Annotated in this window: 118 protein-coding genes (2 of these 118 only partly in view); 53 read left to right on the top strand and 65 right to left on the bottom strand. The window is 56.0% G+C overall.

The genetic code is table 11. The annotated features are described in order from the left end of the window. Positions 1-1,471, bottom strand: the 5' portion of a protein-coding gene (locus C1J03_RS04870; protein ID WP_114884259.1) for a bifunctional metallophosphatase/5'-nucleotidase. The gene continues 86 nt to the left of window position 1, outside the view; only the first 1,471 of its 1,557 coding nucleotides appear in the window; it begins with the start codon at positions 1,469-1,471; its stop codon lies beyond the left edge, outside the window. A 123-nt stretch (positions 1,472-1,594) separates the two neighbouring features. On the opposite strand from C1J03_RS04870, the gene C1J03_RS04865 reads away from it, so the two are divergent. Genes C1J03_RS04865 through arsC form a run of 3 tightly spaced genes read left to right on the top strand, consistent with a single transcriptional unit; the run spans position 1,595 to position 3,343 of the window. Beyond that, a complete protein-coding gene (locus tag C1J03_RS04865) occupies positions 1,595-1,945 on the top strand; it encodes a DUF952 domain-containing protein (protein ID WP_114888849.1) in 351 nt (116 codons plus the stop codon). 16 nt (positions 1,946-1,961) lie between these two features. Next, positions 1,962-3,005: a quinone-dependent dihydroorotate dehydrogenase gene (locus C1J03_RS04860; protein ID WP_114888847.1), complete on the top strand. Its 1,044-nt coding sequence runs from the start codon at positions 1,962-1,964 to the stop codon at positions 3,003-3,005. Further along, complete coding sequence (gene arsC / locus C1J03_RS04855; RefSeq protein ID WP_114888848.1) at positions 3,002-3,343, top strand: arsenate reductase (glutaredoxin); 342 nt, start codon at positions 3,002-3,004, stop codon at positions 3,341-3,343. Before C1J03_RS04860 ends, arsC begins: the two co-directional genes overlap by 4 nt. Here the strand turns inward: arsC and C1J03_RS04850 are convergent. Genes C1J03_RS04850 through C1J03_RS04840 form a run of 3 tightly spaced genes read right to left on the bottom strand, consistent with a single transcriptional unit; the run spans position 3,340 to position 5,645 of the window. After that, positions 3,340-4,704: an MATE family efflux transporter gene (locus C1J03_RS04850; RefSeq protein ID WP_114884258.1), complete on the bottom strand. Its 1,365-nt coding sequence runs from the start codon at positions 4,702-4,704 to the stop codon at positions 3,340-3,342. The two genes, arsC and C1J03_RS04850, sit on opposite strands and share 4 nt — an antisense overlap. Before the next feature lie 9 nt (positions 4,705-4,713). After that, positions 4,714-5,226, bottom strand: a complete 513-nt coding sequence (locus C1J03_RS04845; protein WP_114884257.1) for a PaaI family thioesterase — start codon at positions 5,224-5,226, stop codon at positions 4,714-4,716. Next, positions 5,223-5,645, bottom strand: a complete 423-nt coding sequence (locus C1J03_RS04840; RefSeq protein WP_114884256.1) for a PaaI family thioesterase — start codon at positions 5,643-5,645, stop codon at positions 5,223-5,225. Before C1J03_RS04840 ends, C1J03_RS04845 begins: the two co-directional genes overlap by 4 nt. Before the next feature lie 124 nt (positions 5,646-5,769). Between C1J03_RS04840 and C1J03_RS04835 the strand changes: the two genes are divergently transcribed. Continuing rightward, on the top strand, positions 5,770-6,156 hold the full coding sequence (locus C1J03_RS04835; RefSeq protein ID WP_114884255.1) for a MerR family transcriptional regulator: 387 nt from the start codon (positions 5,770-5,772) through the stop codon (positions 6,154-6,156). On the opposite strand, the gene C1J03_RS04830 is transcribed toward C1J03_RS04835, so the two are convergent. Both C1J03_RS04830 and C1J03_RS04825 read right to left on the bottom strand, forming a co-directional pair. Then, a complete protein-coding gene (locus tag C1J03_RS04830) occupies positions 6,145-6,414 on the bottom strand; it encodes a hypothetical protein (protein WP_114884254.1) in 270 nt (89 codons plus the stop codon). The genes C1J03_RS04835 and C1J03_RS04830 overlap by 12 nt on opposite strands. Before the next feature lie 74 nt (positions 6,415-6,488). Then, on the bottom strand, positions 6,489-7,235 hold the full coding sequence (locus C1J03_RS04825; RefSeq protein ID WP_114884253.1) for a helix-turn-helix transcriptional regulator: 747 nt from the start codon (positions 7,233-7,235) through the stop codon (positions 6,489-6,491). 226 nt (positions 7,236-7,461) lie between these two features. Here C1J03_RS04825 and C1J03_RS04820 point away from each other — a divergent pair, with 226 nt between their 5' ends. The 7 genes from C1J03_RS04820 to C1J03_RS04790 all read left to right on the top strand — a co-directional run bounded on the left by C1J03_RS04820 (position 7,462) and on the right by C1J03_RS04790 (position 14,853). Further along, complete coding sequence (locus C1J03_RS04820) at positions 7,462-7,863, top strand: MerR family transcriptional regulator (protein ID WP_114888846.1); 402 nt, start codon at positions 7,462-7,464, stop codon at positions 7,861-7,863. 100 nt (positions 7,864-7,963) lie between these two features. Then, positions 7,964-9,745 carry an acyl-CoA dehydrogenase C-terminal domain-containing protein gene (locus tag C1J03_RS04815; RefSeq protein ID WP_114884252.1) on the top strand — a complete coding sequence of 594 codons (1,782 nt, stop codon included), beginning with the start codon at positions 7,964-7,966 and terminating at the stop codon, positions 9,743-9,745. A 44-nt stretch (positions 9,746-9,789) separates the two neighbouring features. Next, positions 9,790-10,002, top strand: coding sequence for a hypothetical protein (locus C1J03_RS04810; RefSeq protein ID WP_114884251.1), 213 nt, complete (start codon positions 9,790-9,792; stop codon positions 10,000-10,002). Between the two features lie 163 nt (positions 10,003-10,165). Further along, the gene (locus C1J03_RS04805) at positions 10,166-10,804 is read left to right on the top strand and encodes a glutathione S-transferase family protein (protein ID WP_114884249.1); all 639 of its coding nucleotides are present in this window, start codon (positions 10,166-10,168) and stop codon (positions 10,802-10,804) included. An 87-nt stretch (positions 10,805-10,891) separates the two neighbouring features. After that, positions 10,892-12,103 (top strand): acetyl-CoA C-acetyltransferase, encoded by a 1,212-nt coding sequence (locus tag C1J03_RS04800; RefSeq protein ID WP_114884246.1) that lies wholly within the window; start codon positions 10,892-10,894, stop codon positions 12,101-12,103. Between the two features lie 2 nt (positions 12,104-12,105). Continuing rightward, positions 12,106-12,564, top strand: coding sequence for a hypothetical protein (locus C1J03_RS04795; protein WP_114884244.1), 459 nt, complete (start codon positions 12,106-12,108; stop codon positions 12,562-12,564). Between the two features lie 84 nt (positions 12,565-12,648). Continuing rightward, positions 12,649-14,853 carry a 3-hydroxyacyl-CoA dehydrogenase NAD-binding domain-containing protein gene (locus C1J03_RS04790; RefSeq protein ID WP_114888845.1) on the top strand — a complete coding sequence of 735 codons (2,205 nt, stop codon included), beginning with the start codon at positions 12,649-12,651 and terminating at the stop codon, positions 14,851-14,853. Positions 14,854-15,186: 333 nt separating this feature from the next. Here the strand turns inward: C1J03_RS04790 and C1J03_RS04785 are convergent, their stop codons facing one another. The 3 genes from C1J03_RS04785 to C1J03_RS04775 all read right to left on the bottom strand — a co-directional run bounded on the left by C1J03_RS04785 (position 15,187) and on the right by C1J03_RS04775 (position 17,707). Continuing rightward, complete coding sequence (locus C1J03_RS04785; protein WP_162798444.1) at positions 15,187-15,864, bottom strand: Hint domain-containing protein; 678 nt, start codon at positions 15,862-15,864, stop codon at positions 15,187-15,189. A gap of 251 nt (positions 15,865-16,115) precedes the next feature. Further along, a complete protein-coding gene (locus C1J03_RS04780; RefSeq protein WP_114884240.1) occupies positions 16,116-16,763 on the bottom strand; it encodes a sulfotransferase family 2 domain-containing protein in 648 nt (215 codons plus the stop codon). Further along, entirely contained in the window at positions 16,760-17,707 is a 948-nt protein-coding gene (locus tag C1J03_RS04775; protein WP_254694176.1) for a DMT family transporter, read from the bottom strand. The genes C1J03_RS04780 and C1J03_RS04775 overlap by 4 nt, the downstream gene beginning before the upstream one ends. A 95-nt stretch (positions 17,708-17,802) precedes the next feature. Here C1J03_RS04775 and C1J03_RS04770 point away from each other — a divergent pair, with 95 nt between their 5' ends. Continuing rightward, the gene (locus tag C1J03_RS04770; RefSeq protein WP_114884236.1) at positions 17,803-19,431 is read left to right on the top strand and encodes an AMP-binding protein; all 1,629 of its coding nucleotides are present in this window, start codon (positions 17,803-17,805) and stop codon (positions 19,429-19,431) included. Positions 19,432-19,438: 7 nt separating this feature from the next. Here the strand turns inward: C1J03_RS04770 and C1J03_RS04765 are convergent, their stop codons facing one another. After that, entirely contained in the window at positions 19,439-19,909 is a 471-nt protein-coding gene (locus C1J03_RS04765) for a GNAT family N-acetyltransferase (protein WP_114888844.1), read from the bottom strand. 113 nt (positions 19,910-20,022) lie between these two features. Here C1J03_RS04765 and C1J03_RS04760 point away from each other — a divergent pair, with 113 nt between their 5' ends. Then, positions 20,023-21,036, top strand: a complete 1,014-nt coding sequence (locus C1J03_RS04760; RefSeq protein WP_114884234.1) for a hypothetical protein — start codon at positions 20,023-20,025, stop codon at positions 21,034-21,036. Between the two features lie 58 nt (positions 21,037-21,094). Here C1J03_RS04760 and C1J03_RS04755 read toward each other — a convergent pair whose 3' ends face one another. The 5 genes from C1J03_RS04755 to C1J03_RS04735 form a co-directional block, all read right to left on the bottom strand. After that, positions 21,095-22,381: an SPOR domain-containing protein gene (locus tag C1J03_RS04755; RefSeq protein ID WP_114884232.1), complete on the bottom strand. Its 1,287-nt coding sequence runs from the start codon at positions 22,379-22,381 to the stop codon at positions 21,095-21,097. Positions 22,382-22,470: 89 nt separating this feature from the next. Then, positions 22,471-23,106, bottom strand: coding sequence for a uracil phosphoribosyltransferase (upp, locus tag C1J03_RS04750; protein ID WP_114884230.1), 636 nt, complete (start codon positions 23,104-23,106; stop codon positions 22,471-22,473). Positions 23,107-23,213: 107 nt separating this feature from the next. Continuing rightward, on the bottom strand, positions 23,214-24,407 hold the full coding sequence (locus C1J03_RS04745; RefSeq protein WP_114884228.1) for a phosphopentomutase: 1,194 nt from the start codon (positions 24,405-24,407) through the stop codon (positions 23,214-23,216). Then, a complete protein-coding gene (locus C1J03_RS04740; protein WP_114884226.1) occupies positions 24,407-25,708 on the bottom strand; it encodes a thymidine phosphorylase in 1,302 nt (433 codons plus the stop codon). The genes C1J03_RS04745 and C1J03_RS04740 overlap by 1 nt, the downstream gene beginning before the upstream one ends. 4 nt (positions 25,709-25,712) lie before the next feature. Further along, positions 25,713-26,108 (bottom strand): cytidine deaminase, encoded by a 396-nt coding sequence (locus C1J03_RS04735; protein ID WP_114884225.1) that lies wholly within the window; start codon positions 26,106-26,108, stop codon positions 25,713-25,715. A 166-nt stretch (positions 26,109-26,274) separates the two neighbouring features. Here C1J03_RS04735 and C1J03_RS04730 point away from each other — a divergent pair, with 166 nt between their 5' ends. Further along, positions 26,275-28,548 (top strand): NADP-dependent malic enzyme, encoded by a 2,274-nt coding sequence (locus C1J03_RS04730; protein WP_114884222.1) that lies wholly within the window; start codon positions 26,275-26,277, stop codon positions 28,546-28,548. A gap of 273 nt (positions 28,549-28,821) precedes the next feature. On the opposite strand, the gene C1J03_RS04725 is transcribed toward C1J03_RS04730, so the two are convergent. Then, positions 28,822-29,604, bottom strand: coding sequence for a MipA/OmpV family protein (locus C1J03_RS04725; protein ID WP_114884220.1), 783 nt, complete (start codon positions 29,602-29,604; stop codon positions 28,822-28,824). 225 nt (positions 29,605-29,829) lie between these two features. Here C1J03_RS04725 and C1J03_RS04720 point away from each other — a divergent pair, with 225 nt between their 5' ends. Continuing rightward, positions 29,830-31,722 (top strand): AMP-binding protein, encoded by a 1,893-nt coding sequence (locus C1J03_RS04720; RefSeq protein ID WP_114884217.1) that lies wholly within the window; start codon positions 29,830-29,832, stop codon positions 31,720-31,722. 63 nt (positions 31,723-31,785) lie between these two features. Here the strand turns inward: C1J03_RS04720 and C1J03_RS04715 are convergent, their stop codons facing one another. The 3 genes from C1J03_RS04715 to C1J03_RS04705 all read right to left on the bottom strand — a co-directional run bounded on the left by C1J03_RS04715 (position 31,786) and on the right by C1J03_RS04705 (position 33,505). Beyond that, positions 31,786-32,199: an SRPBCC family protein gene (locus C1J03_RS04715; RefSeq protein ID WP_114884214.1), complete on the bottom strand. Its 414-nt coding sequence runs from the start codon at positions 32,197-32,199 to the stop codon at positions 31,786-31,788. Next, entirely contained in the window at positions 32,196-32,516 is a 321-nt protein-coding gene (locus C1J03_RS04710) for an ArsR/SmtB family transcription factor (RefSeq protein ID WP_114884212.1), read from the bottom strand. The genes C1J03_RS04715 and C1J03_RS04710 overlap by 4 nt, the downstream gene beginning before the upstream one ends. Before the next feature lie 227 nt (positions 32,517-32,743). Further along, entirely contained in the window at positions 32,744-33,505 is a 762-nt protein-coding gene (locus C1J03_RS04705) for an NAD kinase (protein WP_114888843.1), read from the bottom strand. A gap of 170 nt (positions 33,506-33,675) precedes the next feature. Here C1J03_RS04705 and glyA point away from each other — a divergent pair, with 170 nt between their 5' ends. Both glyA and C1J03_RS04695 read left to right on the top strand, forming a co-directional pair. Further along, the gene (glyA, locus tag C1J03_RS04700; RefSeq protein ID WP_114884210.1) at positions 33,676-34,953 is read left to right on the top strand and encodes a serine hydroxymethyltransferase; all 1,278 of its coding nucleotides are present in this window, start codon (positions 33,676-33,678) and stop codon (positions 34,951-34,953) included. 111 nt (positions 34,954-35,064) lie between these two features. Next, on the top strand, positions 35,065-35,463 hold the full coding sequence (locus tag C1J03_RS04695; RefSeq protein WP_114884208.1) for a (R)-mandelonitrile lyase: 399 nt from the start codon (positions 35,065-35,067) through the stop codon (positions 35,461-35,463). 85 nt (positions 35,464-35,548) lie between these two features. On the opposite strand, the gene C1J03_RS04690 is transcribed toward C1J03_RS04695, so the two are convergent. Further along, positions 35,549-35,923 (bottom strand): hypothetical protein, encoded by a 375-nt coding sequence (locus tag C1J03_RS04690; RefSeq protein ID WP_114884206.1) that lies wholly within the window; start codon positions 35,921-35,923, stop codon positions 35,549-35,551. Between the two features lie 54 nt (positions 35,924-35,977). Here C1J03_RS04690 and C1J03_RS04685 point away from each other — a divergent pair, with 54 nt between their 5' ends. The 3 genes from C1J03_RS04685 to C1J03_RS04675 all read left to right on the top strand — a co-directional run bounded on the left by C1J03_RS04685 (position 35,978) and on the right by C1J03_RS04675 (position 41,150). Continuing rightward, complete coding sequence (locus tag C1J03_RS04685; protein ID WP_114884204.1) at positions 35,978-36,745, top strand: alpha/beta fold hydrolase; 768 nt, start codon at positions 35,978-35,980, stop codon at positions 36,743-36,745. 119 nt (positions 36,746-36,864) lie between these two features. Further along, the gene (gene carB / locus C1J03_RS04680; RefSeq protein WP_114884202.1) at positions 36,865-40,224 is read left to right on the top strand and encodes a carbamoyl-phosphate synthase large subunit; all 3,360 of its coding nucleotides are present in this window, start codon (positions 36,865-36,867) and stop codon (positions 40,222-40,224) included. A 113-nt stretch (positions 40,225-40,337) separates the two neighbouring features. After that, positions 40,338-41,150: a class I SAM-dependent methyltransferase gene (locus C1J03_RS04675; protein ID WP_114884200.1), complete on the top strand. Its 813-nt coding sequence runs from the start codon at positions 40,338-40,340 to the stop codon at positions 41,148-41,150. Positions 41,151-41,258: 108 nt separating this feature from the next. On the opposite strand, the gene C1J03_RS04670 is transcribed toward C1J03_RS04675, so the two are convergent. After that, positions 41,259-42,386, bottom strand: a complete 1,128-nt coding sequence (locus C1J03_RS04670) for an HlyD family secretion protein (protein WP_114884198.1) — start codon at positions 42,384-42,386, stop codon at positions 41,259-41,261. Then, entirely contained in the window at positions 42,383-42,640 is a 258-nt protein-coding gene (locus C1J03_RS04665) for a DUF3302 domain-containing protein (protein ID WP_114884196.1), read from the bottom strand. The genes C1J03_RS04670 and C1J03_RS04665 overlap by 4 nt, the downstream gene beginning before the upstream one ends. 468 nt (positions 42,641-43,108) lie before the next feature. Here C1J03_RS04665 and C1J03_RS04660 point away from each other — a divergent pair, with 468 nt between their 5' ends. Then, on the top strand, positions 43,109-43,399 hold the full coding sequence (locus C1J03_RS04660) for a hypothetical protein (protein WP_114884194.1): 291 nt from the start codon (positions 43,109-43,111) through the stop codon (positions 43,397-43,399). A 57-nt stretch (positions 43,400-43,456) separates the two neighbouring features. On the opposite strand, the gene C1J03_RS04655 is transcribed toward C1J03_RS04660, so the two are convergent. Beyond that, positions 43,457-43,945, bottom strand: coding sequence for a fasciclin domain-containing protein (locus C1J03_RS04655; RefSeq protein ID WP_114888842.1), 489 nt, complete (start codon positions 43,943-43,945; stop codon positions 43,457-43,459). A gap of 195 nt (positions 43,946-44,140) precedes the next feature. Between C1J03_RS04655 and C1J03_RS04650 the strand changes: the two genes are divergently transcribed. Then, a complete protein-coding gene (locus C1J03_RS04650; RefSeq protein WP_114884192.1) occupies positions 44,141-45,265 on the top strand; it encodes a beta-ketoacyl-ACP synthase III in 1,125 nt (374 codons plus the stop codon). On the opposite strand, the gene arsH is transcribed toward C1J03_RS04650, so the two are convergent. After that, entirely contained in the window at positions 45,262-45,981 is a 720-nt protein-coding gene (arsH, locus tag C1J03_RS04645; RefSeq protein WP_114884190.1) for an arsenical resistance protein ArsH, read from the bottom strand. The two genes, C1J03_RS04650 and arsH, sit on opposite strands and share 4 nt — an antisense overlap. Beyond that, positions 45,974-46,432, bottom strand: coding sequence for a hypothetical protein (locus tag C1J03_RS04640; protein ID WP_114884187.1), 459 nt, complete (start codon positions 46,430-46,432; stop codon positions 45,974-45,976). Before C1J03_RS04640 ends, arsH begins: the two co-directional genes overlap by 8 nt. A 287-nt stretch (positions 46,433-46,719) precedes the next feature. On the opposite strand from C1J03_RS04640, the gene C1J03_RS04635 reads away from it, so the two are divergent. Then, the gene (locus C1J03_RS04635; protein WP_114884185.1) at positions 46,720-47,307 is read left to right on the top strand and encodes a thymidine kinase; all 588 of its coding nucleotides are present in this window, start codon (positions 46,720-46,722) and stop codon (positions 47,305-47,307) included. Here the strand turns inward: C1J03_RS04635 and C1J03_RS04630 are convergent. The 5 genes from C1J03_RS04630 to C1J03_RS04610 all read right to left on the bottom strand — a co-directional run bounded on the left by C1J03_RS04630 (position 47,304) and on the right by C1J03_RS04610 (position 50,481). Then, the gene (locus tag C1J03_RS04630; RefSeq protein WP_114884183.1) at positions 47,304-48,254 is read right to left on the bottom strand and encodes a 2-hydroxyacid dehydrogenase; all 951 of its coding nucleotides are present in this window, start codon (positions 48,252-48,254) and stop codon (positions 47,304-47,306) included. The two genes, C1J03_RS04635 and C1J03_RS04630, sit on opposite strands and share 4 nt — an antisense overlap. After that, positions 48,251-48,589, bottom strand: a complete 339-nt coding sequence (locus tag C1J03_RS04625) for a tRNA-binding protein (protein ID WP_114884180.1) — start codon at positions 48,587-48,589, stop codon at positions 48,251-48,253. The genes C1J03_RS04630 and C1J03_RS04625 overlap by 4 nt, the downstream gene beginning before the upstream one ends. Next, the gene (proC, locus tag C1J03_RS04620; protein ID WP_114884178.1) at positions 48,582-49,397 is read right to left on the bottom strand and encodes a pyrroline-5-carboxylate reductase; all 816 of its coding nucleotides are present in this window, start codon (positions 49,395-49,397) and stop codon (positions 48,582-48,584) included. Before proC ends, C1J03_RS04625 begins: the two co-directional genes overlap by 8 nt. Before the next feature lie 32 nt (positions 49,398-49,429). Beyond that, complete coding sequence (locus C1J03_RS04615) at positions 49,430-49,930, bottom strand: YbjN domain-containing protein (protein WP_114884176.1); 501 nt, start codon at positions 49,928-49,930, stop codon at positions 49,430-49,432. Between the two features lie 308 nt (positions 49,931-50,238). Further along, the gene (locus tag C1J03_RS04610; RefSeq protein ID WP_114884174.1) at positions 50,239-50,481 is read right to left on the bottom strand and encodes an accessory factor UbiK family protein; all 243 of its coding nucleotides are present in this window, start codon (positions 50,479-50,481) and stop codon (positions 50,239-50,241) included. Between the two features lie 96 nt (positions 50,482-50,577). Between C1J03_RS04610 and lgt the strand changes: the two genes are divergently transcribed. From lgt to C1J03_RS04590, 5 genes are all read left to right on the top strand, one after another. Next, a complete protein-coding gene (lgt, locus tag C1J03_RS04605; protein WP_114884172.1) occupies positions 50,578-51,462 on the top strand; it encodes a prolipoprotein diacylglyceryl transferase in 885 nt (294 codons plus the stop codon). Then, a complete protein-coding gene (locus C1J03_RS04600) occupies positions 51,459-52,514 on the top strand; it encodes a class I SAM-dependent methyltransferase (RefSeq protein ID WP_114884170.1) in 1,056 nt (351 codons plus the stop codon). The genes lgt and C1J03_RS04600 overlap by 4 nt, the downstream gene beginning before the upstream one ends. Beyond that, on the top strand, positions 52,511-53,266 hold the full coding sequence (pgeF, locus tag C1J03_RS04595; protein ID WP_114884167.1) for a peptidoglycan editing factor PgeF: 756 nt from the start codon (positions 52,511-52,513) through the stop codon (positions 53,264-53,266). Before C1J03_RS04600 ends, pgeF begins: the two co-directional genes overlap by 4 nt. 260 nt (positions 53,267-53,526) lie before the next feature. Next, positions 53,527-53,667 (top strand): hypothetical protein, encoded by a 141-nt coding sequence (locus C1J03_RS25535; RefSeq protein WP_174234439.1) that lies wholly within the window; start codon positions 53,527-53,529, stop codon positions 53,665-53,667. A 316-nt stretch (positions 53,668-53,983) separates the two neighbouring features. Continuing rightward, positions 53,984-54,760, top strand: a complete 777-nt coding sequence (locus tag C1J03_RS04590; protein WP_254694175.1) for a Hint domain-containing protein — start codon at positions 53,984-53,986, stop codon at positions 54,758-54,760. 1 nt (position 54,761) lies between these two features. On the opposite strand, the gene C1J03_RS04585 is transcribed toward C1J03_RS04590, so the two are convergent. Then, complete coding sequence (locus C1J03_RS04585; protein WP_114884164.1) at positions 54,762-55,262, bottom strand: Lrp/AsnC family transcriptional regulator; 501 nt, start codon at positions 55,260-55,262, stop codon at positions 54,762-54,764. 222 nt (positions 55,263-55,484) lie between these two features. Between C1J03_RS04585 and trxB the strand changes: the two genes are divergently transcribed. Together trxB and C1J03_RS04575 are read left to right on the top strand one after the other, a co-directional pair. Continuing rightward, entirely contained in the window at positions 55,485-56,471 is a 987-nt protein-coding gene (trxB, locus tag C1J03_RS04580; protein WP_114884162.1) for a thioredoxin-disulfide reductase, read from the top strand. 150 nt (positions 56,472-56,621) lie between these two features. Then, complete coding sequence (locus tag C1J03_RS04575) at positions 56,622-58,334, top strand: bifunctional sulfate adenylyltransferase/adenylylsulfate kinase (protein ID WP_114884160.1); 1,713 nt, start codon at positions 56,622-56,624, stop codon at positions 58,332-58,334. A 30-nt stretch (positions 58,335-58,364) separates the two neighbouring features. Here the strand turns inward: C1J03_RS04575 and C1J03_RS04570 are convergent, their stop codons facing one another. The 3 genes from C1J03_RS04570 to C1J03_RS04560 form a co-directional block, all read right to left on the bottom strand. Then, positions 58,365-59,225, bottom strand: a complete 861-nt coding sequence (locus C1J03_RS04570; RefSeq protein WP_114884158.1) for a glycosyltransferase family 10 domain-containing protein — start codon at positions 59,223-59,225, stop codon at positions 58,365-58,367. Between the two features lie 127 nt (positions 59,226-59,352). Further along, the gene (locus C1J03_RS04565) at positions 59,353-59,574 is read right to left on the bottom strand and encodes a DUF1150 family protein (RefSeq protein WP_114884156.1); all 222 of its coding nucleotides are present in this window, start codon (positions 59,572-59,574) and stop codon (positions 59,353-59,355) included. A 3-nt stretch (positions 59,575-59,577) separates the two neighbouring features. After that, positions 59,578-59,991, bottom strand: a complete 414-nt coding sequence (locus C1J03_RS04560; RefSeq protein WP_114884154.1) for an Hsp20 family protein — start codon at positions 59,989-59,991, stop codon at positions 59,578-59,580. 165 nt (positions 59,992-60,156) lie between these two features. Between C1J03_RS04560 and C1J03_RS04555 the strand changes: the two genes are divergently transcribed. From C1J03_RS04555 to C1J03_RS04545, 3 genes are all read left to right on the top strand, one after another. Beyond that, positions 60,157-60,381 (top strand): YdcH family protein, encoded by a 225-nt coding sequence (locus C1J03_RS04555; RefSeq protein WP_114884152.1) that lies wholly within the window; start codon positions 60,157-60,159, stop codon positions 60,379-60,381. A gap of 78 nt (positions 60,382-60,459) precedes the next feature. After that, complete coding sequence (purE, locus tag C1J03_RS04550; protein WP_254694174.1) at positions 60,460-60,951, top strand: 5-(carboxyamino)imidazole ribonucleotide mutase; 492 nt, start codon at positions 60,460-60,462, stop codon at positions 60,949-60,951. Continuing rightward, entirely contained in the window at positions 60,944-62,017 is a 1,074-nt protein-coding gene (locus tag C1J03_RS04545; protein ID WP_114884150.1) for a 5-(carboxyamino)imidazole ribonucleotide synthase, read from the top strand. The genes purE and C1J03_RS04545 overlap by 8 nt, the downstream gene beginning before the upstream one ends. Here the strand turns inward: C1J03_RS04545 and C1J03_RS04540 are convergent. Together C1J03_RS04540 and C1J03_RS04535 are read right to left on the bottom strand one after the other, a co-directional pair. After that, positions 62,014-63,168, bottom strand: coding sequence for an alpha-D-ribose 1-methylphosphonate 5-triphosphate diphosphatase (locus C1J03_RS04540; RefSeq protein ID WP_114884148.1), 1,155 nt, complete (start codon positions 63,166-63,168; stop codon positions 62,014-62,016). The genes C1J03_RS04545 and C1J03_RS04540 overlap by 4 nt on opposite strands. Next, the gene (locus C1J03_RS04535; RefSeq protein WP_114884146.1) at positions 63,155-63,931 is read right to left on the bottom strand and encodes an alpha/beta fold hydrolase; all 777 of its coding nucleotides are present in this window, start codon (positions 63,929-63,931) and stop codon (positions 63,155-63,157) included. Before C1J03_RS04535 ends, C1J03_RS04540 begins: the two co-directional genes overlap by 14 nt. 70 nt (positions 63,932-64,001) lie before the next feature. Between C1J03_RS04535 and C1J03_RS04530 the strand changes: the two genes are divergently transcribed. Continuing rightward, positions 64,002-64,457 carry an NUDIX domain-containing protein gene (locus C1J03_RS04530; RefSeq protein ID WP_114884144.1) on the top strand — a complete coding sequence of 152 codons (456 nt, stop codon included), beginning with the start codon at positions 64,002-64,004 and terminating at the stop codon, positions 64,455-64,457. Here C1J03_RS04530 and C1J03_RS04525 read toward each other — a convergent pair. From C1J03_RS04525 to C1J03_RS04510, 4 genes are all read right to left on the bottom strand, one after another. Continuing rightward, entirely contained in the window at positions 64,427-65,287 is an 861-nt protein-coding gene (locus C1J03_RS04525; protein WP_114888839.1) for a DMT family transporter, read from the bottom strand. The two genes, C1J03_RS04530 and C1J03_RS04525, sit on opposite strands and share 31 nt — an antisense overlap. A gap of 254 nt (positions 65,288-65,541) precedes the next feature. Further along, positions 65,542-67,185 (bottom strand): chaperonin GroEL, encoded by a 1,644-nt coding sequence (gene groL, locus C1J03_RS04520; protein WP_114884142.1) that lies wholly within the window; start codon positions 67,183-67,185, stop codon positions 65,542-65,544. Between the two features lie 73 nt (positions 67,186-67,258). Further along, a complete protein-coding gene (locus C1J03_RS04515; protein ID WP_114884140.1) occupies positions 67,259-67,546 on the bottom strand; it encodes a co-chaperone GroES in 288 nt (95 codons plus the stop codon). A gap of 265 nt (positions 67,547-67,811) precedes the next feature. Beyond that, on the bottom strand, positions 67,812-68,492 hold the full coding sequence (locus C1J03_RS04510; protein WP_114884138.1) for a DUF2161 domain-containing phosphodiesterase: 681 nt from the start codon (positions 68,490-68,492) through the stop codon (positions 67,812-67,814). 54 nt (positions 68,493-68,546) lie between these two features. On the opposite strand from C1J03_RS04510, the gene C1J03_RS04505 reads away from it, so the two are divergent. From C1J03_RS04505 to C1J03_RS04475, 7 genes are all read left to right on the top strand, one after another. After that, positions 68,547-68,900: an MmcQ/YjbR family DNA-binding protein gene (locus C1J03_RS04505; protein WP_114884136.1), complete on the top strand. Its 354-nt coding sequence runs from the start codon at positions 68,547-68,549 to the stop codon at positions 68,898-68,900. An 85-nt stretch (positions 68,901-68,985) separates the two neighbouring features. Next, complete coding sequence (locus C1J03_RS04500) at positions 68,986-69,906, top strand: manganese-dependent inorganic pyrophosphatase (protein ID WP_114884134.1); 921 nt, start codon at positions 68,986-68,988, stop codon at positions 69,904-69,906. 54 nt (positions 69,907-69,960) lie between these two features. Then, positions 69,961-70,833, top strand: a complete 873-nt coding sequence (locus C1J03_RS04495; protein ID WP_114884132.1) for a TIGR01459 family HAD-type hydrolase — start codon at positions 69,961-69,963, stop codon at positions 70,831-70,833. 90 nt (positions 70,834-70,923) lie between these two features. Then, positions 70,924-71,367, top strand: coding sequence for a MaoC family dehydratase (locus C1J03_RS04490; protein WP_114884130.1), 444 nt, complete (start codon positions 70,924-70,926; stop codon positions 71,365-71,367). An 83-nt stretch (positions 71,368-71,450) separates the two neighbouring features. Next, the gene (locus C1J03_RS04485; RefSeq protein WP_114884128.1) at positions 71,451-72,383 is read left to right on the top strand and encodes a bifunctional riboflavin kinase/FAD synthetase; all 933 of its coding nucleotides are present in this window, start codon (positions 71,451-71,453) and stop codon (positions 72,381-72,383) included. Then, positions 72,380-72,850, top strand: a complete 471-nt coding sequence (locus C1J03_RS04480; RefSeq protein WP_114884126.1) for a YcgN family cysteine cluster protein — start codon at positions 72,380-72,382, stop codon at positions 72,848-72,850. The genes C1J03_RS04485 and C1J03_RS04480 overlap by 4 nt, the downstream gene beginning before the upstream one ends. Further along, positions 72,850-73,884, top strand: a complete 1,035-nt coding sequence (locus tag C1J03_RS04475; RefSeq protein ID WP_114884123.1) for a threonine aldolase family protein — start codon at positions 72,850-72,852, stop codon at positions 73,882-73,884. Before C1J03_RS04480 ends, C1J03_RS04475 begins: the two co-directional genes overlap by 1 nt. 169 nt (positions 73,885-74,053) lie before the next feature. On the opposite strand, the gene C1J03_RS04470 is transcribed toward C1J03_RS04475, so the two are convergent. Beyond that, the gene (locus C1J03_RS04470) at positions 74,054-74,857 is read right to left on the bottom strand and encodes an alpha/beta fold hydrolase (RefSeq protein WP_254694173.1); all 804 of its coding nucleotides are present in this window, start codon (positions 74,855-74,857) and stop codon (positions 74,054-74,056) included. Then, positions 74,854-75,450, bottom strand: a complete 597-nt coding sequence (locus C1J03_RS04465) for a 2-hydroxychromene-2-carboxylate isomerase (RefSeq protein ID WP_114884119.1) — start codon at positions 75,448-75,450, stop codon at positions 74,854-74,856. The genes C1J03_RS04470 and C1J03_RS04465 overlap by 4 nt, the downstream gene beginning before the upstream one ends. A 108-nt stretch (positions 75,451-75,558) precedes the next feature. Between C1J03_RS04465 and C1J03_RS04460 the strand changes: the two genes are divergently transcribed. Continuing rightward, on the top strand, positions 75,559-76,578 hold the full coding sequence (locus tag C1J03_RS04460; protein WP_114884117.1) for a ribose-phosphate pyrophosphokinase: 1,020 nt from the start codon (positions 75,559-75,561) through the stop codon (positions 76,576-76,578). A gap of 4 nt (positions 76,579-76,582) precedes the next feature. Here the strand turns inward: C1J03_RS04460 and C1J03_RS04455 are convergent, their stop codons facing one another. The 8 genes from C1J03_RS04455 to C1J03_RS04420 form a co-directional block, all read right to left on the bottom strand. Next, the gene (locus C1J03_RS04455) at positions 76,583-76,933 is read right to left on the bottom strand and encodes an H-type lectin domain-containing protein (RefSeq protein WP_174234438.1); all 351 of its coding nucleotides are present in this window, start codon (positions 76,931-76,933) and stop codon (positions 76,583-76,585) included. Positions 76,934-77,071: 138 nt separating this feature from the next. Further along, positions 77,072-77,497 carry a F0F1 ATP synthase subunit epsilon gene (locus tag C1J03_RS04450; protein ID WP_114884115.1) on the bottom strand — a complete coding sequence of 142 codons (426 nt, stop codon included), beginning with the start codon at positions 77,495-77,497 and terminating at the stop codon, positions 77,072-77,074. Between the two features lie 12 nt (positions 77,498-77,509). Then, positions 77,510-78,934: a F0F1 ATP synthase subunit beta gene (gene atpD, locus C1J03_RS04445; RefSeq protein WP_114884113.1), complete on the bottom strand. Its 1,425-nt coding sequence runs from the start codon at positions 78,932-78,934 to the stop codon at positions 77,510-77,512. A gap of 19 nt (positions 78,935-78,953) precedes the next feature. Further along, positions 78,954-79,829 (bottom strand): F0F1 ATP synthase subunit gamma, encoded by an 876-nt coding sequence (locus C1J03_RS04440; RefSeq protein ID WP_114884111.1) that lies wholly within the window; start codon positions 79,827-79,829, stop codon positions 78,954-78,956. 13 nt (positions 79,830-79,842) lie between these two features. Continuing rightward, entirely contained in the window at positions 79,843-81,381 is a 1,539-nt protein-coding gene (atpA, locus tag C1J03_RS04435) for a F0F1 ATP synthase subunit alpha (protein ID WP_114884109.1), read from the bottom strand. Next, positions 81,382-81,942, bottom strand: a complete 561-nt coding sequence (locus tag C1J03_RS04430) for a F0F1 ATP synthase subunit delta (RefSeq protein ID WP_114888837.1) — start codon at positions 81,940-81,942, stop codon at positions 81,382-81,384. A 535-nt stretch (positions 81,943-82,477) separates the two neighbouring features. Next, positions 82,478-83,665, bottom strand: a complete 1,188-nt coding sequence (locus C1J03_RS04425; RefSeq protein ID WP_254694172.1) for a carbohydrate porin — start codon at positions 83,663-83,665, stop codon at positions 82,478-82,480. A 349-nt stretch (positions 83,666-84,014) separates the two neighbouring features. Continuing rightward, positions 84,015-85,424, bottom strand: coding sequence for a metal-dependent hydrolase family protein (locus C1J03_RS04420; RefSeq protein WP_216825898.1), 1,410 nt, complete (start codon positions 85,422-85,424; stop codon positions 84,015-84,017). A gap of 155 nt (positions 85,425-85,579) precedes the next feature. Here C1J03_RS04420 and C1J03_RS04415 point away from each other — a divergent pair, with 155 nt between their 5' ends. Then, positions 85,580-86,605, top strand: coding sequence for a helix-turn-helix domain-containing protein (locus tag C1J03_RS04415; RefSeq protein ID WP_114884107.1), 1,026 nt, complete (start codon positions 85,580-85,582; stop codon positions 86,603-86,605). Between the two features lie 242 nt (positions 86,606-86,847). Here C1J03_RS04415 and C1J03_RS04410 read toward each other — a convergent pair whose 3' ends face one another. Continuing rightward, on the bottom strand, positions 86,848-87,582 hold the full coding sequence (locus tag C1J03_RS04410) for a methyltransferase domain-containing protein (RefSeq protein WP_114884105.1): 735 nt from the start codon (positions 87,580-87,582) through the stop codon (positions 86,848-86,850). Positions 87,583-87,644: 62 nt separating this feature from the next. Between C1J03_RS04410 and gloB the strand changes: the two genes are divergently transcribed. The 3 genes from gloB to C1J03_RS04395 all read left to right on the top strand — a co-directional run bounded on the left by gloB (position 87,645) and on the right by C1J03_RS04395 (position 91,866). After that, positions 87,645-88,412 carry a hydroxyacylglutathione hydrolase gene (gene gloB / locus C1J03_RS04405; RefSeq protein WP_114884103.1) on the top strand — a complete coding sequence of 256 codons (768 nt, stop codon included), beginning with the start codon at positions 87,645-87,647 and terminating at the stop codon, positions 88,410-88,412. A gap of 176 nt (positions 88,413-88,588) precedes the next feature. Beyond that, positions 88,589-90,910 (top strand): ATP-dependent Clp protease ATP-binding subunit ClpA, encoded by a 2,322-nt coding sequence (clpA, locus tag C1J03_RS04400; protein WP_114884101.1) that lies wholly within the window; start codon positions 88,589-88,591, stop codon positions 90,908-90,910. Continuing rightward, a complete protein-coding gene (locus C1J03_RS04395; protein WP_174234437.1) occupies positions 90,910-91,866 on the top strand; it encodes a M23 family metallopeptidase in 957 nt (318 codons plus the stop codon). The genes clpA and C1J03_RS04395 overlap by 1 nt, the downstream gene beginning before the upstream one ends. Positions 91,867-92,005: 139 nt before the next feature. On the opposite strand, the gene C1J03_RS04390 is transcribed toward C1J03_RS04395, so the two are convergent. The 3 genes from C1J03_RS04390 to C1J03_RS04380 all read right to left on the bottom strand — a co-directional run bounded on the left by C1J03_RS04390 (position 92,006) and on the right by C1J03_RS04380 (position 95,820). After that, positions 92,006-93,892 (bottom strand): peptidoglycan -binding protein, encoded by a 1,887-nt coding sequence (locus tag C1J03_RS04390; RefSeq protein ID WP_114884097.1) that lies wholly within the window; start codon positions 93,890-93,892, stop codon positions 92,006-92,008. Positions 93,893-93,894: 2 nt separating this feature from the next. Then, the gene (locus tag C1J03_RS04385; protein ID WP_114884095.1) at positions 93,895-95,217 is read right to left on the bottom strand and encodes a biopolymer transporter ExbB; all 1,323 of its coding nucleotides are present in this window, start codon (positions 95,215-95,217) and stop codon (positions 93,895-93,897) included. Between the two features lie 72 nt (positions 95,218-95,289). Beyond that, positions 95,290-95,820, bottom strand: coding sequence for a gamma-glutamylcyclotransferase (locus tag C1J03_RS04380; RefSeq protein ID WP_114884093.1), 531 nt, complete (start codon positions 95,818-95,820; stop codon positions 95,290-95,292). A gap of 68 nt (positions 95,821-95,888) precedes the next feature. Here C1J03_RS04380 and C1J03_RS04375 point away from each other — a divergent pair, with 68 nt between their 5' ends. Next, a complete protein-coding gene (locus C1J03_RS04375; RefSeq protein ID WP_114884091.1) occupies positions 95,889-96,896 on the top strand; it encodes a DUF2125 domain-containing protein in 1,008 nt (335 codons plus the stop codon). On the opposite strand, the gene C1J03_RS04370 is transcribed toward C1J03_RS04375, so the two are convergent. The 7 genes from C1J03_RS04370 to C1J03_RS04340 all read right to left on the bottom strand — a co-directional run bounded on the left by C1J03_RS04370 (position 96,897) and on the right by C1J03_RS04340 (position 103,675). Beyond that, entirely contained in the window at positions 96,897-97,619 is a 723-nt protein-coding gene (locus tag C1J03_RS04370; RefSeq protein ID WP_114884089.1) for an extensin-like domain-containing protein, read from the bottom strand. Next, entirely contained in the window at positions 97,616-98,530 is a 915-nt protein-coding gene (locus C1J03_RS04365) for a prephenate/arogenate dehydrogenase family protein (RefSeq protein WP_114884087.1), read from the bottom strand. The genes C1J03_RS04370 and C1J03_RS04365 overlap by 4 nt, the downstream gene beginning before the upstream one ends. A 3-nt stretch (positions 98,531-98,533) precedes the next feature. Continuing rightward, complete coding sequence (hisC, locus tag C1J03_RS04360; RefSeq protein ID WP_114888834.1) at positions 98,534-99,616, bottom strand: histidinol-phosphate transaminase; 1,083 nt, start codon at positions 99,614-99,616, stop codon at positions 98,534-98,536. Positions 99,617-99,693: 77 nt separating this feature from the next. Continuing rightward, complete coding sequence (locus C1J03_RS04355) at positions 99,694-100,119, bottom strand: acyl-CoA thioesterase (RefSeq protein ID WP_174234436.1); 426 nt, start codon at positions 100,117-100,119, stop codon at positions 99,694-99,696. Positions 100,120-100,227: 108 nt separating this feature from the next. After that, the gene (gene rpsD / locus C1J03_RS04350; protein ID WP_114884085.1) at positions 100,228-100,848 is read right to left on the bottom strand and encodes a 30S ribosomal protein S4; all 621 of its coding nucleotides are present in this window, start codon (positions 100,846-100,848) and stop codon (positions 100,228-100,230) included. Between the two features lie 219 nt (positions 100,849-101,067). Next, positions 101,068-102,963, bottom strand: a complete 1,896-nt coding sequence (locus C1J03_RS04345) for an amidohydrolase (RefSeq protein WP_114884083.1) — start codon at positions 102,961-102,963, stop codon at positions 101,068-101,070. Positions 102,964-103,099: 136 nt separating this feature from the next. Continuing rightward, entirely contained in the window at positions 103,100-103,675 is a 576-nt protein-coding gene (locus tag C1J03_RS04340; RefSeq protein ID WP_114884081.1) for a DNA-3-methyladenine glycosylase I, read from the bottom strand. A gap of 126 nt (positions 103,676-103,801) precedes the next feature. Here C1J03_RS04340 and C1J03_RS04335 point away from each other — a divergent pair, with 126 nt between their 5' ends. The 5 genes from C1J03_RS04335 (at position 103,802) to yddG (ending at position 108,906) form a co-directional block, all read left to right on the top strand. After that, on the top strand, positions 103,802-104,647 hold the full coding sequence (locus C1J03_RS04335) for an EAL domain-containing protein (protein WP_254694171.1): 846 nt from the start codon (positions 103,802-103,804) through the stop codon (positions 104,645-104,647). A 170-nt stretch (positions 104,648-104,817) separates the two neighbouring features. Beyond that, the gene (locus tag C1J03_RS04330) at positions 104,818-105,993 is read left to right on the top strand and encodes an acetyl-CoA C-acetyltransferase (protein ID WP_114884077.1); all 1,176 of its coding nucleotides are present in this window, start codon (positions 104,818-104,820) and stop codon (positions 105,991-105,993) included. A 73-nt stretch (positions 105,994-106,066) separates the two neighbouring features. After that, positions 106,067-106,789: an acetoacetyl-CoA reductase gene (gene phbB / locus C1J03_RS04325; RefSeq protein ID WP_114884075.1), complete on the top strand. Its 723-nt coding sequence runs from the start codon at positions 106,067-106,069 to the stop codon at positions 106,787-106,789. Positions 106,790-107,107: 318 nt separating this feature from the next. Further along, the gene (locus tag C1J03_RS04320; protein ID WP_114884073.1) at positions 107,108-108,046 is read left to right on the top strand and encodes a transcriptional regulator GcvA; all 939 of its coding nucleotides are present in this window, start codon (positions 107,108-107,110) and stop codon (positions 108,044-108,046) included. Next, positions 108,043-108,906, top strand: coding sequence for an aromatic amino acid exporter YddG (gene yddG, locus C1J03_RS04315; RefSeq protein WP_114884071.1), 864 nt, complete (start codon positions 108,043-108,045; stop codon positions 108,904-108,906). Before C1J03_RS04320 ends, yddG begins: the two co-directional genes overlap by 4 nt. A 3-nt stretch (positions 108,907-108,909) precedes the next feature. On the opposite strand, the gene C1J03_RS04310 is transcribed toward yddG, so the two are convergent. The 3 genes from C1J03_RS04310 to C1J03_RS04300 all read right to left on the bottom strand — a co-directional run bounded on the left by C1J03_RS04310 (position 108,910) and on the right by C1J03_RS04300 (position 110,129). Beyond that, positions 108,910-109,074: a YdcH family protein gene (locus tag C1J03_RS04310; RefSeq protein ID WP_114884069.1), complete on the bottom strand. Its 165-nt coding sequence runs from the start codon at positions 109,072-109,074 to the stop codon at positions 108,910-108,912. A 111-nt stretch (positions 109,075-109,185) separates the two neighbouring features. Next, positions 109,186-109,917, bottom strand: a complete 732-nt coding sequence (locus C1J03_RS04305; protein ID WP_114884067.1) for a tRNA1(Val) (adenine(37)-N6)-methyltransferase — start codon at positions 109,915-109,917, stop codon at positions 109,186-109,188. After that, on the bottom strand, positions 109,914-110,129 hold the full coding sequence (locus tag C1J03_RS04300) for a putative signal transducing protein (protein ID WP_114884065.1): 216 nt from the start codon (positions 110,127-110,129) through the stop codon (positions 109,914-109,916). Before C1J03_RS04300 ends, C1J03_RS04305 begins: the two co-directional genes overlap by 4 nt. A 58-nt stretch (positions 110,130-110,187) precedes the next feature. On the opposite strand from C1J03_RS04300, the gene C1J03_RS04295 reads away from it, so the two are divergent. Then, positions 110,188-111,186, top strand: coding sequence for a polyprenyl synthetase family protein (locus C1J03_RS04295; RefSeq protein ID WP_114884063.1), 999 nt, complete (start codon positions 110,188-110,190; stop codon positions 111,184-111,186). Here the strand turns inward: C1J03_RS04295 and C1J03_RS04290 are convergent. Then, a protein-coding gene (locus C1J03_RS04290; RefSeq protein WP_114884061.1) for a 4-(cytidine 5'-diphospho)-2-C-methyl-D-erythritol kinase crosses the window boundary here: on the bottom strand, positions 111,179-111,712 show its 3' portion. It continues 267 nt past the right edge of the window; 534 of the gene's 801 nt are visible here — the last part of the coding sequence; its start codon lies off the right edge, out of view; its stop codon occupies positions 111,179-111,181. The two genes, C1J03_RS04295 and C1J03_RS04290, sit on opposite strands and share 8 nt — an antisense overlap.

Below are 111,712 nucleotides of genomic sequence, written 5' to 3'. Positions count from 1 at the left end.
GCCCAAAGTCGTAGGCATTGGCAGCCGTCTTGAACATGTCATAGCCGTCACCGCCATTGCGCACGTAGTTATTGGAAACCACGCCATAAACTTTGGCAGGATCAAGTGCTGCGCCGCCAATCATGACATCGCTGATCCGTGCACCAACTTCGGCCTTGCCGTCAAAGGCATACGTCATACCAGCCACCTGTGGGAAACGGCCTGCGCCCTCTTCCACTTCGCTCACACCATTTTCAAGCGCTGCCAGCAACACATCGCCGGTCACTTGGAAGGTCGATAGTGTGTTCTGAAATGGCAGCACGGTCAGTACTTCGCCCATCGTGACTTCGCCTGCGTCAATCGAAGCACGAATGCCGCCGCCGTTTTGAATGGCGACATCAATACCCTGATCCTTGACCCGCGCCAGCATAGCGTCGGCGATCAAATTACCCATGGAGCATTCCTGAGCCCGGCAGACATCACGATCGCCACCAATAACTTCATCAGTGTTTGCGACGACTTTGTTGCGGATTTCATCCAGCGGCCCTGCGGCCTCCGCGATGCGCGCTACGGTGCCTTCGTCTTCGGCCACGGCAGCGTCCATGATCAGCGGCTCGCCCGCGGCTTCGGTGACATTGCCCTCGTCATCAAAGGTCACGTTCAACTCACCCAGAAACTTGCCATAGGCATAGGCCTGAACGATTGCCGTTGCCCCAACCATCGTGGGATACGGACCTGCCGCGCGCTCGTTGGTGTTGCTCAAGAGCGTGTTGGAGTGCCCTCCTACGATCACGTCGACGCCGGTCGTTCCTGCTGCGACGCGCTGGTCCTCAGCATAACCAGAGTGGCTGAGCACGATGATCTTGTTCACGCCTTCGGCCATCAGTTTGTCGACTTCACCCTGCACAGCAGCCACCGGATCGGAGAAAGTGATGTTGTCACCAGGTGAGGCCAACTCATCCGTGTCTTCGGGCGTCAGGCCAATAAGGCCAATCTTTTCGCCACCGCGTTCGATGATTGTGGATTTCGCCAGTTTGTCGGCCAGCAGCGGCTCGCCAGAAACATCAGCGTTCGACATCAAGACCGGAAATTCAACCGCATCCATGAACCCACGCAGCACTTCTGGGCCGTCGTCGAACTCATGGTTGCCGACAGTCATCCCGTCATAACCCATTTGATTCATCATCTCGGCAGTCAAGGAACCCTTGTAATACGTGTAGAAAAGAGTGCCCTGAAACTGGTCACCGCCATCCACAAGGATCGAGTTGTTGGACCGTGCACGTGCTTCGGTTACCGCGGTCATCAGACGCGCAGAACCGCCGAAACATTTGCCTTCGGTGTTGTCTTCGACGTTGCATGGGCCGTCATATTTGCTGATCGGCTCAAAACGAGCATGAAAGTCGTTTGTGTGCAGGATGGTCAGGCTATAGTCCGCCGCTGCCATACCGCTGGTCATCGCGAGTGCCGCGACACTGGTCAGGAATCGATTCATTGGTTTACCCCCAAAAGGTTGATTTATGGCACCACCCTGACCCGGCCTTGTGCGGCTGTCAAAGAGGATGTGACATCAAAGCGCCCCCTTGACCTGCGTTACCTGTGCAGGCATCACCGAACCATGTTGATTTTCAAGATATTTCGCGAACCAGAATGGATCGCCCTGCGCAAGAATGGTGAAACGGCCGGAGCGCCGATTGATATCAGCGATGGATTTGTGCATTTCTCGACCGCCCAACAGGCCCCCGAGACTGCGGCAAAGCATTTCGCCAATCAAGACGATCTGTTCCTGGTTGCCGTCGATCCCGTCCCTTTGGGCGAAGACCTGAAATGGGAAGCCTCACGCGGCGACGCGCTCTTTCCGCATCTTTACCGCGAGATGCAGCTTAGAGACGTTTACTGGGCGCAACCGCTGCCTCTGAAAGATGGCGTGCATCAATTTCCCGCCGGTCTTGTGGAAGCTTCCGTTTGATCGGCCCAAAATTCTGATGCAACGGTTGATGGAAAAGATGGGGCTGCTTGCCCTGCACCGGATTGATCCTGAAACGGCGCATGGGTTGGCGATCAAGGCACTGCGTGCAGGCCTTGCTCCGGCACCCGGGCCCATAACCTCGCCGCGTTTACGAACAAGAGTGGCTGGGATCGAAATGCCAAACCCCATCGGGTTGGCGGCCGGCTTTGACAAAAACGCAACTGTGATCACCCAGCTCAGCAACGCAGGCTTTGGGTTTATCGAAGTTGGAGCCGCCACCCCACACCCACAACCCGGCAATCCGCGTCCCCGGCTGTTTCGCCTGACCCAAGACCGTGCGGCGATCAACCGCTTTGGTTTTAACAACGATGGCATGGGCGCGATCTGCGCGCGGCTGGCAGATGCGGAGCGTAGCATCCCTGTCGGGCTGAACCTCGGCGCGAACAAGACCTCCCCTGACCGTGCACATGACTTTGCCCAAGTGATGGAAGCCGCCCGTGATCACGTTGATTTTGCCACCGTGAACGTATCCTCCCCTAACACCGAAAAACTGCGCGACCTGCAGGGCAAAGCCGCCCTCGCCGCCCTGTTGGAAGGTGTAATGGAAGTGCGCGGTGTTACGCCCGTTTTCCTAAAAATCGCACCTGACCTGACGGATGCTGAAATTGCTGATGTGGCCGAAGTGGCGAGCGATGCTGGTGTCGCGGCGATAATCGCCACAAACACGACCCTGTCGCGCGAGGGTCTCCAGAGCCCGCATGCAACCGAGGCGGGTGGGCTGTCCGGTGCGCCGTTGTTTGATCGCTCCACCCATGTTCTGGCGCAGCTTTCCACGCTTACGGATATTCCGTTAATCGGTGTGGGCGGCATTGCGTCGGCTGCAGATGCCTATGCCAAGATCTGCGCCGGGGCTGCCGCCGTGCAGATATATACGGCGTTGGTGTTTGGCGGCATATCAATGGTGGGCGACATCGCACGAGGCCTCGATGATCTGCTGGCGCAGGATGGATTTGCAACGGTCGCAGAGGCAGTCGGCACCAAGCGGAGCGATTGGCTGTGATCACCCTTTGGCACAATCCACGCTGCTCAAAATCGCGGGCGGCACTTGCCCTGTTGATGAAGGGCGATGTGCCATTGACAGTGCGGCGGTATTTGTTGGACGTCCCAAACGTGATCGAGATCGAGGCCGCGATTACCGCGCTAGACATCGCGCCCATCGAATTGATGCGCCGCGGTGAAGCAGTTTTCAAAGAGCTTGGTCTTACCCCTGACAGCCCCCCTAAGACGCTTGTGCAAGCCTTGGCAGACCACCCCATTCTGATCGAACGGCCTATCGCGTTTCAGGGCTCCCGCGCTGTCATTGGCCGGCCACCCGAGGCCGTGCTGGAGCTTCTTTAACCCGCTGCACGTTCAAGCGCGGGGTAGCGCACGCCCAACGTCAGCCCGCGCGCGACAAAGCTGATCAACAACGCCAACCACAGCCCGTGATTGCCCAGCGTCGGCACCAGCAGCGCCAACGCCACCAGATAAATCACAAAGGACAACGCCATCATGTTGCGCATATCGCGACTGCGCGTGGCGCCGATGAATATGCCGTCCAGCATCCAGGCAGCCCAGCCCGCCAGCGGGGCCGCGATCATATAAGGTAGATAAACGCGCGCGGCTTGCTGCACCTCGGGCGATTTAGCCATCAGATCAATGATCGCGCCACCGGCAAATGCAAAGGCCAACGTCATCGCAGTGCATGACAATAACCCCCATCCCGAGGTCAACAACGCCGAACGACGCAAGACCATCCGTTGCCCAGCGCCCATAGCTCGGCCAACAAGAGCCTCCGCAGAAAACGCAAAACCATCGAGAGCATAGGCTGTGATCATTAGAAATTGCAGCAATACCTGATTGGCCGCCAACCGAACATCGCCCAAACCTGATCCTAGGAAGAGGAACGACACAAACATCGCTTCCAGCAACAGCGAGCGGATCATGATATCCGCGTTCACCGACATCATATTAACCCACCGCCCTCGGTCAAATACCTGCACCCAATCGCGCCATGCAGGCACGTTAAATGCTTCGCGACAAAACCAAAGACCAAGAGCCAAGCCCGACCACTCCGCAATCAAGCTCGCGATGGCGACGCCCGACACACCCCAGTCCAGCCCAAGCACGAACCACAAATCCAGCAAGATATTCAGCCCGTTCATCCAAAGTTGGATGACCAACACGGCCCGTGTGCGTTCCTGTGCAATCAACCAGCCGGTGATGCCGTAAAGCGCAATCGCCGCGGGTGCGGACCAGATGCGAATGGAAACATATTGCCGGGCCAAACCCTCAACTTCTGCACTAGCTGGCGACACTGCAAAGGCCGCCCAGAACAGAAATGTCTGCACTGCGATCAGTACGGCCCCTGCCCCCAACCCGATCATCAGCGCACGTGTCAGCAATGCTGCCACTTCGCCGTCATCGCCGTCACCGACGGCTTGGGCCGTCAGCCCGACGGTCCCCATGCGCAGGAACCCGAACATCCAATAAAACCATGACAGCACAATCGCGCCGAGGCCCACAGCCCCGATTGGCGCGGCAAGCCCGATCTGGCCGACGACCCCGGTATCAACAAGGCCCAAGATCGGCACGGTAGCGTTGGATAAAACGATCGGCAGAGCAATGTTGAGCACACGTTTGTGGGTGATTACGTCTTTGGGGTCAACGGTGCCGCGCGCAATGGCACGAAGCTCAGCTGCGGTGGGTTCAGCACTCATGGCGAGGCGTCAGTCACGCCGCTGCGGCATAACAAAATGACCGGTCGCCTGCGCAAAAAGGCGGGCGCGATTATCCTGCCAACCCTCAACATGAACACTGGCGTAGCGGCGTCCGGATCGGTTGATGCTGGCGCGCGCATAGGCATCACGCGGCAGGCCTGAGCGGAGATAATCAACGGTGAAATCAACCGTCTTGGGCAAACGTGGCAGGTCTTCGGGCTTCATCCCTTCCATGTCGAGTTCCCCAGATTCGAGGTCTTCCCACAGGTAGGTCAAACTGAGCGTGATGATCGCCGTTACCTCAAGGAATGCCGCCGTCACCCCACCATGGATAGCCGGCAGCATTGGGTTACCGATCAACATGTCCCGAAACGGCAAAACTCCAGTAAGCTCATCGCCTCGACGCTCGAATTTGATGCCCATGTATTGGATATACGGCACACCACTGACCAATGCGTGCAAGGCAGCATCGCGGCGCTGCTTGACGATCTGAACGGGCTCAGGCGGGCGGCGGGGGCTCATTGCGACGCCTCGACGGTAAAGGTGCCGGTGGCTGTGGCCACAGGATTACCCTCATCTTCGTCCGTCGCCACTGCGCGCACAAAAGCGACCGAGCGGGTAATATGATAGCAGGTCGCGCGCGTTGTGATTGTCTGCCCAGGCGTGGCAGTCCGCATATAATCGATGCGCAGATCAATTGTTGCGGTGCCCGTTGGATTGCTGGAATGGCACATCACGGCGGCGCCGCAGGATGTATCCATCAACGCAGAGACTGCCCCGCCATGGATCACGCCGGTTTTAGGATCCCCAATCAACTTTTCGGCATATGGCATCGTAAAGACAGCCACACCGTCGTGGAGTTCCACAACCTCCATGCCTAGCGCTACGCTATGGGGCAGTGTTCGAATGAACTGCCGGGCCAGTTGGCTCCTGTCGGACATGATGTGAGACCTTTTGAGTACGCGGTACCTTGCCGTTACACCGTACCGTCAACCAAAGGGCAAGTCCCGGTGTTGCACCGAGCCACGCGACGATCTAGCCTGTCCTTTAAGCGGAGGAGCCGACATGACCAAAGATGCAACAGCAAGCCGCCTGACGTTCAAGGAAATGTGCGCCAAATTTGACGTGACGCCCCGTACCCTGCGCTACTACGAATACATCGAACTGTTGCACCCTGATCGGGATGGCCGCAGCAGACACTATGGCCCCCGTGAACGCGCCCGCATGGAGTTGATCCTGCGTGGTCGCAAGTTTGGGTTTGCGCTGGAAGACATCCGGCAATGGCTATTGATCTATGAAAACGAAGGCACAACAGCGCAGATGCAGGCGTGGATCAACCTTGCCGATGGCCAATTGGCCGAACTTGCAGAGCAAAAGGCGCAACTGAACACGGCGATCGCAGAGCTTCAGAAACTCCGCGATGACACCGCAAAGGCCTTGTCAGGCGTCTGAGCACAGCTTGGCTGGTGGAAGACCTGAGATTCTCCGAGCCAACCGCTCAAGATCAGCGGCGATCAAAATAAGATCTGAGACAACGGTGTCAGGCTGGGTCGACGCCACATCAAAAGCGACTGTCTCGACCGCTTTGGATGCTGCAAGCAACGTATCCATGGTTGGAGCGCTGGAATCAGCCCCACTTAACTTGGATTTTAATCCCGTTTTTCCAACCGCTACGTCACTGCCGAGCGATATCTTCAAATAAGCACACATATTCAGTTCCTGGTTAAACCCTAATGCAATGCTACTTAGGTGCCGCGCCCCAAAGTTCATGTCACGCAGCTGCGCTACACCACTGCCCCATCACGGTAATGCAACAAACCAGAACCCAAGCCGCGAATGGCTGCCGTGGTCCGGTCGTTAACATCCAGCTTTTCAAAAACGCGCCGCGCCATGGTATCGACGGTATGCCGAGAGATGCCCAATATCTCCGCAATGACCGAATTGCTTTTCCCACGCGCGATCCACCGCAATATCTCCAATTCGCGCGGAGACAGACGCGTAGGGGTTTCGTGCGAAACCTCTGTGAGCTCGCAATACCGGATATGAGCGATATGAGCTGCGCACTGAAGTTCGAATATCTCTTCTGGCTTCAAAACTGGCATGCCTTCGGCAAACCCCAGCGCCACATGGGCATTGCGCAAATTTGGCCCAAAGACCTGCATCGCAATCCCATCGCATGTCACCAACTCGGCACGGTCGTGCATAAAGGCGCGCCCCGCTTTGCTGAGGGTGGTGAGTTTTTCCATCTCTGACCAAAGAAACGGGCGGCCCAACTGTCGGGCAAGTTGTGGCAGCGGATCAACCAGCAACAGCTCAGCTTCGATGTAATGACAGATCCACGCTTCCGGAAAGCCATCCTCAACGAAGCCCTCACTGCGCCCGCCAGGCCGTTCTGCATCTTCCATGTGATAGCTGACCATGGCGATGCCACAGCCGTGGAAAAAATCCAGCGCATCGTGCCACAAATCCTGCGTGGTTTGCGTGCTGCGGCACTGAGCTAGAAAGCCGCTCAAAGATTGTTTTTCTGCCATCGTGGCTCCGATCAACGGGCACCGTCACGGCGCTGTCTTATGCTGCGCTCAATGCAAAAGCCGCGCAACCCTTTGCAAAAGCGGTACCTTACGTGGCCCGCCCTCACGTAAGGCTCCAAAGTGACGTAACGTCCGACTTACGTCAACTAGGCAGACCATTGTAAGCCGATATCCGAACACCCAGTTTCCAATCAGAAACGAGATTTTTCTGATGAGAGTGATGAAAATGACAACTGACACTATGACGATCCGCCAAATGTGTGATGCGTATGATGTCACACCGCGGACCCTGCGTTTTTACGAAGCCAAGGAACTGTTGTTCCCAATCAGACATGGGCAGAAGCGACTGTTCACCAGACGCGACAGCGCCCGGCTCAAGCTGATCCTGCGCGGCAAGCGCTTTGGCTTTTCGCTGGAAGAAATCCGACAGCTGCTAGACCTTTATCATATGGGCGATCAACAACAGACCCAGATCGCACGGACCTATGAAATAGCCCGCAGTCGCCTGTCCGAAATGGAAATCCAACGCGATGAATTAACACAATCCATCGACGAGCTGCGCAATCAACTGAAATGGGGGGAAAAGATGATCGCCTCCATGAAAATTACACGAAACGCTGCCGAATAAGACGGCGTTTTGACCCCGAATAACAAGCGCAGCCCCTATCACGCGGCAGGCTGCGCTCCTTCAAACTGATCACGATACGACCTCTAAGGGAGAGATCCGGATGCCAAGCTACACAGCCCCTACCAAAGACATGCAATTCGTCTTGCACGATGTCCTCAAAATCAACGAAGCCGCCACACCTGGCTATGATGAGCTTGAGCGTGATTTCACCGGTGCCATTCTTGAAGAAGCCGGCAAGCTGACGTCTGATGTGCTGGCACCGCTGAACGCAGTTGGCGATACCGAAGGATGCCGGTTAGAAAATGGTGTGGTTTATACGCCAAAGGGCTTCAAAGAAGCATTCGATCAAGTGCGCAACGGTGGATGGACCGGTCTTGATATGCCCGAGCAATACGGTGGGCAAAATATGCCTTATGTGCTAGGCGCCGCTGTCGGGGAACTCTTTTCCTCATCCAATCAAGCATTTACCATGTATCACGGCCTTACCCACGGTGCGGCCTCTGCGATCCTCGCCCACGGTACGGACGCCCAAAAAGACATGTACCTGCCCAACATGGTGTCGTGCGAATGGACTGGCACCATGAACCTGACGGAGCCACATTGTGGGACCGATCTGGGCCTGATGCGCACCAAAGCGGCCCCGCAAAGCGACGGCAGCTACAAGATCACCGGACAGAAAATCTTCATCTCCTCGGGTGAGCATGACATGGCCGATAACATTATCCATCTGGTACTTGGCAAGATCGAAGGCGGTCCTGAAGGCATCAAAGGTGTGTCGTTGTTCATCGTTCCAAAATTCGCCGTGAACGAAGATGGATCGTTGGGTGCCCGCAATGAAGTGACTGTCGGATCTATCGAAGAAAAGATGGGCATCCACGGCAACTCGACCTGCGTGATGAACTACGACGGTGCCACCGGGTACCTGCTGGGCGAAGAGCACAAAGGCATGCGCGCCATGTTCACCATGATGAACGAAGCGCGTCTGGGCGTGGGCCAGCAAGGCCTTGCGCAAGCCGAGGTCGCCTATCAAAACGCTGTAATTTATGCCAACGACCGCCTACAGGGTCGCGCGGTAACTGGAGCTGAATTTCCCGACAAACCCGCCGATCCACTCATTGTGCATCCCGATATCCGGCGCTCGCTTTTGGACCAAAAGAGTTTTGTCGAAGGAGGACGTGCTTTCATCCTTTGGGGTGCCATGCTGATCGACGCCGCTCACCGCGGCAAAGACAAAGACGCCGATGGCCTCGTGTCGCTGCTGACCCCGGTTATTAAGGGTTTTCTGACCGACAAAGGTTACGACATGACCGTCAAAGCCCAACAAGTCTACGGCGGCCACGGCTATATCGAGGAATGGGGCATGTCCCAGTTCACCCGTGATGCGCGCATTGCGATGATCTACGAGGGTGCCAATGGCGTACAAGCGCTTGATCTGGTGGGCCGCAAACTGGCCCAAGACGGCGGCAAGCATGTGATGGCATTTTTCGATCTGGTAAAGAGCTTTGTAAAAGACAAAGCAGGCCAAGATGCGGAATTTGATGCCTCTTTCCTTGAGCCACTCAAAGCAGCCAGCAAGGATTTGCAGGCGGCGGGCATGTATTTCATGCAAAACGGCATGAAGAACCCCAACAACGCTTTGTCAGGCTCCAATGACTTTATGCATATGTTCGGCCATGTGTGTCTGGGTCTGATGTGGGCGAAAATGGGCTTGGCGGCAAAAGAGGCCCTTGCGGGTGGTACCACAGACACCGCATTCTTTGAGACGAAGCTCGCGACCGGTCGCTACTACATGGCACGCCAATTGCCTGCGACGTCTCTGCATCTGACCCGCATTCAATCGGGCGCAGACACGGTGATGGCACTGGACGCGGCAAACTTTTAACGGCAGCGGGGCCGCGTGCCCCCTGCCCCTATTCCGGAGCATCCATGCCTAAACGCTTTCGCCTAACCCGTCGTTTCCCCGTTGCAATGACCGAAGACGGATATCGTCGGTTGAAGAAGTTCAGCGGCGACGCGGGGTTGGACGAAGGCGAGGCGCTGTCGTTTCTTTTTGAAAACTTCGGCAGTGTCATCAATGAGGAAAATCTGATCGCGCGTCTGCGTCTGTTCAATTCAGAACTCGAAGGGAGAAAAAGGTAAGACTTTTTCAAAGTGTTTGAAGACTGACACTGCTCAAATGCGCCCCCCAGCCCCGCACCTCACGATGCGACACATCTGCGGCACAACTGGGCTTTGCCATTCAAGAATGACGCCAACGGGGGCATAAAACCCCTGTCTCCACATCGCTAACAAGGATCAACAGATGACCATCAAACTACACTGCTTCGGCGAATCCGGTAATGCGTATAAGGCGGCTTTGGCGCTGCAATTATCAGGCCTTGAATGGGAGCCTGTGAAAGTTGATTTCTTTGGCGGAGAGACACGCGCACCCGATTACCGCGCAACGGTCAATGCAATGGGCGAAGTCCCTGTCATGGTGGACGGTGATCTGCAACTGACCCAATCGGGCGTTATCCAGGACTATATCAGTGAGAAATCTGGCAAGTTCGGCGGTCAGGATTCCACTGAGCGTCGCGAGATTTTGCGCTGGGTGCTGTGGGACAATCACAAGCTCAGCTCTAACGCTGGTATGACCCGCTTTTTGATGAATTTCATCCCCGAAGACAAACGCCCAGCAGAAGTGATTGGCTTCATGCAAGGCCGTCTCAAAGCTGCCTATGCGGTGCTCAATGACCACCTCGAAACCCGCGATTGGATTGTGGGCAACGGCGTCACCAATGCGGACCTAAGCTGCTGTGGGTATCTCTATTATCCCGAACCATATGGATTTTCACGCAGCGACTGGCCGCATATCGATGCATGGCTGACCCGGTTGTCCCAAGAACCCAACTGGAAAGCCCCCTATGATCTGATGCCCGGCTCCCCCGCTGATCGGGCCTGAGTTAGGACCAACAGACACCTAATCAACAGCAAGACAGCCCGTCATTGGGCAAGTGCTTGTAATATGACGACAACGAAGGAGTTTCCGATGACCGAAGCATACATCTACGACGCGCTGCGCACGCCGCGTGGCAAAGGACGCAAAGATGGCGCGCTGCACGAACTAACATCGCTACGGCTGAGTGCGCTTACCTTGAATGCGGTCAAGGAGCGCAACAACCTTGAGGGTCACGCCGTTGAGGATGTGATCTGGGGCAATGTCACACAAGTCATGGAACAAGGCGGCTGCCTTGCTCGCTCGGCCGTGCTGGCATCAGATCTCGATGAACGCATTCCCGGCCTTGCCATCAACCGGTTCTGCGCAAGCGGCATGGAGGCGGTCAACCTTGCTGCCAACCAAGTCAAAGCAGGCGCCGGCATGGGCTACATTGCTGGCGGTGTTGAGATGATGGGCCGGGTGCCCATGGGCAGCGACGGGGCCGCGATTGCCGTGGATCCAACGCTGGCAATGGATAAATACTTTGTTCCCCAAGGCATTTCCGCCGATATCATTGCAACCGAGTACGGATTTACCCGCGAACAGGCAGACCAACTGGCTGTAGAATCCCAGCGCCGGGCAAAGATGGCATGGGACGACAATCGGTTTGCGAAATCTGTTATCACCATTCGCGACCAAAACGGTCTGCCGATCCTTGACCATGACGAATACATGCGGCCCCAAACCGACATGCAGTCCCTTGGCGCGCTAAACCCAGCCTTTCAGGCTATGGGCGAGGTCATGCCCGGTTTCGATAAAGTCGCCACCATGAAGTACCCGCATCTTGAGCGGATCAACCACATCCACCACGCCGGGAATTCATCAGGCATCGTGGACGGGGCTGCAGCCGTGCTGATCGGTAACAAGGAATTCGGCGAAAAATACGGGTTGAAACCCCGCGCCCGGATCCGCGCTACCGCCAAGATCGGCACCGATCCAACAATCATGCTGACCGGTCCTGTGCCCGTTACCAAAAAGATCCTCGAAGACAACGGCATGGACATCAAAGACATTGATTTGTTCGAAGTGAACGAAGCTTTTGCCGCTGTCGTTATGCGCTTCATGCAAGCGTTTGATGTGGATCATGACAAGGTCAACGTGAATGGCGGTTCCATCGCGATGGGTCACCCACTTGGCGCGACCGGGGCCATGATCATCGGCACCCTGCTGGACGAGCTGGAGCGTGCCGACAAAGAAGTTGGCCTTGCCACCTTGTGCATCGCATCTGGAATGGGGGCCGCGACCATCATCGAACGGGTCTGATATTGGTAAATGAACTTGAGAATTCGGACGAAGTGGCACAGCAAATCTATCAAGAGATGCTGGACAGGATTTGCGTTGCTTATGAGATGCGCGATTTTGACTGCTTTGCCCGAATGATCAACGTACCGCATACCATTTTTGGCTTTGGCCCAACCACCACGCTGAACGATCATAGCGATCTGCGCGAAGTCTTTGATGGCACCTGTACGTTCTTGGCCACCAAAGCAGTCACAGATCACATTCGGACCTGTCTGGTAGCCACATTTACCGCTTCAGATGAGATCGACTGCATGCACGAGACCCGCATGTTGTGTGGTGCGCATGTGCTTGAACACCCCTACCCGGTCCAGTCGATTCTAAGGCGGATAAACGGAGAGTGGGCGGTCTGCCGATCCTATATTGCGCTGGATCCCAATGTCGGGATGGGGCGCATCCTGCACAAGACAACAGGGCACGCCTAAACGGCGACCCGACATAAAGAGAATGCTGACGGGCGACCTTACGCCCGGTGAAATATGAAACTGAATAATCTCGGAGACATCTTGATGACCGACTTTACAATGAACACCGATAGCCATGGCGTTGCCGTCCTAACGTGGGACGTGGCCGACAAAAGCATGAACGTCATGTCCTTTGAGGGCCTGGAAGAGCTTGGCACGCTTGTGGACCAAGCTTTGGGCGATGACGCCGTAAAGGGCGTGATCATCACATCCGGCAAGGACGGATCGTTTGCCGGCGGGATGGATCTAAACCTGCTGGCCAAGATGAAAGCCGACGCGGGCGATGACCCGGCAAAGGGCCTGTTTGAGGGCACCATGAAAATGCACGCCCTGCTGCGCAAGATTGAACGCGCAGGCATGGATCCAAAGACGCTTAAGGGCGGCAAGCCGATTGTCTGTGTACTGCCCGGCACCGCCGTTGGCATTGGCCTCGAACTGCCGCTGGCCACACACCGCATTTTTGCGGCCAACAATCCAAAAGCCCGCATTGGTTTGCCCGAAATCATGGTGGGTATCTTCCCCGGTGCCGGTGGCACAACGCGCTTTGTCCGCAAGATGGGTGCAATGGCGGCCTCGCCCTTTTTGCTCGAAGGCAAGTTGGTTTCGCCTGATGCAGCGCTCCGCGCAGGGATCATCGACGAGGTATCCGATGACCCGATGGCCGCGGCCCACGCATGGGTTTTGTCAGCCAAAGACGCTGATCTGGTAAAGCCGTGGGACGCGAAAGGGTACAAGATGCCCGGAGGCATGCCCTACCACCCAGCGGGTTTTATGACCTTTGTAGGTGCCAGCGCGATGGTGAACGGCAAAACCCAAGGGGTCTATCCAGCCGCCAAAGCGCTGCTGTCGGCGGTCTATGAAGGTGCGATGGTCGATTTCGACACCGCGCTCAAGATTGAGGCACGCTGGTTCACGCATATTTTGATGGATCCGTCATCCGCTGCGATGATCCGCTCGCTATTCTTGAACAAAGAGGCGCTGGAAAAAGGCGCTGTGCGTCCTGCCGGTGTCCCAGATCAACGGGTCAAAAAGCTTGGCGTTTTGGGCGCAGGCATGATGGGCGCTGGCATTACGCTGGTTTCCGTACAGGCAGGTATCGAAGTTGTTTTGATCGATCAGAGCCAAGAAGCAGCGGATCGTGGCAAATCTTACACCGCCACCTATTTCGACAAAGGTATTGCCCGCAAAAAGGCCACGCCAGAGAAGAAAGAAGCCGCATTGGGCCTGATCACGGCGACCACAGACTTGGACGCGCTCAAGGGCTGCGATCTGATCATTGAGGCCGTGTTTGAGGACCCCAAGGTGAAGGCCGAAATGACCCAAAAGGTCGAAGCTGTGATCCCCGACGACTGCATTTTTGCCTCTAATACCTCCACCTTGCCAATCACTGAGCTAGCTAAAGCGTCTTCGCGTCAGGAACAGTTCATTGGCATCCACTTCTTCTCCCCTGTTGAGAAAATGCTGCTGGTTGAGATTATCAAAGGCGGCAATACCGGTGACCGGGCTGTGGCCAAAGCACTTGATTATGTGCGTCAAATTCGCAAAACGCCCATCGTGGTCAATGATGCACGCTTCTTCTACGCCAACCGGTGTATCATCCCATACGTCAACGAAGGCGCGCGTATGATCACCGAAGGCGTCGCACCGGCGCTGGTCGACAACGCAGCCAAACTGATGGGTTTTCCCGTCGGCCCGGTGCAGCTTACTGACGAAACCTCGATTGATCTGGGTGCCAAGATTGCGCGCGCGACAAAAGCAGCGATGGGCGATGCCTATCCTGCCAGCGAAGCTGACAATCTGATCTTTTGGATGGAAGAACTTGGGCGTCTGGGTCGCAAATCCAAGGCCGGTTTCTTTGAGTATGACGAAAAGGGCAAGCGGCAGGGGTATTGGACCGGCATGCAGGAAAAATATCCACACGCGGATACGCAACCTGCGCTGCAGGATGTACAGGACCGGTTGATGTTTGTTCAGGTACTTGAAGCCGTGCGGGCGCTCGAAGAAGGCGTGTTGATGGACATCCGCGAAGGCGACGTGGGCGCGATCCTTGGCTGGGGCTTTGCGCCATGGTCGGGTGGCCCGCTCAGCTGGCTCGACATGATCGGCACACCCTATGCGGCAGAACGCTGCGACGCGTTAGAAGCGCAATTCGGTCCGCGTTTCAGATGCCCTGACCTGCTGCGCGAAATGGCAGCCAAAGGTCAGAGCTTTTACGAACGCTTTGATCCAGAGGCCGCTAAAGCCGCCTAAACTGACAACAAAAAAGGGGCGCTGCGGTGCCCCTTTTTACGTGGCTCTATGATCCGGCGGCTTTCCCGCCCACATGCCTTTTCCAATCATTTCAAATTCAAACCAACCCAACCTGCCGTTTTCTGCGTCGTGTTTACGTCACCCAACTGTGGCGGACTGCATCAGTCACTTTCTATGCACCGATTGCCGAGACCCGGTTAGATCCAGCCAAGCATCAAGCAGGATCACACAAGTGTAATGCACAAAAAAAGGGCCGCCCGGTGCGACCCTTTTCGACTTGGCAGTATAAAAGTATCCAGCCTCCTCCAAAAGGCCAGAAACAGTGTTTTGGACTCAGCAGGCCATCACCGCACTGCGTGCGTCTGTCCACCCACCCGTCGTTGTGATCTGATCTTCGACCACGAGGCATTCCGCAAGGAACGCGGCGTCCTTGATGCTGAGCACATCATAAGCAGAGTCTGGTTGGTCAAGGAACTTGTCCAAAGTCGACATATCACGGGGGCAGTGCAGCAAAGCGCCGCCTTCTGCGTAGATGATCTGCTCTTTTTCAAAATGAACTGCGATCAGCTCTACGTGTTGCTGTGGCTGGCGACGGTGGATACCACGCACGCCAACCAAGGCGCAGGCGGGGATCACAGCAAACGGATCGCCATGCGCATCAGACACAGCATCGCTTTCGACCAGCACACCTTGATCGCCAAGCAACACCAGCTCATCGCGGTTGCCAAGAACCTCGGCTGGAACAATCACAGGCCATAAAGCTTCTTCTGTGTCCGCAGCATCAATCCACATAGAAACGCGGCGAATTTCCGTGATTTCCTTCATGCCGTTGTCAAACGTCAACACTTTGTCACCCACGGCCAACGCGTCGATCGCACGCCATCCAAGGTTTGAAGCCACGTTTGTGCCGGCCATCAAACCATGGGTCAATTGGCTCCGGCCGCCATCGAAGGCACCCGTTGTTTCAGTGGAACGGTGGTGGTGTTGTATCGTCATTTTCCATCCAAACATTTTTTCATCCCCATGATGAGGCACCATTGGCAGCAGTGCATTGTCGTATGAAACCATATGTTGTGATTCTCTGGGCACTGGCTGGTCAAGAACGGGGCAAAATTAGGGCATTGTTTCCACGATCGATAGCAATCCTATGAATTAACTACTGATTACGGGCCAGCTTAGGCGGAATTCTCGAAATCAAATGTGGCGGTGAGAAGGAATCATTAACCAATTCGCCTGTCCGACCTTGTGCAAAATGGCGCAATTCAAACTTCGAATCGGTACCCAAACCGCGCAATATCGGACGCGCAAAGCGCTCCAACCAAATCCCTCAACTTGGGCGTGTATACATCTTGGTACGGTACTCGCTCAGATCGGTTCTCACGGGGCAAGTTTAGGCCAAATCCCAGATGGGCCTCCAATGGGGCCACATCCTCCGCAAAATGTTCCAAGCGGATATAAGCATCGCAACGCTCTTTCCCTTGCGCATCCGTCATATAGCTGGACGCCGGGCTGTTGCGCAGCGCGGTTTGCGTTGTCGGGTGCAATAAGAACCCTTCGAAATCGAGCGTTTTGGCAAGGGCGATGGCGGGATGATCAAACCCCTGCACTTGCAGCCAATGATAATAGCTGACCACCCGGTCCCAAGGATTGCGCACGAGCGTAAAAGTAAAAAGGCCTGACAGTGTATCCTCGGGAACCAACCCGTCGATATCGGCAAGCGTAGAATGCTTCCAAAGACGCCCCGCCGTCGCAGCCCCTTTTACGCGCCCGCGTCTTTTGAGCGCCTTGGGCGTGTCGCCCAGCATGATGTCATCCTTCATCGCCCGCGCTTCAAGCGCCAGTGCCATGGAGGTGCCACCAGTTTTGGGAATGTGGATAAAGACGTAACGCCGCCCAACAGACAAGATCATAGGCCCGCCCCCACATCAGCTGTAGTTGTGGCCCCTAAGGGCTCTGGCCCCTTGGATCGCAAGGCAATCACCGTTCCCGCCAAAGCAATCAGCCCCATCCCGAGATATGCCAACGGTTCAACAACCTCGCCCCACAACACCCATGCCCAGAAACTAGCGAAGATCAGCAAGGAATACTCAAACACCGCGACGTGGCTTGCATCGCCGACCAAGTAACCGCGAAATATAAGGCCAATGCCCAAAAGCGAGCCCACCGCTTGCACCGCGATCCAAAACAGCATCGCACCGTCCAGTGGCACCCAGCCGCGTAGTACAAAGCCGTCAAAGCCCTCAGGCCCGCCCACCGGCAACAGCAGCGTGCCGATTGCACCAAATACCGCCAGCATTCCAAAAAAACCTGCGGATAAGCTCAATGTGCTTTCGCCCTCGCACCACGCACGCGTGGCCACTGCACCAATGGCGTAAAACACAGCCGCGACTATCGGCAAGAACGCCACCGGATCAAGCGCCGATGGATCAGGGCGGATCACCAAAAGTGCACCTACAAAGCCAATGATCACAGCACCCCACCTGACGGGCCCGACTCGGCGCCCCTGAAACACCACTGAGATGATCAACACAAACAAAGGTGCCGTAAAAAGCCCCGCGACCACCACGCCGATCGGCAGCACAGACAAACACCCAAAGTAAATTAGCATCGCAGTGGCCGGAAAAAAGCTTCGTCCCAACACGGCCCAAACCCGCAACGGCCGCAGAACGCCAAAGCCCATAGCCGCAATCAGGCACAACAGCGCAACAGCCAGCACCCCGCGCAGCATATGGAACTGCCACAGCGATCCGCGCGCCGAGATATAGGGCACGAAGTTGTCCGTCAGCCCAAGCGTTGCCATACCTCCAACCACGCTTAGGGCTGCCAGCCCTGGCTTCACCGCGCTTGATGTCACTTATTGCTCACTTTCGTCATTTCTCCTCTTTCAGAGAACCGCTTGCAGCATAATACTCAACCCCTAAACTGTTTGGACACAAGGGGAGGCGACACATGGGCTGGATGCAGGACGAAACGGGGCTGGATAAATGCGACGCTAACTTTGTGGCCTTAACGCCGCTGTCGCATCTGACGCGTGCGGCGGATGTGTTCGCTGATCGGGTGGCCGTTATTTATGGTGAACACCGGATTACCTATGCGCAATATCACGCGCGTTGTAGCCAACTGGCCTCTGCGATGGCAGCGATGGGTGTGGCCCCCGGTGATGTTGTCGCCACGCTGATCCCAAATTTGCCTGCGCAGGCCGAAGCGCATTTTGGCGTGCCCGCTTGCGGTGGGGTGCTCAATACAATCAACACCAGGCTCGATATCGATACGGTCGCGTATATCTTTGAGCACGGCGCAGCAAAGGTCGTATTGGCAGATACTCAATTCGTTGAACTAGCCGAAGCCGCAAGTGCCCGGATGCAAGGCGTTCCGCCGCAGATCGTCGAAGTCCCCGATGCAAGCGCCGGTTATCCCGCCACAGGCCGTCACCCCACCTATGAGGACACACTCGCCAGCGGCGATCCCGCTCACACGTGGCATATGCCAAAGGACGAATGGGAAAGCCTCGCGCTAAACTATACTTCGGGCACCACTGGGCGGCCCAAGGGCGTGGTTTATCATCACCGCGGTGCGTATCTGATGACGATGGGAACGGTTGTCTCTTGGCGGATGGTCCTGCACCCAGTGTTTATGGCGATTGTGCCACTGTTTCACTGTAACGGCTGGAACCACACATGGATGATGCCAATGATCGGCGGCACGTTGGTTTGCTGTCGCGACATCACAGCGCCTGCAATTTACAACGCCATCGCAGACGAAGGTGTGACGCATTTTGGCGGCGCGCCCATTGTCTTGAACATGTTGGTTAACGCGCCCGAAACAGAGCGGCGCGCTTTTGATCATACTGTCGAAGTTTTCACCGCGGGCGCGCCACCTGCCCCCGCCACCCTCACCAAGATCGAGGCGCTTGGGTTTAATGTGACCCAAGTTTACGGTCTGACTGAAACCTACGGCCACGTGACCGAATGCATTTGGCGCGCTGAGGACTGGGACGGGCTCGACACCGCCGCAAAGGCCGCGATCAAGGCACGCCAAGGGGTGGCTTTTCCGATGATGGAACACATCACCGTCATGGACGAAGAGATGACCCAAGTACCGCGCAACGCAACCAAACAGGGCGAAATCATGATGCGCGGTAACTCGGTGATGAAGGGATATTACAAGAACCCTACCGCCACCCAAGAAGCGTTCGCGGGTGGCTATTTCCACTCAGGGGACCTCGCGGTGCAGCATCCAGACGGCTATATCCAAATCGCGGATCGCGCCAAAGACATCATCATTTCTGGCGGCGAAAACATCTCTTCCGTGGAAGTCGAAGGGGTGTTGATGGGTCATCCGGACGTGAACCTTGCCGCTGTGGTCGCCAAACCAGATGACAAATGGGGAGAAGTGCCTTGCGCCTTTGTCGAGCTAAAACCCGGTACGGATGTAGATGAGGCAACCCTGATCGCTTTTGCCCGCGAAACGCTGGCCGGCTTCAAAGCCCCAAAAACAGTCGTATTTCAAGAATTGCCAAAAACGTCGACCGGCAAGATCCAAAAATTCGAATTGCGCAAACTGGCGGCAACCCTCTGAAGGTGGCTCAATCTGCGCGCAGCAGTTTTTCGTAGCGCCAGACATTGATCACCAAAGGGCCATCAGATGTTTCGACTTCATACGGCAGCGTCGCGGCCCGGTGCCACCCGCACGCTTCATAAAACCCCGCCGCTTGAGTATTGCCAACGCTGCAGGCCAGCCACTTGTGCCCTGCCCCCAGCGCGCTTTCGGCAGCCATCAACAGCGGGCGGGCCTTCCCGCGGCCCTGAAACGCTCTTGCGAGATAGAACTGATAAATCTCATCGCCGTCCAACATGAAAAACCCCGCCACCTGACCATCCTCATGCGCAACGCGGGTTTGCCCCAAATGCGCGCGCACTCGGGGGTCAAATTCCGCCCGAACGCGGCGGGTAACCAACGCTTGCGGCACAACTTCCGCATGGGCCTGATGCCAACCGTCATGCCAAATTTCCACCAAGGCGGGAATGTCAGCCTCTGTTGCCAGCTCAAATTTCATTTCATCGCTTTCTTTATCATCTGTTCCGCTCAGCTCCCATTGCTCCATGACAATCAAGTGCTACAGTCTGGGCAAAACAAGAACGCAAACAATACGGCAGTGCAACCGACCTCATGACCGCCCTCACAAAATACGACCGGATCGAAGCGACCGGGCTGTGGCGCCCCGACGCCCAAGCCCAGCGCCGTGAGGTGATAGTCTCCATCGGGGACGCGACACTGATGATTTCAGACAGCAAAGATCAGGCGATCACCCATTGGTCGCTGGCGGCCGTTGCCCGGGTTAATCCGGACGAATACCCAGCGATTTTTCACCCCGACGGCGACACCTCGGAAACGCTAGAGCTGCCAGAGAACGAGACCGTTATGATCGCGGCCATCGAAAAGCTGCGCCGGGCGGTTAATCGTACGCGGCCCCGCCCCGGTCGCTTGCGGTTTCTGGGTGTAGGCTTGTCCATTGCAGCGGTACTGGCGTTGGGTGTGTTTTGGCTGCCCGGTGCGATGCAGGACAACACCCTGCGCGTTGTTCCACAGGTTAAACGCAAGAGTTTGGGCACAGCGCTTTTAGACCGGTTGCAGCGCGTATCCGGCCCAAGATGCTCTGACGCCGTTGGAAGTGCGGCGCTGACCCGGTTGGGCCTGCGGCTAGGGGTTTCCCGCTTGGCAGTTCTGCCCAACCTTACGCAACCTGCGCTACATTTGCCGGGTGGGCTGATTGTGATTAACCGGAGTGTTATAGAGGATTATGAAGAACCCGATGTTGCTGCGGGTTATATTCTGGCCGAGGTCAGCCGCCGAGCCACCCTTGATCCCCTGCGCCCACTTTTGTCGGTGGCCGGCCCATGGGAAAACTTTCGCCTGTTAACCACCGGCGATCTGGCCCCTGAAACACTGGATGCCTATGCAGAGCATTTGTTAAGCCATCCCGCCGCGCCGCCCAAAGATCAGCCATTGTTAGAATTGTTCGGCACTGCTCAGCTGCGCAGCACACCTTATGCTATGGCGCGCGACATTACCGGAGAAACCGTTCTTGAGCTGGTTGAAGGTGATCCGATGCAAGGCAAAAACACGGAGCCTCTTTTGACGGACGGGGATTGGCTTCGCCTGCAAAGCATCTGCGGTGGGTAACAAAAAAGGCCTGCTGGATGTTCTCCAACAGGCCTCGTTTTCACGATTTTAGCTGTCATCAGCGGCGTGCAAAAACTCCAGAAAATCCTGCGCCCTTAAGCTGCGATACCGCATGATCGACCGCCCCTTGCCCACCAAATGGACCGGCAATCACCAAGCGCGTCGTCTTACCATCGCGAGTATAGCGCCCGATCCGAACCGGAAGGCCTAGACGCTGCACCTTCTTAGCCTGCGCCTGTGCCGATGCGGCATCATCGAAACTGCCCACCTGAACAAAACCCTTACCGGCCGCTTCAGCCTTTGGCGTAGCACGGCGTTGCGTTGTTGATGTGGTTTGCTTCGGCGCAGATCGACTGGAATAAACCGGCTGCACAGTACTTGGCTTGCGCACCAACCGTTTGGCGGTCGTGCCGTTGCGCTGCACTATTGTTACTTCACCAAGCTCTTGCTGCTGTGTTTGGTAGTTGGTGTAGGGATAGACAAGGGGTTCTTTGGCGGTCACGTCCTGGCCACCGGTTTGATTGATCAAGCGGCGCGGTACGGTTGATGTCCAAATCAGCTGCATCGCACGATGCCCGGCCAATGTTTGCTCAGCCCGGCGAGGGTTCAGACGGCCATCATCCCAAACGCTGCGGTATCCCTTTGGCACGGTCACGTTGGTCGTATTCACCCGCGAAACTGCAACGTGACGCGGCACAATCCGCGTGTTTGAATTGACGGTAATAGGTGTGTTTTCTGTCACGACCTTGGCGCTCTTCACCTGTGGTGGCGGCGGCACTGTTCCAATCCGCGCACCTATGATCGAAGCTGATTGTGGGCCGCAACGCACCGGGTTTCTCTCGGTACTAACAGTATAGCGCTGGCTTATCGCAGACCCGCCCGGACAAACCACGGATCCGGTGTCAACGGTAGCATTGGTTGTAACGGGCGCTTGCGAAACGGCAACTGGAGCTTTTGCGACGGTTTTGGGGGTTTGGCGTACAACTTGCGGGGCCGGCTTGGGCTGAGGTCTAACGGTGGCTGTCGCGACAGCAGGCGTGTTTGTAATCTGCTGAGCATCGGCCGGGACCGGCCGGGGCACAGTTTCCACCGTGCCTGCATATGTCGGCTTGAAGCCACAAACGCCTGTGCGGTTCCGCGTTACCCGTGGGATCCAGCTGACGGTGCCATCAATGCCTGCACGGATGAAAACACAGCCCCTGCTGTCAACATACTGATTGCCTTTGAAGGACGCGGGCGGGAACTCCGCAGGCTGATCGCCAGGCCGCACATCTTGAGCGTTTAGCGCCAGCGCGCCAACGGACCCCCAAATAATGCCAATTGCGATAAGTCTAGTAAGTTTCATAACATTCCCCGCAGAATATGGGGTACGATGCCCCAAGCTCACGCTCCTTGTAAAGCGATCCGCGCGACAATTGGGTTAATTTGGGACCGTTATTTCGTTCCAAACATCCGATCACCCGCATCCCCAAGGCCTGGGACGATGTAGCCCAGCTCATTGAGCTGCTTATCCACAGCCGCCGTGACAATCGGCACATCAGGATGCGCCTCTTTCATACGCGCGATTCCTTCGGGGGCAGCCAGCAGGCAAAGAAACCGAATGTTCGTGGCCCCTGCCCCTTTGAGCAAATCGATCGCCGCGACCGACGAATTGCCCGTTGCCAGCATTGGATCGACCGCAATGACCAACCGGTCTTCAAGCGCTTCGGGAACCTTAAAATAATATTGCACAGGTTTGAGCGTCGCTTCATCCCGGTAAAGCCCAACAAAACCAACGCGGGCAGAGGGGATCAATTCCAGCACGCCATCCAGCAACCCGTTTCCGGCCCGCAAAATCGAGATCAACGCCAGCTTTTTACCATCCAGCGTGGGTGCATCCATCATCTCCATTGGCGTCTCAATCTGCTTTGTCGTCATTGGCAAGCCGCGCGTGACCTCATAGGCCAAGAGCTGGCTGATCTCGCGCAAAAGCTGCCGAAACACAGCCGTGGGGGTATTGCGGTCGCGCATAATGGTCAGCTTGTGCTGCACCAAAGGGTGATCCACTACCGTCAAATGATTATCCGACATTGCTCATCTCCTCAATCAATCTTGCTCAAGAGCTACAGGGCAGCCTGTGTTGGAACCATCCCAAGGATCACTTCCTTGGAACCAGAATTCCGCTTAACTACCCGCTATCATTGCGGCACCGAAATGCCCAGATGCTGTGCCACCAACGCGGCTACGTCCGCAAACATCATCGCTCCCAAAGGCTCAGTTCCTGCCCCTGCAACCAAAACTGGTGCCCGTTCGCGGGTATGATCGGTTCCAATCCAGGTGGGATCGTTGCCATGATCCGCCGTCAGCACCAGCATGTCATCAGGGCGCAATTCGGCAAGTACAGAACCGATCTGCGCATCGAACCACTCAAGGGCGATTGCGTAGCCTGATACATCCCGACGATGGCCATATAGGCTGTCAAATTCCACGAAATTGGCAAAGCAAAACGCCCCCTCAGGAGCCTCGCGAACCAGGTCTCGCAAATGATCCATCAGCTGCGCATCCGTTCCTTTTCGAACGTCGTCAAAGCCCTGCATCGAGAAGATATCGCCAATCTTGCCAACAGCATAAGTTGCATGGCCCGCGTCTTGCGCCCAGTTACTCAGCACCGGCTTGGGAGGCATAATCGCATAGTCACGCCGATGCGGTGTTCGCTTAAAGCCGCTCTCAGCGTCACCCACAAAAGGCCGCGCGATGACCCGGCCCACTTTCATTGAATGCAACGTCGGAGCCAACGCCTCACACATCGCCAAAAGCCGCTCCAACCCAAAGCTCTCTTCGTGGGCGGCAATCTGGAAGACACTGTCAGCCGAGGTATAACAGATCGGCCAGCCACTGCGCATATGCTCGGCCCCCAGCTTTTCGATGATGGCGGTGCCGGGCGCATGGCAATTGCCCAAAATGCCGTCAGTTCCCGCAGCGGCCGCAGCCTCTGCGATCAATGCAGGCGGAAAAGATGCGTCTTTGTCGGTAAAGAAATGCCAAGCCCAAGGAACAGGCAATCCGGCAAGTTCCCAGTGACCAGATGGCGTGTCTTTGCCCAACGACACCTCTGTGGCGTGGCCCCAACGCCCGGTGGTTTCAACATGAAGGTTGGGCACGGACATTCCGCTCGCGGCTTTCAACGCAGGGCCCAATCCTAGAGCTGCCAGATTAGGCACCTGCAACAGCCCAGAGCGTCCGTCTTCGGCCTGCCCTGCGGCACAGGCCAACGCGATGTGGCCCAACGTATTTGCCCCCGTATCGGGCACCTCACCGTTAAAAAAATCATGCGCATCTGGCGCACCGCCAATGCCTACGGAATCCATCACGACCAAAAATGCACGTGCCATTACCCTACCCTCTCAATCACCAGCGGTGCAGTCTTGCGTGCATCGCCTACCGTAAATGCCGCGCGCACATCTTTTACCGCGCGGTCCGCGTCGCCCGGTCGCGCGGCATGAATAACAGCAAGTGTTTGCCCTTTGGCCACAGGCGCACCTAACCGTAGCACCTCCGACAGACCAACAGCGGGATCGACCACATCGCTTTCCACCACGCGTCCACCGCCCAGATTGACAACCGCGAATCCCAATGCTTCGCCGTCGATGGCCTGCACGTGCCCCGAAATGTGTGAAGTCACTGCGCGGATCACCGTCGCCTCAGGCAAAAAGCGCCGCCAATTCTCAACAAACTGCACCGGGCCACCCATTGCAGCGATCATGCGGCCAAATCGTTCCGCGGCACCACCATTGCGGATCGCATCCAAAATCGCGGCTTCGCCTGCATCCACATCTGCAGCCAGCCCCGCTTGGGCCAGCAAACCACCGCCCAGCGCCGCACTTAGTTGACTGATGGGGCTGCTGGCATCGCCGTTAAGCGCGTGCATGACTTCGGCAATTTCCAACGCATTGCCCAAGCTCGGCACCAACGGCTGGTTCATATCGCTGATCAACGCGGTCGTAGGGCATCCCGCCTGATTGGCCGTTTGCGTCAAAGCCTGTGCCAACGCGCGCGCGGCATCTAGGTCCTTCATAAAAGCACCAGACCCAACTTTGACGTCCAGCACCAATCCATCTAATCCTGCCGCCAGCTTTTTCGACAAGATTGAGGCCGTGATTAGATCAAGGCTGTCCACCGTGGAGGTCACATCACGCACCGCATAAAGCCGCTTGTCCGCTGGCGCGATATCCGCCGTGGCACCAACAATGGCACAGCCCGCTTGCGCGACCACATCCCGCATTCTTGGCTCATCGAGCATTGTCGCGACGCCCGGGATCGCCTCAAGCTTGTCGAGCGTGCCGCCCGTGTGGCCCAGCCCCCGGCCTGAAATCATCGGCACATAGGCACCACAAGCCGCAAGCGCCGGGGCCAAAACCAAACTCACGCAGTCGCCCACGCCACCCGTGGAATGCTTGTCCAGCACCGGCCCGTCTAAGTCCCAACTCAGCACGCGCCCTGAATCCCGCATGGCTTGAGTCAGCGCCACACGGCCCGGTTCATCCAACCCGTTGCGGCAGACGCCCATGGCAAAAGCACCGGCTTGCGCATCGCTCACGGATCCGTCGGCCAATCCCTGGGCCATCCACGCCAACTCGCTCACGTTAGGGGCTGTTCCGTGGCGCAGCTTGGCCAGAATTGTGCGTGCGCTCATACCCTTAGCCCGCAATATGCGCGGCACCAAAGGCGCCAGGCAACAACTCAGCCAAGGTCATCTGTTGCTCAGCGCCGCCAGTGGTGGCCATGGTCACAACAACCTCGCCTGCGCCAAATTCCGCGAGTTTTTGGCGGCACCCACCGCAAGGCGTCACGGGCATAGGGCTACCGGCAATCACATAGGCCTCAGTCAATTTTGTCTCACCTGCAGCAACCATCGCAGCAATCGCACCTGCTTCGGCACAGGTGCCTTCTGGATAGGCGACATTTTCGACGTTGCATCCCAAATAGAGCGCACCGGACGCGCCTCGGATCGCAGCCCCCACCTTAAAGTTGGAATAGGGCGTGTGCGCGTTTTTGCGCACTGCTGTTGCCGCATCCCGCAAATCCTGTGTCATCCATGCCTCCCATTTGCTGCTTTGAGGAAAACCATAAAAGCGACGCCCTCAAGATGCGAGAGGTGATTTCAATTCTTCCAATACCGCCCCTCAGCAAATGCCGTGTTGGCGGGGCCACAAAACTAGTTTAACACTAAACCATCTTCTGAAGGGGAGCGACCGCACCATGAATGACACCAACAAAGCACGTCAGGCTGCGCTCGATTACCATGAGTTTCCCAAACCCGGAAAACTGGAAATCCGAGCCACAAAACCACTGGCTAACGGTCGCGATCTGGCCCGCGCTTACTCGCCCGGCGTCGCCGAGGCCTGCCTTGAAATAAAGGCCGATCCAACCACCGCAGCCCGCTACACATCGCGCGGCAATCTGGTCGCAGTTGTCACCAACGGCACGGCGGTGCTGGGGTTGGGCAACATTGGCGCACTGGCCTCAAAACCCGTAATGGAGGGCAAGGCTGTCCTGTTCAAAAAGTTTGCCAACATTGACTGTTTTGATATCGAAGTAGACCAGGCTGACCCCGAAAAACTCGCCGATATCGTCTGTGCGCTGGAACCATCGTTTGGGGCGATCAACCTCGAAGACATCAAAGCACCCGATTGCTTTACCGTTGAGCGGATTTGCCGCGAACGCATGAACATCCCTGTTTTCCATGACGATCAACACGGCACCGCCATCGTCGTGGGGGCCGCAGCCACCAACGCGTTGTTTGTGGTGGGCAAGAAATTTGAAGACATCAAAATCGTCTCAACTGGTGGCGGTGCCGCCGGCATTGCGTGCCTGAACATGCTGCTCAAGCTGGGTGTTAAGCGTGAGAATGTGTGGCTGTGTGACGTACACGGATTGGTTTACGAAGGCCGAACCGAGGACATGAATCCGATCAAATCTGAATATGCGCAAAAGTCGGATTTTCGGACATTGGCTGATGTAATCCCAGACGCCGATCTATTCCTAGGCTTATCAGGACCAAACGTGCTGACGCCTGAAATGGTCGAAAAGATGGTTGAGCGCCCGATCATCTTTGCCCTCGCCAATCCAAACCCTGAGATCATGCCAGATCTGGCGCGCGCGGTTGCACCCGGTGCGATCATCGCGACCGGACGGTCGGATTTCCCCAATCAAGTCAACAACGTGCTGTGTTTTCCGTTCATCTTTCGCGGCGCGCTGGATGTTGGTGCGACGACGATAAATGACGAGATGAAAATTGCCTGTATCCAAGGTATTGCCGCCCTCGCCCGCGCGACAACCTCGGCTGAGGCCGCTGCCGCCTATCAAGGCGAACAACTAACCTTTGGTGCGGATTATCTGATCCCGAAACCTTTTGATCCACGCCTTGTCGGCATTGTGTCCTCTGCTGTGGCAAAGGCCGCGATGGAAACCGGTGTGGCCACGCGGCCAATCGAAGATATGGATGCGTATAAGGTCAAACTGGACGGATCTGTTTTCAAATCCGCAATGCTCATGCGTCCGGTGTTTCAGGCTGCCCGCTCGGCCCCTCGCCGCATTGTGTTTGCCGAAGGCGAAGACGAACGCGTGCTGCGTGCGGCGCAAGCCATGCTGGAAGAAACCACCGAACGTCCAATCTTGATCGGCCGCCCAGAAGTAATTGAGCGCCGGTTGGAAAAGACCGGTGTGAACATCCGCCTGGGCCAAGACGTTGACCTCGTGAACCCCGAAAACGATCCGCGCTACCGGGATTACTGGGAAACCTATCACGCCTTGATGGCGCGACAGGGTGTGTCGCCAGATATCGCGCGCGCCGTGATGCGGACCAATACGACCGCAATTGGAGCGGTCATGGTGCACCGAGGCGAGGCCGACAGCATAATTTGCGGCACTTTCGGCGAAACCCGCTGGCACCTGAATTACATCCAGCAAGTGCTGGGACGTGACGGTCTGCGCCCGCATGGTGCGCTTTCGATGATGATCCTAGAGGATGGCCCGCTGTTCATTGCAGACACCCAAGTTCATCTGCATCCAAACCCACAGCAGATTGCCGAAATCGCGATAGGTGCTGCGCGGCATGTGCGGCGATTTGGGATTGAGCCAAAAGTGGCGCTGTGCTCACAAAGCCAGTTCGGCAATCAGGGCGAAGGCACTGGTGGACGCTTACGCGCCGCGATTGAGCTGTTGGACGCCGGCAATAACGACTTTTCTTATGAAGGCGAGATGAACATCGATACTGCGCTGGACCCGGAACTGCGCAAGCGTCTGTTTCCCCAAAACCGCATGGAAGGCGCCGCGAACGTATTGGTCTTTGCACATGCAGATGCAGCGTCTGGCGTGCGTAACATCTTGAAAATGAAGGGGGGCGGACTGGAAGTTGGTCCGATCCTGATGGGTATGGGCAACCGCGCCCATATCGTCAGCCCTTCGATCACGGCGCGCGGCCTGTTGAACATGGGGGCTATCGCCGGCACCCCGGTCGCGCAATACGGCTAACGCCAAACGCCGCCCCTGGTGGACCGAGGGGCGGCGCTTTTGTCAGGCTTTCGCCTATTTCTCTTCGGGCTGCGGTTGTCCTTCGTCCGATTTCAACACCAACTCCGGTGCCAGACCGGGGGTCCGCTTGATCGTTTTCTTTTTACTCACGGGCTCGGTGGCCATATTTATTGAACTTTTGTCAAAAGACGGGGCAGCGCCTGATGCGTAGCCCCTGTTATGGTCGCTTGTTTAGCGGACCGTTCATCTCGTGCCGCTATATCACAACGCGACTTAGAACTGCAGGTCGAAAGAACGGCTTAGCCCCAAGCGCAACGTCCACTGATCATTAGAGCCTAATTGTGTGATCGGGCTGTTACCTGCGTCGTTAAGCAGTCTTTCATAGCCGATTTGGCCTCCGACTGCCCAGCGTTGGTCAAGCTGATAGGCCGCAATAACGGAAAAACCTGCTCCCAGCACGCCGCCCTCAGCCTCATAGGCTCCGAACTGCGATGCTGCTGATTCCTCTTGGCTGATGCCAAAATAGGTCGAGGCGTATTCGGAGTTGCCAAAATTAATCCGTGGCCCTGCGCTGATGGTCCACTTGGAGCCTGGGCGAAAGATGACATCCGCGCCCAAGGTGCCAGTCACGCCTTCATGACCACCAAATCCTTGACGCACGCCGCCAAAGACTCGGACGTTGTCGCCGCGGTATACAGCCCCTAAACCCAGTTCGACCGCAGTATCGATGTCCTTGAGGCCTGCAAGCTCAGAGTTGTCACCTGAATCTCGCGATCCGACAATGCGAAAAGACCCACGCAACGCAAGACCATTGCTTGGAATGGACCCTATGCGGCTGCCTTGTTCAATAGGACCCCACTCCACCGCACCAAAGGTAAAAGCGAAATCAGGTCTCGTTCTATTGCTGTCAGCCCCCGGATAGGCCGGCTCATTGCTGACCCCTGCGCCCAAGGCAAAGTTGAACGACCGTTCTTGTGCAGCACCAGGTAAAGCGGCACCAAATGCGCACGCAACGCTCAGCGCGAGGGTCGTAGAAAATTTCGGGAAGGCTCGCATATTCTAATCACCTGAGAACACAACTGCACAACATACAGCAATCAAAGCCGATTATACGCCAAAACCTCTCGCTTTGTATACGCCTGATTTGCGAAAATTACTTAACGATCATGTATGGATAGTTGTAAATTCCTATCCACAATTATGCCCTTTAGCTGCATATCCCTTGCTCCGTGCCTCGCGCCTGATTAACACAATCATATGCGACTGCGAGGAGGGCACGTCATGGGATACCGCGAGACCTATAGCCGGTGGAAAGCCGATCCAGAGACCTATTGGCTAGATCAGGCGCAAGCGATCGACTGGATCACACCGCCCACGCAAGCGCTGTTTGAGCGCGGCAATGACCTTTATGAATGGTATGCCGATGCCGAAGTGAACGGGTGCTACAACGCCGTTGACCGTCATGTAGAACAGGGCCGTGGCGCGCAAATTGCGATCATCCACGACAGCCCCATCACCGGCACACAAGAAAAAATCTCCTTTGCCGATCTGCAAACCCGCGTCGCCTCCCTTGCAGGCGCGTTGGTGGCCCAAGGCGTTGGCCATGGCGACCGCGTCATCATTTATATGCCGATGGTTCCCCAAGCGATCGAAGCAATGCTGGCCTGCGCGCGCATCGGTGCAGTGCATTCCGTCGTCTTTGGTGGGTTTGCTGCAAACGAGTTGGCCGTGCGCATTGACGATTGCACGCCTAAAGCAATTATCGCGGCCTCCTGCGGCGTGGAGCCGGGGCGCATTGTTGCCTACAAACCTTTGTTGAACGGTGCCATTGAATTGGCCACCCACAAGCCTGACTTCTGCCTGATCCTTCAACGTGACCAAGCCCCCTGCGATCTGATCGAGGGCCGCGATCTTGATTGGTACGCCGCGCAAGAAGGCGTAGATCCGGCACCTTGCGTTCCGGTCAAAGGCAATCACCCTGCCTATATCCTCTACACCTCTGGGACCACGGGAGCGCCCAAAGGCGTTGTGCGCGCAACAGCAGGCCATCTGGTCGCACTCAATTGGACGATGAAGAACATCTACAACGTGGACCCCGGCGATGTGTTTTGGGCAGCCTCAGACGTGGGTTGGGTCGTGGGACATAGCTACATCACCTATGCGCCGCTGATTCACGGCAACACCACCGTGGTGTTCGAAGGCAAGCCGGTTGGTACGCCAGACTCGGGCACATTCTGGCGGGTGATTTCAGAACATAACGTGCGCAGCTTTTTCACCGCACCCACTGCAATCCGCGCCGTTAAACGCGAGGACCCCAAAGGGCTTGAGCTGGCGAAATATGACATCTCTTGCCTGCGCGCGCTCTACCTCGCGGGCGAACGCGCCGATCCGGATACGATCATCTGGGCGCAGGATGTGTTGGGCAAACCAGTCTATGATCACTGGTGGCAAACCGAAACCGGCTTCACCATCGCGGGCAATCCCGCTGGACTGGAGGCGCTTCCCGTTAAGATCGGATCGCCCACCGTCCCAATGCCAGGCTACGAAGTTCATATCCTCGACGAAGCAGGCCATGCGCAAAAACCGGGCACGTTGGGCGCCATTGCGATCAAGTTGCCCCTGCCTCCAGGGACTTTACCAACGCTTTGGAATGCCGAAGACCGGTTTCGCAAATCCTACCTGACCACCTTTCCCGGTTTTTATGAAACCGGCGATGCAGGCATGATCGATGAAGACGGATATCTTTATATCATGGCGCGCACCGATGACGTGATTAACGTTGCGGGGCACCGTCTAAGTACCGGCGCGATGGAAGAAGTTCTTGCCGGTCACCCGGACGTTGCGGAATGTGCTGTGGTTGGTGTGTCAGATGCGCTCAAGGGTCAGGCCCCTGTTGGATTTGTCTGCTTAACCAATGGCGTTAACCGCCCTCACGGCGAGATTACCGCCGAATGTGTTGCCCGCATCCGCGATCAAATCGGCCCTGTGGCGGCCTTCAAATTAGCGCTGGTGGTGGACCGCCTGCCCAAGACACGGTCCGGAAAAATCCTGCGTGCCACGATGGTTAAGATCGCTGATAGCCAAGAATTCAAGCTCCCCGCCACTATCGATGATCCGGCCATTCTGGATGAGATCAAGGTGGCCTTGCAGACCATTGGGTTGGCCAAAGACTAAGGCCGAGAGGCCGAAACACCCTGCGCCATAAGGTCAGCAGGGTGTTTCAACCACATAAAAACGCTAAGCTTCGTGAAGCGACGTTCGCATACGCGAGATGTGATCATCCCACCCTTTGTCGAGCGCAAGTGTAAGCCCGAATGCCTCCGCACCCTGCGGCAAACCCGAGTGCTCAAGGGACAGACGGGTGCCGCCCTCAATCTCATGTAGCGCCCATTTGACCGTGCTGACTTTGTCGCCCATCGGCGCGATCGTAAACGTGTATTCAAGTTGCTCAAAAGGTCTTGCGACCAAAACATCGCCCCACATCAGCTTGTCGCCGGATGTGGCCCCAAACATCTCATAGCTGCCCTCTGCCAGCACGTCTTTCGGCTTGTGAAACCATATCGCCAGCTTTTCTGGCTCCGTCAAATAGGCCCACACCTGAGCTGGAGTGGCCTGAAGAAAAACGGTTTTCTGTAAAGTGTTCTCGCTCATTGTTTGTCCTTTTCAATTGCTGATTTGAGAGAAGAGAGACGATCATCCCAGAACTGGTCGAAGTACCCGAACCAGTCTCGAACACGCCCCACGCCTTGTTTTTGCAGAGAATTGACACGCGTCCGGCCATCAACGCGCGTCTCAATCAGACCGCCATCACTTAGGATGGTCAGATGTTTTTTAACCGCAGCCCGCGTCATGTCGAAATTTTCAGCGACCTGCGCGATGGTCATGTCTTGATGCGCCAAAAGCATCAAAATTTCGCGGCGCGTTGGATCTGCAAGCGCGCGAAACGCCAAGTGCTCGATCTGGCTCATGACGGCACCTTCGTAGAGGTATCAGAAAAACACCTCTGAAAGCCGTCAATTTGCGTGCGGTGCGCCTTAGGGTTGGCAGCCTCGCTGTAGCGCGTGTCAAAGAAGTACATTGGGGTCATCGGCTTCCATCTTGATACCATTTAGTATCCCTCAAATAAGATACCATTTGGTATTATGTCAAGGCAAATTTGTGAAATCCAGAAAGACCGTTTGATCCGAGGAGACCTTTAAGTGAACTGTTCCGAGATCAACCGCTCTTCGAGGCCATGACCGGGATCAAAAAGAATGCGGTGCGAAATGCTGGGCTCCGATTGAATCTCAACGCTGGCGACATCCCGGTAAGACGTGCCATCCGCATCTGCCATCACCGGCCGCTTTTCCGGCTCCAATACATCAAAGCGCACCTTTGCTGTTTTGGGCAGCAGCGCACCACGCCACCGCCGGGGTCGAAAAGCCGCCATTGCGGTCAGGGCAAGAACATCTGCGCCAATCGGCAGGATCGGCCCATGCGCCGAATAATTATAGGCAGTGGAACCTGCAGGTGTCGCCACCAGCGCACCATCGCAAACCAATTCTTGCATCCGCAAACGCCCATCAACTGTGATCTGCAGCTTGGCTGCCTGTGGCCCCGCCCGCAGCAACGCCACCTCATTCAATGCCAATGCGCGACTTTGGCGGCCATCGGTATGTGTCGCCCTCATGCTGAGCGGATTGATCACGGCCTCTTCAGCAGCGGTCAGGCGTTCCACAAGTTCATCCTCAGCGTAGGCGTTCATCATGAACCCGATGGTCCCGCAATTCATGCCGTAAACGGGGGCTAGCAATTCCAGCGTGTCATGCAGCGTCTGCAACATGAACCCGTCCCCACCAAGTGCGACAATGACATCCGCCTCGGCCAGCGGGGCATTCCCATAGCGCTGGGTAAGCGTTGCATGGGCCGCCTGCGCCACGGGGGCGCGGCTGGCGGCAAAAGCAATCTTGCTGGGCATGAAGTTTCCGATCCGCGTCAGGTGTCCCCAAAAGAACCACATAATTCCCGAGGGGACCAGTGCCGCCGCAACAAACACCTCCAGCGTCGCTTTCCCTGCTTTCCGCGTGGACATGTTTCCGATACGAAACGCCTAACGCAGATGACCCCCATGACAGGAGCATGTCGCCCATGACCGACTTTTTTACCCGTTCCCTCGCCGCCTCGGACCCGGCCGTTTTTGGATCGATCACCTCAGAGTTGGGCCGCCAACGCGACGAGATCGAACTGATCGCCTCTGAGAATATCGTCTCGAACGCCGTGTTGGAAGCGCAAGGCTCCATCATGACCAACAAATACGCTGAAGGCTATCCAGGCCGACGTTACTATGGTGGCTGCCAATACGTTGATGTTGCGGAGAACCTTGCGATCGAACGCGCTTGCCAGCTGTTTGATTGTGGCTTTGCAAACGTCCAACCAAACTCTGGATCCCAAGCCAACCAAGGCGTGTTTCAGGCGCTGCTACAGCCTGGCGATACCATTCTGGGAATGTCGCTTGATGCAGGTGGCCACCTGACCCACGGGGCAAAACCGAACCAATCCGGAAAGTGGTTCAACGCCGTTCAATACGGCGTACGCAAACAGGACAACCTGTTGGATTACGATGAGGTCGAATCCCTCGCCAAAGAACACAAACCCAAGATGATTATTGCAGGCGGTTCTGCCATTCCGCGCCAGATCGATTTCAAACGCATGCGCGAGATCGCCGATATGGTCGGGGCATACCTACATGTGGACATGGCGCATTTTGCAGGACTGGTCGCTGCGGGCGAGCACCCCTCGCCCTTCCCACACGCCCATGTCGCCACAACGACAACGCATAAAACTCTGCGCGGACCGCGCGGCGGCATGATCCTGACCAATGACGAAGCACTGGCAAAAAAGTTCAACTCCGCCATCTTCCCCGGCATTCAGGGTGGTCCCTTGATGCATGTGATCGCAGCCAAGGCAGTCGCTTTTGGTGAAGCTCTGCGGCCAGACTTCAAAGGCTACATCCAGCAGGTCATCACAAACGCACAAGCCTTGAGCGATCAGTTGATCAAAGGCGGCCTCGACACCATCACCCACGGCACGGACACGCATGTGGTGCTGGTCGATCTGCGCCCCAAAGGGGTCAAGGGCAACGCTACAGAAAAAGCCCTCGGCCGCGCATTGATCACCTGCAACAAAAATGGCGTGCCATTTGACCCGGAAAAGCCGACGATCACGTCAGGTATTCGCCTTGGCTCTCCCGCGGGGACAACCCGTGGCTTTGACGCAGCTGATTTCCGCCAGATTGCCGACTGGATTATCGAAGTCGTCGACGGCTTGGCTGCCAACGGTGAAGACGGCAATGCCGAGGTCGAAGCAAAGGTCAAAGCCGAAGTTGCAGGGCTTTGTGCACGATACCCAATGTATACCAACCTTTGATCGAATGGCCTCCTGAACGACAAAGTTTAGGGGGCCAACGCTGAAGCCCATTTGGGTGCAGTAAGGTTGTCATCTTGGGCAACACCCCACTAGATGGAAGGGCCTCTTCTTATGATCATCCACACCGCAGGCAGCCGCCCGCCCGAGGCCGGACCCTCCGATTATTTCACCGGCACCGTTCAGATGGATCCCCTGATTTCCGCACCGGCGCCCGCACGGTTGCGCGGTGTCACCGTGACGTTTTCGGCAGGCGCGCGCACAGCGTGGCATACCCATCCCCTCGGCCAGACGCTGATTGTCACCTCAGGTACAGGTCAGGTGCAAAAAGAGGGCGAGGCCATACAGGCCATACACCCCGGAGATGTCGTCTGGATCGCGCCCGGCGAGAAACATTGGCACGGCGCGACGCCGAACAGCGCCATGACACACATTGCGCTGCAAGAAGCGGATGAGAGCGGCGCAGTTACGTGGATGGAACAGGTTACAGACGCGCAATTCAACTGCAGCTAGCGGGTTTTTGACGCCATTTAATACGCAACCTCGGATGCCCGAAACCAAACGCTACAATCCGCCGGCGTTTCGGGCCTCCCCGTCTTCAAACATAACCCTGCCACCAGAGCCACGCGAAAAACGCCGCCAGCACCAGCAGCAGGTTGAACACCACAGCACCTGCAAGGCTTAACCGCCGACCATTGCGTGCATCACGCACGTCGATCCCCCGCAAATGTGTCGTCACCGCATCAAACGCCACCCGCACAGTGCTTGCGTCCACCTGCCGCGCAAGTTTGGGGTTGCCTGTCATTGCCTGCGCATCAACCAACACCTTTGCCTTCGCGCGTACCCGACGCGGCAAACGCCGGCCGGCCCGCCGCAAACCCTGCGCCAGATCGTCGGTTTTTATGCCGAGCCTCTTTTCAAGCTCGAACAGCAAGGTCTGCACCTTAGCTTCAATGTCCTTTTGAACGTTCATGACCGCACCCTAATCGCACTGGCGTCCCTGCCGCAATGGCACTAGCGTCACCCCATGCTGGCTTATTCTGAATTTGGTGACACCACCCCTTCGCCTGAGCGCCCTGCGCTGATGATTGTTCATGGCCTTTATGGATCTGGTCGCAATTGGGGCGTGATCGCCAAGCGCCTCAGCGACAGCCGTCGCGTCATCATCCTTGATATGCGCAACCACGGACAAAGCCCGCGCGGTGACACCCAAAGCTACCCTGACATGGCCGCTGACCTTTCGGAGCTTATCGACCACTTGGGCGGCCCTGTGGATCTGTGCGGGCATTCTATGGGCGGCAAAGCAGCGATGACCGTCGCCCTGACCCAGCCCGAGCTTTTGCGCCGTCTTGTCGTAGCAGACATCGCCCCTGTCACCTACTCGCACACCCAGATGGCCATGATCACCGCCATGCGCAGTGTGGATCTGTCGTCCCTCACCCGCCGCTCGGACGCCGAAGCACAGCTGGCGAGTGCCGGGATTGAACCTGCGCTCCAGAGTTTCTTCACCCAGTCGCTCGACGTGCCGAACAAAGCATGGCGTCTAAATCTCGACGTACTCGAAGCCGAGATGGACAAGATCATCGGCTTTCCCGAATTGACCGGAACTTTCCCAAACCCGACCCTGTTTCTATCGGGCGGCGCGTCCGATTATGTCCTGCCTGAACACCGAAATACCATCAAACCGTTGTTTCCGGCCGCACGCTTTGCAAAGCTGCCCGGCGCCGGCCACTGGCTTCACGCGGAAAAGCCCCGCGAATTTGAGGCCGCTGTGCGCACATTTCTCGACGCTTAAACGCATACTTTGGCCGCGATTTTTCAACCGTTTGCAGCAGCGCCCCAATCCACCCTTGCAACCAGTCGTGCCATGCCTATAACCCACGACAATTTGCAAATATTACCGGGGGCGATCCAATGCCAAAAAGAACCGACATTCAGTCGATAATGATCATTGGCGCGGGTCCTATTGTTATCGGGCAAGCCTGCGAATTTGACTACTCAGGAGCCCAAGCCTGCAAGGCCCTCAAAGAGGAAGGCTACCGGGTCATTCTGGTCAACTCGAACCCGGCCACGATCATGACGGACCCAGGGTTGGCAGACGCTACCTATATTGAGCCCATCACCCCTGAAATTGTTGCAAAAATCATCGAAAAAGAACGCCCTGACGCGTTATTACCCACCATGGGTGGCCAGACGGGCCTCAACACCTCGCTCGCCCTCGAAGAGATGGGCGTGCTGGATAAATTCAACGTCGAGATGATCGGTGCTAAGCGCGAAGCCATTGAAATGGCTGAGGATCGCAAGCTGTTTCGTGACGCAATGGACCGTTTGGGCATCGAAAACCCCCGCGCGACCATTTGCACGGCTCCCAAGGATGCAAACGGCAAAAAAGACCTCGCTGCTGGTGTGGCGATCGCGCTTGAAAGCATCGAAGATATCGGTCTGCCTGCCATCATCCGCCCCGCCTTTACGATGGGCGGCACCGGTGGCGGCGTTGCGTACAACCGCGAAGATTACGAATTTTTCTGCCGCTCGGGCATGGATGCATCGCCGATGGGCCAGATCCTGATCGACGAATCGCTGTTGGGTTGGAAAGAATTCGAGATGGAAGTGGTACGCGACACGGCCGATAACGCCATCATCGTCTGCGCCATCGAAAACGTTGATCCCATGGGCGTGCACACGGGCGATTCCATTACCGTGGCCCCGGCGCTCACGTTGACGGACAAAGAATACCAGATCATGCGCAACCACTCGATCGCCGTGCTGCGCGAAATCGGTGTCGAAACGGGCGGCTCCAACGTGCAATGGGCCGTTAACCCCGCCGATGGCCGTATGGTTGTGATCGAGATGAACCCGCGGGTGTCGCGCTCTTCTGCGCTTGCCTCCAAAGCGACGGGCTTTCCCATTGCCAAAATCGCCGCAAAACTGGCGGTTGGCTTTACGCTTGATGAATTGGACAACGACATCACTGGCGTCACGCCGGCGAGCTTTGAGCCGTCCATCGATTATGTCGTCACCAAGATCCCAAAATTTGCCTTTGAAAAATTCCCAGGTGCCAAGCCGTACCTGACCACGGCCATGAAATCCGTTGGCGAGGCGATGGCCATCGGGCGCACCATCCATGAAAGCCTGCAAAAAGCACTGGCGTCGATGGAATCCGACCTTACTGGCTTTGACGAAGTCAACATCCCAGGATTTTCTGACGACATGCCGTCAGACGCTCCGCAGAATATCGCAGCCGTAACGAAAGCCATTGCAGAGCAAACCCCAGACCGCATGCGCACCATCGCTCAGGCCATGCGGTATGGCATGTCGGATGATGATATCCACGGCGTCACCATGTTCGACCCTTGGTTCCTTGCACGCATCCGCGAGATCATCGAAGCCGAAGAAGAAGTGCGCGCGAGCGGTCTGCCCGGCGAAGAACACGCCCTGCGTCACCTCAAGATGATGGGCTTTACCGATGCCCGCCTCGCCAATCTGACCGGCCTTTCGGAAAATGACGTGCGCCGCGCCCGGCTCGCACAAGGTGTCAAAGCCGTCTTTAAACGCATCGATACTTGCGCCGCCGAATTTGAGGCGCAGACCCCTTATATGTATTCGACCTATGAGACCCCAATGATGGGGGATGCGGAATGTGAAGCGCGCCCGTCCGATCGCAAAAAGGTCGTCATTCTTGGCGGCGGTCCCAACCGGATCGGCCAAGGGATCGAGTTTGATTACTGTTGCTGTCACGCCTGTTATGCCCTGACAGACGCGGGCTATGAGACGATCATGGTCAACTGTAATCCAGAAACGGTCTCGACGGATTATGACACCTCGGATCGTCTGTATTTTGAGCCACTGACCTTTGAACATGTGATGGAAATCCTGCGGGTTGAGCAGGAGAACGGCACGCTGCACGGTGTGATCGTCCAGTTCGGCGGTCAAACCCCGCTCAAGATCGCCCAGGCCCTACAAGACGAAGGCATCCCGATCCTCGGCACCACGCCCGATATGATCGACCTTGCCGAAGACCGTGAGCGTTTCCAGCAGCTTGTGCAGTCTCTCGGCCTCAAGCAGCCACATAACGGTATCGCGTCAACAGACGAACAAGCCTTTGAGATCGCCAAAGATATCGGCTTTCCACTGGTAATTCGCCCCTCCTACGTCTTGGGGGGTCGCGCGATGGAAATCGTGCGCGATCAGCAAAGCTTGGAGCGCTACATTCGCGAAGCCGTGGTCGTATCGGGCAAAAGTCCCGTGCTGCTCGACAGCTATCTCTCTGGCGCGGTTGAGTTGGACGTGGACGCGCTGTGCGATGGCAAGGACGTGCACGTCGCCGGCATCATGCAGCATATCGAAGAAGCTGGCGTGCACTCAGGTGACAGTGCCTGTTCGTTGCCGCCCTACTCCCTGCCGCGCGACATCATCGTAGAGATCGAAAAACAGACCCATGCATTGGCGCTGGCTCTTAATGTGGTCGGGCTGATGAACATCCAGTTCGCGATCAAAGATGGCGACATCTATCTGATTGAGGTCAACCCTCGCGCCTCGCGCACTGTGCCCTTTGTGGCCAAGGCGACGGATTCAGCGATCGCCTCAATTGCCGCGCGCATCATGGCCGGCGAACCGCTCAGCAACTTCCCACAGCGTGCGCCCTATGCGGCACAAACCGCCTACGAAGACATCTTGCCGCTTGGCGATCCGATGACCCTTGCTGATCCAAATATGCCGTGGTTCTCCGTCAAAGAGGCGGTGCTTCCCTTCGCCCGCTTCCCTGGTGTGGACACGATCTTGGGCCCTGAAATGCGCTCCACCGGCGAGGTCATGGGCTGGGACCGTGATTTCCCTCGCGCGTTCCTCAAGGCACAAATCGGCGCGGGCAATCCCTTGCCGCGCTCAGGCTGTGCGTTCATCTCGATCAAGGATGCCGACAAAACAGGTGACATGCTCAAAGCCGCTGGAATTCTTCTGGACCAAGGTTTTACCCTCATCGCGACCCGCGGAACGGCGGCTTGGTTCAATGAAAACGGCCACACCTGCGCAGTGGTAAATAAGGTCTACGAAGGTCGCCCCGACATCACCGACATGATGAAGGACGAAGAAATCCATCTGGTGATGAACACCACCGAAGGCCAACAAGCCGTAGACGACAGCAAATCCATCCGCTCCATCGCGCTTTATGACCGGATCCCTTATTTCACCACAGCAGCCGGCAGCTATGCCGCAGCGTTGGCGATCAAGGCCCAGGCAGAAGACGACATCGGGGTGAAGTCACTACAGGGGTAAGGCGCGATTCACGTAAACTGCCTGTCTGAGATCAAAGATATCAAAGAAAAACTGTGGAAATGTGCTACGAATTGGTGAGACGTCAAATAGGACCAATTTGAGGATTCACGGCAATGTCGGACAAAGACAAGGTTTTTTCGGGCTCCATCCCTGACATCTACGATGACTATCTCGTACCTCTGATTTTTGAATCCTACGCAAAAGATATGGCACAGAGAGTTGCGCGTGTTGGTCCCAATGCTGTGTTGGAAACAGCTGCAGGAAGCGGTGTGGTCACCCGCGCCCTAGCGCCCTTGCTGAAAGACGAAGCCCGCTATGTCGTGACGGACTTGAATCCACCGATGTTGGACCGAGCGGCAAAGCAGCAGCCCGATGATACTCAAATCGAATGGCAACAGGCCGACGCAATGTCCTTGCCGTTCGATGATGAGACTTTTGATATCATGTGTTGTCAGTTTGGCATGATGTTCCTACCCGACAAAGCGGCGGGATATACCGAAGCATTCCGCATGCTTCGTGAGGGTGGCCAGTTCATCTTCAACGTTTGGGACAAGATCGAGAATAACGAATTTGCACAGAACGTCACCGCGACGGCAACGCGATTTTTCCCCGACGATCCGCCAATTTTCTTGGAGCGGACACCACATGGTTACCATGACATCGCATCCATCAAGAGCGAGCTGCAAAGTGCCGGATTTAGTGGCGTTGAAGTCCACACGATTACCGAACAAAGCCATGCAGAGAACGCCCGCATTCCAGCCATTGCTTATTGCCAAGGCACTCCTTTGCGGAATGAACTGTTAGACCGCGACGCTAGCTGTTTGGACAAAATCACGAACGCCGCGGCAGTAGACATCGAACAGGTCTTCGGTTCGGGCGCAGTTACCGGAAAAATACAGGGGTTTGTTATTGTTGCTTCGAAGTAGGACTCGAGGTTGCCGAGTTCCTCAAGAGGGTTGATTGGCCCTCACTAAAAGCTTCAGTGGTCCAGTTCGAGCCCAATACAATCGTTGCTTTGGCGGTTAAGACCTGAACTACAGAGCTGGGTTTAAGTAGTTCAGAATGGCGGTCATTCGCATCATAACTTTACGAATTACATGGGTGGCGCCGACCTTCTCGGTGTAAATTGCCACGGTACCAACTGCCCCTGGAACCATAAACACGGCATCATCTGGATTGTTGGAATTGATACGTATCAAGAACGGTTCCGAAGTGACATTCACTGCTGCTGCAATTGAGCCGGAGACTTGTGCCTGACCGCCGGAAACTGCTGGAATAACACGGTCCACGGTTCCAAAAATCAGCTTTCCCGGCTGCGTTTTTAAGGCGATTTCAACTTGCTGTCCGTGTTTTATGTGCCTCAGGTATATTTGGTGTATCTGCGCCACGGGTCCAGATTCAGCCGTGTCTACAAAAGCCATGGCCGGTGCGAATGGTAAGCTAACCGCCCTCTGTCCGACAGACAGAGCCATATTGGTCACATAGCCATCGCCTGGCGCGCGAACAATCGTTTGATCTAAGTTCCAGAGAGCCTGGTCCAGACTGGTTTCGGCCTCGGCCAGCTTGGCAACCTTGCCGCTTGGCATGACCGCCCCCAACTCAGCTTCAGCTCGGGTCACTGAGGCGCGAGCCGAGTCCACTGCTGCAGATGCCTGATCCAGATCGCTTGTACGACGATCAAGGCGGTTTTCTGAATAGGTTCCACTTTCCACTAACTTTTTATCGTCGTCATAGCGAGATTGGGCCAAGTCCTTTTGAGCAGTTGCCTGACGCAAGCTGGCTTGCGCTGTTTTCAACGCTTCTAGGTCCTGTACCGACTGCGCCTGGACACGCACTAGGTTGGCCTCGGCAATGTCTACAGATTGCTGAAACGGAACGGGGTCGATGCGAAAAAGGACATCTCCCTTTTTCATCGAAACATTAGGGTTAGCAACAACTTCAACGACTTGCCCTGCAACATTCGGCACGATTTGAACTACACGGGTCATGATGCGAACTGGGCCGGAGGGCGCCCCCCACTGCATTGGGATGAAAAGAAAGATCAACAAAAGAACAATCCAACCACCGGTAGTTGCCCAGGTTGCCTTTGTGTCCGGAAGAACTTTGGCACGGATCAGAACAAAAAGAACCGCCACATAGATGAGCGTGAGAAACACAATCATGACGTTGCCTCCTCATCAGTTTTGGGGAGTTGCTGTTCTGACGATATGTAAAAGGCCCAAACCAGCGCTAGTGGCCAGAACACACCAAGTGCTAACGCACCGAGCCAGCCAGCCACATTCACTGCTTCGTACTGAGGATGGTTGCGTTGCTTAGCAATACGCCCTGGTAGCATGGCCAAAAACACGAAAACAACGATTACCGTGCCAATGATAACGATGAGCACAACCCACGCAAAAATATCTAAAACGCTCACGAGTGCCCCTCCAATTGATTGAAATGAGGTTAACATATTTGGCCGTATTAATGAAAGCAGACAGACTTAAACACTCTCTACCCACTGAACCTTTGCATTTTGAACCGGCTCCCGTCTTTGGCACCCTTTCCAAGTAAACCGGGCCAAATGGTATGCTTCACCATTCGAGATGGAAGCCGCTTTCGGGAAGACACCGATATCAGTTCTTTTGCCGATAAACAGCGGCTGTGAAACGTTCGCGCCGAATTATGTTGAATCGTGGGATAGCCAGAAAGCTCTGCGCCGGGAACGTTCAATCGAACTTTCCCCATCGCCGCTGCGAAGACAGGTCTGAAAGCACGAAACCGCCGTTCATATCACGATACACAGGCTCACGTCGCACGGTCGCATCGAGCCGTAGCATCCACCCCTCCCGCTAAACGAGAAATTATGCTACTTTGTCGGCACCTTTATTAAAGGAGCTGACCAATGCGTCTGTCGATAATTCCCGTCACTGCCCTACTGCTTACAGCCTGTGCGCCTGAGCCAGCGCCCGTCACTGGATCGCTGCCATTCTTTGGGGATGGTTACCGTTTCAAAGGTGACGTTTGTCGCCGTCTTGGGGAATCTGATGCCACAGCAGAGTATCTTGACCACACCGCAGACCTTGTTGGCTGCCCTGAAGATGCAGAAAACCTAGGTGTCTTTGTCATCGACACCAGCGCGGTAGAAGTCGCACGGCAGGATGGCTACGTGATCTATTCAGTGCCGATTTCCTAAGCCCAAACAAAAAAAGGCCCCACAAATGCGAGGCCTCTTTCAACATATTGCAAGCAATCAGGGCAGCAATACGGCGTCGATCGCGTGAATTGTACCGTTTGAGGCCGCAACATCGGCGATGACTACTGTCGCGCCATTTACTTTTACGCCGTCGCTGCCGTTGATCCCCAGCGTTCCGCCTTGCACGGATGTCAGCTTACCGTGCTTGCCTACAAGTGAGCTGGCCGGGTAGTTGCCTGCAACGACATGGTAGGTCAGGATTTTGATCAGCTGGTCTTTGTTTTCTGGCAGCAGCAAGCTGTCGACAGTGCCTTCTGGCAGGGCCGCAAAGGCTGCGTTAGTTGGGGCGAATACTGTGAATGGGCCGGGCCCTTTCAACGTATCGACCAGACCTGCTGCGCCAACGGCTGCGACCAAGGTCGAGAAATCTCCGTTGCCGGATGCCACATCAACGATGTCGCCAGTGCCTGACGTTGTTGCACAACCTGCAACAAGCGCCATAAGGCCTACAGCGCCACCAGTTTTCAAAAGCGTTCTACGGATCATTTTGTCTCTCCATTGGATGTTTGATAAACTGAATACGGGGCGATCATCGCGTCGGATCAAATTTAGTTTACTTTTTTTGATAAAGACAATGATCTGCCCCCCTCCCGTTACGTCATCCATCTCCCCCTTGAGCCCCGCGCACCTTGACCACCCTGGCGTTTTTGGGCCTACTCCGCCAACTCAGAGGAGGCTTCCATGCACATACCTGCGATCACGGGCACCGGTGTTTTCACGCCAGATCAGGTCATTACGAACGCCGAGTTGGTACACGCGTTCAACGCTTACGTTGATCTTTTCAACATCGAAAATGCAGATGCGATTGCAGCCGGTACGCTGGAACCAAAAGCGCATTCCTCAGAAGATTTTATTCTCAAGGCGTCCGGCATTCAGCAACGCCATGTCATAGATAAAACGGGCATCCTTGATCCCAAGGTGATGCACCCGCTGTTGCGCCAACGCAGTGATGACGAGCCGTCCCTGATGGCCGAAATGGCGTTAGACGCGGCGCGCAAAGCCTTGGCACAAGCAGGCAAGCAGGCCACTGACGTTGATGCGGTCATTTGCGCCGCCTCCAACCTTGAACGCGCCTATCCTGCTGTCGCGATTGAGATTCAGGAGCTCTTGGGCATCAACGGTTTCGCCTTCGACATGAATGTCGCGTGTTCCTCTGCGACCTTTGGCATACAGGCCGCTGCAGACATGGTGCGCTCGGGCTCAATCCGCTCCGCACTCGTGTTAAACCCCGAGATTTGCTCGGCCCATCTTGAGTGGCGCGACCGCGATTGTCATTTCATCTTTGGCGACGTAGCCACCGCCACACTAATCGAACGTGCCGAGGACGCTGCAGGTCCGTATTTTGAGATAAAATCAACGCGTTGCGCCACGCAATTCAGCAATAATATCCGCAACAACAACGGCTATCTACGCCGTTCCCGACCAGACGGCATGACCGACAGGCGAGACATGCAGTTTATGCAGAACGGACGTAAAGTGTTCAAAGAAGTGCTGCCAATGGTGTCCGAACACGTCGCGAATCATATGAAGGCAGAAGATATGCAAGCCGATGATTTAAAACGGCTTTGGCTGCATCAGGCGAATAAGTCGATGAACGACTTCATCGGACGCAAGGTACTGGGCCGCACACCTGAGCCAGGTGAGCAGCCAAATATCCTGCAAGACTATGCCAACACGTCATCCGCGGGCTCAATCATTGCATTCTCCAAATATTCCAGTGACTTGAAAGATGGCGACAAAGGGCTGATCTGCTCGTTTGGTGCGGGCTATTCCGTCGGATCCGTCATTGTCGAACGACACGGCTAGAGCGATTTCAGCGATACCCGTTTATGGACGTCTTCGGTGCTTTCAACGCGCTCCGAATAGCGATCCACGAGGTAGTCGGAACGCCCTCGTACCATCCATGTGAATTTCACCAACTCTTCCATCACATCGACAATCCGGGCATAAAACGGCCCCTTGGGAAGGCGGCCTTCGCTGTCAAACTCCAACCAAGCTTTTGGGATACTTGATTGATTGGGAATGGTGACCATCCTCATCCAGCGTCCCAATATCCGCATCTGATTGACGGCATTAAACGATTGCGAACCACCGCTTACCTGCATGATCGCCAGCGTTTTACCTTGGGTCGGGCGGATGCCGCCTTGCAATGACAAGGGCAGCCAATCGATCTGGGATTTCATAATGCCGGTCATCGCCCCGTGGCGCTCTGGGCTGGACCAAACCATCCCTTCGGCCCAGACAGCCATCTCACGCAGCTCGGCGACCTTTGGATGGTCATCCTCTGCGCCATCAGGCTGTGGCAGACCTTTGGGGTCAAAAATGCGGATCTCGCATCCCAGATGCTGCAAAATACGCGCCGATTCCTCGACAGCCCGTCGCGAGTAGCTCTGTTCACGAAGCGACCCATAGAGCAGCAGAATTCGCGGCTTGTGCCCCGGATCACCCGGCGCTTTCAGCGCGTCAATATCGAGGGGTGGCAGTTGATCTAGCGCAAGGCTTTGCAGGTCGTGATCAGACACTTTCGTCCTCAAGATGGAGTTTCATGTCGATCAACACCTGTTGCAACAACGTGGTCTCACGCAGCAGCCGCTTGGCTTCGTTCATGGTGATCTTACCGTCTTCCATCGACTGTTGGTATTCCGACATCAACATCGCAAAACGCTGACTTAAGGCGATAACGTCCGAATACACACCACCTGAGCGCTCTTCATTGGGGCGGCGGTCATCAAAGTTGAGGCCAATCCCCTTCAGTTCCGCCAAAGCAGCAGTCACATGCGGGTAAGACGCCGCATCTTCCAACTGCGCCACAGCATCAACCGGCATAAAGCGGTCCGCATGTTCTTCATTGTCTGAGTAATACCGGCCCAGCGTCGCTTTGGACTTCCCGGTCAACACACAGGCAGGTTCAATGCCCACATCTTTTACCAACGCTTCGGTATGCTTTTTCAGATAGCTGCCATATCCGGCCATACAATTAACCCTGTCTTCAAACCTGTTTACCCGCGTCGCGCGGGGAAAGCCGAGACCCTTTTCCCATTATTGAGCGGGATCGTAAATGTCATTGTTGTATCTGTGCTGATAGCAATATCAGAGGTTCGAGTAACCGGTGACCCTGGCCGGCGTCTTATACTGGTTCGTGTGCTTCTGTTTGGTGGGGGGAGACAGTCTGGAGCAATCTAGCATCATGGCACACGGATCAGATCTATCTGCCTAAGGGCACTTGCGGATTTGGCGCGCCTCGTCGTAACACAGCGACCATGGCAAAGCTTTATTTCAACTATTCCACCATGAATGCAGGCAAATCCACTGTCCTGCTGCAGGCTGCGCACAACTATGTCGAACGCGGCATGATTCCCTATTTGATGACCGCGCATCTGGACAACCGGACCGGTCCTGCGCAAATCGCGTCCCGTATCGGGATCGCGCAACCCGCCGATACTTTCGCGCCGGGTGAGGATTTATTCGCCAAGTTGAAAAAGCGGATTGCCGCCGGTCCCTGTGCTTGCGTGTTCATCGACGAGGCACAATTTTTAAGCGAGCCGCAAGTTTGGCAACTCGCCCGTGCTGTTGACGATCTAAATTTGCCGATCATGTGCTTTGGTTTGCGGGTGGATTTTCGCGGCGCGCTGTTCCCTGGCTCTGCCACATTGCTCGCGCTGGCTGACGAAATGCGCGAAGTGCGCACGATCTGCCATTGCGGCAAGAAAGCAACCATGGTTGTGCGCCAAGGATCAGACGGCAAAGCGCTACGGGACGGTGCTCAAGTGCAAATCGGCGGGAACGAGACCTACGTATCTTTGTGCCGACGTCACTGGCGCAAAGAGGTCGGGGATAAACCCAGCTAAACGGCGTTAGGCGGCAGCTTTCCTGCAAAAAACGCTTTCAAATTATCGACTGCCATCATCATCATATTCACACGGATTTCCTGCGCTGCTGTCCCTAAATGCGGCAACAGCACCACGTTATCCAGATCACGCAAAGCTTGCGGCACGGTGGGCTCAAACTCATAGACATCAAGGCCCGCGCCACCAATCTCGCGGTTCTGCAATGCTGTGATCAAAGCAGCCTCATCGACCACATCACCACGCGCAATATTGATGAGACGTGCATGGGGCTGCATGGCATCAAGCACAGATTTGTCGATCAGGTGCCATGTCTCAGGAGACGCGGGGACCGCCGTGACCAGCACATCAACTTCACCAGCAAGCGCCTTGAGGTCACCGTTATATACCGCATCGAAATCAAGCTCTTTGGCACCGCGCCCTGTGTAGCGCACCTTCATACCAAATCCAAAATGGCAGCGCCGCGCAATCGCTTGACCGATGCGACCCATCCCGACAATCCCAACGGTTTTGCCGCTCAGGTGGAGGCCAAGCATTTGGGTCGGGTGCCAGCCTTCCCACTTGCCGGAACGGACCAGCCGTTCACCTTCACCCGCGCGCCGGGCACTCATCAACATCAGCGTCATCGCGATATCGGCCGTGGCATCCGTAACAGCCCCCGGCGTATTCGTCACAACCACCTCATGCGCCTTTGCTGCGGTCACATCCAAATGGTTATAACCCACACCAAAATTGGCGAGAATCTTGCAGCGTATACTAGGCACTTCCGCAAAAACCTCGGCGGAAAATTGATCACCAAGGGTTGGCAATACCCCATCGAAATTCTGCAATGCTGCACGCAACTCATCCCCGCTCAATGGCCCGGTCAGCTCTCGGGTCGTGACGTCGAACCCCTCGAGTGCGGCATGAATTTCACCTGGCAACGGTCTGGTAACTAGTATCTTTTTCAATGCATGCGCCCTCCGATTGGCACTTCTTGATCAGGCGATAGCAGAACTACAGCACCTGTTTCATCAGGCACGCCCAAGACCAATACCTCGGACATGAAAGGCCCAATCTGGCGCGCGGGAAAGTTCACGACCGCCATGACCTGTCGCCCCACCAACGCAGCCGGCGTGTAGTGCACCGTCAATTGAGCAGATGTCTTGCGCACGCCAATCTCGCCCCCGAAATCAATCCAAAGCTTGATTGCAGGCTTGCGCGCTTCCGGGAATGCCTCAGCCCGCGTCACGCAGCCAACCCGTATGTCGACTTTGAGAAAATCGTCAAAATCAATTTCAGCCACCCGCTAACTCCCTTGATCGATCCGCGGCAGCCTTTACCGCCCGCCGCAGCAACGCTGGAAAACCGTCGGCCTCATTCATCAACACCTCAAGGGCGGCTTGCGTTGTGCCGTTGGGGCTGGTGACATTGACCCGTAATTGCGCGGGCTCTTCTGCGGCCGAAAATGCCAACGCGCCCGCCCCCGCAACAGTTGCCTTTGCCAATTGCATCGAAAGTGCCGGATCCAAGCCTTCGGCTTCACCAGCCGCCGCCAAGGTTTCAATCATGTGAAACACATAGGCCGGGCCCGACCCGCTGACGCCTGTCACTGCGTCGATCTGCGCCTCGTTCTCCAGCCGCACCACCTGCCCCACAGCGGATAAAAGCGCTTCGGCTTCATCCATCCCTTGGCTGCCCGAATGGGCATTGCCTGCAATCGCTGTGATCCCCTGACCGATGGCAGCGGGCGTATTTGGCATCGCGCGAACAATCGGTGTGTTCGTTCCGAGAATATCTTCGAAATAAGTGATCGTGGTACCGGCAGCGATGCTCACAAAAAGCGTGTCGCCATTGCCCATCGCCTGCAACGTCGGCAGCGCATCCGCCATCATCTGCGGTTTAACTGCGACCAAAACGATGGCAGGAACCGCGGGCAATGCCTCGTTCAGATGCAGTCCTTGGTCTTGTAACCAGGCTGAAGGATAAGGATCGTTGACCCAAACAGATGACGGCGGCAGGCCACGCTCCAACCACCCCGCCAACATCGCAGATCCCATCTTGCCACAGCCCAAAAGCACAAGCCCTTGATCAGCAATCCGCGTGTTTTCCATGGTAAGATTCCCTCGATTTATTCGAGAGATTGTTACGCGCGCCCGTAAGCTTCGGCAATGGCCACCTGCAACGCTTGGCGCGGGGTCCGGTCGCCCCAGATCAACAGCTGCATCGCGGGATAGTACCGCTCTGCGCTCAGCACCGCGGCACTGATCATCGTATCGATCTGATCAGGACTGGCGACATGTCCACCCGACAAAACAAGACCGTAGCGGAAAACCGACAGCTTTTGCTCAGGCCAATAGGTAAAGGCACCGGCCCAGCATTGATCATTAATATCATTGAGCAACTCATAAAGCTGCGGAAGTTTCTCTTCGGGCGGCTCCATCTCAAACGTGCAGATCAAGCGTAGGGTTTCGTCAAAGGCGGACCAAGCCAAGGTCAGCGAATACGTCCGCCACTGGCCTTGGACGGCCATCGCTATCTGCTCGTCAGAAATGCGGTCAAAATCCCAGTCATGGTGGGCTGCCAGCGTTTCCACAATGTCGATTGGGTGAATGTCGTCTTCCAGATACTGCTCGGATAGGGTCATTTCGCCACCTCTTTTTTATCTGCTCGCAGGCTGAGGCCGTGTCACGCCCCATCCTTAGGTATTCGCGCTACAGGGTGCCTATACTAGGTACGTCCTATACCAAATATGGTGACGGGCCAGCGACTCTCTGACAACCCCTTATCTTGGGGATAACCCCAAAATCTTGTGGATGAATTGGAAGTTCTCCCCAAAATAGGGTAAAGTGAAAGCCGCAGACGTGAAAAAGCCCCCACAAAATGCGGGGGCTAGGTCGCCCCAACTTGGCGACACATTAATCGATGTAATGGCGCGTCAGCACCGCTCTTGGATCAAGACTTGCCTTCAAGTGCATCCAGACGCGTTTTCAGCGCCTCATTCTCTTCGCGCGCTTTTTGCGCCATCGCACGCACCGCATCGAATTCTTCGCGCGTGACAAAATCCCGGTCCGCCAACCAACGGTCCATCAGACCCTTCATGGCTGTTTCGGCCTCGTCTTTCGCACCTTGGGCGACGCCCATTGCGTTTGTCATTATCTGGCTGATGTCATCGAAAATCTTGTTACGTGATTGCATGTCCGGGTCTCCTACCGTCTGGCTTATTCACTATATGGTGTCTCAACGGACCTGCCGCAAGGTTGACTTCCCCGCGCGGGCGCGCTCAATCAGCGCATGATCGCAATGCTGCCCTTCCCCGATATCGCGCCCGAAATCTTTACGATTGCTTTCGGCAGCTTCAGCTTTTCGCTTCGCTGGTACGCCTTGGCCTATATCGTAGGCATCTTGATTGGATGGCGCGTCGCATTACAGGCCGCAAAAACGTATCGCTTGTGGCGCGATGATACGCCACCAATGACCCCTGCGCAGATCGAAGACATGCTGACGTGGATCATCCTCGGCGTCATTCTGGGCGGGCGTCTGGGGTATGTGCTGTTTTATCAGCCCGGCGTCTATCTCTCTGAACCTGCGCGAATTCTGCAGGTCTGGGAAGGCGGGATGTCCTTTCACGGTGGCGCGCTTGGGGTCATCGGTGCGGCACTGATCTATACGTGGCGCAACAAATTGCCCTGTGTCTCGACTGGCGATCTGATTTGCCTTGGCCTTGCACCTGGTTTGTTGCTGGGACGTATCGCAAATTTCATCAATGCAGAACTTTGGGGCCGCCCAACCGACCTGCCGTGGGGCGTCGCCTTTCCAACGCAGGCCGCGCAGTACTGCCCTGATATCGCCGGCATTTGTGCCCGCCATCCCTCCCAACTTTACGAAGCCCTTTTGGAAGGGCTTGTCCTTGGGGGCGTTTTGATCTGGATGGCATGGCGGCGCGGTGCGCTTAAACACGAGGGGCGGATCACCGGCACGTTCCTAGCAGGATACGGGCTCGCCCGCTTTGCCGTGGAGTTTTTCCGTCAGCCCGATGCCCAGTTTGTAACGGAGGGAAACCCTCTTGGCTTGGCTTGGCAATTGGCAGGATACGGCCTGACCATGGGACAGATTTTGTGTATTCCGATGATCGCCGTGGGCGCTATTCTCATCGGACGTGCCCGCAGCACCACATGAGCCTGCAGGACCTGATCACCGCCCAGATCACGGCTCAGGGGCCGATCAGCGTGGCAGAATATATGTCCACCTGCCTAATGCATCCGACACTTGGGTATTACACCACGGCGCACCCTTTCGGGCAGGCCGGCGATTTTGTCACCGCGCCTGAGATCAGCCAAATGTTTGGGGAATTGATCGGGTTGGCACTCGCCCAAACCTGGCTTGATCAGGGATCACCAACCCCCTTCACCCTCGCAGAGCTCGGACCCGGGCGCGGCACCCTGATGGCCGACATTCTGCGTGCGACCCGCTCTGTGCCCGGCTTTTTAGACGCGGCTGACATGGTCTTGCTCGAGGCGTCGCCTTCCTTGCGCGAGACCCAATCGACCTTACTGCCGCAGGCCAGATGGATCGACCACATCGATGAACTGCCTGAACGCCCTTTGCTGCTGATCGCAAATGAATTTTTCGACGCGCTGCCCATCCGCCAATTTGTTCGAGACGACACACGTTGGCGCGAACGGCAAATCGGCCTCAGGGATAACGCGCTGACTTTCGGCCTTGGCCCCGCATCTGTGCAGCCTGCGCTAGCGCACCGGCTTGAGGACACCAAACACGGTGATATGGTCGAAGACTGCCCCACTGCCGCGCCAATGCTGAGCGTCGTTGCCGCGCGCATCGCAACCCATGGCGGCGCAGCGCTCGTGATCGACTATGGTGACTGGCGCAGCTTAGGTGACACCCTCCAAGCGGCACAAAACCACCGAACCGTCGATCCGCTGACCGATCCGGGCAAATCCGACCTGACCGCACATGTTGATTTTGAAGCACTTATCCAATCCTGCGCGCCCTGCACCCATAGCCGTGTGACGCCGCAAGGTGTGTTTCTTGAGCGCCTCGGCATTACGGCGCGTGCCCAAATGCTCGCCGCCAATTTGACCGGACCCGCGCTGGAAACTCACATCGCCACACATCGACGGTTGACGCACCCGACGGAAATGGGAAACCTGTTCAAAGTAGTTGGCCTTGTTCCTCAAGGCACAGCCCTACCTCCGGGATTGGAACCATGACACTAGAAATTTTGACGGCAGACAGCCTCGCCCCATTGCGCCATGGTTTTTTTACCCGTCGGGGCGGCGCTTCATCGGGGGTGTTTTCCGGGTTAAACTGTGGGAGCGGGTCATCCGATCAGTCCGAAATTGTCACCATCAACCGCAACCGTGTGGCCAGTGCTATGTCGGTAGAACCTGAAAACCTCGTCGGCGTTCATCAAATCCATTCCCCCGACGTCGTTACGGTCACGGGCCCACTTGCTGACAAACCGCGCGCAGATGCAATGGTTACAGCCATGCCCGGGCTGGCCCTGTCGGTGCTCACGGCCGATTGCCAGCCTGTGTTATTTGCCGACGCAGAAGCGGGTGTGATTGGTGCCGCCCATGCTGGGTGGCGCGGCGCACTTGATGGCGTTCTGCAAGCCACGGTCGATGCTATGGTCAGCCTAGGGGCAGAACGTGAAAGCGTCGTTGCCGTTATCGGTCCCGCCATCAGCCAAACCGCCTATGAGGTCGGCCCGGAGTTCATGGACAGTTTCATAGCGAAAGACCCAGAATATTCACGGTTCTTCGCCCAAGGCAGCGGAGATCGTTTAATGTTTGACCTACCAGGGTTTGGCCTTGACCGGTTGCGAGATGCTGGGGTGGGCCTGGCGGAATGGACTCGCCATTGCACTTTCTCTGATCCGGATCGGTTTTATTCTTATCGCCGTACCACCCACGCCAAGGAAGCCGACTATGGCCGCATGATCGCGGCCATCGCTCTTTGACACGGGCTCAATTGCGGCAAAACATGACCGGCAATTGCCATATTCAGGTGGGCTGAGTTGCTGCCGGCACCATAAACCCGCCATTTTAGCCCAACAAACTAGGGTTAACGGATGAATGCGGCCAGAAGGCATAATTCGCCAAAACTCTTAGGCAACTTTTTCTATTTTCCATGATCCCGCCCTAATGAAACCCGATTGCACCGTCATGTTTAAAGGCAATCAGGGACAAAACAGTGCCCAAGACACGGCAGGAGATGAACATGAAAACCAACAAACGCTTTACCAAGTCGATCACTGAAACTGCGGCAAAGAATGATACCGTGATGCCTTGGGCACGTGGTGCACGTCGCGCAGCGTTTATCGCCAAGCGCACCGCTGAACCTCTTCGCAAGTCGGCCTAACCGGACCCACCAATTATTCCCATACGGCACGTCTGTATCCCCCGGACGCCGTTAAAAGGCCCCTCGTGCGTTGATTCGCGCGGGGGGTTTCTTGTTTGCAGCCAATTGTGGCAGTGCCGGAAAGTCGGCCGAAACAAATCCATAGAATTTCGTCAGATTGATGCCCATTTTTGCTTCAATGTCTTCCAAACTTTGACAATTGGGCGATTTGATGGCGATTTAGTCCACCTAAGAGACACGAAGTAACAAGTATTCGTTATTTCCGTCGTTGTTGGTGGGGACCGACGCGGATGTGACCAACCGATATGGTGATCGCATGACATTAACTGCCACGACCACGCGCGCGTATGTCCAAACCCAGAGTGGAGTGAACGCAATCGCCCCCAGATCTGCCGATATGCGCGGCTCGGCTTTGCAGACCCAATCGAAGCGGAGTTTCGAGGTGACGGCCCTGCGTAGCGACGGGTCTCTCTTTATCGGTCAATCCAGAGGCCCTGCTATTCCTTTGTTCGAATCCGCCTTTTCCGCCTTCGCGCGCGGCAGTTTGATCCAGACAACCATGGGTCCCGTTGCTGTCGAAGACCTTCAACCCGGCGACATGATCGAGACGTCCACCAAAGAACCCGCCAAGCTTATTTGGATCGGGTCCTCGTCTTTTGTGCCCGCAGAGACTGGCAGGCGCACCCCGTTGATCCGGTTCATGGCCGATAGTTTTGGTGAAAGCCGCCCCAGCGCGTTTTTGACTGTGGGTCCGGGTGCCCGCATTCTCCAAACACCACCCGCTTTGCGCGCAATAGCTGACGGTCAGCAATTGCTGACCCCGGCCCGCCAATTTGTAGATGGTGTGAATGTGATCGAGGTGGCTCCACCGACGCCCGTTCGGCTTTTCCACATTTGTTTGTCGCGTCATGCGGTGATCAAGGTCGGTGGATTGGAGATGGAAACGTTTCATCCCGGTGCCAACACCACACGCGATATCAGCCACGCCCTAAGGGATCGGTTTTTGTCGCTCTTTCCGCAGATTGGCCATATCTCTGACTTCGGCCCGCTTGCGCATCAACGTGCACCAAAAGAGGACACATTGATTGGCTAGCTCAAGCTTTGACGCTGAGCCGTTCTTCAAGCACGTCAAAGGGAACGCCGGGATCATCCTTGGCCCCTCGGATAACAAGGCTCGTCTTAACGCTTGCTACATTAGGCGTGGTTAGCAATTTGCTGGTCAAAAAGCTCTGAAAGCTCGACAGATCTGGGGCCACACATTTGAGGATGAAATCAACCTCACCGTTCAACATGTGACACTCGCGCACCAATGGCCAACTGCGGCATTTATCCTCAAAGGCACTTAGGTCTGTTTCAGCTTGGCTCGCGAGCCCCACCATTGCAAAAACCTGCACCTCAAACCCGAGTTCGCGCGCGTCCACATCCGCATGATAGCCACGGATCATACCTTGCTCTTCGAGCGTGCGCACCCGGCGCAGACAAGGTGGCGCAGAAATACCAACGCGTTTGGCCAGCTCGACATTCGTCATGCGCCCGTCTGATTGCAGCTCAGCCAGAATTTTCCGATCAATAGGATCGAGACGTGTGCCTGCCATAAAAGCCCCCAGCAAATTTGCAATTATTATAGCATCACCACTCGCACGCGCAATAATGTTTCACAAGAGCGCAACAATCTTTCTGAGCGCGAAAAGAAACTCACCGAGGTGCCGCGTCGTTACTCATGCAAATTCCAATACAGCGACAACGAGGGGTTTAAGCCCACCCGGCTGATCGCTATATCATCTTGGCTGCCGCAAAACACCTTGAAGGGGACCAACATGGCCGAGACGCGTACTACAAAGCTTTTGATTATTGGCTCCGGTCCGGCGGGTTATACCGCTGGTGTTTACGGGAGTCGTGCGATGCTCGATCCTATTTTGGTTCAAGGTATTGAGCCCGGTGGCCAGTTGACCACTACCACCGAGGTCGAAAACTGGCCCGGCGACACCGAAGTTCAAGGCCCCGACCTGATGGTTCGCATGGAGGCGCATGCCAAGGCGATGGGCACCGAAATTATCGGAGACATCATTATCGATCTGGACCTGTCCAGCCGCCCTTTCAAAGCCAAGGGCGACAGCGGCACAACCTACGTAGCCGATGCTGTCATTTTGGCGACTGGTGCACGGGCCAAATGGCTCGGGATGGAAAGCGAAGAGAAATTCAAAGGCTTCGGCGTAAGTGCTTGTGCCACCTGTGATGGATTTTTCTACCGCAACCAAGAGATTGTCGTGATCGGCGGAGGCAATACAGCTGTGGAAGAAGCGCTGTTTTTGACCAAATTTGCCTCCAAGGTGACCCTGGTGCATCGCCGCGATGAGTTGCGCGCCGAAAAGATCTTGATCGATCGGTTGATGAAGAACCCCAAGATTGAGCCTCTGTGGTTCCACGAGCTGCATGAAGTTTACGGCACCGAAAACCCGCTAGGCGTTGAAGGTATTAAGGTGAAGCACACCAAAACTGGTGAAATCACCGACATCGCGGCCAAAGGTGTTTTTGTGGCCATCGGGCATGCTCCTGCGAACGAGCTGGTTAAGGACACGCTCGAAACGCATATGGGCGGCTATGTGGTGACCAAACCGGACAGCACTGAAACCTCGATACCGGGCGTTTTTGCGGCTGGCGATTTGACTGATCATGAATACCGTCAAGCGGTCACCAGCGCCGGAATGGGCTGTATGGCAGCGCTTGAGGCGGAGCGCTTCTTGTCCCAAGAAGGTGACGAGACGGCCGTGCAAAGCGAACAACCTCAGACTGAGGAAGCGTAGCTAAACAAATACGTCTACCCCAAGCCCTGCAAAAATCGCACATCCGCCATGCATTCGCCTAAAAACAGGTTGAAACGCTTGAACTGAGCCTAATCCTAGGAGTAGACGGCCTCCATCCGGGCTGTGGCCCCAAACCAATGAGAACCTGACATGCAAACGCCAAACCTCGCCCCCATTCCTGAACTTTATGTGTCCTACGAGTCGGCACAAAAAATGAAAGTTGAGGCGGGTAATCTGGTCAGCCACGACCTAACGCCACGGCAGATCTGCGATCTTGAGCTGCTCATGAACGGCGGTTTTAACCCGCTTAAGGGTTTTCTGGGCGAAGATGACTACATCGGGGTCGTCGAAAACATGCGTCTTGCGGATGGCGCGCTGTGGCCAATTCCGATCAACCTTGATGTCTCAGAAGACTTTGCAGCCAAGCTGAAACTTGGCCAAGATATCGCGCTGCGCGACCAAGAAGGCGTGATCCTTGCCACCATGACAGTGACCGACCGCTATGAGCCCAACAAGGCACGCGAAGCTGAAATGGTATTTGGTGCAGATGACGACGCCCACCCAGCGGTGAACTACCTGCACAACCAAGCCGGCAAAATCTATCTTGGCGGTCCGGTCACTGGCATCCAACAGCCCGTACATTATGATTTCCGCGGTCGTCGCGACACGCCAAACGAGCTGCGCGCATATTTTCGCAAGATGGGCTGGCGCAAAGTTGTCGCCTTCCAGACCCGCAATCCACTGCACCGTGCGCATCAAGAACTGACCTTCCGTGCTGCGCGCGAAGCACAAGCCAACTTGCTGATCCATCCCGTTGTTGGCCTGACAAAGCCCGGCGATGTTGATCACTTTACCCGTGTGCGTTGCTACGAGGCCGTGCTCGATAAATACCCTGCCGCCACAACAGCGATGAGCCTGTTGAACCTTGCAATGCGCATGGCCGGCCCTCGCGAAGCAGTTTGGCACGGTCTGATCCGCAAAAACCACGGCTGTACACATTTCATCGTGGGCCGCGATCACGCGGGCCCCGGCAACAACTCCAAGGGCGAGGATTTCTACGGCCCTTACGAAGCACAGGACCTCTTTCGTGAACACCAAGAGGAAATGGGAATCGAAATGGTCGATTTCAAACACATGGTTTGGGTGCAAGAACGCGCGCAATACGAGGCCATGGACGAAATCAAAGACAAAGATGACGTCACCATCTTGAACATCTCGGGCACCGAACTGCGCCGTCGTTTGCAAGAAGGGCTGGATATTCCCGAATGGTTCTCCTTTCCTGAAGTCGTTAAGGAATTGCGCCGCACGCGTCCGCCGCGGGCGCAGCAAGGCTTTACCGTGTTTTTCACTGGTTTCTCAGGCTCTGGAAAATCCACCATCGCAAACGCGCTGATGGTCAAACTGATGGAAGCGGGCGGGCGTCCCGTTACACTGCTGGATGGTGATATTGTGCGCAAAAATCTCAGCTCCGAGCTGGGCTTTTCAAAGGAACACCGCGATCTGAACATCCGCCGCATCGGCTATGTCGCAAGCGAGATCACCAAGAACGGCGGCATTGCAATCTGCGCGCCAATCGCGCCCTACGCCACAACCCGTCGCGCTGTTCGTGAAGATGTCGAAGAGTTTGGTGCTTTTGTTGAAGTGCACGTCGGCACGTCGATTGAAGAATGTGAACGTCGGGACCGCAAAGGGCTTTATAAGCTGGCGCGCGAAGGCAAAATCAAGGAATTCACAGGGATTTCAGACCCCTATGATGTCCCTGAAACGCCTGAATTGCGGGTTGAGACCGAGAATGTTGACGTAGACAACTGCGCGCACCAAGTCTTGCTAAAGCTCGAAAACATGGGCCTTATCAAAGGCTAAGCGCCTAACAGTAAAGCAAAGGCCAGCCCGTCACAGGCTGGCCTTTAGCGTTTGTGCCGCGCGCAGTTCCAAATTATCCCACGCAGCCGCTTGCGGTTTCGTCGCTTTTAATGCCGGCAATAGCGCTTCATATTGTTGCCCCGTCGCGGCCCTTATCGCCGCCAAGAGCGCTTCTTTGCTTTCGCAAATGATCATGCCACCCGTGTCGATATGATCCGCAATATTTGGGCAACCCCAATAAATCGGCACCGTTTCGCAAAGCACCGCATCAACCAGCTTTTCGCTAAAATAGTGCTGCTCTCGGACATTTTCGATCACAACAGAAAAACGGTACGGCGCAAGCCCGTCAGACTTGTTCTCAAACGGCGCATATCCGCGTCCTAAAACCGTGACATCCAATCCTTCAGCCTGCACCGCCTCAATGACCTCGTGGCGCAAAGCATGGCCCGGTTGGTCCCGTTTGGCTGATGCGATCAACGAACACATCGCGGTTTTTGTGACATCTAAGTCTTGCCAATTCGGCACCCAAGATGTGCCATAGGCAAGGAAAAGTCCGTTGGGGATGGCAGCCAAAAGTGCCTCATTATAACTGAAAACTCGGAAAAATCTCCGCCATGTCAACCGCAGCCACTTAAGGTGACGGCCATGGATTACGGACGGCTCGACCACCATGATTGATACATGCGCCGACGTGCCGAAACGCGGTTGATAGTGCATCGCTGTTTTTGGAAACACGATCAGGTGGTCGCCAGGCGCAAGATCCCCAACCGTGCCTTTGGCGAGCCGTGCAGGGCGGCCCAACGGCCAATCCAAATCATCAAGGTCGAGGGCAGCCAGCTTTTTTCCAAGCCGTCCGCCATAGGGTAGCACGGCGATCGCTGGGTCGTTCATACTCTTGCCCCCTCAAAAAACAGCTTGATGTAGCTTTGTCATATCCCAGCAAATTAATGCCCGCAAAACAGCAAAAAGGCCGCAGTCCCCTGCGGCCCCCTAAACTTCTCCGAAGCTTCCGCTGCGGTCAATGCACCATCACGGGTGCATAGTCATGTTGCTTGGCCAATTCGAACGCCAGCTTGCGGTCGCCCACAAGGGCCAGTTGCTGGCCTTCCGAATCGTGAACCGCATAGAGCTGGTCCAGCCCTTCGGCCTGATCGCGCATCTCGCTCGGCAAATCGGTCACCAAGATCGGCTTCACATAAACCGTACGATCTGAGTTCTCCGGTGTATTTGTATCCTGCATTTTTTACCCCTTCCTAATATTAATCGTCTGAACAATCTTTTCCGGTTTCGCGCGGGTTAGGTCCACATGCAGCAGACCATTCTCCATCAGCGCCTCACCCACTTCAACCCCATCAGCGAGGACAAAAGAGCGTTGGAATTGGCGCGCTGCAATTCCGCGATGCAGAAAAACGCGCCCTTCGCTGTCGTCACGCTGGCGTCCACGGATCACCAGCTGCCCATCTTCAACAGTAATCGACAGGTCTTGTTCCGCAAAACCAGCAACGGCGAGCGTTATTCGGTAACTAAAGTCGGATGTTTGTTCGATGTTAAAAGGCGGATAGCCTTCATTGCCAGATTTCGCTGTGCGTTCAAGCACCCGTTCCAGCTGTTCGAACCCCAACATGTGGGGATACGATGCAAGCGTCATTTTCGTCATGCGACACGTCCTTATTCGAAAAGCGACAGTCAATTCTGCGGCCCCAGTTTTCGGCAACCGCTTGAGTTAAATATGGGTATGAAGGGACCGTGGCGCAAGGGCTATGCGCAGAAGCGGTTACGACCTATGTTCAAAGTTCAATAGCGCGACGGAATCAACCAACCCATGAACGACCACCTTGATCTGAAGATGAACTCCGATGAAGTCCTTCGTGTGGAATTGGCAGTTTTCAAACGCGAACACCGCGATCTCGATACGGCCATCACTGCTCTTGTTGAGAAGGCGATTGGCGATCAATTAACACTTCAGCGGCTGAAGAAACGCAAACTGCGCCTCAAGGATTTGATTGCACAGATCGAAGATCGCCTGACCCCTGACATCACCGCCTAAGCTTCGCGGGTTTGGCGCATTGCCACGGTGCGGGCTTTGGCTATAGTGCGCCCTCATCTTGATAGGGACGCTGCCGCCATGACCACCCCTCCTTTTGTCGGAATCATCATGGGCTCGCAGTCCGATTGGGCAACCATGCGCGAGGCCGCAGATCTGCTCACTGAGCTTGATGTGCCCTTTGATGCGCAAATTGTCTCCGCTCACCGCACACCTGATCGCCTTTGGGATTACGGCAAAACCGCCGTGGAACGTGGCCTTCAGGTCATTATTGCGGGTGCCGGGGGTGCAGCACATCTGCCAGGCATGATGGCCTCCAAGACACGGCTGCCTGTAATCGGCGTGCCAGTTCAAACCAAAGCCCTGTCAGGCGTCGATTCGCTTTATTCCATTGTGCAGATGCCGCGCGGCTATCCTGTTGCGACCATGGCGATCGGTGCTGCCGGCGCTGCCAATGCAGCACTGATGGCTGCGGGTATCCTAAGCCTTCAGGACCCTGCCCTAGCCAAGCGCCTCGATGCGTGGCGCGCCGCACTCTCCGCGTCCATCCCGTTGGTGCCAACCGATGACTGATCCATTGCCCGTCGGTGCTACAATCGGCATTCTTGGCGGTGGACAATTGGGCCGAATGCTTTCGGCCGCGGCCGCACGTTTGGGTTTGCGCTGCCATATCTTTGAACCCGGTGCCAACCCGCCCGCCGCAGACGTGGCCCATGCGTTGACCACCGCCAGCTATGATGACGCCGCCGCACTCGCCGCATTTGCGAAATCCGTCGATGTCGTCACGTTTGAATTTGAGAACATTCCCACTTCTGCCCTTGATGTGATTGAGGCACTTGTCCCCATTCGCCCAAATCGCGAAGCACTGCGTGTGTCCCAGGACCGCCTCACCGAAAAGGCGTTTCTGCAAGAGCTGGGCCTGACCGTTGCCCCCTTTGCGGACATTACCGATCTGGACAGCCTGTCAAACGCGCTCGAGCGCATCGGCGCACCCGCGATCCTTAAGACACGGCGCATGGGGTATGATGGCAAGGGGCAAGCCCGGCTCAAAACCGTTGATGATGCACCCGCAGCGCTTGCGGACATGAAGGGCGCACCGGCCATCCTTGAGGGCTTCGTCGACTTTAGCCATGAGGTTTCCGTCATCGCGGCGCGCAGCTCCACCGGCGAAGTCGCCTGCTTTGATCCCGGTGAAAACGTACATTTGAGTGGCATCCTTCACACCACCACCGTCCCCGCCAAGCTGTCCAACGCGCAGCGCACTGACGCGGTATTACTTGCGGGTCGGATCCTAAATGCCCTTGATTACGTTGGCGTTTTGGGCGTGGAACTGTTTGTGACGCCTGCAGGTTTGATCGTGAATGAAATTGCCCCTCGGGTGCACAACTCCGGCCATTGGACCCAAAACGGCTGTGCTATTGATCAGTTCGAACAGCACATCCGTGCAGTAGCTGGCTGGCCACTTGGCGATGGGACACGCCACAGCGACGTAGTTATGGAAAACCTGATCGGCGATGACGTAAACCGGGTGTCGGAATTGGCGCGTGAGGCCAACACAGCGCTCCATCTTTATGGCAAAGCCGATACCAAACCGGGCCGCAAAATGGGCCATGTGAACCGTATCATCCGGGCGGGCTAATGCATAAAGCGCGGTGCCACGGCCCCGGACATGTAGCTGACCCGGCCTGCGACAAACGTTGCAGCAACCCGCAAGGTTTCACGGTCGAGCACCAACAGATCGGCGCGCTGCCCTGTGGCAAGCACTCCGCGATCGTGCAAGCCCAAAACGCCGGCCGGTCCTGCAGAAACCAGACGCCATGCTGCGTCCAAATCCAGCACGCCGGTTTGCCACAACATCAACGCCGCACGGCGTGGGCTGGGATAATGATAGTCCGAGGCCAGCGCGTCACACAGTCCCATCGACACCAAATCAAGCGCTGAAACATTGCCGTTATGCGAACCGCCCCGCACCACATTGGGTGCCCCCAACACAACAGCCCCGCCAGCATCTTTGGCCGCTTTTGCAGCTTCAAGTGTCTCAGGGAACTCCGCAACGTTGACCCCGCGCGCTTGCCAGTCGGCGCGCTGAGCAGCTGTCCGGTCATCATGGCTGCCCATTTGGACGCCGGCTGCCGACAGTGCCGCACACAGCTGATCCATCGCGCCGGGCACCTGATCTGATGCGGCGTGTAATTCTTGCATCAGCGCCAGATGTGTCTCGGGACTGCGCCCAGCTTTCAGCGCTTGGCCCACCATTCGCTTTGGGACACGCCCGTCTGCAAGACGTTCGTGGGGCAGATGATCGTTGAACACTACGTAACGGACAGCCCAATCGCGCACCCGCTCAGGCAAGTCGGCACAAAGCGAAAGCTGATGCGTTTCAAAGCGCAGCTGGGCACGAATATCACTCACCAAGCTTGGGGCAACATCGCGCATTGCAGCGAATACCTGCTCGGCAAAATCCAAACCTCGCAGGCCGCCTTCCCAACTGATAAATTGCGCAAGGATAGCGGTGGTGATTCCATTTGCAGACAATTCCGCCTCAGTCGCGACAAGCCCCTCGGCCATTTCTTTCATCGCACCGCGTCGCGGGGCCAGGTGCCGTTCAAACCCATCGCCATGAACATCCACAATACCGGGCAAAACTAAATACCCGCGCAGATCGACCGGCTTGCCAATCGTATCCTCAACGATCAATCCACTGCGAAATGACACTGCGCCTCGATCAAGCCCACCGGGTCGCAACACCTCAGCATCCGTGAGATCAAAGGCAAGTTCAGGGTTTGTCATCTGTTGCCTCAGCGCCCGGAAGACAAGCGCCCTCGGCACAGCCAAGTTGATCTAGAACTGCATCGAAAAACGAAATTTCTTTGTCAAATTTACCGTCTCGCAGGAACTCTACTGTCTCAGCGATGACACGCGGATTGTTCATAATATACGTGTGGGTCACAGGCAGCACGAGGTGATCCGCCATCCCCTCCAACCGGGTCGAAGCCACCGAGACCTTTCCATCATCCTCACCCGGCAACAGCGAGGAAAAATACGGGTTCAAAGACTGCGATCCCGCGATAATACCAACTTCAAAATTTGCGGGCGGCAAGCGTGACGGCAAAGATCCTTCGCCCGTCCCCAATTGCTGGCCTGCGGGGCCATTCATCCAGCTGAAAGCGTCGATATCACCCAACTCGTCCACAACTTCACTGCCATGATTAGGCGGTGCAAGCATCACGACGCGGCCCACTCGCTCGGGCCCCGCCATGAGCACCCATTGCCGCAAAAGGATACCGCCCATGGAATGGGTCACAAAATCAACTTTTGGCGTCCCGCAGGTTGCAATAGCATCCGGCAAGGTTTGACGCACAAGCTCCTCCACGGGGGCTTCGGTCGATGGGTAACCCGGACGCACGATGCGCCACCCCTCCGCCTCTAACGCGGCCTCCATCACAACAAAGGACGTTTCGGAGCGTGCAAGACCGTGCAGCAACACGACGCAGCGTGCCTGCGCGGTGCTTGCAAGCACCAAGAGGAAACCTATGATTGCGAGAATTCTCATTTCTCCCACATACGCTCTCGCGCAATCTTATCAACTGTAATTGCGTGATTACCCTGCGAAAGCCCGCCTAATGCGCCCCAAAACTCCCCGCCTCGCTGTCCGCGCCGTGATTTTGGACGATGATCGTTTGCTGCTCGTAAACGCTTGGCCAGATGGCAAAAGTGATCTGATGTGCGCGCCAGGAGGTGGGGTCGAGGTAGGTAGCTCGCTTCCTGAAAACCTAATTCGCGAGGTGTTTGAAGAAACTGGGCTGACCGTCGAGGTTAACGCGCCTTGCCTGGTGAACGAGTTCCATGATCCGCAGAGTGAATTTCATCAAGTAGACGTCTATTTCCGCTGCACCATGATCGGCAAAGCGCAAATCGAGCCCGACTGGCAAGATCCCGAGGCGATCGTGACAGACCGACGCTGGGTGACACGCAGTGAAATGTCAAAGCTGCGCGTGAAACCCGACAGCCTTGCAGCGGTTGCTTTTGGCGACGCGGATGCCCCGACCTACGACCCTCTGGAGCCTTTAGTGCGCTGAACGCGAGGCGCGGTGACACCCCACGCAATACCGCCAACGACCAGAGTGGCAGAAACAATCACGATCAAAGGCAACTCTTCACCCAGAAAAACAGCGCCGGCGAGGATCGCAATCACCGGGACGCTAAGTTGGACAATGGCGGCAGTTGCCCCAGTGATTTTTGGCAAAATACTGTACCACAAAGCGTATCCCAACCCCGACGTAACGCCACCGCAAAGCACTGCGAGAGCAACGCCTTGAACAGTAGCCGAAAAATCGACCAGCCCTAACAACAAGGCGACCATTGGCAGGCATAAGATGAAGTTTGCCCCCGTTGCCGCGAGTGGATCCGAAGCCCTGCGACCTACGATCGTATAGATGGCCCAGCCCACACCGGCGGCGACCATCAGTCCTGCCCCAACTGGATCTGCCAATCCTCCTGGACCAGGCCAAAGCGCAAGGAGCAAGCCCAAGAAAGCAATCACCGCGCCGACAATCTGCCGGGGCGTCGGGGTTTCCCCCAGCAAAGCCGCATAAGAAAACATTGATATCTGAACGACACCAAACAGGATCAATGCACCGAGGCCCGCATCAAGTGTCAGATAGGCGAGCGAAAAGGCCATCATATAGACCGCCAGACTGATCGCGCCTGGCAAACGTTCGCGGCGCAAAAGTGGCACTCCGCCGCCCCGCATCGCTAGGATTGATGCCAGCACTACAGCCCCCGAAAGGACCCGCAAGACCGCAAAACCTGCCGGATCCATGTGGCCGCCATCGACGGCAGCTCGGGTCAGCAGAGAATTCGCAGCAAAGGCAAACATTGTAAGGGTCGTCAAAAAAGCGATGCGCATCCGCAAGTCGTAGTCGTTGGTGTTCGTACCGCCAAGAGGTTCAGTGAAAGATAAACTCATCGTTATCAGGCCAGTTGGCCAAAAACCCATCAACATCTCTTTGGCACTGATGTTGCCATATCTGCTCTCGATCGGACTCAGTTTTCGGGACATGGCGTTGCGTTCGGAAAACGGCACTGTTCTACAGTGACCGCACAAAAAAAGGGGCCGTTTGCACGACCCCTTCTTAACTTTTTCTGCGAATGCAGAGTGGCTTACATCATGCCGCCCATGCCGCCCATGTCGGGCATTCCGCCGCCGCCGCCAGCGCCTTCTTTCGAAGGCTTATCAGCAACCATGGATTCGGTTGTGATCAGCAGGCCTGCGATAGACGCGGCGTCTTGCAGCGCAGTACGCACTACTTTGGCCGGGTCGATCACGCCGAATTTGAACATGTCGCCATATTCTTCGGTTTGAGCGTTGAAGCCGAACTTCAGGTCGTCGCTTTCACGGATTTTGCCCGCAACAACGGAACCGTCAACACCAGCGTTCTCAGCGATCTGACGCAGAGGCGCTTCAAGTGCCTTACGTACGATCGTGATACCGACGTTCTGATCAGCGTTCTCACCGGTCAGACCTTCAAGGTGCTTACCAGCCTGAACCAGAGCAACACCACCACCGACAACGATACCTTCTTGAACAGCGGCACGTGTCGCGTTCAGTGCATCGTCAACGCGGTCTTTGCGCTCTTTCACTTCGGTTTCGGTCATGCCGCCTACGCGGATCACAGCAACACCACCGGCCAATTTGGCCACGCGCTCTTGCAGTTTCTCACGGTCGTAGTCGGATGTGGTCTCTTCGATCTGGTTACGGATCTGAGTTACACGAGCTTCGATCTCGGCCTTTTCGCCAGCACCCTCAATGATGGTGGTCTCATCCTTGGTGATCTGCACTTTCTTGGCAGAGCCGAGCATGTCCATCGTGACTGATTCAAGCTTCATGCCCAAATCTTCAGAGATCACCTGGCCACCTGTCAGGATCGCAAGATCCTGCAGCATTGCCTTGCGACGATCACCAAAGCCTGGTGCTTTCACAGCAGAAATCTTCAGGCCGCCGCGCAGCTTGTTGACCACGAGGGTCGCGAGCGCTTCGCCTTCAACGTCTTCTGCAATGATTAGCAGTGGCTTTTGCGACTGAATCACCTGCTCCAAGAGCGGAACCATTGGCTGCAGCGAAGAAAGCTTCTTCTCGTGCAGCAAGATGATCACATCTTCCAGCTCGGCGGTCATTTTGTCAGCGTTGGTCACAAAGTATGGCGACAAGTAGCCACGGTCGAACTGCATGCCCTCGACTACGTCTGTCTCTGTTTCCAGACCTTTGTTTTCCTCGACGGTGATAACACCCTCGTTGCCAACTTTCTGCATCGCATCTGCGATCTGACGGCCGATTTCTTTTTCGCCGTTAGAAGAGATCGTGCCGACCTGAGCAACTTCATCGCTGTCAGAAACTTCACGAGATGCCGCTTTGATCGCCTCAACAACCTTCAACGTGGCCATATCGATGCCGCGCTTGAGGTCCATTGGGTTCATGCCAGCCGCAACAGATTTCATGCCTTCTTTGACGATGGCTTGTGCCAGCACAGTGGCGGTTGTTGTACCGTCGCCTGCTTCGTCATTGGTACGGCTGGCCACTTCTTTGACCATCTGCGCGCCCATGTTTTCGAACTTGTCTTCCAGTTCGATCTCTTTCGCCACGGATACACCATCTTTAGTGATACGTGGTGCGCCGAAAGATTTGTCCAGAACCACGTTACGGCCTTTAGGGCCCAGCGTGACTTTCACCGCATCAGCAAGGATGTTCACACCCTTAAGCATCTTGTTACGGGCATCGGTGCCAAATTTGACGTCCTTAGCAGCCATATTGTCTTCTCCTAATATCTCGAAATAAAGTCAGCGTGTCATGTGCGGGGCACTTGCCCCAGCATCCCCTTGATCAGGAGATGATGCCCATGATGTCGCTTTCTTTCATCATCAGCAGCTCTTCGTCATCAAGCGTGACTTCCGTGCCGGACCATTTGCCGAACAGGATTTTATCACCGGCTTTAACAGCCATCTCGATCAGCTCGCCGCTGTCTTTGCGTGCGCCTTCGCCACAAGAGACGACTTCGCCTTCGGAGGGCTTTTCTTTTGCGCTATCAGGGATGATCAGACCACCCTTGGTTTTTTCTTCGCTTTCCGTGCGGCGTACCAGCACGCGGTCATGAAGCGGTTTAATTGCCATCTTTGCAGCTCCTTAAGGCTCAAAGTTTCCTTCTTATGGCCCCCCTTCCGGTTGAAGGGTGGGCCGTTAGCACTCAGGTGACCCAAGTGCTAACAGCGCATAGCTAGGCATGCTTCCGAATTCTGTCAACCAATCGGTCATGAAAAATTTCACGGATATGCAGGTATCGCTAAATTAACTACGTCACGCAGGCTTTTACCCAACTTAAGAGCCCGTTTTGACCGCGCGGCCCCCACCGAGCCAAGGCTCAAATCGAATCAAAAAATCAGCCTGCGCCCAAAACGCGCTCCGCAGTTGCAACAGCCTGAGCGCCAGCTGGGGTCAATCCATAGACACCCTTTTCTACTTTCTCGAACCAACCGTAATGATCGTCGCGCATCATTGTCGTGGCACGAGGGACCGCAGCCGCACGCGCCACGTCCGCGCCTTTGCTTGCACCCACCTCAAAGAGATAGAGCGCGCATTTCAACGCATCTTGGCGGTAGGCCGTCACCAGCCCTGCCCGCGTTTGCCCCCCTTCGTTGGGATCTCCCTGCCGGCGCGCAAATTCGCGCAGCAACCGCGCCTGACGCTTGGCCGACTTCCGGGGGGCATAAGGCCCCGGATCACAATGCACCTCGACCAACCCATCGGACAGCCGCACGGTAATCAGCCCCATCCCCAGCCGACGCGCCAGCGCAACATTGCCCTTCAGCGTTTTGGCAAACCGCTTACCGGGTTGGCGCGCAACGGCCATGTAAACATCATCACTGATCTTTAGCCGTTCGAGACATTGGTGGAACAGCGTTAGCGAAAATCCTAACTTCAGCTCAACCAAAACTGGTGGCTCCGCGCCGCGCACCGCGACAACATCGGCGGCCCCAACCTCTGCTTTGACCACATAACCTTGGGCCTCAAGATAACCTTTGATGGGCGGATATAGATCTGTTTCGCGAGGCTTTGACATAACGCCTTGCTAGCAGCATTCCCAAACCGCAGCAAAGGGCCTAGCCTAGCGCCTATGACACGTGATGAATTCAACAGTTTCTGCGCATCCCTGCCCACAACGACCCATGTGGTGCAGTGGGGTAATTCTGACGTCTGGAAAGTTGGCGGCAAGGTTTTTGCCATCACATCTGTGCGGGGCGGTGCAGATACCTACACGTTCAAAGCGTCAGAGATGGCGTTTGAAATCCTCTCAGATGCTCCGGGAATCATGCCTGCCCCCTATCTCGCCTCGCGAGGCCTTAAGTGGCTGTGCTGTTTCGGCGAACCCGGCCTATCAGATGACAGCCTGCGCGATCATGTGTGCGCGTCCTACGATATGGTCGTAGCAAAGCTTACCCGCAAGAAACGCGCCGAGCTGGGGCTCTGACGCCGCAGCGCAGCATAGACACGTGACAACGCCGCGCAGCCTGCTATAAGGCGCGAAAATCATCCCTGCATATAGGACGCCCCTTATGAGCACGCTCGTCTTTGGCCACAAATCCCCCGACACCGACAGCACCGGCAGCCCCATCATTTGGGCTTGGTACTTGAACAACATCAAAGGGGTAGAAGCCGCCCCCGCCCTGCTGGGCGAGCCAAACACCGAAGCTTTGTTCATGTTGGACCACTGGAAACTCGACAAACCGCAGATCATCGACGGTGTTGCCGCAGATCAGCCTGTTGTGATCGTGGACACCAATAACCCCGCTGAGTTGCCCGCAGGCATCAACGACGCAGACATTACCGCCATCATCGACCACCACAAACTGGTCGGCGGGCTAGAGACAAAAGGCCCCATCGATATCCGTATTGAGCCTTTGGCCTGCACCGCGACCATCATGTACAAGATGATTGGCGACGACATGGCGCAGATGCCCGCCGAAATCAAAGGCGCGATGCTGACTTGCATCTTGTCGGACACGCTGGAATTTCGCAGCCCGACGACCACACCAGAAGACACAGCGATCGCCCAGACGTTGGCTAAAGATCTCGGCATCGAGATCCCTGCATATGCCGCAGCCATGTTTGCCGCGAAATCCGACGTTTCGTCCTTTTCCGAAGCCGAACTGCTCCGCATGGACAGCAAGGAATACGCAGTCGACGGCAAGCAATTCCGCGTCTCCGTTCTGGAAACCACGTCGCCTGGTTCTGTGCTCGACCGCAAAGATGCGCTGATGGCCGCAATGCCAGGCGTAGCGACCCAGGATGGCGCGGATCAGGTGCTGCTTTTCGTCGTCGATATCCTGAACGAAGAAGCAACGATGCTGATCCCCAACGCACTCAGCAAATCAGTGGCGGAAAAGAGCTTTGGCGCGACTGTCACAGGCGACACCGTGGTGCTGCCCGGCATCATGAGCCGCAAAAAGCAGATCATTCCAAACCTCAAGGTTTGATCAATGGGGGCTCCCGGCCCCCACCTTATCCTGACCCATAGATAGGAACGCCATATGACCCGGATCGTGACCACCCTGTCCGAGATTTCCGCCGATTATGACGCCCTCTTCGTCGATCTATGGGGGTGCGTGCATAACGGTGTGCATGCCCTCCCCGAGGCGGTCGAGGCGCTGCAATCCTACCGTAAAACCGGCGGCAAGGTCGTGTTGGTCACCAATTCGCCGCGCCCCCATGCCGGTGTCGAAAAGCAGTTGGTGCATTTTGGGGTGCCTCAAGACGCTTGGGACAGCATCGCCACCTCTGGCGATTCTGCGCGTTCTGCTATGTATCAAGGTGTTGTCGGCACAAACGTCTGGCATCTTGGCCCCCCCACTGACCTCAAATTCTTTGAGCCGCTGCGGCTGCTGGACAGCCCCCTAGAGATCATCCGCGTTGATCTGGCGGAGGCACAGGGCATCGTCTGCACGGGCCCCTTCGATCCGGGGGCGGACCCTGAATTGATGCGCCCACAGCTGGAGCCCGCTGTCGCGCGCGGTTTGAAACTGCTTTGCGCAAACCCTGATATTGTGGTTGACCGAGGCGAGGTCCGCGAATGGTGCGCGGGCGCTGTGGCCAAACTTTATTCCGAGATGGGCGGCGACAGTCTTTACTTCGGTAAGCCCTATGCACCGATCTATGAATTGGCCCGAAAACGCCTGTCAGCACTGGGCACTGCGGTCCCGGACACGCGAATCCTCGCCATCGGGGACGGCGTTTTGACCGACATCGCCGGAGCATTCGGTGAAGGCATCGATGCATTATTCATCTCTGGCGGGTTGGCTGCATCGGAAACCAAAACTGGTTCACACCCCGATCCAGAGGCCCTAACCGACTATCTTAAAAGAGAAAATTCGGCCCCAGCCTTCACAATAGGCCAATTGCGCTAAGAGTCTTTTTGCTTGATTTTCTGCACTTGCAAAGTAATAAAGTTACCAAACGGAGATGCCGTTGGTCATAAAGTTACTTAAGGGTGTAAAATGTTGGACAACCTCCCGCGCGGCACAATCTGCATTGAAGACATCGAAATCGGCATGTCCCGCCACCTAAGCAAGGTGGTCACCGATGAGGACATCGAGATGTTCGCAACCATTTCGACGGACCGCAATCCTGTGCATTTGGATGACGACTATGCCCGCGACACTATCTTTGAAGGGCGCATCGCCCACGGCATGCTGACCGCCGGGTTGGTATCTGCAGTGATCGGTGAGCAACTGCCGGGCCATGGCACCGTTTATCTGGGCCAATCGCTCAAGTTTCTTGCCCCCGTGCGCCCCGGCGATCTGGTTTATGCCGAGGTTAAAGTGACCGATATCGATATCGGAAAACGCCGGGTGCGCATGGATTGCCACTGCGCTGTGGACGGCAAGAAAGTACTTGTCGGCGAAGCAACCGTTCTGGCCCCGTCCCGCAAGTTCGACTGAACCGCCCAAACCCTAGATATTTTTGCCAGACATAGCGCTTTGTCTGGCTTGCACGCAGGCTGCACCGCAGCTAGGCAAGGGCCATGCGTATCATCCGAGATTATCAGTTTGTAGACGACAAAGACCGCGGTGCGACTGCGGCTATTGGCAATTTCGATGGCGTGCACCGCGGGCATCTTTCTGTCATTGAGCTTGCAAGAAGCGCCGCCCCAGACGCCCCATTGGGCGTCCTTACCTTTGAGCCGCATCCCCGCGAGTATTTCGCTCCGCAAAGCCCACCCTTTCGATTGATGGGATCTGAGGCACGGGCGAGCAGGCTGGAAAAGCTAGGGGTTGATGCCCTGTTTGAGTTGCCCTTCAACGGCAACCTCGCATCCCTCACGCCGCATGCCTTCGCACAGGACGTACTGCATGAGGGGCTTGGCCTGAGCCATGTGGTTGTGGGTGCTGATTTTTGTTTCGGCAAAGGACGCCTGGGCACGGCCGCAGACCTCCAACGGGCCGGAGCTGAACTTGGTTTTGGTGTGACAGTCGCGCCACTGATGCAACAAGACGCCCAAACCGTGTCCTCGACCGCAATCCGCACAGCACTTAGTGACGGACAGCCCGGCACCGCGGCCGCAATGCTGGGCCACTGGCACCGCATTGAAGGTCCCGTGATCGGCGGCGAACAACGCGGGCGTGAATTGGGCTACCCTACTGCAAACATGTCCATCGACCGGCTTCATCCGCCCGCTTTTGGCGTTTATGCGGTCCTGATTGACGTGTTGGAAGGTCCTCATAAGGGCAGCTATCACGGAGCCGCGTCCTTGGGTGTTCGGCCGATGTTTGGCGAAAATAAAGCCAATCTTGAAACCTTCATTTTTGATTTCAAAGGCGATCTCTATGGCACCCAACTGTCTGTTGCACTGGTCGAATATCTACGCGGCGAAGAGACATTTGACGGCCTTGAGGCGCTGATTACTCAGATGGACAGCGACTGTGTTCGTGCCCGTAAAATCCTAGGTGCCTTATGAACGATCCAATTGACCGTAGCGGTTTGGGTAAACGCTTTTGGGAACGTAAGCCCTTGAAGAAAATGAATGAAAAAGAATGGGAAGCGCTGTGTGATGGCTGTGGGAAATGCTGCCTGAACAAGCTTGAAGACGAAGACAGCGGCGAGGTCGCCCTGACAAATGTTGCCTGCCGATTGTTGGATGATGCTACGTGTCGCTGCGCGCAATATAACATCCGCCACCAGTTCGTCCCCGACTGCATCGTCATGAAGCCTGAGAACATCGACACCCACGCGTACTGGATGCCACAGACCTGTGCGTACAGACTGCTGTGGGAAGGCAAGCCGCTCTATGACTGGCACCCGCTGATCTCGGGTACGCCGGACAGCGTGCATGCCGCGAATGTTTCCATACAGCACCGTACGGTTAGCGAATTCGACACCCCGTTTGAAGAATGGGAAGACCACATCATCGAGGAGCCGACCTGATGTTTTTTGCCTCTGACAATGCAGGCCCGGTTCACCCCCAGATCATGAACCGCATCGTGGCAGATAATGCAGGGTTTGCCCTGCCATACGGCAAAGATCCGGTCATGGATGAGGTACGCGCGAGTATTCGTAAGACCTTTGAAGCCCCTGACGCCGCGGTTTATCTTGTGGCGACAGGCACGGCGGCAAATGTGCTGGCGCTTGGATGCTATACGCAACCTTGGCAGGTTATTTTTGCGAGTGAAATTAGCCACATAGAAGAAGACGAGTGTAACGCGCCAGAGTTTTATTCCGGTGGTGCCAAGATCAAACTGATCCCCACAAAGGACAAAATGACCCCCCAAGCCCTGCGTGACGCGGTGGCGCGGCGTGACCCTGAAGATGTCCACATGGCGCAGCGGGGACCTGTCTCAATCACCCAAGTCACAGAGCGGGGCAGCGTGCATTCGCTGGACGAATTGCGCGCCCTGACGGCGGTGGCGCAAGAGTTTGAATTGCCCGTGCATATGGACGGGGCGCGGTTTGCCAATGCGCTGGTTGCCTTGGGGTGCAGTGCCGCCGAAATGACCTGGAAACTGGGCGTTGATGTGCTGAGCTTCGGCGGAACCAAGAACGGTTGCATGGGCGTCGAAGCCGTCATTTTCTTTGACCCTTCAAAGGCTTGGGAGTTCGAGTTGCGGCGCAAACGCGGGGCGCATCTGTTTTCCAAACATCGGTATCTGTCAGCCCAGATGGCGGGGTATCTGCAGGATGATTTGTGGAAGACCACAGCGAAACTGGCCAATGAGAATGCCGCCTATCTGGCAGCAGGCCTGAAGGCGCGCGGGGCCCACTTCATGACCGAACCACAGGCCAACATGATCTTTGTCAGCTTTCCACGTGCCGTGCACCAACGGCTGCATGATGCCGGGGCGCAATACGCGTTGTGGGACGCCCCACTTGAAGGTCCGCAAGACGAAGACATTGCGGCGCGTTTGGTCTGTGACTGGTCCATCAGCCGTACGCAAATCGACGCATTCCTCGGATATTTCTGAGCGAACGCGCAACGGCGGCACGAAGTGATTTTTGACCAATCGGCAAATCGGGCTGTGCAGCCTTGTTAAGAACGCAAATCCAGTGCGCACAATCCGTGCACACCCTGTACACAGCACGTACACCGCTGCCCCACTTAACCCTGAGGACGGCGCAAAGACTAAGCCAAGATTAACTGCGGGCAAGCAGCGCTGAGATTGCACCGGCTACGCGGTCCGGGTGGGTGATCGGAACCATATGGCCTGCACCGTCGATCACCCGCTCGGTTGCCGAGCCAAAGCGCCGAGCGAGGCCTGCAGTGATGATGGAGATGTCGGGCGTGGTGTCGCTGCCGCGCAGGATCAGGGTGGGGATTTGCAACGCCTCAAGTCGACCAGGCATCAGCAGGTTATGCGGGTCGTCATGAAGGAAATGCCGCGTACCGGGGACAACATGGACAGCACGGATCAGCGCAGCTTGGGTGCGGGCCGGTAGGCTGTCCCATTTCGGCCCATCGCTCCATGTGCGGTTAAAGGCGCGGGCGGCACCAACGCGGTCGCCGCGATCCAGCGCGTCAGACATCAATTGCGCAGCGTTTCCAGTTTCCACAAGCACAGTTGGGTCGTCTTCCAATGCAACTGCAAAGAACACCGGTTCAAACAGTGTCAGGCTGCGCAGGCGTTCGGGATGTTCAGCCGCCAGACGGGTCGCAACGACAGCACCAAAGGAATGGCCAATCACATCGCAAGGCTCGGGTGGCAGTACAGCCAATGCGGCGGCATAGACCGTATCGCTGAATATGCTGGTCTCGTCCCAATCCGGGCTTTGGCCGTGGCTGGGCATGTCAGGGGCCGTGATCGTCACCTCATCGCGTAGGTGCTTGGCAATGCCGGCCCATGCCCCGCCGAACGCCATCGTGCAATGCAGCGCCAAGGCAGGGCGCGGCCCCTGCCCTAACGTCGTTACATGTGCCTCGAAGCCGGGTTGAGGGCTCAAAGTTTGCCGGCGAGGTGCAGATCAAGATCCTCAATCCGGTCTTGTCCCCAGAACCGTTGATCCCCGAAAACATAGAACGGTGCGCCAAAAACACCGACTTCAACTGCCTGCTCAAGGTTTCGGGCATAGGTTTCAGCCCCTTCCAACAAGCCACTGTCGGCAAGATCAGGGTCAAACCCAGCTTCCGTAAGGCAAGCGCGGATCACATCGTTTTCGGCAATGTCTTTGTCATCCACCCAAACATTGCGGGTGATCACCTGGGCCAGTTTGCCCAGGTCACCGCCGCCCGCACTTTGCGCCGCAATAAAAGCGTAAGCAGAGGGGGCACCATTGGTGGGCCAATGCGCAGGCTTGAGATTGAAAGGCATGCCCAGTTTTTTCGCCTGCCGCACTAGTTCTTGTGCGCGGTGTTCGATCCGGCTGATGTGGCGGTCTTTGGGCGATGTGCCGCCCGTACGGCCAAAGGCAGCGATAATATCAAAGGGCTTATATGTGATGCTTGCGCCATGCTTTGCCGCCACAGCTTCGAGCCGGTCGCCCGCGAGATAGCAATAAGGGGACAACGTTGCAAAATAATAGTCAATATGGGCCATTTGGCACTCCAGATTTGGGTGTGTTGCTTTGCCCCAAGGTACGGCCATGTTAAGCGGTGTTCAACGTCACGATTCTGTCATCTTACCGCTGCCAACGGAGCCTCCCTCATGCCTAGAACCTCTGAGCCCAAGCTAATTTCCGGTAACGCCAACATGCCACTGGCAACAGCCATTGCACGGCGAATGTCGCTGCACCGGGGGGTTAACGTAGGGTTGGTGGACGCACGGGTGGAGCGGTTCAACGACGGTGAGATTTTTGTCGAGGTGTTCGAGAATGTGCGCGGTGAAGATATGTTCATCATCCAGCCCACATCGAACCCTGCCAATGACAACTTGATGGAATTGCTAATTATGGCAGATGCGCTGCGCCGGTCTTCAGCCGCGCGGGTTACGGCGGTTTTGCCCTATTTTGGGTACGCCCGTCAGGATCGACGCACCAAGGCACGCACGCCGATCACGGCCAAATTGGTCGCAAACATGCTGGTCGGTACAGGGATCGAGCGGGTTTTGACGATGGATTTGCACGCCGCACAGATTCAGGGGTTTTTCGATATTCCAGTCGACAACCTTTACGCGTCGCCTGTTTTTGCACTGGATATCAAAACAGCGTTCAAAGATCGCCGGAGCGAGCTGATGATCGTGTCGCCAGACGTAGGCGGCGTGGCGCGTGCGCGCGAGTTGGCGAAGCGCCTGAATGCGCCGCTGGCCATCGTGGATAAACGCCGCGAAAAGCCCGGTGAGATTGCAGAAATGACTGTAATTGGCGACGTGACTGGCAAAACCTGTCTGATTGTGGATGACATTTGCGACACTGCCGGCACCCTGTGCAAAGCCGCCGAAGTGCTGATTGAAAACGGGGCCAACGAGGTCCACGCCTATATCAGTCACGGCGTGATGTCGGGCCCTGCCGTTGAGCGTGTGACCAAATCTGTGATGAAATCACTGGTTATCACCGACTCGATTGAGCCGACGGCCGCAATCATCAACGCGCCAAACATCCGTGTGGTGCCAACAGCGCCGATCTTTGCTCAAGCGATCCTGAATATTTGGAACGGCACATCTGTATCTTCGCTGTTTGAGGCAGAGACGCTGGGGCCGATCTATGATGGAATGTACGCCGCAGAATAGGCGGTTAGTAGAGATCCCAATCGCCATCGTCGAGGATTTCGCCGATGGCGGTCCAGCTGATCCGGATCCGCGCGACGCGGGTATCGCCCCATGTGCGAAACACCATATCAAAGCCATTCTCGGTCACAGCCTCGGCGACGATATCTGCGCGCAATACGGTTGCTGCGTCCATATCCCAAAGCGAAGGCGACAATTGAACGGTTGGAATTTTGCGGTAGGGTTCTGAGAACTTGATACGGCGACGGCGCTCGCGCTGGCCACGGCCAGTCCACATTTCACCGCCGTCTTCGAAATCGGTGAAAAGCACGACATCACCGCTATCTACTCCGACGAAACTGCTCCGCAACTTCTTCATCTTGATGGTCTACACGCTCCAGTTGGCACAACCCAGAGGGTGATGCGGGAAAATTGGGAAATGCTCAAGAAAAAAGGGCCCTGCGTGATGCAGAGCCCTTTGTTATTTTGAGTGCCGATCGGCATGTCAGAGCGCCAGTTATTTAGGCGTAAGACCGATGTGGTCTCCCATGGCGACCATGTCGGAAAGCAGCTTGGCCGCTTCATCAACGGGGCCCGGCTCATTTACTGCGGCTTCCTTGGCACGTGTATAGGTGTGCGTCGCTTCTTCCATCATCTCGGACAAGGCATCTTGCGTCATGTCAGCCCGTGGGACCGCGCGTTCGGCAAGTACGGTTACGCCCGTGCCTGAGATTTCGGCAAAACCGCCCGTTACCACATATTCCGCCGCGCCATCAGGTCCTTCGACCTTGAGCACACCGGGGCGCAGGGTGGTGATGGTAGGCGCGTGGCCCGCCATCGCCGTCATGTCACCATCAGCACCGGGGATCTGCACGGCCGTAACCTGCAGGGACGCCAGCTGACGCTCAGGCGAAACCAGATCGAATTGCATCGTATCAGCCATCTGTCAGCTCCCTTAGGCGGCGTCTGCTGCCATTTTCTCGGCCTTAGCCTTCACGTCTTCGATGCCGCCGACCATGTAGAACGCCCCTTCGGGGAGGTGGTCGTATTCACCGGCAACAACCGCTTTGAAGGACGAGATTGTTTCTTCGAGTGGCACCTGAATACCATCAGAACCAGTAAAGACCTTGGCCACGTCGAAAGGCTGGCTCAGGAAGCGTTCAATCTTTCGTGCACGAGACACGGCAAGTTTGTCTTCTTCGCTGAGTTCGTCCATCCCGAGGATCGCGATGATATCCTGAAGCGATTTGTAGCGCTGGAGGATCTGCTGCACGTCTGTGGCAACGGTGTAGTGCTCATCGCCAATGATCAACGGGTCAAGCAAACGCGACGTCGAACCAAGCGGGTCAACCGCTGGATAGATGCCTTTTTCCGAGATTGAACGGTCCAGAACGGTTGTCGCATCAAGGTGTGCAAACGATGTCGCTGGTGCCGGGTCAGTCAAGTCATCCGCAGGGACATATACGGCCTGAACGGACGTAATCGAACCGTTCTTGGTCGAAGAGATACGTTCCTGCATCTGGCCCATGTCGGTCGCCAGTGTCGGCTGATAGCCCACAGCGGACGGGATACGGCCCAGAAGGGCGGACACTTCGGAACCGGCTTGTGTGAAGCGGAAGATGTTATCCACAAAGAACAAAACGTCGGAACCTGTGTCATCGCGGAACTGTTCCGCCAGCGACAGACCCGTCAGGGCCACACGCATACGCGCACCGGGAGGTTCGTTCATCTGGCCGTAGACCAGTGCAATTTTGGACGCAGGCAGGTTGTCCGGAACGATAACACCAGATTCGATCATCTCGTGGTACAAGTCGTTCCCTTCACGGGTCCGCTCGCCCACACCAGCGAACACGGAAACACCCGCGTGCACTTTGGCGATGTTGTTGATCAATTCCATGATCAAAACTGTCTTGCCAACACCAGCACCGCCGAAGAGGCCAATTTTGCCGCCTTTGGTGTACGGGGCCAGCAGGTCGATAACCTTGATGCCTGTGGTCAGAATTTCAGTCGCGGTGGACTGCTGATCGAATGCAGGTGCTTCGCCGTGAATGGAACGTGTCTCTGAGGCGGTAACCGGGCCCTGTTCGTCAACGGGATCGCCCGTAACGTTCAAGATGCGGCCCAAAGTGCCGCTGCCGACGGGCACCTGAATGGGGGCGTCCGTATCTGAAACGGGCGCTCCGCGCACAAGGCCTTCAGTGGCGTCCATCGCAATGGCGCGCACAGTGTTTTCGCCAAGGTGCTGGGCCACTTCGAGGACCAGGTCTTTGCCGTTGTTCTGAGTGACCAGCGCGTTGAGGATCTGAGGTAGGTTATCCTCGAACTGAACGTCAACGACCGCGCCGATGATTTGGGTGATTTTGCCGACTGCTTTTGCCATGTCGTTACTCCAATGTGTCTTACAGCGCTTCCGCGCCGGAAATGATTTCGATCAGCTCGTTGGTGATGACGGCCTGACGTGAACGGTTGTATTCGATCGTAAGGTCATCGATCATCTCACCCGCGTTGCGTGTGGCGTTGTCCATCGCAGACATCCGCGCACCTTGCTCAGATGCAGCGTTTTCCAAGAGCGCGCTGAAGATCGCCGTGGCAACACCACGAGGCAACAGATCAGCAAGGATAGCTTCTTCGCTAGGCTCGTAGTCAAAGAGCGCCGCACTGTCGTCGCCTTCGGCTTCTTCGAAGCTGGCAGGGATGATCTGATGTGCGGTTGGGATCTGGCTGACCACGTTCACAAATTTCGCGTAGAAAATCGTTGCGACGTCAAATTCGCCAGTGTCAAAGCGACCCAAAACGTCCTTTGCCACGCCTTGTGCATCTGCATAACCCAGACGTTTGACTTCGGACAAATCAACGTGGCCGATCAGATAGTCGCCGAAGTCGCGACGCACCTGATCACGGCCTTTTTTGCCGACCGTCAGGATTTTCAGCTCTTTGCCTTCAGCGATCAGCTTGCGGGCGTGAACCTTGGCAAGCTTAACGATGTTGGTGTTAAAGCCACCACACAGGCCACGCTCGGACGTCATGACGACCAAGAGTTGCACTTTGTCCGACCCTGTACCGCTGAGCAGCTTGGGTGCGCTGTCTGATCCACCAACAGAAGCGGCAAGCCCAGACATCACGGCGTTAAACCGTTCTGTATAAGGACGCGACGCTTCGGCAGCTTCTTGGGCGCGGCGAAGTTTCGCCGCGGCAACCATTTGCATAGCCTTCGTGATCTTGCGGGTCGACTTGACCGACGTGATCCGATTTTTAAGGTCTTTGAGATTGGCCATTGGCTATCTCCCCTTAAGCGAAGTCAGCGGCAAAACCGTCGATGGCAGCCTTGATTTTATCTTCCAACTCATCTTTGACCTTACGGTCGTTGTTGGTGATATCTTTGAGCAGATCGTCATGCTTGGCACGCAAATGCGCCAGCAGGCCTGCTTCCCAGCGGCCGACTTCTTTCACGTCGACCTTGTCCAGGAAACCTTTGGTGCCGGCATAGATGACGCAGACGATTTCAGCGTTGGTCAGTGGCTTGTACTGCGCTTGCTTCATCAGCTCTGTTAAACGAGCACCACGGGCCAGCAGCTGCTGAGTGGAGGCGTCCAAATCGGAACCGAACTGAGCAAAAGCAGCCATTTCGCGGTATTGCGCGAGCGACAGTTTCACAGGCCCAGCAACAGACGACATTGCTTTTGTCTGAGCAGAGGACCCAACACGCGACACCGAAAGACCGGTGTTCACGGCAGGACGGATACCTTGGTAGAACAATTCCGTTTCCAAGAAGATCTGACCATCGGTGATCGAAATCACGTTTGTCGGAATAAACGCGGATACGTCGCCACCTTGGGTTTCAATGATCGGCAAAGCTGTAAGAGAGCCGTTACCAGCCGCATCACCCAGCTTGGCAGAACGCTCAAGCAAACGAGAGTGGAGATAGAAAACGTCGCCAGGATAAGCTTCACGCCCGGGTGGGCGGCGCAGCAAGAGCGACATCTGACGATAAGACACGGCCTGCTTGGACAAGTCATCATAGATGATCAAAGCGTGGCGGCCATTGTCGCGGAAATGCTCAGCCATTGCTGTCGCGGAGTAAGGCGCGAGAAACTGCATCGGAGCAGGCTCGGACGCGGTCGCGGCAACGATGATCGAATAGTCGATAGCACCGGATTCTTCGAGCTTTTTGACAAGCTGCGCAACAGTCGAGCGCTTCTGACCGATCGCGACGTACACACAGTACATCTTTTTGCTCTCGTCGTCGCCGGCGGCTGCGTTGACCTGTGCTTGGTTCAGCATCGCATCAAGTGCGACGGCTGTTTTACCAGTTTGACGGTCACCAATGATCAATTCGCGCTGACCACGGCCAATCGGGATCATCGCATCAACGGATTTGAGGCCCGTCGACATTGGCTCATGCACCGATTTACGCGGGATGATGCCAGGCGCTTTGACGTCAGCAACGCCGCGCTTTTTGGCTTTGATCGGGCCTTTGCCGTCAATCGGGTTACCCAGACCGTCGACAACGCGTCCCAGCAGTTCGTCACCGATTGGCACGTCCACGATGGAGTTGGTGCGCTTTACGGTGTCACCTTCTTTGATGTCGCGGTCGGAACCGAAGATCACCACACCGACGTTATCGGCTTCGAGGTTCAGGGCCATACCCTGAATACCACCGGGGAACTCGACCATTTCACCGGCCTGAACATTGTCCAGACCGTAGACGCGCGCGATACCATCGCCAACGCTCAGAACCCGGCCCACTTCGGCCACTTCTGCTTCTTGACCGAAATTTTTGATCTGGTCCTTCAGGATCTTGGAAATCTCTGCTGCTTGGATACCCATTTATCCGACCTCTTTCATTACATTCTGGAGGGAATTGAGCTTCGAGCGGATCGACGTATCGATCATCTTGGAGCCCACTTTGACAACAAGACCGCCGATGAGGCTTTCATCAACGGTCTGATTAAGTGTGACGGTTTTGCCGGTCGTCGCCTTAAGCGACTTTGCCAGCTTGTCGGCCTGAGCTTTTGTCAGAGCCTTGGCGGAGACCACATCTGCGGTAACTTCGCCTTTTTCTGCGGCGATCTTTTCGCGCAACGTCTGGATCAACTGTGGCAGGACGAACAAGCGCCGCTTTTGCGCCATCAGCGCCAGCGTGTTGCTCATCACAGCAGACAGTTTCATCTTTTTGGCAAGCGCTTCAATCGCACCCGCCTGTTCGTCGCGGGTATAGATTGGCGAATGGATCAAGGCGCGAAAATCATCGCTGCCCTCAATCGCGCCACTAAGCGCATCAAGATCAGCCTCAACGGCTTTGATCTTTTTGGATTCACTGGCCAAGTCATAAACGGCCGTAGCATAGCGCTGCGCGATGCTGGTGGATATCGAAGCTGGTTCGGACACGTCCATCCTCTCATACGTCTTTTGCCCGGGAACACGTCGTGTCGCGTCACCGAGGGTGTAGGCGCGGCTTGAACAGTCTCAAGACGGCTAAATCAGGGGCGATGTAGCAGACAGGTTACCGCCCCGCAACACGGTTTAGTGACCTTAAACTTCGAACATCTGAGCTTATTGGTATAGCGATATCGTCGCTGCGACCCTTTGTCCCCCCATGGCAGCGCGTTTCCAGAGGTGCATTGACGATTCTTTTCGCCCCGCACCCGTCTGACGGGCATATAACAGTTTTCTACGAATGAGGCACCTCTGCTCTACACAGATGGCCGTTTTTAGGTGTGGCCCCAAATGATTCTATTTCCTCTGGTGTGGCTTACAGGGGTGCTAAGCTCTCCAAGCGCAGCAATCACAGCGCCTAAACGGAGTGGACCAATTTATGCTTGCTGCGAAGGTACCAAGTGGCGACCGGGCCCACCTCAGCCGGCCCGATTCAGCGGGCTGCGTGTTTAGCCGATGATCCTGCAGCACCGATCCATCAAGACGGTCAGAAAACGACCCGTGCTCTGAGTCCAAATAATGTGATACTTGATTGCGATGAATCGAGCAGAGGATCGTCAATGTATTGGATCGACGGGGTGATCTGAAGGCCGGGCGAAATAGAAAAGCGATAGAAAGCTTCGATTGTTTTCTGACTTCCAGAAATTCCGTTCGCTTCTGCCCAGTTAAGGCCAATGCCGGCCAGATCAGTATTTCTGGCAAAATAACCTACGCCAGCAGACACAGATTTCTCATACAACGCCGCCGTCCCTTTTGATGTGCCAGCTCGAAGAAACGGCATCCACGTGTTGTTGATGAACCAAGCACCGGAAAACGCTGCGCCGTAGTCTTCAGCGCGACTCCCGTCAGATGCTTCGTCGCTGTGCCAGAACGTCATGTGGATGTTGTCGAAATAAACGCGATCAAAGCCACTTGTGTAGCCAATCTCGACGCTCTTGAAGAGGTCTCCGTCCGAGAACACGTCAAGATCTGGACTGGCAGGATCGGCATTTGCGTCCGCGAGGCTGGCGGTAGCATAAAAGTTCGGTCCCAACTGAAACCCGCCAGCAATCGCAAGGCCGGGGTTAGGGGCATTTATGGTCGGGTTGGTATTGAACGCGAGGTTCTGAAACGCGGTGTAGGGACTGACCAGACCGTACACATCGACAAAGTCAGTTACGTCGATCTGACCAATTTGAAACGTCCATGACGCATCTGCAGCGCGTTGCGTCCAGAACAGGTTTGTCAGCATCGTGCCGTTGTCGTTAAAGGCCGTGCCAGTGATCGACAATGCCCCCCCGTCAAAACCAAAGTTCTGTGGCGCTACGGAGCCATAGGCATGCCGGTTTTCGATTTTGAATGTGAGTGACCCATTCTCCGTCGCCTGCCAATTGCCGTATAGACGCGCAATTCCACCGCTCGCATTTCCCGTTCCGATATCGGCGTTCGAAGACTGACCCAACGCGAGATAGTCCAGATTAAAGCGAAAGCCGTGGTCCTTGGCCAATCTTTCTTTCCATGCGAAATAGCCCGGTGCGATGTTATTGGGGAAATCAGATCGATATTGTGGATCGGTTAGACCGTCTCCCGGTTCAAGGTCCGCCTGCACAGAAGAGGGCCCACCCAATCCCTGGGCCAACGCGCCCGTGCCCAACAAACAGCAAGTGGCAAGACATGTTACGCAGTGCTTCATCATCACTATTCTCATCTAATTAGGGCCATAAGGGCTGTTCGCGTTGCGGGAAAAGTTGAGTGTCTGGGAGAATCTACTTTTTTGAAACGGCGCGCTAGTGGCCGAACTCGTTGCAGAAATCAGGTTCATGCCTGTGATGGCATCCATCGAAATTTTGTTCATAGGACCCAGGCTTCTAAGGGGCTTTGTCAATTTAGCGGGGCGGTCGAGGGAACGAACCGCCCCGCTTATCATCAGTCCAGTGTGCTGTTGTAATTGGCACCGACCTTCGTGATGCAGGAAACTGCTTAATCTCGGTTTTCAGATAGACTGCCCTCACCTTTTATCACGGTGAGGGCAATCTGAGATCTGATTACAGATTACCGAAGTAGTCTGCGCGGCTCGGCTTTGCAGGTGTGAACGCAGGGGCATTTTCACCGGGAAGCCAGTTTTTGTAAACGTCCCCGTCCTTCATCACGAAGTCTACAGTGTCGCGTTTGATCACATTGATGTCTTCGAGTGGATTGCCATCCACCAAAATAATATCGGCGTAACCACCTTCGGCAATCGTGCCCAAAGTACCCTCTTTGTATGGGTTCATCCCACCGGTCCAGTTCAGCACTTCGGCTGCATTACTCGTCGCGGTTTTCAGCGACAGATGCGGGTCTTTGGTGATCTCGTCGTTAAACCAGATGATATTGTCGGCCTGACGCACCACATCGGGCCCGAACATATCACCGCCTGTGACCATCAAGAGCTCGTGCTTGACCGCCCATTCCATCATCTGCTTCGCACCAGCATTGACCTGTTTGGCCTTGGCTTTTTGATCCGCACTGAAGAACGTAATGCTGTCTGGATCGCCAAAGGCTTCCAGCGACATAACCGCCTGAACGGACAGCGCGACGCCCTCTTCTTTCATACGGATGATGGTTTCCTCAGAAACAAGAAAGTTGTGATCGATCACACGAACCCCAGCATCAATCGCCCGGTTAACCGAACGGTCGTGATACGCATGGACCAACACATAGGTGCCGTAGTCCTCGGCAACGCCAACAATCGCCTTTAGCTCGTCGAGTGAGTATTGGGTTGTGTGCAAAGGATCAAATTCACTGGCAACACCGCCGCCAGCCATAACCTTGATCTGTGTGGCACCAGCACGAAGGTTGTGACGTGCTGCGCGAATGACCTCAGGAACACCATCAGCAATAAAGCCAAACATGTGAGCTTCGAGGTCATCTACGTCGCCCGGAACATCGTTAAAGGATCCGGTATCAGCGTGACCACCGGTCTGGCTCAGGAACGCACCGCTGGGATAGAGGCGCGGTCCGGGAATGATGTCGTTGTTAACGGCTTTCGCGATACCAAGGATGTTGCAGCCAGCGTCGCGCGCCGTTGTGAAGCCTTGATCGAGGTAGTCTTGCAGGACAAGTGCCACGTAGGCGCCATTGGCCATCTGGTCGTAGTTGTCGCGAAACTCGAGCATTCCGTTCCGGATACACATGTGCGAGTGCATGTCGATCAGGCCCGGCATCAAAGTCCGGCCCTCTCCGTCAACCATGAAGGCTTCGGGTGCATCGATTGTTTCGGCGGATACGGTCTTGATTAGGTTGCCCTCGACCAGAACCGAACCGTTCTCCATCAGTTCGCCATCGACACCGTTGAAAATGTTGACGTTGGTGAACAACACCTGACGCGGTGCTTCGTCCTGTGCTGAAGCAGCAGATGCCCCAAACGCAAGAAGCCCAACGGCCAGTGTTGTTGAGAGTAGGTTTGCTGAAATCACTGCGGATCCTCCATAGAAAATAATGCCCGCTGAAGGGCCTTTGTCGCTTAGATATAGAGCTAAAATGAGCGGTGCCTGTCACTCTTGGACAAGCTAGCACGATTTTTGGTAAAAAATGACAGATCACATTGACCCACCGCATATATTCCGTCTGAATGACACTTCTCTTCGGTTGTGTGTGGTTCTTTATGTCGAATTCATTGCCTCTAGTTCATCTTCAACTCCTCCGTCCACTCCTGGGGGGGCTTAAGGCATGCGGCATCGACCCAGCACCTGTTTTGGAGAGTGTCGGATTGACACAAAGCGCCGTTGATCAAGAAGGCTCGTCGGTTCATGTCATGGTCATGCACCATTTCACCGAAAACTGTGCGACGGCTGCCAAAGACCGAACGTTCTGCGCGACTATCGGCTCCCAGCTGGATCCTACCGGTTGGCCGATGGTGCAAAAGGCCTTTCAACAGGCAACAACACTTGGCGATTTCTTGAACATCTACGTGGCGCAGGCAAACAAATACGCCTCATCTTCAACGCCTTACGTAGAAGTTCGAGGAGAGATGGCCTCGTTCGGAGAAACACGCAAATTCGAACCCCTTATCAAACCGGCGCAAAACGACGGCTTTATGATTGGCTTAAAAATGGCCATGCTGGAAAGAGTGCTGGGTGATGTCAAAGAGCCGGAGCGGGTTATTTTGTCGCTTTGCGACCCGTCGGTGCTGCCAAAGTCTTTTGACCGATATCAGGCGTTGCGGGGCGATAACATGGGCCCTCGAATTCGGTTTCCATCAGAATGGTTGTCATATTCCATTGCCTTTGGCGCTGGCGAAGTCGCAGCCATGTCGGGCAACAAAGAAAAACAACTCGGCCACTTTCTCGCCGGGTTCCGTGAGCTGCTGCGTCAGAACATTTGCAGCAGAAATCTTAATGCCAGCAAAGCTGCTGAACTCATTCACATGACCCCCCGCTCCCTTGCGCGTCGATTGTCTGTTTGGGATACAAGCATTTCCAAAGAGCTCGCGCGGGCAAAGTTCGATTATGCCAAAGATGCGCTGGATGGCTCCGACCTATCCATAGACCAGATAGCGCTGAATCTTGGGTATACTCACCCCTCGAATTTCGCACGTGCTTTTGCCAAAGAAGAAAAAATGAGTCCGACACGCTTTAGGTCCCGCCAACGCGACTAGCGCCTTTTTTCCAAGCCAAGAATGAAGCTGCTATCGAGAGAATGATCTTGGAAAGACTGAAACTTCATACTGCCCCATACCGAGACCTAGGAGCAGGTCGTGTCCTCGAAAATTCAATGTTTGAACGACCAGCATGTCAGCGCAGCCGACCTTGAGCTTTCATTGACTTATGGGCTCGACCCTAAGTTCTGGCATTCTCATGTCCCATTTCAGCCTGATTGCCCCTTCGTCACCTGACAGGACTAAATTGCCTTGGGCACACCTTCCAATACGCCAATGACGCGGCGCACGGGTTTGCGTTGAACGCGGCCCTTGGGGGGGTAGACCAACTTGGTGGCCTCAACCATGAACGCGCCCCCTGCGACGATGCTAGGTATTTTACTGCCGATTTGTTCGAACAATGGGCCAGATTTCATCCAAACCCTCTTGGCGGAGGGAAATTGATAGAGCGCACCCAAATGCCGCTCAGGCAGGAACTGGTGTTTGCGCAATTGGGTGTCGAGCTGGCCGATTGAATAGGGGCGACCATAGCCAAATGGCGTGCGGTCGCGCCGTGCCCAAACCCCTGCACGGTTGGGCACAATAAAGAGCGCACGCCCCCCCGGCCCCAACACCCGCCAGCATTCCTCAAGTAAATCCGAGGGCCGCTCGGATGTCTCAAGCCCGTGCAAAACCACCAGTTTGTCGACATGACCAGTTTCGATGGGCCACAAGGTTTCTTCGGTCAGAACGGACGTATTGGCCATACCCGCAGGCCACGGCATCACCCCTTGTGGTCCGGGCATCAACGTCATCACCCGGCGCGCGTTCTTCAAATATGGGCGCAACAATGGGGCGGCAAAACCAAAGCCAACGACTGTTTGGCCCTGCGCTTCTGGCCACAACTCAAGCATCCGGCCACGCAGAGATTTCTGCGCTGCTCGGCCCAAGGCGCTGCGGTAATAAAAATTGCGCAGGTCCTGAACGTCGAGATGCATTGCGGCCCGCCCTATGTTGCGTCACGTTGGAGGCACCCTAGCCCAGCAAACGGAGCAAGCCCATGCCCTTCGAACTGATCACCATCCCCTGTCTGTCAGACAATTATGCCTTTTTGCTGCGCGACGGTGAAAGTGGCGCTGTTGCAGTCATTGATGTGCCCCAAGCGGCCCCAATCAAGGCCGAATTGGCGGCGCGCGGCTGGACCGTCAGTCAAATTTGGCTCACGCATCATCACGATGATCACGTGATGGGATTAGATGCGCTGCTTGCTGATTTCCCAGCACCTGTATACGGCGCGCGCGCAGATGCCCACCGCCTGCCCAAGCTGGATCATCAACTCGCAGATGGGGACAAGTTTGAGCTGGGTGCGTTGGAAGTTGATGTGCTGGATGTTTCGGGGCACACCATCGGGCATATCGCGTTTCACGTGCCGGGTGCTCATGCCGCGTTTACCGCGGATAGTCTAATGGCATTGGGATGTGGTCGCCTCTTTGAGGGCAAGCCCGCTCAAATGTGGGAAAGCCTGCAAAAGCTGATGGCCCTGCCCGCCAATACGCAGATTTGTTCGGGCCATGAATACACTGCATCTAATGCAAATTTCGCCCTAACGGTTGATCCCGACAATCCTGAGCTTATGTCTCGGTGTAGGGCGATCGCCGATGCACGCAAAAACGGCGTGCCCACGGTGCCGTCGCTTTTGTCACTGGAACTGCAAACCAACCCGTTTTTGCGCCCCGCCGATACAGGCATACGTGCACACCTAGGGTTGCAAAACGCCACCGACGCGGAAGTTTTCGCCGAAATCCGCGCCAGAAAAGATAATTTCTAACAGCTCAAATCATGGCCAAACTCGCACGATTCTGCGATTAATGTACAAATAAATGAGAAAATACTTGAAGACGGGCTGCGATCAACCAAACTCTAATACAATGAGGCCATGGTCAGGAGACCTCTCGCCGCACCAGTGCAGCGGTCCCCAGACCCCGAATGACAAGGAGCACGCACGTGCCTTCATTCTCTACTACTCTTGAGCAGGCCATTCACGCGGCCTTGGCCCTTGCCAATGCACGCCGTCACGAATTTGCCACGCTAGAGCACCTGCTTTTGTCGTTGGTCGATGAGCCCGACGCATTGCAGGTGATGAAAGCCTGTTCCGTCGATGTATCCGAACTGCGCGACACGCTGGTGGAGTTCATTGACGAGGACCTGAGCAATCTGGTCACCGACGTCGATGGCTCAGAAGCGGTGCCAACGGCGGCGTTTCAGCGCGTGATCCAACGCGCTGCGATCCACGTGCAAAGTTCTGGCAGAACCGAAGTGACCGGGGCCAATGTGCTGGTCGCAATCTTTGCCGAACGCGAAAGCAGTGCGGCTTACTTCCTGCAAGAGCAGGACATGACTCGGTATGATGCGGTCAATTATATCGCCCACGGCGTCGCCAAAGACCCCGCCTATGGTGAATCGCGTCCTCTTTCTGGCGCGCCTGAGCATGAAGAAGAGGCGCAAGGCGTTACCGAAGGTGAGAAAAAGGAATCCGCACTGGCAAAATACTGCGTGGATTTAAACGAGAAATCTCGCCAGGGTGAAATTGACCCGTTGATCGGACGCGATTCCGAGGTTGAGCGTTGCATTCAAGTACTCTGCCGCCGCCGCAAGAATAACCCGCTTTTGGTGGGGGATCCGGGCGTAGGCAAAACTGCCATCGCAGAAGGGCTCGCTCGCAAAATCGTAGCGGGCGAAATCCCGCATGTGCTGTCCGAAACGACGATCTATTCGCTCGATATGGGCGCGTTGCTTGCTGGCACGCGCTACCGCGGCGATTTCGAGGAGCGGCTGAAGGCGGTCGTGACCGAGCTTGAAGCGCACGACGATGCGGTGTTGTTTATCGACGAAATCCATACCGTTATTGGTGCAGGGGCCACGTCAGGAGGCGCGATGGATGCGTCCAACCTGCTGAAACCCGCGCTTGCGGGCGGCAAACTGCGCACCATGGGTTCTACGACCTACAAGGAATTCCGCCAGCATTTTGAGAAAGACCGCGCGCTGAGCCGTCGTTTCCAGAAAATTGACGTCAAAGAGCCGTCGGTTGAGGATGCGACTAAGATTCTCAAGGGAATTAAGCCCTATTTCGAGGATCACCACGGCATCAAATACACCGCCGATGCGATCAAAACCTCCGTTGAGTTGGCGCACCGCTATATCAACGATCGCAAGCTGCCCGATTCAGCGATCGACGTGATCGATGAAGCAGGTGCAGCACAGCATTTGGTCATTGCGTCTAAGCGCCGCAAAACCATTGGCACCAAAGAGATCGAAGATGTTGTGGCAAAAATTGCGCGCATCCCTCCGAAAAATGTCTCCAAGGATGATGTGGTCGTGCTGAAAGATCTGGAAACTTCGCTCAAGCGCGTGGTGTTTGGTCAAGACAACGCGATTGACGCGCTGGCCTCTGCGATCAAGCTTTCCCGGGCTGGCTTGCGCGAACCCGAAAAGCCAATCGGGAACTACCTGTTCACAGGCCCCACCGGCGTCGGCAAAACCGAGGTCGCCAAACAGCTTGCTGATACGTTGGGTGTAAAACTTCTGCGCTTTGACATGTCCGAATATATGGAGAAACACGCGGTAAGCCGTCTGATCGGGGCCCCTCCCGGCTATGTCGGGTTCGACCAGGGTGGGATGTTGACAGACGGGGTCGATCAAGACCCGCATTGCGTGCTTTTGCTGGACGAGATGGAAAAGGCGCACCCGGATGTCTACAATATCCTGTTGCAGGTCATGGACCATGGCAAGCTCACAGATCACAACGGTCGGTCCGTCGATTTCCGCAATGTTGTGCTGATCATGACGTCAAATGCGGGCGCTGCTGAACAAGCGAAAGAAGCCATCGGTTTTGGCCGCGAGCGTCGCACGGGCGAAGACACAGCTGCAATTGAGCGGACGTTCACGCCGGAATTCCGCAACCGTCTGGATGCCGTCATCAGCTTTGATGCACTGCCCAAGGAAGTCATCATGCGTGTGGTCGAGAAATTCGTGCTGCAACTTGAGGCGCAGCTGATGGACCGCAACGTGACCATTGAACTAAGCACAAAAGCGGCCGAGTGGCTGGGGGAAAAGGGGTACGACAGCAAGATGGGTGCCCGTCCTTTGGGTCGCGTGATCCAAGAGTACATCAAAAAGCCTCTGGCCGAGGAGTTGCTGTTCGGCAAGCTCGCCAAAGGTGGTGTGGTCAAGGTTGGCGTTAAAAAGGGCGAAATTGATCTGGTGATTGATGGTCCTGACAAGCCCCGCTTGTCGGGTAACAAGCCGCCACTGCTGACCGCGGAATAATGCGCCGCGGCCTCATCGCCGCGCTCTCCCTCGCCGCACCTGCTGTGGCGGGGGATCTTTCGCTGATCTCCCCGATTGACTGCAATCTGGTCAGTGATTGCTACATTCAGCAATATGTGGATCACGACCGGTCAGATGCCGCGTCGGATTTCACCTGCGCAACGCTCACCTACAACGGCCACAAAGGCACCGATTTCGCGCTCCCATCTCGCGCCCGTATAGATGAGGGCGTCTCGGTGATCGCCTCCGCACAAGGCACCGTGCTCGCCCTGCGCGACGGCATGCCCGATACAGGCCTCACGCCGCAAACGGCAGAGGCCGTCAAGAATAGCGAATGCGGAAATGGCGTCGTCCTGAGCCATCCAGACGGCTGGGAAACTCAGTATTGCCATCTCAAGCAAGGCTCCATTCAGGTCACCAAAGGTCAAAAAGTCGCGGCGGGCGCCGTGCTGGGCGAGGTTGGCATGTCAGGCTTCGCGGAGTTTCCGCATGTTCACCTCTCGGTGCGCAAAGACGGTGAGGTCATTGATCCGTTCGATCCCGACGGCCGCATCTCTTGCGACACACCAGCGGACAGCACATTGTGGGCAAGCCCACCCCCCTACCGTCCCGCCGGCCTCATCTCGCTCGGCATTTCTGGCGCGGTCCCTGAATATCAAGACGTCAAAGACGGGACAACAACACCGGCCAAATCCAGTTCCTCAGCACTTGTTGTCTACGCTTATGCCTTTGGCCCCCGCTCCGGGGATACCTTACGGCTGTCATTCAGTGGCCCTGAGGGGGTTGTGATCGAAAAAGATGTGGCGCTCAAAAAAGACCAGGCGCAGTCCTTTCGTGCCATTGGTAAAAAACGCGGAGGTTCGAGTTGGCCCGATGGCACCTATTCAGGAATAGCATCGCTGATACGGAATGGCACGCCGCTTGACACCAGAACCATCTCGATCACCATGCCCTGACACCGGATTTACTCTGGGCGAAAACCGCTGCCAACGGATCACCTCTTCCTCATCAGATGGCCATGAAGCGAGGTGCCAAACTCCACAAGCCCCGCTCAGAAATCAGCGTCGCCCGTCAGGGCGTCATTTGGATCCGCGGTTATTTCTCAGTGAACTTCAATTCAATGCGCCGGTTTCGGGCGCGGGCCTCATCACTGTCACCGCGCGCGACCGGTTGATACTGACCAAAGCCATTTGCGGACATGCGGTCCGGCGGTATTCCGAGGAAGTTTGACATATATTTCACGACCGATAATGCGCGCGCCTGGCTTAGTTCCCAGTTATCCGCAAACTCGCCAAAGCCAGACAGAGGCTGATCATCGGTGTGCCCATCGACCCGGATGACCCAGTCGATCTCATTGGGGATATCTGCGGCAACTGCGCTCAAGATGCTTGCAACCTTGGCAATCTCGCCTTGGCCTTCCGTCGACAGGATCGCGCCGCCGGGCGGGAATAACACTTCGGATGAGAATACAAAACGGTCCCCTTCGATCCGCACGCCTTCCTGATTGCCCAGAACATCGCGCAGCTGACCAAAGAATTCCGACCTATATTGTTCCAGATCTTTCGTCTGCGCTTGAAGATCTATTGCTTGCGCTTCCAAACGTTTGCGCTCTGCGGCTTCAAGTTCCGCCCGCCGGCTTTGCTCTGCTGCGACCCGCGCGAGGGCAGTATTCAACTGCGATCCCAACGATTGCAGTTCCACCTGCTTGGACGCGTCCTCGGCAACGGCCCCATCCAACAGACCCTGCAAATCGCCAAGCTGTATGCGCAGTGCGGCAACTTGCTGGTTCAACAGCTCCGTCTGGCGCTGTGCCGCCAACGACGTCTCTTGTTCTTTTGCCAATTCGGTTTGTGCTTGCGCCAGCAATGCCGCGCGCTGGTCTGCGGTCGTCAAGGTTTCGCCAGCCGCCGCTTCGGCAGCCTGTTGTGCAGCCACCGCCTTAGCTAACTCTGCGCGCAACGCTTTCAATCGGGTCGTTTTTTCAGCCTCAGTTTCATCAATGCGCGTTTGCAATGTGCCTGCTTCGGCCAATGCAGCGGCCAAACGCGCATCCAGCTCACCTTCGGCCGCGCGCGCCGCCGCCAAAAGCGTCAGCGTGTCTTCGGCATCCTTGCGCTGTGCCTCAAGCGCCAAGGTCATCGCAGTCAACTCAGTGCCCGCACCTTCAAGCCGGTCCCGCAGGGCTTGCGCTGCCGCGGCATCAGCCAACCGCGCGATTTCCAACTCACTCAACGCTTCTTGTGCCGCCTGTGCTTGGGCACTCAACCGCGCAGCTTCGTCGTTTGCATCCGCATTGCGCGCCCGTAAATCTTCGACCAAAGCTGACAACGCCTCACGGCGGGCAGCGGCAAGGCGGGCAACCTCTGTGGCAGCATCGGTCTCGCTTCGACTGGAGGCAAGGGCCGCGTTCAATGCTTCTTGTTCGCTCAGTAATTCAGTTTGTGCGGTTTGCAGATTGGCCACATCGGCCAATGCACCATCGCGTTCTTGCAGTAGCGCTGCTGCGCGGGTTCGTGCATCCTCTCTCTCGGCCAACAACGTTACTGCTCGGGTTTGCGCATCTTGACGGTCGGCCAACAACGCGGCCACCTGAGCCTCAAACCCAGTTATTTGCGTCTGCGCCTGTGCAAGGTTTGCCAAACCGGTGTCACGCTGCGCAGTGAGCGCTGCGATTTGTAGTATTTGCTGTGCGGCGCGGTCCTCAACGGTGCCAAGCTCGGTGGAAAGAGCCCCCACCCGAGCCTCAAGATTGCTGCGCTCAGATTGCTCAAGACCCAACGCTTGGGCAAGCGCCGCAACCTCGTTTGATAAAACATCAAGCTCAGTTTCTTGGCCAGAAATCCGTTCTGTCAGAACGAATTGCACAATCATAAAAATCGTCAGGACGAACATCAGCACCAGCAACAGCCCAGTCATCGCATCCACAAACCCCGGCCAAATAGAGGCCTGAAACCGCGCGCCTGTGCGTCGCGACAGGGCCATGTTCAGCGCTCCTCTTCGTCAGGCCTGCGGGGGGGCGTTAGCGCACGGGTCAGCTTGGACATGTCCTTGCGCAGCTCCGCCATGCTTTCTTGACGTCCGGCGGAGATCTCCTCAAGTATCCGAAGCATCTGCACATCAATCGACCGCAAACGCATCCGGCTTTCGGCGTCCATACCCTCACCGCCATCATGCCCTTCAAGAGCGGCGACCACCCGTTCTTGACCTTCGGCTATCTTCTCAAGTGCCGCTCGTGAGTCGTCCTTGCGGCCCAACGTTGACGTCATCCGCTCCACCGCTTCGGCTAACGCACCTATGCGGCCATCCACATCATCGCCGCCTTGGCTTTCAAGAGCGGCGATCACTCGTTCTTGCCCATCGGCTATCTTTTCAAGCGCTGCTTGAGAGCCGTCCTTGCGGCCCAGCTTTGCGGTCATCCGCTCCACCGCTTCGGCCAACGCACCAATGCGTCCGTCGACGCCCGCACGGCTGTCGTCAGAGCGCGCGAACATCACCTGCAACGCTTCCATCTGCTCTGCCATGTGATCAACGACCGCGGCCAGCGCGCCGCCCTGTTCGCCGCCCGCTTCTTCGCCGCTGGAAAAACCAACCCGCGTGATTGAGCTGAGCCAGTCTTCGAGTTCTTGATAAAACCTATTCTGTCCGTGCCCTGCAAAGAGTTCCAAAAGTCCGACAACCAATGATCCCGCAAGACCAAGCAATGAGGATGCAAACGCCACGCCCATGCCGCCCAACTGCGCCTCAAGCCCCGTCATAAGGCGGTTGAAAACATCGACACTTTCTTCACCGTCCTGCGGCGCAAGACTGCGGATGGTATCGACAACAGCGGGAACCGTGGTCGCAAGTCCATAGAACGTCCCTAAAAGTCCAAGGAAAATCAATAGATTGACAATGTATCGCGTGATTTCACGTGCCTCATCAATGCGGGTCGCAACGGATTCCAAAATCGATCGAGTAGAGCTGGCACCGACCTGCATTCTTGCGCCGCGCGTGCGCAAAAGCGATGCTAACGGGGCCAGCAACGGCGGCGGTACGGCACCCGAATTGCCATGATCTGCAGCAAAGCGTTCGATCCATTTAACCGATCCGATCAGCTGAAACACCTGATAGAAACACGCCAAAACACCGATGAAAAAGACAAAGATGATGAACCCATTAAGATACGGGTTGGCCTCAAAGATCGGCAAAACACGCGGCAATGCGATGAAGGCGCCAAGGCACGATAGCGCCAAGACAATCAGCATTAACGAAATCTGTCGTACCGGTTGCGAAAACTGCGGTGTTGCCTCGCGGGCTGGCTGCGCCATGCGCTCCTGCTCCTGATCTATTTTGTCTGCTCCGGGGAAAGCCTACACGTAAAAATCGCTGCTCCCAAGGCTTTATGACGTCAAAGCGCGCACCCTCGTGGCCAGCCATTCCAACCCCGGATCATGTAAACCGATTTTTTCAAGATGATCCGCGGTGTTATAGAGGTATTCGGTGTTAGGTCCGCGCCCGCCAACCGCCCTTGAGATGATCTGTGCTTGCTCTTCTAACGGGAGCCCGCCGCAATATTGAACGTGGGTCTCATCAATCACATAGACCAAGGCGTTAACCTCTCGCCCATCCGTCAATGTGACGGTGCAGTTCTTTTCCACATAGGCCGACGAAATGAGCTCGCGTTCGCGCAAATAAGCAAGCGTTGTGTCCTCTTGGCCTTGCGCTACGCGCAGGGCGATCCCCTCACAAACGTCATCAGGTTGTGGATCAAGGGCAAGCACCAATCCGGGGTCCTCAACGGTGCCGCGGTGGTGAATTGAGCGCATGCAAAAAGATCGTGCGTATCCGGGCATGGTTCCAACGACGCTTTCGGCGACATCAAAACCCGGATTCCACAATAAGCTGCCATAGCCAAATACCCACATGCTCATGTTTGCTGGTCCTTCTGTTTGGCTTTGGATAAACCTCATTGTAGCCCCGATGGGAAGAGGAAGCGGAAATGCTGCGCAAGCTAATTGTGGTTATCGTCGCCCTGGCCCTTTTGTGGGGCGGATATTGGTGGGGCGTGGCCGCCGCCGTGAATGCCGCGCTTGGCAATTGGGCCGATATGCGCAGGTCCGAAGGTTGGTCCGTTGCCATGTCGGATCCTCAGCAAAGTGGTTATCCGGCTGCTGTAAAAACACAGATTTCAACGATGTCATTGGCCCGTATCGACGGGCGCACGGCTCTTGCGATCCCTGAAATCGCGTTAAACGTGCCGCTGTCAGCCCCTCTATCACCGACTATGTTGCTGCCGGCGCAGAGCGTCACCATTACGTCACCAAATGTCAGCGCACGGTTGGATATTGAGGGTGCGCAGGTCAAGATGGCACTAAAGCCCAGCCGATTGGCAGAGGTGCAACAGATCACGCTGAATATGGCACCGTGGCAGATTGCCCGTTCTGGCAGGCCTCTCCTGTCATCCCAAGGGACCGTCGCCGCGATGGTACAAAACCCAGACAACGATCGGATTTATGCCTTTAACGTTGACGTCGACGGTCTAACCTTGGCCGAACTTATGCGCCAAAACCTGAGGCTACCGCCGGCATGGCCCGAGACTTTCGAGACCCTTGAACTGCAGATGACCGTCGCATTTGACCGCCCCTTTGATCGCCGATCGCAACCCGGCGACCGCCCACAACCGCGCCGGATCGAACTCGAGCGGGCGGCGGCGACATGGGGGGCGATTGACCTTTTGGCCAGCGCGGATCTAACGGTCGACACGTCTGGCACGCCGGAAGGCACGCTGTCGCTGCGGGCGGACAATTGGAAAGCAATATTGGACATGCTGCAGGCGACGCGCATATTTGATCCCCGGCTGCGGGATCAGATTGAAAACACGCTAGGGCTTGTCGCTGGGTTGAGCGGGTCAAGTGATACGCTGGACATCGAAATCACTTTTGCAGACGGGCGCATGTCGATCGGTTTTTTCCCACTTGGGCCTGCACCCAAAATTATTCTGCGCTGATCAGCGGCAGTAACTTCCACTGCGGTAGCGCGCGGTGTCGAAATGGAAATGATCGCGGTGATGGCGGTCCGCGTTAGGGCCAAGTACGGTCCCGAAAGGTCCGCAGGCACCTTTGTGCATCTGTCGCAGCGCTTTGCTGGATGACTTAGCGTTCCAGCCATTGAGCACACTAAAGGCCGAGCCATCTTTGAGGCGGAAAGCAGAGATATCAATCGCGCGGCCTTTGCCATGCTCTGAGATTTTCCCGCCTTTTTTGTTGTTGCGGGTTCGGCAGATATAATGCGCCGCAACTTTTATCTGCGATAGCCCGCCACCTTTTTTCGCCAAAGCGGGTTTGGCGGAATCGTCCAACCATGTCTTAAGAGCGCGAGCTGTAGTGCAATCCATCACAGCCTGTGTACTGAGCCCCACACCAGATACCGCGCTTACACGGACGGCATCCTCAATTCCGCACGCTGAGATTCGGCCAGAGACCCGGCCGATCGCTTCGCCCTGGATCGCCAAATCGCCGCAAACGGCACCGCGCTCCAACAACTTTCGCTGAGTGCGCGCGGTCTTTGCAGCTTCGTTAGATCTCAAGAAGGGGCGCAGGGACCATCCCAACCCAGAGCCTTCCGTTGCAACTGGCGCGGGATCAGGGCGTGGTACCGGACGTTTAGAAGCGTCTGGTCCCGCACAAGACACAGTCGCCATCAAACAAAGGCCAAAAGACAGCGTTCTCATGATTTCTTTCTTCCAAAATCAGGTGCGTCGGTATCCTGCCCCGCTTCGATGATTCCACGACGGATTGCACGCGTGCGGGTGAAATAGTCGTGCAAAAAGTCGCCATCGCCCTGGCGGATTGCGCGCTGCAAGGCAAATAACTCTTCGGTAAAGCGGCCAAGAATCTCCAGCGTGGCGTCTTTGTTGGTCAAAAACACATCGCGCCACATCGTGGGATCAGAGGCCGCGATGCGGGTGAAATCGCGAAAGCCTCCTGCTGAATATTTGATCACTTCACTATCGGTGACCCGGCGCAAATCATCGGCCACGCCAACCATCGTATAAGCGATCAGATGCGGTGCATGGCTGGTGACGGCCACCACCAGATCGTGGTGATCGGCATCCATTTGTTCGACATTGGAGCCCAAAGATTCCCAAAATTGTTGTAGCCTTTGAACAGCAACCGGGTCAGCCCCCTCTGGTGGGACCAGTAAGCACCAGCGGCTGTCAAACAGCTCGGCAAAGCCGGATCGAGGTCCGGAATGTTCAGTCCCAGCTAGGGGGTGGCCCGCGATAAAATGAACACCCTCAGGTACATGTGGCGCGACGTTTTCGATAACGTCACGTTTGACAGACCCAACGTCGGTCACTGTCGCCCCGGGTTTCAGCACGCCAGCGATCTGTTCCATGACAGACCCCATCACACCAATCGGCACACACAACACAACAAGATCAGCACCAGCAACCGCATCCAAGATATCATCATGCACACTGTCACACAGGCCGATTTTCCGGGCAGTTTCGCGGGTTTCTGCGCTGCGTGCATAGCCACTAACATGGTTTGCCGAGCCTGCACGTTTCATTGCCCAAAACATCGATGAGGCAATTAGCCCAAGGCCAATAAGGGCCACGCGGTCATAAATCTGCGCCATGGCTCAGCCCTCCTTGAATGTTCGGATGGCGTGGGCCACCCGGCGGCACCCGCTTTCGTCGCCAACAGTTATCCGCAAACAGTTTGGCAGATTATACCCCGCCACCATCCGCACGATCAAACCTTGCGCGGCAAGGTAGTCATTACACGCTGCTGCTTCCTTCGGGGACGCGAACCGGGCCAGCACAAAATTCGCGCAAGACACATCAGACGGAACACCAATTTCAGCCAATGCCTCGGCGAGCCAACCGCGTTGACGGCTGTTTTCGGTCCGGCAATGGGTAACGTAGGCTGTATCGCGCACCGCAGCTTCGGCAGCGGCGATCCCTGCATTGGACAGATTAAACGGGCCCCGCACACGGTTGAGCACGTCTATGATTGACGCAGGTCCATAACCCCATCCGACACGCAGGCCACCCAGCCCATAAATCTTAGAGAAGGTCCGCGTCATCACGACGTTTTGGCGGGCATCAACCAAGGCTGCTCCGCCATCATACCCGTCGACATACTCGGCATAGGCCCCATCAAGCACAAGGATCGCTTGGGCAGGCAAGCCATCTGCAAGGCGCGCGATCTCGGCTGGGCCGATCATTGTGCCGGTCGGGTTATTAGGGTTGGCCAGGAACACCAAGCGCGTGCTTTCAGTGCAGGCCTCAAGAAGTGCGTCGACGTCTGTGACACGTTCTCGTTCCGGCACTTCAACAGGGGTCGCTCCGGCAGCTAGCGCAGATATGCGGTACATCGCAAAGCCGTGTTCCGTGTGCAGGACCTCTGTGCCCGGCCCCGCATATGCTTGGCACAAGAACGCAATGATCTCATCTGATCCAGCCCCGCAAATCACGCGATCTGCGTCCAGCCCATGCACTTCGGCAATCGCCGTGCGCAGGCCTGAGTGATCCGATGATGGATAGCGGTGCAACTGCTGACCCGCGCGGCGGTATGCTTCTAAAGCGGCCTCTGACGGACCAAACGGGTTTTCATTCGAGCTAAGCTTGAGTGCATTATCCACACCGGCCACATGGCTCGCACCGCCCTGATACAGGGCAATATCCAGAATACCGGGCTGTGGCTCAATCATAATTGTCATCTCAGCATACTCGCGGTTTGGCTCGCGCCGTTCTATCGCCCCCATAGGGGCGATGCCAGTGGCATATGAGCGCGGGATTAGCCTTGGCTTTGCGCCTCTAGGCAAGCCATCAGCGCTATTCTTACAGGCTCCGGCCAGGGAATCGAAATGTGCTTGTCCAAATCAGACGCCGCCAACACCTGCTTGCTGTCCCAGCGTTTCTCGCCTTTGCAACTGATGTCATGCTGCAATGTAACCGAAGATTTGCCGACCTTCATGACCGTGACGGCAAATGTCAGCTCTTCACCAAAAAAGGACGGGCTGGAAAAGTTAGAGGCCAAATGCACTGTTGGCGTGCCCCAGCGTTCTTCCCAGATCATCTTTGCCCAAGGAAAGCCGAGGTTCAGCCAGAACTCTTCGTTCACGCCATTCAGGATGTTGAGGTAGGACGGGAAATAGGCCGTCCCCGAGATATCGCAATCACCAAAGTTCAGCATCCGCGTGGTGGTAAAAGGCATGTCCATTGGGGTCTCCTGTCTTTGATTATGAGATAGGCGGCTATTCAGTCGTCGGTCATGAAAAAGCCGCCCGAGGTCTCCCTCGTGCGGCTTTCTACATTCATTATGCGAAGATTAGTTCTTCGCGTAGAATTCCACAACGAGGTTTGGCTCCATCATTACCGGATAAGGCACATCGCCCAAGGTAGGTGTGCGTACGAATTTCGCGGACATTTTGGAATGATCAACTTCGAGGTAATCAGGCACATCGCGCTCTGGCAGCTGAGTGGCTTCAATAAGAGCAACCATCTGCTTGGAACGGTCACGTACTTCGATCACGTCACCTTCTTTTACACGGTAAGAAGGAATGTTCACGAGCTTGCCGTTCACGCGGACGTGGCGGTGGTTCACGAACTGACGTGCTGCAAATACAGTGGCAACGAACTTGGCGCGGTAAACAACAGCGTCCAGACGACGCTCCAGCAGACCAATCAAGTTTTCACCTGTATCGCCTTTTACACGCTCAGCTTCGCCATAGATGCGGCGGAATTGCTTTTCGGTCAGGTCGCCGTAGTAGCCCTTGAGCTTCTGCTTGGCGCGCAACTGGATGCCGAAATCGGAAATCTTGCCCTTACGGCGTTGGCCGTGCTGGCCGGGGCCATATTCGCGGCGGTTCACTGGGGATTTAGGACGGCCCCAGATGTTTTCGCCCATACGACGGTCTAGTTTATGCTTGGCAGCGGTGCGTTTAGTCACGGCTGTACTCCTTTAAATTATAAAGGGCGTTGTCCTCTGGGTCTCCCCCGACAGGCATCCCCTCACGGGGGCCACCAACACCAATAGAAGTCGCGCTTATAGGCGCTATGCAGATGGAGTCAACGGGGCGATTATAAGATCGGAAGAATGTCTGATTTGCGCTCCAACGCGGACACCATGAAAGGAGTGGTCCTTCAACACATAACACCAAACCCAAAGTTAAAGATGTGAGTGAGCAACTTTGAGCGCATGCTCGAATGTTGCACGTGCAAAGTCGACGTCTTTACCATCGAAACCATTGCTGGGTGGCACGACCGAGGCCTTTCGCTCGCTCTTTACAACCGGAAATACCCGACCCTCCATCACGGTGCCCCAAACTTTAACATCTCTGATTTTCATTGGGTCCACAGCAAGAGGGTTGTCGTCTAGAATGGTAAAGTTAGCGCGCTTTCCGGGTTCAATGCTGCCGATCTCATCTTCAAGTTTCAATGAAAACGCGGCCTCGATTGTGACGCCGCGCAAGGCATCTTCTACGCCCACCCTTTGATCCGGCCCCGCAACACGCCCTGAAGCTGTCACCCGGTTTACCGCACACCACATCAGGAAAAGAGGATCAGCTGGTGCCATCGGCATATCGGAATGCAGTGACCAGGGAATTCCAGCCCTCGAAATATCACCCAACCTGACCATCGCATCCGCTCTTTCGGGCCCAAGACCAACATCAGAATACTGGTCTGCAAGGGCGGTAACGTAGTAAGGATTACCGCTGACGATGGCACCTAGGTCAGAAATCCGCTGCACTTGTTCCTCTGCACTCACAGCAAAATGAACCAACACGGTGCGATGGTCATAGCGTGGATTACGTCTCAGATTGAATTCAAGCGAGTCCAGAACCCGATCAACTCCAGCGTCTCCGTTGACGTGCACATGAATTTGGTAACCTGCGTCCCAATAAATTCGGAATGCTCTTTCAAACAGATCCTTGTCCATCATCCATTCGCCTGTGTGGCCATCCAGATATGGATCGCGAACCTGCATGAGCAACGAATAGATGGCTCCATCGGCAAACAGCTTCGCTTGCTTTGGTGCAAGGCTGGTCATGCCCCCATACCAGCTTTCCAGCTTTTCGGTCTCTGCAATCACCTGCGCATCGTCGGGGTAGGTATCGACCAAGGTTTTGGCGTCCGGCATGAAGGACCAGCGGAAAGGCATGTCCGGGCTGGACATAACCGCATTGATGCCGTCCTGAACCGGCTTAGCCAGAATGCCGCCCGGTTCGTTTCCGATCGTGATGCCTTTGGCGTGCATGTAATCGCGGGTCAGTTCCAGACCTGATTGCAACCGTTCTGGTGTCGCAACAAGCGATGCGATCATCGGTAGAACCGCGAACAACCCTTGCTCCCAGAACCGCCCCTCCAAAAATTCGGATTGTTGCTGTGCAGTAGCTGAAAATCCATCGACGACTTCCGACGTGACACCGCCAGCTGCCAATGCGGCACTGTTGAGTATCATCTCATGGCACGACCGTGCCCAGACCAGTATCGGTTGGGTTGAACTTATCGCATCAAGATCTTCACGGGTGAGCGGGCCATAAAATGCAGGGTGATACCCCCAAGAAACAACGGGTTCAGCAGGATCAGTACGTTGCTCAACCGCTGTTGTGAGCCGGTCAACGAAGTCCGCTTTGTCCTTTACCGCAGGAACTGTACCAGAGGGCAAAACCCAATCTTCGATCGATAGGATTTCCGAAGACATTGTGAGCGCGGCCAAAAGCGGGTGGTCGTGTTGGGCAATAAATCCGGGCACAATGACTTGGTCAGAAAACGTTGTATCAACCTGGTGGCGCTGCCCTTTCAGGATGCCTTGAATGTCCTCAAGACTGCCAACCAAAAGGATGCGGCCATTTACGACTGCGACGGCTTCGGCCGAGGGCTTTGCCGGATCAAGCGTCACGATCTCCCTGGCAGTATAAACCGTGACCGTAGGAAGTGGTACAATTGCCGTCCCCAGCTCAGAGAGCGAACCGGTCTGCCCAAAGGCCGCGCTAAGCGGCGTTAAGGCAGTCGCACCAGCAACACTTGTTCTCAAAAATTTGCGTCGATTTATCGTGGACATTTCTGAGCTCCTCAAGCCAGTTATCCACACTATGCAAGCTGGCATCTGCTTCTGACAACGGTTTTCGTCGCATTCGCCCACAATCTAGGGTTGGGCGCATATAGGCAGCGGTTTTTTCCGTCTAAACGCTCTAGTCTCAGCCCTTTTTCGCCATCGATGCACATTCAGCATGGCGGTGGCACGTTAGGATGTGGTCATTAACCAGCCCGCAGGCCTCCATCCACGCGTAGACAATTGTGGGGCCGCAGAACTTAAATCCATTTTTCTTTAAATCCTTCGAAACTTGAACAGATAGCGGCGTTTGTGGGGGCACGTCGGTTTGCGTCGCGAACCGGTTTTGCAACGGCGCGCCATCCACATATCGCCACATGAAGTTGTCAAAACCCTCGCGCGCCTCGATCTCTTGCCAAGCGCGTGCGTTGTGAATGGCGGCCTCAATCTTGCCGCGGTGACGAACAATGCCAGAATTGCCAAGCAGACGCAGGACATCTTCTTCGCCCCAACCTGCGATGACATGCGGATCAAATCCCTGAAATGCATCGCGGAAATTGTCTCGCTTCTTTAAGATCGTGATCCAACTTAGCCCCGCCTGAAAGCCATCAAGAATGAGCTTTTCCCACAAAGCCCGGCTGTCCCATTCGGGCACGCCCCACTCCGTGTCGTGATAGGTCGTATAGATCGGTTCAATCCCCGCCCAGTTGCAACGCTCCATCCCAGACCTTTCTCAATTGCTCATATTTTCCGGTTTAGTCAAATTAGAACAAAAAGAGAAGATTAACCTCCCCTTAGGCTCCAAGGTAGAAGAATGGCTAGGTGTTTAGCTGATAAGGATTCTGCCGTGGCCCGCCCATTTCACTACAAACGCGTTCCCGTCATTTCGGGGTCGGACAATCCGCTAAATTATGCGGTCGGGCAGATTGAAAAGACCACGTTGGAATGTGTCGCAGACGCTATCAAGCACAAGCAGACATTGCTGGCATACCAGCCGGTCATGCGCACCGATAACCAAAAAGTAGTCGCTTTTTATGAAGGGTTGATCCGTGTGCTAGACCCATCTGGCCGCGTCATTCCCGCCAAAGATTTCATGCCTGAAGTGGAAAACACCGAAGCCGGCCGCGAGATCGACGTGCTGGCCTTGCGCATGGGATTAAGGGCCCTCAACAACAATCCCAATCTGCGCTTGTCGATTAACATGTCGGCGCGCTCGATTGGATATCAGCCTTGGAACAACACGCTCAATCGCGCACTCAATCGCAATACTGCTATCGGGGAGCGCCTAATCCTGGAAATCACCGAAAGCTCGGCCATGCATGTGCCGGAGCTGGTCGTAGATTTCATGGACCGGTTGCAGCCAAAAGGTATCTGCTTTGCCATGGATGACTTCGGGTCCGGCCAAACAGCAATTCGCTACTTTAAGGATTTTCTGTTCGACATGCTCAAGATTGATGGTCAGTTCATTCAAGGTATTGCGGGCAACCCCGACAATCAGGCGCTCACCAAGGCGCTCATTTCGATTGCGCAACACTTTGACATGCTGACAGTTGCGGAGTGCGTAGAGTGTCACGAGGATGCCGTGATGCTGACCGAACTTGGCGTAGATTGCCTGCAGGGCTATTTCTTTGCGGCACCCACGACGCGCCCGAGCTGGATGCGCGATACCTCCATGCGAGCGGCAGGTCAGTAAGACCTGTCAGCACTAACTTGCCACCGGCACTTGGCCCCAATCAGCCTGTGAGTTGCTGCGCCAAATCAAATGCGATATGGCCAAAGTTGAGTCTGGGGAACACTGGCGTTAACCAACTGCTGCGCGTCACAGCATGTTCCCCGGCCATACAACGCTAGAGGAATACCCCCATGACCAATGTCGTGATCGCCTCCGCTGCGCGGACTGCCGTCGGCAGTTTCGGCGGCTCTTTTTCCAACATCCCAGCGCATGATTTGGGTGCTGCCGTTCTCAAAGAGATTGTTGCGCGTGCGGGCATCGACCCCTCTGAAGTGTCAGAAACAATTTTGGGACAAGTGCTGACCGCAGCACAAGGACAGAACCCTGCCCGTCAAGCCCATATCAATGCAGGCCTGCCGCAAGAAGCTGCCGCTTGGTCGATCAACCAAGTTTGCGGCTCTGGGTTGCGCGCGGTCGCACTTGCCGCCCAACATATTCAGCTTGGCGATGCCAGCATCGTTGCTGCCGGTGGTCAAGAAAACATGACCATGAGCCCGCATGCCCAAGCCCTGCGCGCAGGTCAAAAGATGGGTGATCTGCAATTCATCGACACCATGATCAAAGACGGCTTGTGGGATGCGTTCAACGGCTATCATATGGGCCAGACTGCCGAAAACGTTGCTCAGAAATGGCAGATTAGTCGCGAACAGCAGGACGAGTTCGCTGTCGCTTCGCAAAACAAAGCCGAAGCCGCGCAAAAAGCCGGGAAATTTGCGGATGAAATCATGCCGTACACCGTGAAGAACCGCAAAGGCGATATTGTTGTCGACGCAGATGAATACATCCGCCACGGCGCAACGATGGAAGCCATGCAAAAACTGCGCCCCGCGTTCGCAAAGGACGGCTCTGTAACGGCCGCCAATGCGTCTGGCCTAAATGATGGCGCGGCGGGTGCACTGATGATGAGTGCGGACGAAGCCGAAAAGCGTGGCATCACGCCATTGGCCCGCATCGCATCCTATGCAACCGCCGGTCTGGACCCAGCCATCATGGGCGTGGGCCCGATCTATGCCAGCCGCAAGGCGTTGGAAAAGGCCGGCTGGAAGGCCGAAGATCTCGACCTTGTTGAAGCCAACGAAGCGTTTGCTGCGCAAGCCTGTGCAGTCAACAAAGACATGGGTTGGGACCCTGCGGTCGTAAACGTCAATGGCGGTGCCATTGCGATTGGTCACCCCATCGGTGCCTCCGGCGCGCGCATCCTCAACACCCTCTTGTTCGAAATGCAGCGTCGCGGCGCGAAAAAAGGTCTCGCTACTTTGTGCATTGGTGGCGGCATGGGTGTTGCTATGTGCCTCGAGCGGCCGTAAACCAAATCGGGCGCGCAATTTAATTGCGCACTCGAACAAAATGAAGCAATAACATTACCCGCAGGAGAAAATTATGTCGCGTGTCGCACTTGTTACCGGAGGCAGTCGAGGAATCGGTGCTGCAATTTCATCCAAACTGAAGGCTGAAGGCTGCACAGTTGCCGCAACCTATGCAGGCAACGATGAAGCCGCTGCAGCTTTCACTAAGGAAACTGGTATCAAAACGTTCAAATGGAACGTTGCCAGCTACGAAGAAAGCAAGGCCGGCATTGAAATGGTCGAAGCAGAGCTTGGCCCTATCGAAATCGTCGTCGCCAATGCCGGGATCACCCGCGATGCGCCGTTCCACAAAATGACGCCCGAACAGTGGAAAGAAGTCATCGACACGAATTTGACCGGCGTCTTTAACACGGTCCACCCAATCTGGCCCGGCATGCGGGAACGCAAATTTGGCCGCGTCATCGTGATTTCATCGATCAACGGCCAGAAAGGCCAGTTCGCACAAGTGAACTACGCGGCAACCAAGGCCGGCGATTTGGGTATCGTGAAATCACTGGCTCAAGAAGGCGCGCGCGCCGGCATCACAGCCAACGCGATCTGCCCCGGCTATATTGGCACCGACATGGTAATGGCCGTGCCAGAGAAAGTACGCGAGAGTATCATCGCTCAGATCCCAACGGGCCGTTTGGGCAACCCCGAAGAAATCGCACGCTGCGTTGCATTCCTCGCCTCTGACGATAGCGGCTTTATCAATGGCTCGACGATCTCTGCCAACGGAGCACAATTCTTCGTCTGATTTACGCTACATTCTAAAAGCAAAAGGGCCGGTTGATCACAACCGGCCCTTTTTTATCCCGTAAGAGGCGCTGCAGACGCTCAGCGGGAAACCGTGCCAAAAAGCCAGTTCCAGAAACCAGACACAGCACGTCCGCGTTCAGCGTGGGCGGCGTTCATGGCAGCACGGGCGGCGGGGTTTGTGGTTGCTTCAAACATCTACACAGTCCTTTTTGGCAATCATTGTTTGGTGTTTCTTATCTGACACCAATATGGTTCTTTTGTCTCATAGCTACAAACGAGACTTTTCACCCCTTCACATAAGATATACTTAACTGACATGTCTGATCGCCTCCCTCCCCTCACCGCGCTGCGGGCCTTTGACGCTGCGGCGCGCCATATGTCTTTCGCCAAGGCTGCGGATGAGCTGAATGTGACACCCGCCGCGCTCAGCTTTCAGATTAAATCCCTAGAAGAGCATCTGGGCACAGCCCTCTTTCGCCGCCTCAATCGTGCGGTCGAGTTAACCGAAGCCGGAGAGGCGCTCGCGCCCTCGGCCGCCGAAGGGTTCCAAACCCTCGCCCGCGGTTGGCGCGCAGCCCAACGCACGCAAGACACTCAAACGCTGACCGTAACGGCAGGGCCAGCCTTTACCGCCAAATGGCTGGCCCCCCGGCTTTATGAATTTGCCCAACAACACCCCGAAATTGAGCTGCGGTTTTCGGCGTCCCTGCGCCGGATGGATTTCGACCGCGACAATATCGATGTCGCAATTAGATTTGCCGCAAAAACCGATCCAGGCCATTACACACTGCCCCTGGCCGAAGAATGGGTGACGCCCGTCATGACGCCTAATTTGGCGTCGCAGTTTCCCACAATTGAAAGCCTCAAGGCCGCACCCTTTATCTTTGACGATTCGATCAATTTTCTGTCACCACCCGTAAATTGGAGTGTGTGGTTTGATCAGGTCGGCACCCCATTTGAGCCGTTGCACGGGCCAAGGTTTTCTCAGGCCGACCATGCAATCGACGCGGCCCTCGCCGGCGTTGGTGTGGTTTTGGGCCGCCGCGCGTTGGTCATCAAAGACCTTGCAGATGGCCGGCTCGTGGCCCCTTACGGCATTGCCATCGCAACAGGCGCACGTTTTCGGTTTCTATGTCGCGAAGGCGCAGAAAAACGCCCCCAGATTGCTGCTTTTCGTGACTGGATGCTTGCCGAGATCGAAAAGACAGTGCATTTGAGCGACCAGTTTACCATCATCAGATCCGAGACATCATGACCCGCATCCGCGCCACCGCAATCGGATTTATAGCAGTGTTGCTGTGGTCGTTGCTCGCTCTCTTCACCGTGGGCTCTCAGCCCACTCCGCCCCTCTTACTCAATACGATTTGCTTTGGCATCGGCGGAACCGTCGGGCTGATCTGGGCCATTTCAACCGGCACACTGAGCCAGCTGCGCAACGTAAATCCGCGTGTCTATCTCTTTGGTACTCTTGGGCTTTTTGGTTACCACCTACTGTATTTCTCCGCTCTACGGTTGGCGCCTGCCGCGGAGGCCGGGCTGATTGCGTATCTTTGGCCATTGCTTATCGTCGTCTTTTCCGGCTTGTTGCCAGGCGAACGGCTTCGGGCAGGCCATGTAATTGGGGCCATAGTCGGGTTTTGCGGGGCGGCTCTCATTATATCGGGCGGCGGCGCTGGCCTGTCTGCGGATAACCTGCCGGGCTACGGCCTCGCGCTTGTCGCGGCCGTCACATGGGCCACCTATTCCGTGCTGTCTCGCAGGGTCGGCGATGCGCCAACAGCCAGCGTAGCAGTGTTTTGCCTCGGGTCAGCGCTGCTGTCCCTACCGCTGCATCTGCTGTTTGAGCAGACGATACTGCCCACCACGACACTAGGCTGGGCCGCTATTACAGGGCTCGGGCTTGGGCCAGTTGGGCTTGCATTTTATGTTTGGGATATTGGCGTCAAGCAGGGCGACATTCAGTTGCTGGGCACCAGCTCTTACGCGGCACCTCTGTTATCTACGCTTGTTTTGGTGGTTTTCGGAGTGGCCGCCCCCAGCATGACCCTGCTTTGGGCGGCGCTTTTGGTTACCGGCGGCGCGTTGATCGCTGCGCGCGCCAGCTTTAAGCCTTGATCGCTATTGCGATAATCGCGTGATTTCTTCTTTCAATCGGAGTTTTTCTTTTTTCATCGTGGCGACGCTTAGATCGTCCACCCCGGGAGCGCGTTGAGCTGCCTCGACAGCCTCACTCATATCCCTGTGCTTCTTCTTCAACGTCTCAAGATGTGCGGTAAGAGCCATACATTCCTCCTGCTGGTTAAGTTGCCTGCTTAGTGAATCACACTCGCTGTCCGAAGTCACGCAGCACCGCAGCATAATGGCGTGAACAGTTACCAAACGGTTAATACTTACTCAGAACTCAAGGGCTTTTCCGCCGCGCAGCACCGCACGTACGCTGTCGACATAGCGGTCGCCGTCCTGGTGAACGTCGTCTCGATGCATAACCAATTGTGGATGCAGTCGAAATGCCGCGCGCCCGTTCTTGCGCGCCCGCACCAGAACCAGTTCTGCCGCGCGTCCTGCACGGGGGCTGATTGGTAAAACTTCGACTGACCCCATCCCACTGGGCAGGGCCGCAAAAATGTCGGGCAAGCGCTCGGCGCGGTGAATAAAATGCGCGTATCCTTTTGGGGCAAGTCTTTTGGCTGCGATTTGCACCCATTCTGCCAACGGTGTGTCCTCGCCCAAGGCCCCTTCCCGCGCAGGGTTACGTGCGGCGACAGACGCGGCACGATCATAATAAGGTGGGTTGGCCAACACGTGATCGAATTGTCGCTGCCGCAGATCTGCCGGCATCCCCGTGATGTCGCAGGTGAACACCTCAAGAGCATCCGAATTGCGTACGGCAAGGGCGGCATAACTCGCATCTCGCTCAACCCCCGTCAGCAAAAGACCGGGCACACGTGCGCCAAGACACAAAATTGCAGCGCCCACGCCACAGCCCAGCTCAAGCACGCGTTGGCCGGCATGTGCTTTGACACTCGCGGAAAGCAGGACCGGATCAACCCCAGCACGGTAGCCAGTGCGCGGTTGCCACAAATGCAACAACCCGCCCAGAAACGCGTCATGGGTTAAATCGCTCAACGCCCGTGCGGAATCTCATTGTCCCGCATGACGCGCTGGGCAGCGGTCAGATCATCCTCCCGAACCATCAGTCGGCGTGGGAAAATCCCGATGCCTCCTTCAAGCACGCTCATGTTTACGTCGAGATCGAAGCAGGCTATATCCTCGCCCTGTAAGAGGGCGGTAGCAAAGGCAATGATCGTTGGATCGGTGCTGCGCAAAAGTTCCTTCATATCAGTGTGTAAGGGCAGATCGCCCGAAATGTCGAGGCTTGGGGGCAAAGACAAAGCAATGAAAGCCGACGCGACGCAAAAACCACATGACCAATTGGCAGAGTGGCTGGCCACCGACCTTGACGCGGTTAACGAACTTATCCGTGAAAAAATGGCCTCCCGACATGCCCCACGCATCCCAGAAGTGACGGCGCATCTGGTCGAGGCGGGCGGCAAGCGATTGCGTCCGATGCTGACACTCGCGGCGGCCCATCTGTGTGGCTACAGCGGGCCCTACCACATCCATTTGGCCGCCACGGTCGAGTTTATTCACACCGCGACCCTTCTGCATGACGACGTGGTCGATGAGAGCGCGCAGCGGCGCGGGCGGCCGACGGCAAACCTATTGTGGGACAACAAATCCTCCGTTCTGGTCGGCGATTACCTATTCTCTCGTAGCTTTCAATTGATGACCGAAACCGGGTCGATGGCAGTCCTGTCGATCTTGGCCAATGCATCGGCCACCATTGCCGAAGGCGAAGTCTTGCAGCTGACCGCAGCGCAGAACTTGGCGACCGATGAAGATATCTATCTACAGGTTGTCCGCGGCAAAACCGCAGCGCTGTTTTCAGCGGCGACCGAAGTGGGCGGTGTGATCGCAGACGCGCCCGAAGCCCATGTGCGTGCGCTTTTTGACTATGGTGATGCGCTTGGCATCGCATTCCAGATTGTGGATGATTTGCTGGATTATCAAGGTGATGCCAGCGCGACCGGCAAAAATATTGGCGATGATTTCCGCGAGCGCAAGCTGACCTTGCCTGTCATCAAAGCCGTCGCAAAAGCAGACGCCGAAGAGCGCGCGTTCTGGAGCCGCACGATCGAGAAAGGCCGCCAAGGCGATGGTGATCTGGATCACGCGATGGCGCTTTTGAATAAGCACGGCACAATGGCTGAAACGAAAAATGATGCCGTTGCATGGGCCGAAAAAGCAAAAGACGCTTTGTCTGGCCTCCCGGATCATGAGCTGAAAAACATGCTGCATGATTTGGCAGACTACGTGGTTAGTCGGATTAACTAAGGACTTTGCCGTCAGCGACCCACCAATCGCTGTGTTGCTTGCGTATCTTTTCAGCCGCCAGGCGGGCCATGGCAGCGCTTGAATAGACCCCAAAGCATGTGGCACCCGAACCTGACATCCGCGCAATCAGCGCGTCCCCCAGTGCTGATAACACCTCTGATATTTCCGGTGTTTGGGTTTGGGCCACCGCTTGCAAATCATTGCGCTGATGCGCGAGCCAAGTGGCAAATGTTTGAACAGATTGCCAGCCCTCAAGCGAATCGGGCATTGCCGGGTTTTGTTTTGACGCAAGCCCTGCGAAGACCTGCGGTGTTGGGACATGGACACCTGGATTAACCAGAACAACCCACATTTCTGGAAGGTCTGGAACAGGGCAAAGTTGCTCACCGATGCCTGACATCCGCTGCGGAAACGTCGACAGGCATACCGGCACATCTGCCCCAAGACAAAGTGCGTGTTGTGGCGCGTCCAAGCTTCGCAGCACCGCAGCAGCATCTGCTGATCCACCGCCAATACCAGCCCCATG

Origin of the sequence: Sulfitobacter sp. SK012 (assembly GCF_003352085.1) — a bacterium.
Lineage (GTDB): Bacteria > Pseudomonadota > Alphaproteobacteria > Rhodobacterales > Rhodobacteraceae > Sulfitobacter.
The sequence above is the reverse complement of the archived record's forward strand: the minus strand, read 5'-3'. Positions and strand labels throughout refer to the sequence as shown.

What these genes read in the sequence shown, in the direction of transcription:
- C1J03_RS04865 (WP_114888849.1), top strand. Translation starts at nt 1,595, where the DNA reads ATGTTGATTTTCAAGATATTTCGCGAACCAGAATGGATCGCCCTGCGC.
- C1J03_RS04860 (WP_114888847.1), top strand. Translation starts at nt 1,962, where the DNA reads ATGCAACGGTTGATGGAAAAGATGGGGCTGCTTGCCCTGCACCGGATT.
- C1J03_RS04850 (WP_114884258.1), bottom strand. Translation starts at nt 4,704, where the DNA reads ATGAGTGCTGAACCCACCGCAGCTGAGCTTCGTGCCATTGCGCGCGGC.
- C1J03_RS04845 (WP_114884257.1), bottom strand. Translation starts at nt 5,226, where the DNA reads ATGAGCCCCCGCCGCCCGCCTGAGCCCGTTCAGATCGTCAAGCAGCGC.
- C1J03_RS04840 (WP_114884256.1), bottom strand. Translation starts at nt 5,645, where the DNA reads ATGTCCGACAGGAGCCAACTGGCCCGGCAGTTCATTCGAACACTGCCC.
- C1J03_RS04835 (WP_114884255.1), top strand. Translation starts at nt 5,770, where the DNA reads ATGACCAAAGATGCAACAGCAAGCCGCCTGACGTTCAAGGAAATGTGC.
- C1J03_RS04830 (WP_114884254.1), bottom strand. Translation starts at nt 6,414, where the DNA reads ATGTGTGCTTATTTGAAGATATCGCTCGGCAGTGACGTAGCGGTTGGA.
- C1J03_RS04825 (WP_114884253.1), bottom strand. Translation starts at nt 7,235, where the DNA reads ATGGCAGAAAAACAATCTTTGAGCGGCTTTCTAGCTCAGTGCCGCAGC.
- C1J03_RS04820 (WP_114888846.1), top strand. Translation starts at nt 7,462, where the DNA reads ATGACAACTGACACTATGACGATCCGCCAAATGTGTGATGCGTATGAT.
- C1J03_RS04815 (WP_114884252.1), top strand. Translation starts at nt 7,964, where the DNA reads ATGCCAAGCTACACAGCCCCTACCAAAGACATGCAATTCGTCTTGCAC.
- C1J03_RS04810 (WP_114884251.1), top strand. Translation starts at nt 9,790, where the DNA reads ATGCCTAAACGCTTTCGCCTAACCCGTCGTTTCCCCGTTGCAATGACC.
- C1J03_RS04805 (WP_114884249.1), top strand. Translation starts at nt 10,166, where the DNA reads ATGACCATCAAACTACACTGCTTCGGCGAATCCGGTAATGCGTATAAG.
- C1J03_RS04800 (WP_114884246.1), top strand. Translation starts at nt 10,892, where the DNA reads ATGACCGAAGCATACATCTACGACGCGCTGCGCACGCCGCGTGGCAAA.
- C1J03_RS04790 (WP_114888845.1), top strand. Translation starts at nt 12,649, where the DNA reads ATGACCGACTTTACAATGAACACCGATAGCCATGGCGTTGCCGTCCTA.
- C1J03_RS04785 (WP_162798444.1), bottom strand. Translation starts at nt 15,864, where the DNA reads ATGTTTGGATGGAAAATGACGATACAACACCACCACCGTTCCACTGAA.
- C1J03_RS04780 (WP_114884240.1), bottom strand. Translation starts at nt 16,763, where the DNA reads ATGATCTTGTCTGTTGGGCGGCGTTACGTCTTTATCCACATTCCCAAA.
- C1J03_RS04770 (WP_114884236.1), top strand. Translation starts at nt 17,803, where the DNA reads ATGGGCTGGATGCAGGACGAAACGGGGCTGGATAAATGCGACGCTAAC.
- C1J03_RS04765 (WP_114888844.1), bottom strand. Translation starts at nt 19,909, where the DNA reads ATGAAATTTGAGCTGGCAACAGAGGCTGACATTCCCGCCTTGGTGGAA.
- C1J03_RS04760 (WP_114884234.1), top strand. Translation starts at nt 20,023, where the DNA reads ATGACCGCCCTCACAAAATACGACCGGATCGAAGCGACCGGGCTGTGG.
- C1J03_RS04755 (WP_114884232.1), bottom strand. Translation starts at nt 22,381, where the DNA reads ATGAAACTTACTAGACTTATCGCAATTGGCATTATTTGGGGGTCCGTT.
- upp (WP_114884230.1), bottom strand. Translation starts at nt 23,106, where the DNA reads ATGTCGGATAATCATTTGACGGTAGTGGATCACCCTTTGGTGCAGCAC.
- C1J03_RS04745 (WP_114884228.1), bottom strand. Translation starts at nt 24,407, where the DNA reads ATGGCACGTGCATTTTTGGTCGTGATGGATTCCGTAGGCATTGGCGGT.
- C1J03_RS04740 (WP_114884226.1), bottom strand. Translation starts at nt 25,708, where the DNA reads ATGAGCGCACGCACAATTCTGGCCAAGCTGCGCCACGGAACAGCCCCT.
- C1J03_RS04735 (WP_114884225.1), bottom strand. Translation starts at nt 26,108, where the DNA reads ATGACACAGGATTTGCGGGATGCGGCAACAGCAGTGCGCAAAAACGCG.
- C1J03_RS04730 (WP_114884222.1), top strand. Translation starts at nt 26,275, where the DNA reads ATGAATGACACCAACAAAGCACGTCAGGCTGCGCTCGATTACCATGAG.
- C1J03_RS04725 (WP_114884220.1), bottom strand. Translation starts at nt 29,604, where the DNA reads ATGCGAGCCTTCCCGAAATTTTCTACGACCCTCGCGCTGAGCGTTGCG.
- C1J03_RS04720 (WP_114884217.1), top strand. Translation starts at nt 29,830, where the DNA reads ATGGGATACCGCGAGACCTATAGCCGGTGGAAAGCCGATCCAGAGACC.
- C1J03_RS04715 (WP_114884214.1), bottom strand. Translation starts at nt 32,199, where the DNA reads ATGAGCGAGAACACTTTACAGAAAACCGTTTTTCTTCAGGCCACTCCA.
- C1J03_RS04710 (WP_114884212.1), bottom strand. Translation starts at nt 32,516, where the DNA reads ATGAGCCAGATCGAGCACTTGGCGTTTCGCGCGCTTGCAGATCCAACG.
- C1J03_RS04705 (WP_114888843.1), bottom strand. Translation starts at nt 33,505, where the DNA reads ATGCCCAGCAAGATTGCTTTTGCCGCCAGCCGCGCCCCCGTGGCGCAG.
- glyA (WP_114884210.1), top strand. Translation starts at nt 33,676, where the DNA reads ATGACCGACTTTTTTACCCGTTCCCTCGCCGCCTCGGACCCGGCCGTT.
- C1J03_RS04695 (WP_114884208.1), top strand. Translation starts at nt 35,065, where the DNA reads ATGATCATCCACACCGCAGGCAGCCGCCCGCCCGAGGCCGGACCCTCC.
- C1J03_RS04690 (WP_114884206.1), bottom strand. Translation starts at nt 35,923, where the DNA reads ATGAACGTTCAAAAGGACATTGAAGCTAAGGTGCAGACCTTGCTGTTC.
- C1J03_RS04685 (WP_114884204.1), top strand. Translation starts at nt 35,978, where the DNA reads ATGCTGGCTTATTCTGAATTTGGTGACACCACCCCTTCGCCTGAGCGC.
- carB (WP_114884202.1), top strand. Translation starts at nt 36,865, where the DNA reads ATGCCAAAAAGAACCGACATTCAGTCGATAATGATCATTGGCGCGGGT.
- C1J03_RS04675 (WP_114884200.1), top strand. Translation starts at nt 40,338, where the DNA reads ATGTCGGACAAAGACAAGGTTTTTTCGGGCTCCATCCCTGACATCTAC.
- C1J03_RS04670 (WP_114884198.1), bottom strand. Translation starts at nt 42,386, where the DNA reads ATGATTGTGTTTCTCACGCTCATCTATGTGGCGGTTCTTTTTGTTCTG.
- C1J03_RS04660 (WP_114884194.1), top strand. Translation starts at nt 43,109, where the DNA reads ATGCGTCTGTCGATAATTCCCGTCACTGCCCTACTGCTTACAGCCTGT.
- C1J03_RS04655 (WP_114888842.1), bottom strand. Translation starts at nt 43,945, where the DNA reads ATGATCCGTAGAACGCTTTTGAAAACTGGTGGCGCTGTAGGCCTTATG.
- C1J03_RS04650 (WP_114884192.1), top strand. Translation starts at nt 44,141, where the DNA reads ATGCACATACCTGCGATCACGGGCACCGGTGTTTTCACGCCAGATCAG.
- C1J03_RS04640 (WP_114884187.1), bottom strand. Translation starts at nt 46,432, where the DNA reads ATGGCCGGATATGGCAGCTATCTGAAAAAGCATACCGAAGCGTTGGTA.
- C1J03_RS04635 (WP_114884185.1), top strand. Translation starts at nt 46,720, where the DNA reads ATGGCAAAGCTTTATTTCAACTATTCCACCATGAATGCAGGCAAATCC.
- proC (WP_114884178.1), bottom strand. Translation starts at nt 49,397, where the DNA reads ATGGAAAACACGCGGATTGCTGATCAAGGGCTTGTGCTTTTGGGCTGT.
- C1J03_RS04615 (WP_114884176.1), bottom strand. Translation starts at nt 49,930, where the DNA reads ATGACCCTATCCGAGCAGTATCTGGAAGACGACATTCACCCAATCGAC.
- C1J03_RS04610 (WP_114884174.1), bottom strand. Translation starts at nt 50,481, where the DNA reads ATGCAATCACGTAACAAGATTTTCGATGACATCAGCCAGATAATGACA.
- lgt (WP_114884172.1), top strand. Translation starts at nt 50,578, where the DNA reads ATGATCGCAATGCTGCCCTTCCCCGATATCGCGCCCGAAATCTTTACG.
- C1J03_RS04600 (WP_114884170.1), top strand. Translation starts at nt 51,459, where the DNA reads ATGAGCCTGCAGGACCTGATCACCGCCCAGATCACGGCTCAGGGGCCG.
- pgeF (WP_114884167.1), top strand. Translation starts at nt 52,511, where the DNA reads ATGACACTAGAAATTTTGACGGCAGACAGCCTCGCCCCATTGCGCCAT.
- C1J03_RS25535 (WP_174234439.1), top strand. Translation starts at nt 53,527, where the DNA reads ATGAAAACCAACAAACGCTTTACCAAGTCGATCACTGAAACTGCGGCA.
- C1J03_RS04590 (WP_254694175.1), top strand. Translation starts at nt 53,984, where the DNA reads ATGACATTAACTGCCACGACCACGCGCGCGTATGTCCAAACCCAGAGT.
- C1J03_RS04585 (WP_114884164.1), bottom strand. Translation starts at nt 55,262, where the DNA reads ATGGCAGGCACACGTCTCGATCCTATTGATCGGAAAATTCTGGCTGAG.
- trxB (WP_114884162.1), top strand. Translation starts at nt 55,485, where the DNA reads ATGGCCGAGACGCGTACTACAAAGCTTTTGATTATTGGCTCCGGTCCG.
- C1J03_RS04575 (WP_114884160.1), top strand. Translation starts at nt 56,622, where the DNA reads ATGCAAACGCCAAACCTCGCCCCCATTCCTGAACTTTATGTGTCCTAC.
- C1J03_RS04570 (WP_114884158.1), bottom strand. Translation starts at nt 59,225, where the DNA reads ATGAACGACCCAGCGATCGCCGTGCTACCCTATGGCGGACGGCTTGGA.
- C1J03_RS04565 (WP_114884156.1), bottom strand. Translation starts at nt 59,574, where the DNA reads ATGCAGGATACAAATACACCGGAGAACTCAGATCGTACGGTTTATGTG.
- C1J03_RS04560 (WP_114884154.1), bottom strand. Translation starts at nt 59,991, where the DNA reads ATGACGAAAATGACGCTTGCATCGTATCCCCACATGTTGGGGTTCGAA.
- C1J03_RS04555 (WP_114884152.1), top strand. Translation starts at nt 60,157, where the DNA reads ATGAACGACCACCTTGATCTGAAGATGAACTCCGATGAAGTCCTTCGT.
- purE (WP_254694174.1), top strand. Translation starts at nt 60,460, where the DNA reads ATGACCACCCCTCCTTTTGTCGGAATCATCATGGGCTCGCAGTCCGAT.
- C1J03_RS04545 (WP_114884150.1), top strand. Translation starts at nt 60,944, where the DNA reads ATGACTGATCCATTGCCCGTCGGTGCTACAATCGGCATTCTTGGCGGT.
- C1J03_RS04540 (WP_114884148.1), bottom strand. Translation starts at nt 63,168, where the DNA reads ATGACAAACCCTGAACTTGCCTTTGATCTCACGGATGCTGAGGTGTTG.
- C1J03_RS04535 (WP_114884146.1), bottom strand. Translation starts at nt 63,931, where the DNA reads ATGAGAATTCTCGCAATCATAGGTTTCCTCTTGGTGCTTGCAAGCACC.
- C1J03_RS04530 (WP_114884144.1), top strand. Translation starts at nt 64,002, where the DNA reads ATGCGCCCCAAAACTCCCCGCCTCGCTGTCCGCGCCGTGATTTTGGAC.
- C1J03_RS04525 (WP_114888839.1), bottom strand. Translation starts at nt 65,287, where the DNA reads ATGCGCATCGCTTTTTTGACGACCCTTACAATGTTTGCCTTTGCTGCG.
- groL (WP_114884142.1), bottom strand. Translation starts at nt 67,185, where the DNA reads ATGGCTGCTAAGGACGTCAAATTTGGCACCGATGCCCGTAACAAGATG.
- C1J03_RS04515 (WP_114884140.1), bottom strand. Translation starts at nt 67,546, where the DNA reads ATGGCAATTAAACCGCTTCATGACCGCGTGCTGGTACGCCGCACGGAA.
- C1J03_RS04510 (WP_114884138.1), bottom strand. Translation starts at nt 68,492, where the DNA reads ATGTCAAAGCCTCGCGAAACAGATCTATATCCGCCCATCAAAGGTTAT.
- C1J03_RS04505 (WP_114884136.1), top strand. Translation starts at nt 68,547, where the DNA reads ATGACACGTGATGAATTCAACAGTTTCTGCGCATCCCTGCCCACAACG.
- C1J03_RS04500 (WP_114884134.1), top strand. Translation starts at nt 68,986, where the DNA reads ATGAGCACGCTCGTCTTTGGCCACAAATCCCCCGACACCGACAGCACC.
- C1J03_RS04495 (WP_114884132.1), top strand. Translation starts at nt 69,961, where the DNA reads ATGACCCGGATCGTGACCACCCTGTCCGAGATTTCCGCCGATTATGAC.
- C1J03_RS04490 (WP_114884130.1), top strand. Translation starts at nt 70,924, where the DNA reads ATGTTGGACAACCTCCCGCGCGGCACAATCTGCATTGAAGACATCGAA.
- C1J03_RS04485 (WP_114884128.1), top strand. Translation starts at nt 71,451, where the DNA reads ATGCGTATCATCCGAGATTATCAGTTTGTAGACGACAAAGACCGCGGT.
- C1J03_RS04480 (WP_114884126.1), top strand. Translation starts at nt 72,380, where the DNA reads ATGAACGATCCAATTGACCGTAGCGGTTTGGGTAAACGCTTTTGGGAA.
- C1J03_RS04475 (WP_114884123.1), top strand. Translation starts at nt 72,850, where the DNA reads ATGTTTTTTGCCTCTGACAATGCAGGCCCGGTTCACCCCCAGATCATG.
- C1J03_RS04465 (WP_114884119.1), bottom strand. Translation starts at nt 75,450, where the DNA reads ATGGCCCATATTGACTATTATTTTGCAACGTTGTCCCCTTATTGCTAT.
- C1J03_RS04460 (WP_114884117.1), top strand. Translation starts at nt 75,559, where the DNA reads ATGCCTAGAACCTCTGAGCCCAAGCTAATTTCCGGTAACGCCAACATG.
- C1J03_RS04455 (WP_174234438.1), bottom strand. Translation starts at nt 76,933, where the DNA reads ATGAAGAAGTTGCGGAGCAGTTTCGTCGGAGTAGATAGCGGTGATGTC.
- C1J03_RS04450 (WP_114884115.1), bottom strand. Translation starts at nt 77,497, where the DNA reads ATGGCTGATACGATGCAATTCGATCTGGTTTCGCCTGAGCGTCAGCTG.
- atpD (WP_114884113.1), bottom strand. Translation starts at nt 78,934, where the DNA reads ATGGCAAAAGCAGTCGGCAAAATCACCCAAATCATCGGCGCGGTCGTT.
- C1J03_RS04440 (WP_114884111.1), bottom strand. Translation starts at nt 79,829, where the DNA reads ATGGCCAATCTCAAAGACCTTAAAAATCGGATCACGTCGGTCAAGTCG.
- atpA (WP_114884109.1), bottom strand. Translation starts at nt 81,381, where the DNA reads ATGGGTATCCAAGCAGCAGAGATTTCCAAGATCCTGAAGGACCAGATC.
- C1J03_RS04425 (WP_254694172.1), bottom strand. Translation starts at nt 83,665, where the DNA reads ATGATGAAGCACTGCGTAACATGTCTTGCCACTTGCTGTTTGTTGGGC.
- C1J03_RS04415 (WP_114884107.1), top strand. Translation starts at nt 85,580, where the DNA reads ATGACACTTCTCTTCGGTTGTGTGTGGTTCTTTATGTCGAATTCATTG.
- C1J03_RS04410 (WP_114884105.1), bottom strand. Translation starts at nt 87,582, where the DNA reads ATGCATCTCGACGTTCAGGACCTGCGCAATTTTTATTACCGCAGCGCC.
- gloB (WP_114884103.1), top strand. Translation starts at nt 87,645, where the DNA reads ATGCCCTTCGAACTGATCACCATCCCCTGTCTGTCAGACAATTATGCC.
- C1J03_RS04395 (WP_174234437.1), top strand. Translation starts at nt 90,910, where the DNA reads ATGCGCCGCGGCCTCATCGCCGCGCTCTCCCTCGCCGCACCTGCTGTG.
- C1J03_RS04390 (WP_114884097.1), bottom strand. Translation starts at nt 93,892, where the DNA reads ATGGCCCTGTCGCGACGCACAGGCGCGCGGTTTCAGGCCTCTATTTGG.
- C1J03_RS04385 (WP_114884095.1), bottom strand. Translation starts at nt 95,217, where the DNA reads ATGGCGCAGCCAGCCCGCGAGGCAACACCGCAGTTTTCGCAACCGGTA.
- C1J03_RS04380 (WP_114884093.1), bottom strand. Translation starts at nt 95,820, where the DNA reads ATGAGCATGTGGGTATTTGGCTATGGCAGCTTATTGTGGAATCCGGGT.
- C1J03_RS04375 (WP_114884091.1), top strand. Translation starts at nt 95,889, where the DNA reads ATGCTGCGCAAGCTAATTGTGGTTATCGTCGCCCTGGCCCTTTTGTGG.
- C1J03_RS04370 (WP_114884089.1), bottom strand. Translation starts at nt 97,619, where the DNA reads ATGAGAACGCTGTCTTTTGGCCTTTGTTTGATGGCGACTGTGTCTTGT.
- C1J03_RS04365 (WP_114884087.1), bottom strand. Translation starts at nt 98,530, where the DNA reads ATGGCGCAGATTTATGACCGCGTGGCCCTTATTGGCCTTGGGCTAATT.
- hisC (WP_114888834.1), bottom strand. Translation starts at nt 99,616, where the DNA reads ATGACAATTATGATTGAGCCACAGCCCGGTATTCTGGATATTGCCCTG.
- C1J03_RS04355 (WP_174234436.1), bottom strand. Translation starts at nt 100,119, where the DNA reads ATGGACATGCCTTTTACCACCACGCGGATGCTGAACTTTGGTGATTGC.
- C1J03_RS04345 (WP_114884083.1), bottom strand. Translation starts at nt 102,963, where the DNA reads ATGTCCACGATAAATCGACGCAAATTTTTGAGAACAAGTGTTGCTGGT.
- C1J03_RS04340 (WP_114884081.1), bottom strand. Translation starts at nt 103,675, where the DNA reads ATGGAGCGTTGCAACTGGGCGGGGATTGAACCGATCTATACGACCTAT.
- C1J03_RS04330 (WP_114884077.1), top strand. Translation starts at nt 104,818, where the DNA reads ATGACCAATGTCGTGATCGCCTCCGCTGCGCGGACTGCCGTCGGCAGT.
- phbB (WP_114884075.1), top strand. Translation starts at nt 106,067, where the DNA reads ATGTCGCGTGTCGCACTTGTTACCGGAGGCAGTCGAGGAATCGGTGCT.
- C1J03_RS04320 (WP_114884073.1), top strand. Translation starts at nt 107,108, where the DNA reads ATGTCTGATCGCCTCCCTCCCCTCACCGCGCTGCGGGCCTTTGACGCT.
- yddG (WP_114884071.1), top strand. Translation starts at nt 108,043, where the DNA reads ATGACCCGCATCCGCGCCACCGCAATCGGATTTATAGCAGTGTTGCTG.
- C1J03_RS04310 (WP_114884069.1), bottom strand. Translation starts at nt 109,074, where the DNA reads ATGGCTCTTACCGCACATCTTGAGACGTTGAAGAAGAAGCACAGGGAT.
- C1J03_RS04300 (WP_114884065.1), bottom strand. Translation starts at nt 110,129, where the DNA reads ATGAAGGAACTTTTGCGCAGCACCGATCCAACGATCATTGCCTTTGCT.
- C1J03_RS04295 (WP_114884063.1), top strand. Translation starts at nt 110,188, where the DNA reads ATGAAAGCCGACGCGACGCAAAAACCACATGACCAATTGGCAGAGTGG.